The organism is Brachybacterium epidermidis, from assembly GCF_015209585.1.
Classification (GTDB): Bacteria; Actinomycetota; Actinomycetes; order Actinomycetales; family Dermabacteraceae; genus Brachybacterium; species Brachybacterium epidermidis.
Window position 1 is genome coordinate 1 of record NZ_JADEYR010000012.1, and the last position, 98,360, is coordinate 98,360.

General features: G+C 70.7%; 84 protein-coding genes, 1 tRNA gene, 3 pseudogenes and 1 riboswitch. Of the genes and pseudogenes, 24 read left to right on the forward strand and 64 right to left on the reverse strand.

All coding sequences use genetic code 11. The features are described 5' to 3' along the window. A partial coding sequence (locus tag IOE58_RS10490; RefSeq protein WP_193866340.1) for a TIGR02391 family protein occupies positions 1-717 on the forward strand: 717 nt, incomplete at its 5' end. On the opposite strand, the gene IOE58_RS10495 is transcribed toward IOE58_RS10490, so the two are convergent. Genes IOE58_RS10495 through IOE58_RS14380 form a run of 4 tightly spaced genes read right to left on the reverse strand, consistent with a single transcriptional unit; the run spans position 714 to position 5,791 of the window. After that, positions 714-1,979, reverse strand: coding sequence for an AlbA family DNA-binding domain-containing protein (locus tag IOE58_RS10495; protein WP_193866341.1), 1,266 nt, complete (start codon positions 1,977-1,979; stop codon positions 714-716). The genes IOE58_RS10490 and IOE58_RS10495 overlap by 4 nt on opposite strands. 22 nt (positions 1,980-2,001) lie before the next feature. Then, entirely contained in the window at positions 2,002-2,796 is a 795-nt protein-coding gene (locus IOE58_RS10500; RefSeq protein ID WP_193866342.1) for a hypothetical protein, read from the reverse strand. A 41-nt stretch (positions 2,797-2,837) separates the two neighbouring features. After that, entirely contained in the window at positions 2,838-5,414 is a 2,577-nt protein-coding gene (locus tag IOE58_RS10505) for a DEAD/DEAH box helicase (RefSeq protein WP_193866343.1), read from the reverse strand. Beyond that, positions 5,414-5,791, reverse strand: coding sequence for a hypothetical protein (locus IOE58_RS14380; protein ID WP_228019686.1), 378 nt, complete (start codon positions 5,789-5,791; stop codon positions 5,414-5,416). The genes IOE58_RS10505 and IOE58_RS14380 overlap by 1 nt, the downstream gene beginning before the upstream one ends. A gap of 262 nt (positions 5,792-6,053) precedes the next feature. Between IOE58_RS14380 and IOE58_RS10515 the strand changes: the two genes are divergently transcribed. Continuing rightward, the gene (locus tag IOE58_RS10515) at positions 6,054-7,466 is read left to right on the forward strand and encodes an IS1380 family transposase (protein ID WP_431831699.1); all 1,413 of its coding nucleotides are present in this window, start codon (positions 6,054-6,056) and stop codon (positions 7,464-7,466) included. Positions 7,467-7,573: 107 nt separating this feature from the next. Here the strand turns inward: IOE58_RS10515 and IOE58_RS10520 are convergent, their stop codons facing one another. The 8 genes from IOE58_RS10520 to IOE58_RS10550 all read right to left on the reverse strand — a co-directional run bounded on the left by IOE58_RS10520 (position 7,574) and on the right by IOE58_RS10550 (position 15,462). Continuing rightward, positions 7,574-9,283 (reverse strand): site-specific DNA-methyltransferase, encoded by a 1,710-nt coding sequence (locus IOE58_RS10520; RefSeq protein ID WP_228019691.1) that lies wholly within the window; start codon positions 9,281-9,283, stop codon positions 7,574-7,576. 247 nt (positions 9,284-9,530) lie between these two features. Next, a complete protein-coding gene (locus tag IOE58_RS10525) occupies positions 9,531-10,391 on the reverse strand; it encodes a formate/nitrite transporter family protein (protein WP_193866345.1) in 861 nt (286 codons plus the stop codon). A gap of 9 nt (positions 10,392-10,400) precedes the next feature. After that, on the reverse strand, positions 10,401-11,795 hold the full coding sequence (locus tag IOE58_RS10530; protein WP_348981949.1) for a multidrug effflux MFS transporter: 1,395 nt from the start codon (positions 11,793-11,795) through the stop codon (positions 10,401-10,403). Positions 11,796-11,899: 104 nt separating this feature from the next. Next, on the reverse strand, positions 11,900-12,838 hold the full coding sequence (locus IOE58_RS10535; protein ID WP_228019694.1) for a CPBP family intramembrane glutamic endopeptidase: 939 nt from the start codon (positions 12,836-12,838) through the stop codon (positions 11,900-11,902). 191 nt (positions 12,839-13,029) lie between these two features. Beyond that, the gene (locus IOE58_RS10540; protein WP_193866346.1) at positions 13,030-13,812 is read right to left on the reverse strand and encodes a queuosine precursor transporter; all 783 of its coding nucleotides are present in this window, start codon (positions 13,810-13,812) and stop codon (positions 13,030-13,032) included. A 39-nt stretch (positions 13,813-13,851) separates the two neighbouring features. Continuing rightward, entirely contained in the window at positions 13,852-14,703 is an 852-nt protein-coding gene (locus IOE58_RS10545) for a GH25 family lysozyme (protein WP_193866347.1), read from the reverse strand. A gap of 106 nt (positions 14,704-14,809) precedes the next feature. Beyond that, complete coding sequence (locus IOE58_RS14385; RefSeq protein ID WP_228019772.1) at positions 14,810-15,118, reverse strand: hypothetical protein; 309 nt, start codon at positions 15,116-15,118, stop codon at positions 14,810-14,812. Beyond that, the gene (locus IOE58_RS10550; RefSeq protein WP_228019697.1) at positions 15,007-15,462 is read right to left on the reverse strand and encodes a TetR/AcrR family transcriptional regulator; all 456 of its coding nucleotides are present in this window, start codon (positions 15,460-15,462) and stop codon (positions 15,007-15,009) included. The genes IOE58_RS14385 and IOE58_RS10550 overlap by 112 nt, the downstream gene beginning before the upstream one ends. Positions 15,463-15,682: 220 nt before the next feature. On the opposite strand from IOE58_RS10550, the gene IOE58_RS10555 reads away from it, so the two are divergent. Next, a complete protein-coding gene (locus tag IOE58_RS10555) occupies positions 15,683-18,445 on the forward strand; it encodes an MMPL family transporter (protein ID WP_193866348.1) in 2,763 nt (920 codons plus the stop codon). Next, positions 18,442-21,354 (forward strand): YhgE/Pip domain-containing protein, encoded by a 2,913-nt coding sequence (locus IOE58_RS10560; protein ID WP_193866349.1) that lies wholly within the window; start codon positions 18,442-18,444, stop codon positions 21,352-21,354. Before IOE58_RS10555 ends, IOE58_RS10560 begins: the two co-directional genes overlap by 4 nt. 36 nt (positions 21,355-21,390) lie before the next feature. Here the strand turns inward: IOE58_RS10560 and IOE58_RS10565 are convergent, their stop codons facing one another. The 4 genes from IOE58_RS10565 to IOE58_RS10580 all read right to left on the reverse strand — a co-directional run bounded on the left by IOE58_RS10565 (position 21,391) and on the right by IOE58_RS10580 (position 29,064). Beyond that, positions 21,391-24,831: an error-prone DNA polymerase gene (locus IOE58_RS10565; RefSeq protein WP_193866350.1), complete on the reverse strand. Its 3,441-nt coding sequence runs from the start codon at positions 24,829-24,831 to the stop codon at positions 21,391-21,393. Between the two features lie 51 nt (positions 24,832-24,882). Next, complete coding sequence (locus tag IOE58_RS10570) at positions 24,883-26,589, reverse strand: DNA polymerase Y family protein (RefSeq protein WP_193866351.1); 1,707 nt, start codon at positions 26,587-26,589, stop codon at positions 24,883-24,885. Beyond that, positions 26,589-27,425 (reverse strand): hypothetical protein, encoded by an 837-nt coding sequence (locus IOE58_RS10575; protein ID WP_193866352.1) that lies wholly within the window; start codon positions 27,423-27,425, stop codon positions 26,589-26,591. Before IOE58_RS10575 ends, IOE58_RS10570 begins: the two co-directional genes overlap by 1 nt. Positions 27,426-27,543: 118 nt before the next feature. Continuing rightward, positions 27,544-29,064 (reverse strand): DUF222 domain-containing protein, encoded by a 1,521-nt coding sequence (locus tag IOE58_RS10580; RefSeq protein WP_193866353.1) that lies wholly within the window; start codon positions 29,062-29,064, stop codon positions 27,544-27,546. Positions 29,065-29,384: 320 nt separating this feature from the next. On the opposite strand from IOE58_RS10580, the gene IOE58_RS10585 reads away from it, so the two are divergent. Next, entirely contained in the window at positions 29,385-30,797 is a 1,413-nt protein-coding gene (locus IOE58_RS10585) for an IS1380 family transposase (RefSeq protein ID WP_193866354.1), read from the forward strand. 558 nt (positions 30,798-31,355) lie between these two features. Here the strand turns inward: IOE58_RS10585 and IOE58_RS10590 are convergent. Both IOE58_RS10590 and IOE58_RS10595 read right to left on the reverse strand, forming a co-directional pair. Next, complete coding sequence (locus tag IOE58_RS10590; RefSeq protein WP_193866355.1) at positions 31,356-32,186, reverse strand: TrmH family RNA methyltransferase; 831 nt, start codon at positions 32,184-32,186, stop codon at positions 31,356-31,358. A 1-nt stretch (position 32,187) separates the two neighbouring features. Then, a complete protein-coding gene (locus IOE58_RS10595; RefSeq protein WP_193866356.1) occupies positions 32,188-32,982 on the reverse strand; it encodes an ABC transporter ATP-binding protein in 795 nt (264 codons plus the stop codon). A gap of 64 nt (positions 32,983-33,046) precedes the next feature. On the opposite strand from IOE58_RS10595, the gene IOE58_RS10600 reads away from it, so the two are divergent. Continuing rightward, positions 33,047-34,639: an RNB domain-containing ribonuclease gene (locus IOE58_RS10600; RefSeq protein WP_193866357.1), complete on the forward strand. Its 1,593-nt coding sequence runs from the start codon at positions 33,047-33,049 to the stop codon at positions 34,637-34,639. A gap of 14 nt (positions 34,640-34,653) precedes the next feature. Then, the gene (locus IOE58_RS10605) at positions 34,654-35,424 is read left to right on the forward strand and encodes a hypothetical protein (protein ID WP_193866358.1); all 771 of its coding nucleotides are present in this window, start codon (positions 34,654-34,656) and stop codon (positions 35,422-35,424) included. A 24-nt stretch (positions 35,425-35,448) separates the two neighbouring features. On the opposite strand, the gene glgA is transcribed toward IOE58_RS10605, so the two are convergent. Beyond that, a complete protein-coding gene (gene glgA / locus IOE58_RS10610) occupies positions 35,449-36,645 on the reverse strand; it encodes a glycogen synthase (protein WP_193866359.1) in 1,197 nt (398 codons plus the stop codon). Between the two features lie 79 nt (positions 36,646-36,724). Between glgA and glgC the strand changes: the two genes are divergently transcribed. Next, the gene (gene glgC / locus IOE58_RS10615) at positions 36,725-37,963 is read left to right on the forward strand and encodes a glucose-1-phosphate adenylyltransferase (protein WP_193866360.1); all 1,239 of its coding nucleotides are present in this window, start codon (positions 36,725-36,727) and stop codon (positions 37,961-37,963) included. Further along, on the forward strand, positions 37,960-38,625 hold the full coding sequence (gene serB / locus IOE58_RS10620; RefSeq protein ID WP_193866361.1) for a phosphoserine phosphatase SerB: 666 nt from the start codon (positions 37,960-37,962) through the stop codon (positions 38,623-38,625). Before glgC ends, serB begins: the two co-directional genes overlap by 4 nt. A 6-nt stretch (positions 38,626-38,631) precedes the next feature. On the opposite strand, the gene IOE58_RS10625 is transcribed toward serB, so the two are convergent. Both IOE58_RS10625 and fabG read right to left on the reverse strand, forming a co-directional pair. Beyond that, positions 38,632-39,159, reverse strand: coding sequence for a SixA phosphatase family protein (locus IOE58_RS10625; RefSeq protein WP_193866362.1), 528 nt, complete (start codon positions 39,157-39,159; stop codon positions 38,632-38,634). Positions 39,160-39,219: 60 nt separating this feature from the next. Next, positions 39,220-39,945, reverse strand: a complete 726-nt coding sequence (fabG, locus tag IOE58_RS10630; protein WP_193866363.1) for a 3-oxoacyl-ACP reductase FabG — start codon at positions 39,943-39,945, stop codon at positions 39,220-39,222. A 123-nt stretch (positions 39,946-40,068) separates the two neighbouring features. On the opposite strand from fabG, the gene IOE58_RS10635 reads away from it, so the two are divergent. The 5 genes from IOE58_RS10635 (at position 40,069) to IOE58_RS10655 (ending at position 44,300) form a co-directional block, all read left to right on the forward strand. Further along, positions 40,069-41,586 carry a hypothetical protein gene (locus IOE58_RS10635; protein WP_193866364.1) on the forward strand — a complete coding sequence of 506 codons (1,518 nt, stop codon included), beginning with the start codon at positions 40,069-40,071 and terminating at the stop codon, positions 41,584-41,586. Between the two features lie 242 nt (positions 41,587-41,828). Then, a complete protein-coding gene (locus IOE58_RS14390) occupies positions 41,829-42,068 on the forward strand; it encodes a hypothetical protein (protein WP_228019699.1) in 240 nt (79 codons plus the stop codon). Beyond that, entirely contained in the window at positions 42,065-42,961 is an 897-nt protein-coding gene (locus tag IOE58_RS10645) for an SURF1 family cytochrome oxidase biogenesis protein (RefSeq protein ID WP_193866366.1), read from the forward strand. Before IOE58_RS14390 ends, IOE58_RS10645 begins: the two co-directional genes overlap by 4 nt. Further along, positions 42,933-43,814 carry a glycerophosphodiester phosphodiesterase family protein gene (locus IOE58_RS10650; RefSeq protein ID WP_193866367.1) on the forward strand — a complete coding sequence of 294 codons (882 nt, stop codon included), beginning with the start codon at positions 42,933-42,935 and terminating at the stop codon, positions 43,812-43,814. Before IOE58_RS10645 ends, IOE58_RS10650 begins: the two co-directional genes overlap by 29 nt. A gap of 135 nt (positions 43,815-43,949) precedes the next feature. Next, positions 43,950-44,300, forward strand: coding sequence for an RNA polymerase-binding protein RbpA (locus IOE58_RS10655; protein WP_193866368.1), 351 nt, complete (start codon positions 43,950-43,952; stop codon positions 44,298-44,300). 9 nt (positions 44,301-44,309) lie between these two features. Here IOE58_RS10655 and IOE58_RS10660 read toward each other — a convergent pair whose 3' ends face one another. From IOE58_RS10660 to IOE58_RS10700, 9 genes are all read right to left on the reverse strand, one after another. Next, positions 44,310-44,912: an FxsA family protein gene (locus IOE58_RS10660; protein ID WP_193866369.1), complete on the reverse strand. Its 603-nt coding sequence runs from the start codon at positions 44,910-44,912 to the stop codon at positions 44,310-44,312. Further along, entirely contained in the window at positions 44,909-45,691 is a 783-nt protein-coding gene (locus IOE58_RS10665; protein WP_193866370.1) for a polyprenol monophosphomannose synthase, read from the reverse strand. Before IOE58_RS10665 ends, IOE58_RS10660 begins: the two co-directional genes overlap by 4 nt. Continuing rightward, entirely contained in the window at positions 45,688-47,349 is a 1,662-nt protein-coding gene (gene lnt / locus IOE58_RS10670; protein WP_193866371.1) for an apolipoprotein N-acyltransferase, read from the reverse strand. Before lnt ends, IOE58_RS10665 begins: the two co-directional genes overlap by 4 nt. Next, positions 47,346-48,095 carry a hypothetical protein gene (locus IOE58_RS10675; RefSeq protein WP_193866372.1) on the reverse strand — a complete coding sequence of 250 codons (750 nt, stop codon included), beginning with the start codon at positions 48,093-48,095 and terminating at the stop codon, positions 47,346-47,348. Before IOE58_RS10675 ends, lnt begins: the two co-directional genes overlap by 4 nt. Next, positions 48,092-51,064: a DEAD/DEAH box helicase gene (locus IOE58_RS10680; RefSeq protein WP_193866373.1), complete on the reverse strand. Its 2,973-nt coding sequence runs from the start codon at positions 51,062-51,064 to the stop codon at positions 48,092-48,094. The genes IOE58_RS10675 and IOE58_RS10680 overlap by 4 nt, the downstream gene beginning before the upstream one ends. Beyond that, positions 51,061-51,999 (reverse strand): diacylglycerol kinase family protein, encoded by a 939-nt coding sequence (locus tag IOE58_RS10685; protein ID WP_193866374.1) that lies wholly within the window; start codon positions 51,997-51,999, stop codon positions 51,061-51,063. The genes IOE58_RS10680 and IOE58_RS10685 overlap by 4 nt, the downstream gene beginning before the upstream one ends. Continuing rightward, the gene (gene tatC, locus IOE58_RS10690; RefSeq protein WP_348981950.1) at positions 51,996-52,892 is read right to left on the reverse strand and encodes a twin-arginine translocase subunit TatC; all 897 of its coding nucleotides are present in this window, start codon (positions 52,890-52,892) and stop codon (positions 51,996-51,998) included. The genes IOE58_RS10685 and tatC overlap by 4 nt, the downstream gene beginning before the upstream one ends. A gap of 91 nt (positions 52,893-52,983) precedes the next feature. Further along, the gene (gene tatA, locus IOE58_RS10695) at positions 52,984-53,367 is read right to left on the reverse strand and encodes a Sec-independent protein translocase subunit TatA (RefSeq protein WP_193866375.1); all 384 of its coding nucleotides are present in this window, start codon (positions 53,365-53,367) and stop codon (positions 52,984-52,986) included. Between the two features lie 117 nt (positions 53,368-53,484). After that, a complete protein-coding gene (locus IOE58_RS10700; RefSeq protein ID WP_348981951.1) occupies positions 53,485-55,554 on the reverse strand; it encodes a WYL domain-containing transcriptional regulator in 2,070 nt (689 codons plus the stop codon). 47 nt (positions 55,555-55,601) lie between these two features. Between IOE58_RS10700 and IOE58_RS10705 the strand changes: the two genes are divergently transcribed. After that, the gene (locus IOE58_RS10705; RefSeq protein ID WP_193866376.1) at positions 55,602-56,717 is read left to right on the forward strand and encodes a DUF3866 family protein; all 1,116 of its coding nucleotides are present in this window, start codon (positions 55,602-55,604) and stop codon (positions 56,715-56,717) included. A gap of 43 nt (positions 56,718-56,760) precedes the next feature. On the opposite strand, the gene IOE58_RS10710 is transcribed toward IOE58_RS10705, so the two are convergent. The 16 genes from IOE58_RS10710 to IOE58_RS10785 all read right to left on the reverse strand — a co-directional run bounded on the left by IOE58_RS10710 (position 56,761) and on the right by IOE58_RS10785 (position 73,774). After that, entirely contained in the window at positions 56,761-57,201 is a 441-nt protein-coding gene (locus IOE58_RS10710) for a PH domain-containing protein (protein WP_193866377.1), read from the reverse strand. A 10-nt stretch (positions 57,202-57,211) separates the two neighbouring features. Further along, complete coding sequence (hisG, locus tag IOE58_RS10715) at positions 57,212-58,069, reverse strand: ATP phosphoribosyltransferase (protein WP_193866378.1); 858 nt, start codon at positions 58,067-58,069, stop codon at positions 57,212-57,214. 122 nt (positions 58,070-58,191) lie between these two features. Then, positions 58,192-58,455, reverse strand: coding sequence for a phosphoribosyl-ATP diphosphatase (locus IOE58_RS10720; protein ID WP_193866379.1), 264 nt, complete (start codon positions 58,453-58,455; stop codon positions 58,192-58,194). Positions 58,456-58,523: 68 nt separating this feature from the next. Beyond that, positions 58,524-59,252 (reverse strand): nicotinamide riboside transporter PnuC, encoded by a 729-nt coding sequence (pnuC, locus tag IOE58_RS10725; protein WP_193866380.1) that lies wholly within the window; start codon positions 59,250-59,252, stop codon positions 58,524-58,526. Between the two features lie 95 nt (positions 59,253-59,347). After that, positions 59,348-59,466, reverse strand: a riboswitch (FMN riboswitch). Between the two features lie 55 nt (positions 59,467-59,521). Then, the gene (gene rpe / locus IOE58_RS10730) at positions 59,522-60,220 is read right to left on the reverse strand and encodes a ribulose-phosphate 3-epimerase (protein ID WP_193866381.1); all 699 of its coding nucleotides are present in this window, start codon (positions 60,218-60,220) and stop codon (positions 59,522-59,524) included. Continuing rightward, positions 60,217-61,926 (reverse strand): RsmB/NOP family class I SAM-dependent RNA methyltransferase, encoded by a 1,710-nt coding sequence (locus IOE58_RS10735; RefSeq protein WP_193866382.1) that lies wholly within the window; start codon positions 61,924-61,926, stop codon positions 60,217-60,219. Before IOE58_RS10735 ends, rpe begins: the two co-directional genes overlap by 4 nt. Then, positions 61,923-62,885 (reverse strand): methionyl-tRNA formyltransferase, encoded by a 963-nt coding sequence (gene fmt / locus IOE58_RS10740; protein WP_193866383.1) that lies wholly within the window; start codon positions 62,883-62,885, stop codon positions 61,923-61,925. The genes IOE58_RS10735 and fmt overlap by 4 nt, the downstream gene beginning before the upstream one ends. A 33-nt stretch (positions 62,886-62,918) precedes the next feature. Next, entirely contained in the window at positions 62,919-65,135 is a 2,217-nt protein-coding gene (locus IOE58_RS10745; protein WP_348981953.1) for a primosomal protein N' family DNA-binding protein, read from the reverse strand. Then, positions 65,105-65,428 (reverse strand): FKBP-type peptidyl-prolyl cis-trans isomerase, encoded by a 324-nt coding sequence (locus tag IOE58_RS10750; protein WP_348981954.1) that lies wholly within the window; start codon positions 65,426-65,428, stop codon positions 65,105-65,107. Before IOE58_RS10750 ends, IOE58_RS10745 begins: the two co-directional genes overlap by 31 nt. 110 nt (positions 65,429-65,538) lie before the next feature. Beyond that, the gene (locus IOE58_RS10755; protein ID WP_193866385.1) at positions 65,539-66,495 is read right to left on the reverse strand and encodes an FKBP-type peptidyl-prolyl cis-trans isomerase; all 957 of its coding nucleotides are present in this window, start codon (positions 66,493-66,495) and stop codon (positions 65,539-65,541) included. 92 nt (positions 66,496-66,587) lie between these two features. Continuing rightward, positions 66,588-67,982, reverse strand: a complete 1,395-nt coding sequence (gene pafA, locus IOE58_RS10760) for a Pup--protein ligase (protein ID WP_193866386.1) — start codon at positions 67,980-67,982, stop codon at positions 66,588-66,590. 4 nt (positions 67,983-67,986) lie between these two features. Next, positions 67,987-68,175 carry a ubiquitin-like protein Pup gene (locus IOE58_RS10765; protein WP_193866387.1) on the reverse strand — a complete coding sequence of 63 codons (189 nt, stop codon included), beginning with the start codon at positions 68,173-68,175 and terminating at the stop codon, positions 67,987-67,989. Further along, positions 68,172-69,902, reverse strand: coding sequence for a depupylase/deamidase Dop (gene dop / locus IOE58_RS10770; RefSeq protein ID WP_193866388.1), 1,731 nt, complete (start codon positions 69,900-69,902; stop codon positions 68,172-68,174). Before dop ends, IOE58_RS10765 begins: the two co-directional genes overlap by 4 nt. Beyond that, positions 69,899-71,455, reverse strand: a complete 1,557-nt coding sequence (arc, locus tag IOE58_RS10775) for a proteasome ATPase (protein WP_193866417.1) — start codon at positions 71,453-71,455, stop codon at positions 69,899-69,901. Before arc ends, dop begins: the two co-directional genes overlap by 4 nt. A gap of 19 nt (positions 71,456-71,474) precedes the next feature. Further along, complete coding sequence (locus IOE58_RS10780; RefSeq protein WP_431831700.1) at positions 71,475-72,440, reverse strand: tRNA (adenine-N1)-methyltransferase; 966 nt, start codon at positions 72,438-72,440, stop codon at positions 71,475-71,477. A 188-nt stretch (positions 72,441-72,628) separates the two neighbouring features. Continuing rightward, positions 72,629-73,774 (reverse strand): M50 family metallopeptidase, encoded by a 1,146-nt coding sequence (locus IOE58_RS10785; protein WP_193866389.1) that lies wholly within the window; start codon positions 73,772-73,774, stop codon positions 72,629-72,631. Positions 73,775-73,808: 34 nt separating this feature from the next. Here IOE58_RS10785 and IOE58_RS10790 point away from each other — a divergent pair, with 34 nt between their 5' ends. Further along, a complete protein-coding gene (locus IOE58_RS10790) occupies positions 73,809-74,618 on the forward strand; it encodes a PAC2 family protein (RefSeq protein WP_193866390.1) in 810 nt (269 codons plus the stop codon). A gap of 36 nt (positions 74,619-74,654) precedes the next feature. On the opposite strand, the gene mshC is transcribed toward IOE58_RS10790, so the two are convergent. From mshC to IOE58_RS10805, 3 genes are all read right to left on the reverse strand, one after another. After that, positions 74,655-75,908 (reverse strand): cysteine--1-D-myo-inosityl 2-amino-2-deoxy-alpha-D-glucopyranoside ligase, encoded by a 1,254-nt coding sequence (mshC, locus tag IOE58_RS10795; RefSeq protein ID WP_193866391.1) that lies wholly within the window; start codon positions 75,906-75,908, stop codon positions 74,655-74,657. 34 nt (positions 75,909-75,942) lie between these two features. Then, positions 75,943-76,815, reverse strand: a complete 873-nt coding sequence (locus IOE58_RS10800; protein ID WP_193866392.1) for an undecaprenyl-diphosphate phosphatase — start codon at positions 76,813-76,815, stop codon at positions 75,943-75,945. A 220-nt stretch (positions 76,816-77,035) separates the two neighbouring features. After that, the gene (locus IOE58_RS10805) at positions 77,036-77,422 is read right to left on the reverse strand and encodes a DNA primase (RefSeq protein WP_193866393.1); all 387 of its coding nucleotides are present in this window, start codon (positions 77,420-77,422) and stop codon (positions 77,036-77,038) included. Between the two features lie 71 nt (positions 77,423-77,493). Here IOE58_RS10805 and IOE58_RS10810 point away from each other — a divergent pair, with 71 nt between their 5' ends. Together IOE58_RS10810 and IOE58_RS10815 are read left to right on the forward strand one after the other, a co-directional pair. Then, entirely contained in the window at positions 77,494-77,790 is a 297-nt protein-coding gene (locus tag IOE58_RS10810; protein WP_396121494.1) for a DUF5703 family protein, read from the forward strand. Positions 77,791-77,864: 74 nt separating this feature from the next. Further along, positions 77,865-78,380 (forward strand): A24 family peptidase, encoded by a 516-nt coding sequence (locus IOE58_RS10815; RefSeq protein WP_193866394.1) that lies wholly within the window; start codon positions 77,865-77,867, stop codon positions 78,378-78,380. Between the two features lie 103 nt (positions 78,381-78,483). On the opposite strand, the pseudogene IOE58_RS14800 reads toward IOE58_RS10815, so the two are convergent. The 7 genes and pseudogenes from IOE58_RS14800 to mltG form a co-directional block, all read right to left on the reverse strand. After that, positions 78,484-78,660 (reverse strand): annotated as a pseudogene (locus tag IOE58_RS14800) (rRNA methyltransferase); the annotation flags it as partial. Between the two features lie 50 nt (positions 78,661-78,710). Then, positions 78,711-79,301, reverse strand: a pseudogene (locus IOE58_RS14805) (TrmH family RNA methyltransferase); the annotation flags it as partial. Further along, complete coding sequence (locus IOE58_RS10825) at positions 79,265-79,732, reverse strand: tRNA (cytidine(34)-2'-O)-methyltransferase (protein WP_193866395.1); 468 nt, start codon at positions 79,730-79,732, stop codon at positions 79,265-79,267. The gene IOE58_RS10825 and the pseudogene IOE58_RS14805, both read right to left, overlap by 37 nt. A 59-nt stretch (positions 79,733-79,791) precedes the next feature. Then, positions 79,792-79,877: transfer RNA gene (locus IOE58_RS10830), tRNA-Leu, on the reverse strand. Between the two features lie 104 nt (positions 79,878-79,981). After that, entirely contained in the window at positions 79,982-80,362 is a 381-nt protein-coding gene (locus tag IOE58_RS10835) for a hypothetical protein (protein WP_193866396.1), read from the reverse strand. 163 nt (positions 80,363-80,525) lie between these two features. Then, entirely contained in the window at positions 80,526-81,404 is an 879-nt protein-coding gene (locus tag IOE58_RS10840; protein WP_193866397.1) for a shikimate dehydrogenase family protein, read from the reverse strand. Further along, on the reverse strand, positions 81,374-82,534 hold the full coding sequence (gene mltG / locus IOE58_RS14395; protein WP_228019703.1) for an endolytic transglycosylase MltG: 1,161 nt from the start codon (positions 82,532-82,534) through the stop codon (positions 81,374-81,376). The genes IOE58_RS10840 and mltG overlap by 31 nt, the downstream gene beginning before the upstream one ends. Between mltG and IOE58_RS14810 the strand changes: the two genes are divergently transcribed. Further along, complete coding sequence (locus IOE58_RS14810) at positions 82,533-82,721, forward strand: hypothetical protein (protein ID WP_348981956.1); 189 nt, start codon at positions 82,533-82,535, stop codon at positions 82,719-82,721. The two genes, mltG and IOE58_RS14810, sit on opposite strands and share 2 nt — an antisense overlap. Here the strand turns inward: IOE58_RS14810 and ruvX are convergent. From ruvX to IOE58_RS10860, 4 genes and pseudogenes are all read right to left on the reverse strand, one after another. Next, positions 82,704-83,069: pseudogene (gene ruvX / locus IOE58_RS14400) on the reverse strand (Holliday junction resolvase RuvX); the annotation flags it as partial. The gene IOE58_RS14810 and the pseudogene ruvX sit on opposite strands and share 18 nt — an antisense overlap. Next, a complete protein-coding gene (gene alaS, locus IOE58_RS10850) occupies positions 83,066-85,768 on the reverse strand; it encodes an alanine--tRNA ligase (protein WP_193866399.1) in 2,703 nt (900 codons plus the stop codon). The pseudogene ruvX and the gene alaS, both read right to left, overlap by 4 nt. Positions 85,769-85,915: 147 nt before the next feature. Further along, the gene (gene rpsD / locus IOE58_RS10855; protein ID WP_193866400.1) at positions 85,916-86,542 is read right to left on the reverse strand and encodes a 30S ribosomal protein S4; all 627 of its coding nucleotides are present in this window, start codon (positions 86,540-86,542) and stop codon (positions 85,916-85,918) included. 133 nt (positions 86,543-86,675) lie between these two features. Beyond that, the gene (locus IOE58_RS10860; protein WP_193866401.1) at positions 86,676-88,046 is read right to left on the reverse strand and encodes a replication-associated recombination protein A; all 1,371 of its coding nucleotides are present in this window, start codon (positions 88,044-88,046) and stop codon (positions 86,676-86,678) included. Between the two features lie 205 nt (positions 88,047-88,251). On the opposite strand from IOE58_RS10860, the gene IOE58_RS10865 reads away from it, so the two are divergent. Together IOE58_RS10865 and IOE58_RS10870 are read left to right on the forward strand one after the other, a co-directional pair. Further along, a complete protein-coding gene (locus IOE58_RS10865; protein ID WP_228019705.1) occupies positions 88,252-89,676 on the forward strand; it encodes an Nramp family divalent metal transporter in 1,425 nt (474 codons plus the stop codon). Between the two features lie 12 nt (positions 89,677-89,688). Beyond that, positions 89,689-90,732, forward strand: coding sequence for an L-idonate 5-dehydrogenase (locus tag IOE58_RS10870; RefSeq protein WP_193866402.1), 1,044 nt, complete (start codon positions 89,689-89,691; stop codon positions 90,730-90,732). Here the strand turns inward: IOE58_RS10870 and IOE58_RS10875 are convergent. The 3 genes from IOE58_RS10875 to IOE58_RS10885 form a co-directional block, all read right to left on the reverse strand. Continuing rightward, positions 90,716-91,792, reverse strand: a complete 1,077-nt coding sequence (locus IOE58_RS10875; RefSeq protein WP_228019767.1) for a quinone-dependent dihydroorotate dehydrogenase — start codon at positions 91,790-91,792, stop codon at positions 90,716-90,718. The genes IOE58_RS10870 and IOE58_RS10875 overlap by 17 nt on opposite strands. 156 nt (positions 91,793-91,948) lie before the next feature. Then, positions 91,949-92,362, reverse strand: a complete 414-nt coding sequence (locus tag IOE58_RS10880; RefSeq protein ID WP_193866404.1) for a hypothetical protein — start codon at positions 92,360-92,362, stop codon at positions 91,949-91,951. Further along, on the reverse strand, positions 92,359-92,721 hold the full coding sequence (locus tag IOE58_RS10885) for a hypothetical protein (RefSeq protein WP_193866405.1): 363 nt from the start codon (positions 92,719-92,721) through the stop codon (positions 92,359-92,361). The genes IOE58_RS10880 and IOE58_RS10885 overlap by 4 nt, the downstream gene beginning before the upstream one ends. Positions 92,722-92,850: 129 nt before the next feature. On the opposite strand from IOE58_RS10885, the gene IOE58_RS10890 reads away from it, so the two are divergent. From IOE58_RS10890 to sucB, 3 genes are all read left to right on the forward strand, one after another. Next, on the forward strand, positions 92,851-94,308 hold the full coding sequence (locus IOE58_RS10890) for a leucyl aminopeptidase (protein ID WP_193866406.1): 1,458 nt from the start codon (positions 92,851-92,853) through the stop codon (positions 94,306-94,308). Between the two features lie 121 nt (positions 94,309-94,429). After that, complete coding sequence (gene lpdA, locus IOE58_RS10895) at positions 94,430-95,833, forward strand: dihydrolipoyl dehydrogenase (RefSeq protein WP_193866407.1); 1,404 nt, start codon at positions 94,430-94,432, stop codon at positions 95,831-95,833. Positions 95,834-95,860: 27 nt separating this feature from the next. Beyond that, positions 95,861-97,717, forward strand: a complete 1,857-nt coding sequence (sucB, locus tag IOE58_RS10900) for a 2-oxoglutarate dehydrogenase, E2 component, dihydrolipoamide succinyltransferase (protein WP_193866408.1) — start codon at positions 95,861-95,863, stop codon at positions 97,715-97,717. Positions 97,718-97,805: 88 nt separating this feature from the next. Here the strand turns inward: sucB and IOE58_RS10905 are convergent. Next, positions 97,806-98,360 (reverse strand): hypothetical protein (locus IOE58_RS10905; RefSeq protein ID WP_431831701.1); only part of this gene is annotated, 555 nt, incomplete at its 5' end.

The window sequence follows — 98,360 nt, forward strand, 5'->3', positions numbered from 1 at the left end:
ATTAGTGACCCACCCAGCCACCCTGGAAACCCCACGACCAGCAGAAACGCTACTGAAATCTCTCAAACCAGGCCCGAGAGGTCCAACTCAGGCCCAAACTTCAACAACTTAATCCAGGGGATCAGGAACTCGAACCCGTATGGCGAGCCCCTCCCTTCTGACATCGGAGCCCTCCTGGGAAGGCTCTCTGACGCTTGGTCATGGCTGGAGTCGCACGCTCTGATCGGTCCGTCGTCCTCTAATCCGCAGACGGGGAACTGGCAGCAAGTAACTGCCGCTGGGGAGGCAGTCCGGAAGGACCCGAAGTCCGTTGCGAAGGTGTGGGCCGCTGAGCGACTATCTGGGGACCTTGATCCCGCGCTCTCATCTGCGCGCTCCAACTTCGCGCTCGGAGATTACGAAACTGCCTCCTTCGCGGCCATGAAGGCTGTGGAGGTAGCGGTGAGGGATGCCGCTGGACTGCCGAACGAGTTGCTCGGCGTGAACCTCATGCGCAAAGCGTTCAGCCCGAAGGACGGAGTGCTCCGGGACCCTGAAGCGGAAGGCGGCGAGCAGCAGGCGACGGCTGACCTCTTCGCCGGGGCCATCGGTGCCTACAAGAACCCGGCCAGCCACAGAACGGTGAAGTTCGATGACCCCATGGAGGCAGCCGAGGTCATCCAGTTGGCCGATCTCCTTCTGCGGATCGTTGCACGGGCGAGAGATCGTCTCGACTAGCCCTGCACGGGGTCATCCGGCTCAGCCATCACCTTCAGGTACTTGATGCCACCCTGGTTGATCACGTCGCGGGCCAAGTCATTTACACCGGGTAGCAGGACCTCTATCGACTCCAGCGGGTTCAGATCGGTCGTGACGGGCTGGAAGTGATGGATCGGTTCGGAGTGGTCAGCGTCGAGCAAGTAGTTGGTACTGCCTTCGTTGGTCCTTACGAAGATGGGCTCGGAGTCCCTGCCGATAAGTCCGACCCGCACTCGGTAGCCAGCGTTGGATTGACGTTCCTTTGCGTGTGCTCGTAGCACGGAAATGAAGTCGATAAGCGCGGACTCGATGTCTGCTGCCAAGCAGTGGTTCGGCTGCCCCACGGGATAGTAGGCCGCAGCCTCCTCGCGGTCGGTGAGTGCTCCCAGCCTGTAGGCAGCGAGGACGGTCCCGTCATCGTGGACAGCCTTCCGAAACGCGCGCCGGTCATTCTCCTCGCTGCGTAACAGCCAGTGCCTCATGCCTTTCCGTACCCGAGTCGATTCCCACCGCCTGAGTGATTGACCACCAGGGAACACCAGGCTGGGTAAAAGTGGCTGCCGGAAGAACTTGTGTGCCTCTTCCTCCGACATGGGAGCCAACCCAGAGCCACTCTCCGCTGGAAGCGCAGCCATCACGATGACGACGCCCTGCTCGGGGTTGAGGCCCTGTCCGGCCTGCTTGAAGAGGGCTTGTAGTTGGTGCTCTCGGTCGTCGAAGCGCTGGAAGCGTTCGCGGAAGGAACGCTCGATCTCCCTGTCGCTCATGAAGACCGTGTGGGGTCCGTTCCGCCTCGGCGCTACAAAGGCATCATCACCTTTGCGGGCGAAGTGCGGAGCATCCCTAGAGTCCGGAACGCGGAGGAGGACGACGTGCCCTTCCTCCACGTCGAGCGGGAAGAACTCCAATCCGAGCACAGGTGGCCCCACCCGAGCGTAGGCCGCGCGGAGGATGCGCTGCTGAGCCGCTGCGTTCCACTCGACCGGAGTGACCTTGGACGCGCCGTTGGCTTCGCCATCTTCCTCGACCCCGAAGACGATCCAGCCCCCTCCGCTGTTGGCCATCGCAGCAACGTCCTTCGCCACCTCGTCCTGCCAGGTCGGCTTACGTGAGTCGTATAGCGCGGTCTTCCAGTCAAGGTCGCCAGTCTCTTCGACTCTGCGGTCCACCGCCGCGTCGATGAGATGGTGCGTGATCGCTCCGGGTTCGATACCGAGCGCGCGATGGATCGGGGTGAACATGTCTCCTCCCTGTGGCCTAGCCCTAGTAGACCGCTACTGCATCGAGGACGACCGCTGGCCCCTTGATCCATGCGTGAATGTCTTTGGCGGGTAGGTCGATCTTCAGGCTGGCGACGATCTCCTGAACCTTGTCGCTGATCTCGGTCATGAGCAGCCGCTTGATGAGGTACTCCCAGTCCGGCAGTAGCCAGTCCTCTGTCGAGACGTAGCCATCGTCGCCTTCGTCCACCAGGCTTCGCACCGTGCCCAGGATTCGACGGTCGCCTTCGATCTGATCGCTGGTCGCGGAGTCCACGAAGAGGTTTGGACGGAGGTTGACGAGCACCCGGGGGGCGAGTCCCGTCCCAACGACATCGACCAGTACGGGGATCGGGACCAACTCGTTGCGCAGGTACACCGACTGGATGAGCGCCGTGACATCTGGCTCTATGTCGCTGAAGTCCAGGTCGCGGATGTCCTGCTCGGTCGATTCGAGGTACTTGCGCAGGACGTAGAGCATCTTCCCGGCGAGGCTGGCGGCGGTAAGGCGAACCAGCCCCTCGACCTCCACGATGTCATCCTTCTTCAGCACCGCTTCCTCTGAAACCGGCACCGTGTGCTCACCCGCAAGGAGTCCGTCGATCACTTTGCTGACCGATGCCTTCTCGGTAGGGGCGATGGTGAAACTCGACTGAAGTTCCACGTCCTTCCCGAGTTCGGCTCCGCCTCCAATCCCGGCGAACGATGCCTTGGCATTGCCCGAGCGCTTCTTGACGGACTTCTCAACCACATCGGTGAGCCGAGGCATGTCCAGTTCGTGGTAGTCACCCAGAGCCATCAGGGTCTCAATGTCGAGGTAGACGGGTCGTCTCAGTGCCATCAGTAATCGCTCGCTATCCCGGACTCGTAGAGCCCCTTGGCCGTCTTCGCGTCCCGGATGGCCTGTCGGACGTGGTGCTTGGTCAGGTCCAGGACCCGCATGGCCCCTCCGGTCTCGGCCACCGACTCGATGCGGCGGAACTCGCTCTGGTACTTCTCCGCGAACGCCGCCAGCCCTCGCAACTTGGGCAGGGCGTCGGAGAGGTGATGGCCGTGAGGGTCCACCAGATCAGCCACTACGGCACCCGTGTGGTCGGTGCCGAAGAAGATGAAGTCGGGGCGAACAGCCTTCCAGTTCCCGGTGTCCTCTTTGTAGGCGATGGCCAGGGACTCCTTGGTGGCGCGTGCCGGGTTGCGGTACCAGCCCTTGAAGCCGGGCTGCTTGGCCTCGGAGTCCAGGACCTTGCGCTCCCAGTCGTTGAGGGTGATCGGGTAGGTGCCGTCCTGGGCTGCCATGAGGTGCATGAGCCGGGTCTCCAGCGGGCTCTCGGTGCCGTCGAGCTCGCGCACCATCGTCTCGGCCTGGGCTGCTTTGGGAACGGTCAGGGAGATGCGCTCGGGCTGGGTGGACATCCCCTCCAGCCGGTCGTACTCCGCTTGCCTCTCGTCGGGCAGGCCCTTGCGGGCGACGCGGGTCTGGTTAAGCCAGCGTGCCGCCAGTGCATCGGCTTCGTGCTCCACGGCTTGTGCGATCTCCTCGACCCGGCCAAGGGCGGCGACGGTGATGTTGGCGTCCAGCAGCTCATCGTCGTCGGAGTCGGCGGGGACGAGGTGGTCGACATAGGTGGAGCACAGGGCCGGGCTCAGTACCCGTGTCGCGGCCCGGTAGGAGTCCTCGATCGCGCGAGGGTCCGCGGATTCCTGGAACGACTTGTACGTGACCCCCCCGCCGATGCGCCCGCGGGCTTCCTCTCCGCTCATCGTGAGGACATCCGTGCGAGCCGTGTCGACCTTGTCCTTGTACTGCACGGCCCGGCCGTCGAGCACAGCGTGGAGGTACCGGTGTGACTCTGCCACTGCCCCTTCCACGAGACCGTCCTTGGACAGCGCGGTGGCCAGAGCGGTGAGCCGGCGAATGGGTTTGACGCCCTTTTTGGGGATCGTCACGGAGGGCAGCGTCGCGAAACGGTCCCACACCTCCTGGGGCACAGCGGGATTGGGCAAGAGGTCCACCGGTTCGAACAGGACGCGGCGCCCTTCGCCTCCACCGGTGCCGGTCTCCTCCTCGTCCTTGGAGGTGGCTCCCTTCATCAGCATCTCGGCAACACCCGTGGCGGTCTTGCGGGCGAAGAACGGCAGCAAGCAGTCCACGGAGTTCAGCAGTTCATTGCCCGGGATGCGCCGAGCCAGGGGAGTGCGGATCATCCGTCCCAGCAGCTGGGTGATGTGGGTGCGATCCTTGGCCGGGCGCATGGAGACCAGCACCTCGGCCCGGGGGCAGTCCCAGCCGGTGGAGATCGCAGACTTCGCCAGCAGCACCCGCACGTGCGTGGAGTCCTGCACCCGCTGCGGTTCGATGTATGGCACGTTCTGCTGACCGATGAGAAGGTCCTGGTGCTCACCGAACACGTTCGCTACGGCGTCGGGGCCGAGTTCGGGCCAGGCGTCGTAGATCGTGTCCAGCACCTGCACGAGGGTCTCCTGAGTGGGCTTGTCGCCGACCTGGACCACTAGCAGCGGGATGGCCGGATCGGCCTCTTCCTGCTCATCGGCGTCCGCCCTCCATGCTGCCGTCGAGGCACGTACTTTCTCCACTGCCCGCCGCAGCAGCACCGTGTCGAAGACACCTTGCTCTGTTGGGATGGACAGAACGATGTCGTCCTTGAGCAGGCCCGACGCCTGCACCAGGGCCGAGTCCACGACGACGGAGGGCAGTGCAGTACGTCCCTTGGCGTCCTTCATCGCTGTCTCGAACCGCTCGACTGTGGCGGAGATGCCGAAGACGACCGGCATGGGCGGGACAGCGCCATTGCCGTTGATCAGTCGCTGCACGATGGTGCTGCGGTCCTTGCTCGTCGTCCCCATTCCTCGGTGGGCCTCGTCCAGCACGAAGTACAGCGTGAGGTCCTTGTTCTCGACGGTGTTGGTGATGACGTCGTAGATTGAGGACTGCACCTCATCCGGCCGCGGCTGGTAGAGACGATCCTGGCCAGGCATGGGGGAGGGCGCGCCCCGTACCAAACGCGAGTTCTTCGACAGTTTCTGGGTGTTCAGGAAGTACACGTTCCCGGGCCGCAGGGACGGCTCGGAGAACGTGGTCTCGATCATCCGTAGGCGCGAGTCGAGGTCGCTCGCAGCCTCCTGCAACCGTGCCCGCGACTGCTCGTTGAGAGACGGGTCGTCGGAGAACCACAGCACGACAGCGCCGGGATCGGCCTCGAAGTCGAACTCGTCGTTGCCGAAGAAGAGTGCCTCGATCACGGCGGCGGCCATGACGGTCTTGCCTGCGCCGGTCGTGGCGGTGAGGGAGAACTGTGACAGGGACCCGTAGCGGTGGTACATGTCGCGGGCCTGGTCCAGGTTCCGTAGCACGTCGCGGACGGCCTCGGCCTGGTAGTCCTTCAACGTGTAGCGCATCAGCGGCCACCCCTCAGCATGAAGTTCTGCAAGTACGACTCGTACAGCCGCACCGGGAGCACCGCGCTGGGCAGGTCACGGCACACCATCTGGAAGGCCGAGTCATCATCCGTGACGATGAACGCCGTCCGCACTGAGTCCTCCTCCGCCACCCGTGTCACGAAGGCGCCGGCCTGGTCCAGGTTCTCCAGCACGCCGTACGTCTGCGCCACGTCCCAGCCGTCCTCACCGAGATCGGTGATAATCCGGCCCTGCGACCCGGCTCGCATCCACAGCATCGGAGCGATCCGTTCGAAAGCGCGGTTGTGACGCACCGAGAGGGGAGCCTCGTACGTGAGCGTGAAGAAAGCGGCGTTCTCGTCGAACCCGTGGCTCATTGGGAACTCGTCGGTGAACTTGTAGTCGCCCTTGACCGGCTCGCCCTCCGGCGTCTTTCCCGTGATGGCAGCCGTAACGCGCGGCTTGGTGATGTAGTCACAGATGCCCAGCGCCTCCCAGCCCTCGTCTCCGGGACGTAGCCTCGAGTTTTCATAGCGGTGTGGTCTCGATGGGTGGGAGGCATAGAGAAAGGTGCTCCTGGCCTGGGATGATACGGGGTGTTGAAGCTCGTAGCCATCCGCCGGAAGGAGCACCTTTCAGGTGTCCCACCCTACCTTGTTCTTCTACCCCCGTCCGCGCGTGGACATCGCTGAGGTCCCGGCCCTCTCGCATGCTGGTGCGGTGCTGCTGACCGACACGATCCACGCCACCGGCCTCGCCTCTTCGCTGCGGGAAGCACTGGCTCCGTGGACGAAGCCGCTGGCCGAGCACCACGCGGCGAAGGTCCTGCTGGACCTCGCACTCACTCTCGCAATCGGCGGGGAGCATGCTTCGGATACTGATCTGCTGCGTTGCGAGCCGGGCCTGTTCGGTGATGTCGCCTCGGCCCCGACGATCTCCCGCACGCTCACCACCCTCGCCCAGGACGCGCCCACCGTGATCGAGGCGATCTCGAAAGCCCGCCGGGCCGCGCGTGAACAGGCCTGGGCCCTGGCCGGAGACCATTCCCCGACTGTGGGGGCGAGCGTGAAGAGCCCGCTGGTCATCGACCTCGACGCCACCCTGATCACCGCCCACAGTGAGAAGGAGCGGGCCGCACCGACGTTCAAACGCGGCTTCGGATACCACCCGTTGTGTGCGTTCCTTGCCCACGGCAGCGACGGGACGGGGGACCCCCTGGCGACCCCGCTGCGCCCCGGCAACGCCGGCTCCACCACCGCCGCTGATCACATCACCGTCACCCGTGACGCTCTGGCCCAGCTGCCTGCGGGCCTGCTGGCCCGGGGCGGGCGGGGGTCGAAGAAGATCCTGATCCGCACCGACGGGGCCGGCGGCACCAAAGACTTCCTGGCCTGGCTCCAGCGGCAGCGTCTGGCCTACTCGGTCGGGTTCACCCTCCCTGCGAACACGCCTGACCTACTGGAACGTATCGACGAGGCAAAGGCGTGGACCCCCGCCTACGACAGCGAGGACGAGGGGATCCGCGAGGGGACATGGGTGGCGGAGCTGACCGGGCTCCTTGACTTAGCCGCGTGGCCTGCCGGGATGCGGGTGATCGTGCGGAAGGAACGTCCTCATCCTGGGGCGCAGCTGCGGATCACCGATCACGAGGGGATGCGCATCACCGCGTTCGCCACCAACTCCCCGCGCGGCCAGCTTGCCGTCCTGGAACTGCGGCACCGTCGCCGTGCACGCTGCGAAGACCGGATCCGTAACGCCAAGGACATGGGCCTTGAGAAGTTCCCGCTGCAGTCCTTCGCGCAGAACCAGATCTGGTGCCAGATCATCCAACTCGCCTCCGAGCTCGTCGCCTGGATGCAAACCATCGCCTTCAGCAGGCACGACGCGAGGAAATGGGAACCCAAACGGCTCCGCGCGCGGTTGTTCGAGATCCCCGCGACCCTCGTGCGCCGCGCCCGGCACAAGGTCCTCCACCTCGCCGAACATGCACCCGAAGCCGTGAGGGTCCTGACCGGCGTCAACCGGCTCCGCACCACCGTCGCACAGACCTAACCCGGCGAGACCACCCGCCCCTACGACCAGCAGCTCCTCTTCTCGGGAGTGGAACCCGACCGCCCGCAACGGACACTGCGACGATCTGTCATACCCGAATGCCAGAATCAGCAGCTCAACACCGGCAACGACGCCGACCCACCCCGCTCACCAGCCCCATGAAACATCGAGGGTAGGCCGCTAGTACGCAGCCCGCGTTGCTCCTCGGCGCTCACCTCGTTGTTCGTGACGCTGATGCACTGACGCCGACCGCCATCCTGCTTGTTCAGCCGCATGACGGCGTGAGCGGTCGTACCGGAGCCGGAGAAGAAGTCGAGAATTACCGCGTCGGGCTTGTCCTTGACGAAGTATCGCACCACATCCTCGACTGCATAAAGGGACTTCGGGAACGGGAATCTCCGACCATCCGGCAGTAGGCGAGCGAGGAGTTTCGTCCCGAACGCCTGGGCGTTGTGTGAGGGGCGATCCCACTGGGACAAAGGCATAGTCGTCTTGATGCCCAACGGACGCTCCACTATCGCAGACCCATCAGGATTCTTACCGACGACCTCGATCTCGCCGTTCGCGATGTCATCGATCTTTCCGCTAGTCAAGTAGTAAAGCGAGTATCCCTCACGCCTGCTCGGAGTGGCTCGCGCATAACCCGAAGTCACGCGACTCATCAGCGCTGATCCGGTCAAGCCCCAGATCATCTCGGTGCCATCGGGCTTCAGGGGGAACACTGCGACGCACCCCGCAGGGGGCTCGACTGAGCGACGGTCTACGTCGTCCGCCAGTGCTGAACTGACTCCCACGATTCGGTGAGATGAACTGTCGACGAAAACGGCATAGAACTGCCCCGGTCGGCTCCCGCGCCTGGAGGACATTTCGAAGCGCCGGAGACTGTTCCATCGGACGCTTTCACCTTCTTGCAGACCCACTGCGTCTGGAACAATGCTGGCGGCTCCAACTAGAGCGACGAGGATGTACTCATTCGTTCGCGTGAACTCGTTTACACGAATAGCGCCAGTCGGATTGATTACGCTGGACACCATCTGTACCCGAGACTCGGGAAACACCTGGTGAAGCAGGAGGGCCAGTCGATGCACCTCCTTCTCATCAATCGTCACAACCAAAGCCGATGACTCCGGATTCAGCAGGTCCCGAGCGACTTCCAGTCGCCGCTCCATGAAGGCCAGCCACTTCGAGTGTCGATAGTCGTCATCCGAAGACACGTAGTCGTTGTTGTACTTCCAGTCTTTCGCGCCTGTGTTGTACGGGGGGTCGATGTAGATGGCGTCGACCTTGCCGCGATGGGTGTAGGTCAGCATCTCTAGGGCGTGGTAGTTCTCTGCGTTGATGACGGTGTGGAACGGCTTGTCCCCGCCGCGCTCGACCCGTCCCGTCTCTACGAGGCCCGGGTAGATGCGGTCGTTGAACTCCGCGACCACCACCAAGTCGTCGGCGAGGACAACCTGGCTTTCGGGCTCCTCGGCATCCAGTTCGAGCAGGTGGGCGACACGGCCTCCGTCGACCCGCTCAATCTGCTCCACGCGCCACAGCCGCTGATCGCCCTGCGTGAGTTCGCCGCGAGGGGGGAGTACCCGCACCTTGTCGCCGCGGCGCACAGCTCGCCCCGGTAGTTCCACGGCCTCAGGCTGGTGCTGCTCGAAGACAAGGCCGAAGGTGCGCCGCTTCATCAACGCGGCAAATTCTTTCTCCAAGTCGTCGCCGAGTTGCTTGTCGGCCTTGCGGGCCTGCCTCAACAGTTCAGTCAGTCGCGACACTCGCTGCGTCTCCTTCACGATCTGCGAGCGCTTGAACTCGCTGTTGCTCATGCTAGGGGCGGGTGCCGACAGATCAGGTCAGGCATGGCCGCAGCAGCACGGTCGGCCGCTCAGGGGAGCGCCGACCTTCGGGTGACACCCCCTTTTCTCAAGCTGCACTTTACATAACGTACATTATCGGCGCGCACCGAAGACGGCGTCATGTAGCCCCTTCGCCCAGGGGTGATGACGCGGAGCTCTGCGAGGAACCGTTCATCGCCCCAGCGCACGCCGTCGTGTCCGTGGGGTCATGGTGAACTCAGCTCGCCTGCTCCTCGAGATCCTCGAGGGTGAACTCCCCGCGGCGCAGTCCGCTCAGCACGCGCCAGGTGCGGATCACCCGCGGCAGGGAGATGACCAGCAGACCACCGAGCATGTTGACCGGGATCACGATCGCGAACCATGTGAGGAACTGCCCGATGGAGATGTCCGCACCGGCGAGCATGGCAGCGAAGATGACGATCGCGTTCAGGGCGCCGTGGAGCATGCCCAGACCGATCACCAGCAGGCCCGAGACCAGGCACACGATAGCGGTGACGACGTCGTTGGAGGTCCCCTGCTGCATGCGGGTGGACAGGGTGATGGTGGCGCCCGCCAGCAGGGACAGGCCGATCATGGTCGGGAGTGAGTCCTGGTCGAGGTACTTCTGGGCGGTATCGATGATGGTCCCGTGGTGCCCCGGCAGTGAGAGCACGATCAGCCCGGCGAAGGCCAGTCCCCCGCCGAGGTCCGTCACCAGGGTCACCGCCCACAGGCGCGCCATCTGCACCCAGGTCCCCTGGCCCGCGATCACTGCGTTCAGCGGCAGCAGGAACTCCTCGGTGAACAGCTCCGAGTGGGCGAGCTTCAGAGCGAGCAGTCCCACGCCGAAGGCCATGCCTGCCAGCACATCGGAGCCAGTGGCCTGCTTGACGAGCACCATCGCCAGGATGCCGAGCCCCACGTCGATGCCGCCGAACATGCCGGTGATGATCAGTTCGGGCCATTTGCGGTTCAGTCGCTCAGCGCCTTCGGAGACGGTGTCGAGCGCCTCGTCCAGCAGCTCGTCCTCGATGTCGAGGTCGTTGGTACCGAGCCGTTGGCGCTGCTCCCCCTGGTCTAGCTGGGCGCTCTGATCCATGCCCAGATCCTAGGCCTTCGCGATCGTCGTGGACTGCCGCCCGGCCACCACGAAGCACACGATGGAGATCAGCGAGCCCGCCACCATCGCGATCGCCATCGGCAGCGAGGAGTCCGTGCCGGCCAGTCCCACCAGGGGCGCGGCGAGGGAGGCGGAGAACGAGAAGCCCAGGCCCAGCATCGCCGAGCCGGTGCCGGCGAACTCCCGGGCCTGCTCCGAGGCCATTGCCGCGCCGTTGCCGAAGATCATCCCTTGCGGCGCCACCGTGAAGAAGAACGCCGGCAGCACGATCCACGCCGGGGTGTCGAAGAACAGGCTTCCGATCAGCAGCGCGAAGCTCGCCAGGCTCACCATCGCCAGCGCCACTCGCATCAGCCTGCGCGGGTGGATGGTACGGGTGAGCCGGGCCGAGAGGAACGCGGCGGCCATCATGCCGGTGGAGTTGATCGCGAAGCTCACCGAGTACTGGGTGGAGGAGTAGCCCAGCATCTCCTGGACCACGAAGCTGGAGGCGGAGACATACGCCATCAGCGCGAAGGCTGAGAACGCGTTGACCAGCATGTAGGCAACGAACAGGGGCCTTCTCAGCAGGGTGCGCGCGTTGCGCAGGAAGGTCCGGAACCCGCCCGCGTGGCGGCGCGACGGCGGCAGCGACTCCGGGATCAGGAAGAGGGTGCCGATCAGCGAGATCAGCGACATCGCGGCGATCACCACGAAGATCTCCCGCCACTGACCGACGATGAGGATCAGCCCGCCCAGCAGCGGGGCGACGATCGGGGCGATGCCACCGATGCCCTGCATGATGTTCATGATGCGGAACAGTTCGGGTCCGTCGGTCATGTCGATCAGCACGGCACGCCCCAGCACCATCCCGAAGCCGCCGCCGATGCCCTGCAGCACCCGCACGATCAGCAGCACTTCCACGCTGGGAGCGAGGGCGCAGCCGATCGACGCGAGCAGGCACAGCACGATCCCGATCAGTAGCGGGGTACGCCGGCCGATGCGGTCCGAGAGGGGCCCGGCCACCACCTGGCCGCTCGCGGTGCCCACGAAGAACGCCGTCAGTGTGAACTGCAGGCTGGCGGCGCTGGTGGCCAGGTCCGAGGCCACCTGCGGGAAGGCCGGGATGTACATGTCGGTGGCCAGCGGCCCGATGGCGCTGAGGGTGGTGAGCACGACGATCACCATCACCGTGACCTTCGCGCGAGTGCGCGTCAGCTCCTGCTCGTCGGGCAGATGGGCGATGTCGCGATCGGCCTGGTCCTCCAGCACCGGGATGGCACCGGTGATGGTGGGCAACGACCCGGTGGTGGTGGGCACGGGGCCGGTGGTGGGTGCCGGTTCGTCGACCGCGGGGGCCTGCGCGGGCTGGTCGTGATGGTGATCGCGGGCGGGGGAAGCCACGGGCGTCCTTTCGAGGGGGAAACGGGCGAGCCGAGCAGGATCGCAAGGATCCCGCCCGGCTCGACCGCACCATCCTAGGGACAGGCGGGAACCACCAGAAGCGCTCAGGCCGTGGGCTGCGCTACTCCTTCGTGCACCTCGGCTGCGCGACGGCGACGTTCGAACAGCCACACCAGGGCCACAGCCACCAGGTCCATCCCGATGTACACGAGCATGAAGGGGCCGCCCATGCCCACGGAGCGGTCGATCGCGATGTGCCCGTCGTCGGACCCGAGGGCCGACAGCACCATCATCACGACGTTGTTGACCACGTGGAAGGCGATCGGCGCCTCCAGCCCGCGGCTGATGATCGCCATCAGGCCCGTGCACACCCCGAACAGAACGTAGTAGGAGAGCAGCCACGGGTCGATCGAAGCGTGCATGATGCCGAAGACGAGGCTCGAGCCGATCAGAGCCACCACCACGGCGGCCTTCGCCGGCCGGATCCAGGAGCCGATCGCCGGCATGATCGCGCCGCGGAACATGACCTCCTCGGCGGCGGCCTGCAGCGGGGTGGTCAGCAGGGTGATCGCGATCAGCAGGATCACCCCGGCGCTCAGGCCGATGCTCTGCAGCATGCTGGGGTCCACGGCGACCATGATCCCGTTGACCAACAGCAGCAGCACCAGGAACACGCCGGTGTACAGACCCAGTCGGCCCCAGGAGGCGCGCCGGCCGATGCGGAACTGCTCGCGCACGGGCACCTTGCCGATCCAGCGCATCAGCAGCATCGCGACCGGCGCCATCACGGCGATGCTCAGGTTCGCGGCCAGCATCATCCACGGCGACAGAGGAGCGCTGCCGTCCACCGGGGGCTGCACACCGGTCACCGCCATCTCGATGAGCATCACGATCGTGCCGACGATGATCTGCAGCACGAGCATCAGCACCAGCAGCACGGGGATGATCACCAGGGGCTTCCACCAGCTCATCCGCACGTGCGCACCGAAGGGGCGAGCGTGGTCCACCGCAGGCGGTCGCGGGGAGGACGCCTGCGGCGGCATCGGTGATCCGTAGGTCCCGTGCCACGTGGCAGGGCCCTGCGGGGCGGGGGCGCCGTGCTGGGCCGATGGACCTGGTGCCGGGGGGCGAGGAGTCTGCGTCATGGATCCATGGTCGGGGATCGGTCCGACCGTTCGGTGCCGCCGTGCGTCCATGGCCGACCCCACCTGGGGCGGTCGACCTCCGGTGGTGATCAGACCTTGGTCGGGTCCGCGGGGGCGCGATCCGCGAGGCGGGACAGGCGCGCCTGGTAGGTGGGGTCGGTGCGCTTGAGCCAGCGGATCACGGCGGCGGTGACGGGGATGGCGGCGTACTGCACGAGCACCTTGTACAGGAATCCCAGCAGGGTGTACTGCGCCCATTGCTCCACGGTGGTGATGCCGATGGCGGCCGCGGCGATGGTGCAGAAGATGACGGTGTCCACCAGCTCGCCCAGGCCGCTGGCGGTGAACAGGCGGCCGATCAGCCCGCGCTCCCCCGACCGCTGCTTCATCCGGCCCACCAAGAAGGAGTTCAGGGACTGACCGGCGGCGAACCCGGCCAGTCCCGCCACCACCACGATCCACACCGGGCCCAGGGCCAGTTCGAGGGCGTCCTGCTTGGCCAGGCCGTAGTCGTCGGGGAACGGGGGCAGGGCGATGATCACCTGGTAGCTGAGGGTGGCGATGACGCTCACGCTGAAGGAGGTGATGATCGCGCGGCGGGCGGCGCGGGGGCCGTACAGCTCGGTGATCACGTCGCCGAGGATGTACGCGAGGGGGAAGAGGAAGAAGCCGCCGTCGGTGATGATCTCGAAGCCCGTACCGGGAACGGTGCCGAAGGTGACGCCCTTGGCGGCGCCGATGCCGGAGAGGATCACCACGGTGACCATGGCGGCAAGGAGGATGTCGAAGTGAGAGGAACCCCGGTCGGCGTAGACGGCGCCGGCCGGGCTTCCAGGGTACTGACTGGTGGGGGTGCTGTTCGGTGAGGTCACCGGAGCAGGGTACACAGCGCTGCCCCGGCGGAGTTGACCTCAGATGCCGTGGGCGTCGTAGTCGACGTCGCAGACGAAGCTCTCGAACTGGGCCTGGGTGCCGTGCCAGAGGTTGGAGTCACCGGCGAAGGGACCGGAGTCGGAGTACTGCCACAGCTCCCAGCCCCACCAGCGGCCGGGCAGCAGCACGGGCGGCTCGGCGCGGTAGGCGGCCAGGAACAGGGGCGTGTTGGTGGGTGTCCAGTCCCCCACCACGTCCATCCACCAGTAGTAGTTGGTGTAGACCACGGGCCGGCGGCCCACCGAGTCCCGGTAGCGCACCAGGAAGGCGGAGATCCACTCGCGCATCTCCTGCTGGCCCAGTCCGTAGTCGCGCGGCAGGCCGCGGTAGCCCTCCAGGTCGACCATGCCGGGCAGGGTGCGTCCGTCCTCGCTCCACCCGCCCCCGTTGTTCAGGAAGAAGTCCACCTGCTCCTCGGGGCCACCGGAGTCCGGCCGGGCGAAGTGATAGCCGCCTCGCATCATGCCGGCGTCGCCGGCCCCGGTGTACTGGTGGTCGAAGTCGGGGCTGCGGTAGCTGCGGCCCTCCGTGGCCTTGACGTACGCGAAGCGGGAGCCCAGTTCGCGCTGGGCAGCCCAGTCCACGCGGCCCTGCCAGGCGGAGACGTCCTGCCCGTGGATGCCGGTGGCCACTGCAGGAGCGGCAGGTTCGGCCGCGGCGGGGGCGGCGTGAGCGGCCGCCCCGAGCGCGCCGGAGGCGCCGACACCGAGGGTGGCCATGCCGAGGGCCCCTCCGCGCAGCAGGCTGCGACGGGAGGATCCGGCGGGCGGGAACGGGGGCTGGGACGGGGTGCGGGCAGGCGCGAGATGGCGCGGTCGATAGGCCGCCATGGGGTTCTCCTGGGGAAGCGGAGGACGGGGGAAGGGGGATGCGAGGTTCGCCACATCCGTGCCTCACCGTAGGAGCTGGGATCGCGCGATCGTGGGAGATCCGCCGTCAGGGCGTGTCGGTCTGCTCCTGGCGCACCACGAATGCCCGCAGGGTGCCCAGGATGGTGGTGGCCGCCAGCTCGGTGACGTCCCGGCCGTCCATCTGCTCACGGAGCATCAGGTCCACGAAGATCCCCACCAGCAGCTGGGCCAGATCCTCCGGCGCCAGCAGCGGGCGCTCACCCGTCATGGTCATGCCCAGCATCAGCAGGTCGCCGATCTCGTCCCGCAGGCGCTCGCGCTGGACGGCGCGGCGGCCCCGCAGCTCCTCGTCGCGCAGGGAGCGGGAGATCGCATCGGAGTAAGCAGGTACCACTGGCGGCCGAAGGGGCGGATCGCCTCGAACACGGCCACCATCACCCGGTCGTCGCCCGCCTCGGCGTGCAGGCTCATGGCTTCCTCGACCGCGGTGCGCATGATGCCCAGCAGTTCTTCGGTGACCGAGGCGAACAGCTCGCTGAACACCTCCTCCTTGGTGGAGAAGTTCGAGTAGAACGCGCCCCGGGTGAATCCGGCGGCGGTGACCAGGTCGTCCACGGTGGCGCCGTCGATCCCCTTCTCCACGAAGACGTCCAGGGAGGCCCGCACGAGTCGCGTACGGGTGTTCTCCTTGCGCCGCGTGGCAGCAGATTCGGGGAGAGGTTCGAACAGATCGGTCATGGGTCCTCATCGGCGCGTAGGGGCCTGGGTGCTGATGGTCTCTCTTCTGGAGGCGGCCCCTTGGCAAGCACTCAGCTTCACGAAAGCACCCCACTGATACATTAGTGTATCGAGTGCACCGCTGTTTCCAGTTCGAGATCGTCTCGAGTGCGGGACCAGGCCCGATCCCGTCGCGGTGCACGTCTCCCCCGTCGTCCGCCTCGTCCCGCCTGGAGGCCGTGTGTCCTCATCCCTGTACCGCCTCGGCCGCGCCATGGCAGCGGCCGGGTGGAAGATCGTCGCCCTGTGGACGGCTCTGCTGATCGCGGTCGCCGCCCTCGCCTTCGGGCTGAACGGCTCCTTCTCCACCGAGTTCGAGATCCCCGGCACGGAGGGGCAGGCCGGCATCGACAACCTCGCCACCCGCTTCCCCGAGATGGGTGGCACCTCCGGCCAGGTGGTCTTCCGCACCACCGACGGCACTACGGTGGACGAACTGCAGGGGCCGATCGAGGAGACGATGACGGCGATCGGCGAGGTGGAGGGCGTGGAGGTGGCCCCCTCCCCCTTCGACGAGCTCTCCCCCGGCACCCGCAACCAGGACGACACCGCCCTGATCGCCCAGTTCCAGATGGACGGGCAGATCGGTGAGTTCCCCGCATCCGCGCCGAGTGAGGTGCTGGAGATCATCGAGTCGGCGAACACCGCGCAGCTCGAGGCCCACCTGGGCGGTCAGGTGCTCTCCAGCGCCGAGATCCCCTTCAGCATCGGTGAGGTCCTGGGCATCGTCGCCGCCCTCATCATCCTGGCGATCATCTTCCGCTCGTTCCTGCCCGCGATCATCCCGATCGTCACCGCCGTGGTCGGGGTGGGCATCTCCATGCTTGCCCTGGTCGCGCTCTCGGCCGGTGTGGACATCCCCTCGGTCACCACCACCCTGGGGGCGATGCTGGGCCTCGCAGTGGGCATCGACTACGCGCTGTTCATCCTGCACCGACACCGCGGCAACCTCGAGCGCGGCGACGACGTCTCCGAGTCCATCGGCACGTCCCTGGCCACCTCCGGCAGCGCCGTCATCTTCGCCGGCATCGCCGTGATCATCGCGCTGGTGGGCCTGTTCGTCACCCGCATCCCCTTCGTCACCATCATGGGCATCGCCGCCGCCGCCACCGTCGCGCTGTCGGTGCTGGTCGCGGTGACGATGCTGCCGGCGATCATGGGCATCCTCGGGGAGCGACTGCGGCCGCGGAAGGTGCGACGCCTGATGGCCGACAACGGCGGCACGCTCCCGCAGGAGGATCCCTCCACCGGCACCCGCAGGAAGCCCTTCGGCACCACCTGGGTGCGCCTGGTCACCAAGGTCCCTGCGCTGACGATCCTGCTGGTGGTGATCGGTGTGGGAGCGCTGGCCGTCCCGCTGAAGGATCTGGAGCTGGCCCTGCCCGACCAGGGCACCGATCAGCCAGGCACCCCCGCCCGCGAGACCTACGACCTGATCGCCGAGGAGTTCGGCCCCGGCTACAACGGGCCCCTGCTGGTCACCGCCGACATCATCAACACCACCGATCCTCTGGGCGTGGTCGAGGCCCTCGAGACGGAGATCGCCTCGCACCCCGACGTGCGCGAGATCCAGATCGCCACTCCCAACCGGGGAGCGGACCTCGCGGTGATCGCCGTGGTCCCCGAGGGCGGCCCCACCGAGCAGTCCACCAAGGACCTGGTCCAGGACCTGCGCGAGGCCGGACCCTCCTGGGAGGAGGAGTTCAGCATCTCCGAGGTCACGGTGACCGGTGCGACCGCCGTCGGCATCGACGTGACCGACATGCTCTCGAAGGCGCTGCTGCCGTTCGCGATCTTCGTCGTCGGCCTCTCGCTAATCCTGCTGATGGTGGTGTTCCGATCGGTCTGGGTCCCCATCAAGGCGTCGCTGGGATACCTGCTCTCCGTGGGCGCCGCCTTCGGCGTGACCGCGATGGTCTTCGAGTACGGCTGGTTCAACGGCCCACTGTTCGTCAGCGTCAACGGCCCCGTGGTGGCGTTCATGCCGATCTTCGTGATGGGTGTGCTGTTCGGCCTGGCCATGGACTACGAGGTGTTCCTGGTCTCCCGCATGCGCGAGGAGTTCGTGCGCACCGGCGATGCGAAGGGTGCCATCGAGAGGGGCTTCACCGGCAGCGCCCCCGTGGTCACCGCCGCTGCCCTGATCATGGTGGTGGTCTTCACCGGCTTCATCACCTCCGGCTGGTTCATGCTGCAGCCCATCGCGGTGGGCCTGGCCGTGGGAGTGCTGGTGGACGCCTTCGTGGTGCGCATGACCCTGGTGCCCGCCGTGCTCGCCCTGCTGGGTCCTCGTGCCTGGTCACTGCCGGGATGGCTGGATCGCCTGCTGCCCACGGTCGACGTCGAGGGCGAGGGCCTCGAGCACGTCCTCGAGCATCGCGACTGGACCGAGCACAACGGGAGGGCCTCCCTGCGCCTGGACGGCGCGGTGGTGCCCACACCGGACGGCGGTGAGCCGCTGGGCCCGCTGAGCGGATCCATCGCCCCGGGCACCCTGCTGGTGGTGCGCAGCACCGACGACGCGGCCCGCGCCGCGCTGCTGTCGCTGATCGGCGGGCGCATCAAGCCCACCGAGGGTGTGGTCGCCCTGAATGACCGGCTTCTCCCCCAGGACACCGGCGTGATCCAGGCCCGCACCCACTGGATCCCCACCGGGGCCGACGTCTCCTCCCGCCTGGAGGACGTCACCGGCCGCGACCTTGCCCGCCGCATGGTCGTCGTCGAGCAGATCGAGGACCTCGCCCACGCCGCCACCGTCAGCGGTGACCGCACCGTCGCGCAGCTCGATGCGCTGCTGGAACGGGGCGTGACCGTGGTGGTGGGATCCCGCAGCGAGCAGGCCCTGGACGCCGAGCGCCATCTGCGCGCCTCCCTGCAGGACCCCACCCGTCTGACCGCACTTGCCCTGCACCGCTCCCCCGCCCCTGAAGGAGCCCTGGTATGAACCGCCTTCGCCATCCCCGCACCCTGATCGTCGTGCTTCTGCTGCCCCTGCTGGTCGCGGCCGTCGGCATGTGGGCGCTCAGCGGTCGCGTGGACCGCATCGACGAGGTGCCCGCCGCCGTGGTGAACCTCGATGAGGGCACCACCATGGAGGTCGACGGCGAGGAGCAGATGGTGCCGTTCGGCCGCCTGCTGGCCGGAGCCCTCACCCAGCCCGACACCGTCACCGGGCAGGACGCTCCGGAGATGACCGGCTTCGACTGGCGCCTCACCGATGCCTCCGATGCCCGCCAGGGCCTGCGCGACGGCACCTACGCCGCGGTGGTGACGATCCCCGAGGACTTCTCGGCCAAGGTGGGCACCCTGGGCACGCCCGAGGCTGTCCAGGCCCAGCTCCACGTCACCACCAACGACGCCAGCGGCCAGCTCAACGCTCTGGTGGGCACCGCCGTCGCGCAGGCCTCCGCCTCGACCATGGGCGGGGAGATGGCCCGCCAGTACCTCGACGGCATCTACCTGGGCTTCAACGACCTGCACGCCGGGTTCGACGAAGCCGCCGACGGTGCGGAGGAGCTCGCTGACGGCACCGCCGATCTCGACGACGGCCTGCAGCAGACCGCCGATGGCACCAGGGAGCTGGCCGGCGGCGCCGGTGAGGCGGCCGACGGCAGCCGGGACCTGGCCGACGGGGCCTGGGGGCTCGCCGACGGCACCCGCGGCACCGCCGATGGCACGCGCAGCCTGGCCGACGGCTTGGGCGAGCTGGCGGACGGCACCGACAATCTCGCCGGCGGCAGTCGCGACCTCGCCGACGGACTGGACCAGGTGGCCGATGGCACCTCGGATGCCGCGACCGGCGCCGACGACCTCGCCGGGGGCCTGGACCAGCTCGCCACCGGAGCGGACGACGCCGCCGGTGGCAGCAGCGACCTGGCCTCGGGCCTGGACGAGCTGGCCACCGGCACCGAGCAGCTGGCCGATGGGGCCGAAGCCCTGGAGGGCGGCCTCACCGGTAACGCGGACCAGCCGGGCCTGCTGGACGGCATCGATGCCCTGCGCAGCGGTGTGGAAGGGGACGGCACCGCGGAGAACCCGGGCCTGGTGGCCGGCGCCGATCAGCTGGCCACCGGGCTGGAGCAGTACACCGAGGGCGTGCAGAGCGCCTACGACGGCCTGAGCCTCGGCCTGAACGGTGATGGCAGCGAGGAGAACCCCGGCCTGGTGGCCGGTAGCCGCGGCGTCGCCGACGGCGCCGCCCTGGTGGCCGACGGCGCCGAGGAGCTGCGCGAAGGCATCGCCGGTGACGGCACGGCCCTGAACCCGGGCATGCTGGGCCTGGCCACGTCCCTGCGCGACCAGGCCTGCGCCACCGCGCAGGAGGAGCCGGCCGATGTGCAGGCGCAGACGCTGTGCGAGCAGGCCGAGGGCAATCTCGCCTACGTCCAGGGGGTCGACGACGGTCTCAACGGTGACGGCTCCGAGCAGAACCCCGGCCTGGTGGCCGGCACCCGTGGCGTCGCCGACGGCGCAGGCGGCGTCGCCGAGGGCATCGAGCAGCTGGCCGGTGGCATCGATGCCGCCTTCAACGGCGACGGGACCGCCGAGAACCCCGGCCTGATCACTCCGGCCCGGCAGCTCGCCGAGGGTGCCCGGGCCAGTGCTGACGCCGCTCCCCTGCTGGTGGACGGCGTGGGCGAGTTCGCCGATGGGCTGCACACCTACGCCGATGGTGTCAGCGACTTCTCCGACGGCGCCCGCGACCTCGCCTACGGTGCCCGTGCCAGCGCCGACGGTGCAGGCGAGCTCTCTGCCGGCCTGCGCCAGCTCTCCGACGGCACCCGCGCCAGCGCCGACGGCGCAGACGAGCTCTCCACCGGCCTGCATCAGCTCTCCGACGGCACCCGCGCCAGCGCCGACGGTGCAGGCGAGCTCGCCGACGGGGCCGGTCAGCTCGCCGACGGCACCCGCACCAGTGCCGATGGCGCCGGGGCGCTCGCCGATGGCAGTGAGCAGCTGGCCGACGGCACCCGCGAGTTCGCCCAGGGCAGCGATGAGCTCGCCAACGGCGTGGGGCAGCTTGCCTACGGCACCGACGAGCTGGCCGATGGCACCGGGCAGCTGGCCGATGGCTCGGGCCAGTTGGCCGACGGCACCGATGCGCTCGCCACCGGGCTGCGGGAGGGCGCCGACGAGGTGCCCACCTACACCGAGTCCGAGCGGCAGCGGATGGCCGAGATGGGCGCTGAGCCGATCACTGCGGTCAGCGAGCGGCACAACGAGGCCGCCGGTGCCTCCACGGCCACCTTCCCGTTCGTGGTGGCGCTGGCCCTGTGGCTGGGCGCGTTCGCCTCCTTCCTGCTGCTGCCGGCGCTGTCCGGCCGGCTGCTGGACCGTGCCCTGCCGATGTGGCAGGTGGCGCTGCGCTCCCTGGCCCCGGCCGCCGTGATCGCCGTGGTGCAGGCCGTGGCGGTGCTGGCCGTGATCACGGCGACCGGCGTGAATCCGGTGTCGCCCCTCGGCGTAGGTGTGGTGGCACTGGCCGGTGCGGTCATGTTCGCGGCGCTGCATCAGGCGCTGCTGACGGTGCTGGGCAACCGCATCGGCCGGATCGTCTCAGTGCTGCTGTTGGTGCTGCAGGCCGTGGCGCTGGTGGGCATCGTGCCGGTGCAGACCGCTCCCCCGCTGCTGCAGTCCGTCAGCTCGCTGATGCCACTGACGATCGTCTCCCAGGGCCTGGTGCATGCCGCGCTGGGCGGCGCGGTGACCTCGCTGTGGAGCGTGCTGGGATCGATCCTGGTGTGGGCTCTGGTGGCACTGGTGGTGACCCTGGTGGCCGCCCGCGGTGCCCGCAGCTCGCGCCGCTTCGACCGGGCGCCTTCAGCGGCCGGCATGGTCCCCGCCGCGGCCTGAGCCGGCCTTCTCTCCGAGCGGTCCTGCCGCCGGCCCTCACCGGAAGTCCCGGGAGGCGCCGGCGGCGGTCAGCTCGAGATGCTCGACGTCGTCGGCCACCAGGTTGACGGCACCGGTGCGGTTCTCCACGATCCCGCGCAGCACGACCGCCCGGGAGGTGCGCAGCAGCACCCGGTGGCGGGACCAGAAGCCAGCCGAGCACACCACGTTCAGGATCCCGGTCTCGTCCTCGAGGCTGAGGAAGGTGATGCCGCTGGCGGTCTGGGGTCGCTGACGGTGGGTGATCACGCCTCCCACCCGCACCCGGCTGCCGTCCTGCACGTCCCGGCACTCACCGATCGCCCGCACCCCCTCGGCACCCAGCTGCTCGCGGACCAGCACCATCGGGTGGTCATCGAGGGTGATGCCGGTGGCCCAGGCGTCGGCCGAAGCGAGCTCGGCATCGCTCATGCCCGGCAGCATCGGGGCCCGGGCGCCGACAGCGAGGCCCGGCAAGGTGTGCGGGGACTCCTGGGCGGCGGCACCGGCGGCCCACAGCGCCTGCCGGCGTGAGCCGGCCAGGGTGTCCAGCGCCCCCGCGGTGGCCAGCGCCTCCAGCTGTCTCGCACTCAGCCCCACCCGTCGGGCCAGCTCCGGGACGGAGGCGAAGGGGCCGCCGCGCTCGCGTTCGACGACGATCCGCTCCGCGGTGTCGGTGGTGATCGAGCGCACCTGGTCCAGCCCCAGGCGGATCGCCGGTCCGCGTCGTGCCGCTTGGTCCTGCACCTGCGGGCCGGGGTCGTCGGTGGGCACCGTGTAGCCGTGGTGCTCGTCGTCGGTCTCCAGGTCGGTGCGGGCCCTGCTGCGCAGCACGTCGGGCCCCCGCGTGAGCACGCCGTGCCGGCGGGCATCCGCGACCAGCGACTGCGGGGGGTAGAAGCCCATCGGCTGGGCGCGCAGCAGGGCGGCGGTGAACGCGGCCGGGTAGTGGCACTTCAGGTAGGAGCTCGCGTACACCAGGTACGCGAAGGAATAGGCGTGTGACTCGGGGAAGCCGTAGTTGGCGAAGGCCAGCAGCTTGCGGTGCACCGCCTCGGCGTCCTCGCCGGTGATGCCGTGGCGGGCCATCCCGGTGAACAGGGCGTCGGACAGCTCCAGCATCTTCTGCGTGGAGCGCTTGGAGCCCATGGCACGGCGCAGCTGGTCGGCCTGGGCGGGGGTGAAGTCAGCGACGTCCACCACCATCTGCATCAGCTGCTCCTGGAACAGAGGCACACCCAGGGTGCGGCCCAGGGACTTCTCCAGCAGCGGGTGGATGAAGGTGACCGGTTCCTCCCCGTTGCGGCGGCGGATGTAGGGGTGCACGGAGCCGCCCTGGATGGGGCCGGGCCGGATCAGCGCCACCTCGACCACCAGGTCGTAGAACTCGCGGGGCCTCAGCCGCGGCAGGGTGGAGATCTGGGCGCGCGACTCCACCTGGAACACGCCCACGCTGTCCCCGGCGCACAGCATGTCGTACACCGCTGGGTCCTCCTGCGGCAGGGTGCGCAGCTCGAAGGACTGCCCGTGGTGCTCGGCGATCAGCACCAGCGCGTGGTCCAGCGCGGTGAGCATCCCCAGCCCCAGCAGGTCGAACTTCACCAGGCCCGCATCCGCGCAGTCGTCCTTGTCCCACTGCAGCACGCTGCGGTCGGCCATCGCCGCCCACTGCACGGGGCACACCTCGATCACGGGCCGGTCGCACAGCACCATCCCCCCGGAGTGGATGCCCAGGTGGCGGGGGGCGTCCCGCAGCTGCTGGGCGAGCTGCACCACGTCCTCGGGGATCCCCGCCTGGGCGAGGGAGGAGAAGGAGCGCTCGATGCGCTTGGAGAAGGCATCCTGCGCACCGGGGTCGTAGCCGAGTGCCCGGGCGGCGTCGCGCACCGCGAGCTTGGCGCGGTAGGTGATGACGTTGGCGACCTGAGCGGCGTTCTCCCGGCCGTAGCGCTGGTAGACGTACTGGATGACCTCCTCGCGGCGGTCGGCGGCGATGTCGATGTCGATGTCCGGCGGGCCGTCCCGCTCCGGGGCCAGGAACCGTTCGAACAGCAGCTGGTGGCCGACGGGCTCGACGGCGGTGATGCCCAGCGCGTAGCAGACCGCGGAGTTCGCGGCCGAGCCGCGCCCCTGGCACAGGATCCCCTCCCGACGGCAGAACGCCACGATGTCGTGGACGATCAGGAAGTAGCCGGGGAAGTGCAGCTCGGTGATGACCCTCAGCTCGTGGTCGATCTGCGCCCATGCCCCGGGGACCCGCTCGGGGCGTCCGGCACCCGGCCGTGGCCCGTACCGCTCCCGCCCCTCGATCTCCACCAGCTCCACCAGCCAGCTGGCCTCGTCGTGCCCGGCGGGCACCGGGGAGGGAGGCAGGTCCGGGGCCAGCAGGCGCAGGTCCAGGGCGCAGTCCCGACCCAGGCGGGCTGCGGCCTGCACGGCCTGCGGGTAGCGCGGCAGCAGCTGCGCGAGCTCCTGGCCGCTGCGCAGGTGGGCGAGACGGTCCGAGAGGTACGGATCGGCCTGGGCCAGCGGCACCCCGGCGCGCAGGGCGGCATGGGTGTCGGCCAGGCGCTTGGCGGAGGGCTCGGCGTAGTGGGCGTTGGTGGAGGCCACCAGGGGCAGGGTGACCTGGTCCAGGCCGTGGCTCTCGCGCACCAGGCGGGCGCCCTGTGCGAGGGCGTCGTGCAGCTCGTCGGCCGCTCCTCCCCCGCCGGCCACCAGCTCCACGGCGACGTTGCCGGGACCGAACAGGTCGATGAGGCGGGCGATGGCGTCGGCCGCGGCGTGGGCGGCCCCGTCGAGATCGCCGCGCGCCAGGTGCGCGGTGGCGGCCCGGGTCACCGATCCCTTGCGGCAGCCGGTGAGGATCTGCCAGTGGCCCTGGTGGGAGATGCGGGACAGCTCGGCCAGGCGGTAGCGGGGAACGCCCTTCTGACCGCTGTCGAGGTGGGCGCCGGCGATCGCGGCGGACAGCTCCCGGTAGCCGGTCTCGTCGCGCACCAGCACCAGCAGGTGCTCGCCGTCCGGATCGGGCACCCCGGTGCGCGGCGGGGAGATCACGGGAGTGGTGCCGGCCTGCGCGTGGCCGGGTTCCAGTCCCAGGGTCAGCTCGGCACCGAACACGGTGGAAAGGCCCTTCTCACGGGCGGCACGCGCGAAGCGCACCGCTCCGGGCAGCCCGTCGTGGTCCACCAGCGCCAGGGCGCTCAGGCCCAGGGAGGCGGCCTGCTCGACCATCTCCTCGGGGCTGGAGGCACCGTCGAGGAAGCTGAAGTGGGAGTGGGCGTGCAGCTCGGCGTAGTCCACGCGGTGCGTGGAGCGGGGCTGCGGGGGCGGCTCGGGCCTGCGCCTGCCGGTGTGCTCCACGGTGATCGGCGGGGAGACCAGGTGGGCGGGGCGGTCCGAGAGGATCGCCTCGAGGTCCTTCCACGCGGGTGGGCCCAGGAACCAGCGGGCCATCAGATGCCTCGTGCCACGGTGTTCGGACGGACCCGCTTGCTGGGGATCGCCTCAGTCATAGACGCCCTCCAGGAACCATTCACCGGTGCGGGACAGGGCCAGCACCGCGGCCTCCTCCTCCCCCGCGGCGGCGAGCACCAGCTGCAGGCGCGCCGCACGGTTGCCGCCCGTGGTCCCCCAGCGCTCGTCGATCACCGTGGGGGAACCGTGCGTGAGCACGGGGTGGGTGCTGCCCGCCCGCAGCCCGATCCGCTGCAGGGCGGGAGTGCCGGGAGCGGTGACCAGCAGGCGGGCCGGGGGCGCACTGAGCAGCCCGCGGGCGGTGACCACCACGGGATCGCCGTGCGCATCCTGCAGCTGCACCGGGGGCGGGGTGCGGAACACCGTGGCCGGCACGGGCCGCGGCAGGGACCCCGGCCAGGGGCCCACCCGGCGGGGAGGCTTCTCGGTGCGCCACGGCACCAGCTGCACCTCCTCGGCCAGCAGGCGCCCTCCCACCAGCACCGGCACCTGCACGGCGTCCTCCCCGGCCAGGCCCTGGGCACGGGCGAAGGCACGGGAGGCCCGCTGCGCGGCCTCACCGGCACTGCCCCACAGGGCGGGAGCGTTCCGGGAGGCCGGCTCCAGCTGCAGGGGGTGCAGGCCGATCCGCACGATCGCCCCGGTGGCGGGACCGCCCAGGCGGGAGCGGGTGATCCAGCCGTCGCACTGCCAGCGGATGCGGTCCACGACGTCGGCCACGGTGAGCGCACCGTCGTGCCGCCAGGTGCGCTCCATCTCCTCGCCGCTCTCGGTGCGCGCCACGATCCGCAGCCGGGTGCACACCAGGCCCCGCTCCACCAGCATCGAGTGCAGCTGCTCGGCCAGCGGACGAGCCACGAAGGCGGCCTGGTCGGTGCGCACCAGGGGCGGGTCAAGAGCGGTCTCGGCCAGGATCGGCTGGGCGGGGTGGTGCGCGGCGGGCGGCGCGGGCTCCCGACCTGCGGACAGCAGGTGCAGGGTGGCCACGTCGGGGCCGAAGCGGTCGGCCACCGAGGCGGCGGGCAGGGCGGCCAGGTCCCCCAGGGTGGCGATGCCCAGGCGCTGCAGCAGGTCGACGGTCTCGGGCAGGTCCAGTCGGCGCTCGGTCCGGTCGGCCCGGGTGGCGGTGGGCTGGCCGCGGTGCCCCCAGCCGGGGCCGACGGGGGCGTCGCGGAGGGCTCCGATCGGGTGCGGGGCGAGGTAGTCCCCGGAGCGGCCGGGGTGGACGATCCTGCCGGTGCGGGCGGCGAGCAGGGCCGCGAAGGGACCGTCGGCGATGCCCACGGAGCAGTCCCAGCCGGTGAGGTCGGCGACGGCGTCGATGATGCGCTCGGCGAGCACCGGCTCGCCGCCGTGGTGGCGAGCGGGACCGCGGGCGGCCATCAGCAGGGTGCCGGGGCGCAGCACGTCCACTCCGGCGGCGACGGTGTCCACCGCGGCGGCCACCAGTTCGAACAGTGCAGATTCGCTCTCGCGGTCGCCCTCCAGCACCAGGGCGTCCGGACAGGCGGCGCGGGCGGCACGACGCCGCATGCCGGGCAGCGCTCCCGCCCGCTGGGCGGCGGTGCCGGCGTGGGTGACGCGGTGCTGGTCCACCAGGATCACCGGGTCGAGGGCGAGGTCCACGGGTGGGGAGTCGGTGCGGCGCTGGTGGCGGTCCAGGGCCGCTACCAGCGGCCAGTCCGGCACGATCACGGCAGCGATGCGGGTGGCGGTGCGGGTATCGGTGCTGCTCATCAGCCGGCCCTCCGCACGGGGTGCAGGGCGGGGCGTGAGGCGGCGCGCACGACGACGGGGTGCGTCGCAGCGGTGCCGTGCTCGATCCGGCCAACCACCTGCGGCAGCAGCACCTGGACCTCCCGCTGCCCGGCGATGCCCCGGCCGCTGGAGGTGACGTGGAGACGGCGCTTGCGCAGGCGCCCCGATCCCTTCCCCAGTCCGGTCCAGCCGAGGGTGGTGGTGTGCAGGGTGATGTCGGCGGTGCCTGGCGGACGGGCGGCCAGCACCAGGGTGTCGGTGGCGCGGGCCCTGCCCAGCAGGCTGCGCCACAGGGCCGGGGCGAGCTCCAGCTCGGAGCCGAGCACCAGCACGCCCACCCCGTCGGCGAGGGCGGAGAGCACCTGCGGGCGCTGTTCCCCTTCTGCGGGGGCGAGGGCGAGGCGGCAGGGGTCCAGCCCAGCATCCAGCGCAGAGCGCAGCCCGAGATCCGGCATCCCGGCGACGGCGCACCAGGAGTCCTCCCCTGCGGCAGCGACGGCGAGGGCCAGCAGCAGCGAGGTGGGAGCTGTGCCCTGGACCGCGATGGAGCTGCCAGCACGCACACCGACTCCGGGGAACAGATCGGCCAGCGGCTCCGGGACGGGCAGGTGGGCGCCGGTGCCGTCATCCCCCTCGGGCATCCCTGTCTCGGGAGTTGATCCGGGAGCGGACCCCTGGGCAGGAACGGGGCGCAGGGCGGTGCGGTCGATCCTCCCGCCCCAGCGGGCGGCGCTGCGCTCGGCCGCGGTGAGGACGGCACGCGCCTGTGCCAGACGCTCCTGCTGGACGGGACTCTCGCGGGTCACCGCAGTCATGGATCCACCTCCGTTCCGCCTCCCGTGGGCTTGTCGTACCGCCAGCCGATCGACACGCACATATCGAATGTGCGTTCGAACTCTACGCCGGTGGGCGATGGTCCTCAAGGGAAGCAGGTCATAGCTTCGAACAGTTGTACGAAGCGTGACGGAGGGGTATGACAGACGAGGATCCGCAAAGCACGAACCTGTCAGAACGGTGGGTCCTCCGGCGGGGGCGGGCGTTGCTGGTCGGGGTGGTGGGCTGGTTGTGGTGGGCGCGCAGTGCGCGTTGTTCGCGGTCGCGTTCGAAGGTCTGCCACGCGGCGGTGAGCTCGGCGACGGTGGTGGGGGTGGCCAGGTCGGTGTCGTCCTGGACGGCGATCTTCGCGCGGGCACGGATCTCCCATGCGGTCACCCCGGGCCTGTCGGGGGTGGTGGTGTGGCGGGCAGGGTCGATGAGGCCTGCGGTCTTGAGCCGGTGGTGCATCCAGCACAGCAGGTGCAGGTTGTCGATCTCGGTGAGCCCACCGCGGGTGGGGTCGGCGTGGTCGTACTCCTGGATGTGGTCGCACTCGGCGGCCCAGGAGGAGGGCCTCGTGCAGCCGGGGACCGCGCAGGTGGCGTGCCGCAGCCGCAGGTGCTCGAGCATCCGCGTGGTGGGGCGGTAGGCCTTGGCGGGCAGGGGCAGGAACGCGCCGGTGGCGGGGTCGGTGAGAACACGGTGCCAGGTCTCGCACTGCCCGGCGAGCTCTCTGGCCATGACGGCGGGGATGGGGATGGTGCCATCCAGGGTGCCGGGTTCCTCGGATGCGCCGAGCAGGGTCAGGGCCGGGACGGTGACGGCGAGACGGAACCGCTCCCGCGGGATCTTCACGCCGTCGGTGTCCAGGCTCGCGCCGGTGAGCAGTTCGTAGCGCAACCGGGCCAGGGACAGGGGCTTGCCGTGGGTGGTGACCGTGCCGTCGGGATCCAGGGGCGGGGGCTCCCCGGCCCCCAGGGCATGGCGCTGGGTGTGCTGGATGGCGCGGGCGGAAGCGTCCAGGCGCTGGGCCAGGGTGAGGATCTCGGGGATCGGGCCGATCACCTGGAGGCAGCCGATGCCGTCCTCCCCCACCGGCAGCAGGTCCACGCGGCGTCGTCCTTCGGGGGTGTGCTGGGGCGGGGTCTGTCGCTGTGCGGTGATGCGGGTGAGGGCGTGGGAGAGTCGGCGTCGATACTGCTCCACCGTCAGCTGCCCCAGCGGCCAGGTGGCGATGCTCTGGTCGAGGGCGGTCAGGTCCGTGGCTGTCAGGTGACGGGTGCGGCGCAGCAGGCGCTGGAACCACTCGCAGGGGAACTCCCCGGATGCGAGCCGGGCGAAACAGCACGGGAGAGCGGTGAGGGCGCGGTGGGCATCGTTGATGCGGTGGTAGGCAGTGGCGCGGGTGCAGCGCAGGGCCAGAGCGACGGCGAGGGTCTCGGCCTCGTACTCATCGGCCCCGGAAGGGTCACCGCCCTGCGGGAACTCCAGCTGCCGCCAGAACCCGGCCAGACGCCGGTACTCGACCGCCAGGCGCTGGGACTCGGCGACGCCAGCGGTGAGCAGTTCCTGCAGGCCCGTATCGACCAGCAGATCCCCCAGGATCGGGTCATCCAGATCTCCACCCGGTGGTGCCACCGGGGGGCGCGGTGAGCCTACCGCCGACGGTGACGGGGGCGCCGCCGGTGACGGGGCTGCCGACGGCTCGACAGTCGCGGGCGTGGCAGGCGCGGCAGGGCCCGCACTCGCGCGTGCCGCCCCCTGATCGCCGCGTTCCTTCCGCGCGCCATCATCCAGCTCCCCCATCACACACCCCCTTTGGCCGGCAGCCTGTTACCCTCGAGATTTCACGGGGGTGTGGTCTCGCCCGACGGACGGCATAAAGAAAGGTGCTCCTGGCCTGGGATGATGCGGGGTGTTGAGTCTCGTAATCCCTGGCCGGAAGGAGCACCTTTCAGGTGTCCCACCCTACCTTGTTCTTCTACCCCCGTCCGCGCGTGGACATCGCTGAGGTCCCGGCGGCCGCGCATGCGGGCGCGGTGCTGCTGACCGGCACGATCCACGCCACCGGCCTCGCCCCTTCGCTGCGTGAAGCTCTGGATCCGTGGACGAAGCCACTGGCCGAGCATCACGCCTCGAAGGTCCTGCTGGACCTCGCGATGACTCTCGCGATCGGCGGCGAGCACGCTTCGGATACTGATCTGCTGCGATGCGAACCGGGACTGTTCGGAGACGTCGCCTCGGCCCCAACGATCTCCAGGACCCTGACCACGCTGGCCGAGGACGCACCCGCCGTGGTCGAGGCGATCTCCCAGGCCCGCCGCATCGCGCGGGAACGGGCCTGGGCACTGGCCGGCGACCACTCCCCGGTCCGCAGGGTCAGTGCGCAGAATCCGCTGGTCATCGACCTCGACGCCACCCTGATCAACGTCCACAGCGAGAAGGAGCAGGCTGCACCGACGTTCAAACGCGGCTTCGGTTACCACCCACTGTGCGCTTTCCTGGACCACGGCAGCGAAGGAACCGGGGAACCGCTGGCGATCCACCTGCGCCCCGGCAACGCCGGTTCCAACACCGCCGCCGATCACATCACCATCACCAGGCAGGCCCTTGCGCAGCTCCCGGCTGGTCTGCTCTCCTCCGGCGGAAGGGGGTCGAAGAAGGTCCTGATCCGCACCGACGGAGCCGGTGGCACCAAGGACTTCGTCAAGTGGCTGACCGGGCAGCGTCTGGCCTACTCAGTCGGGTTCACCCTCCCCGCGAACACTCCCGACCTGCTGGAACGTATCGATGAGGCGAAGACGTGGACTCCTGCCTACGACACCGACACCGACGGGATCCGCGACGGAGCATGGGTCGCGGAACTGACCGGGCTGCTGGATCTTCAGGGTTGGCCGCCCGGGATGCGGGTGATCGTGCGGAAGGAACGTCCTCATCCTGGGGCGCAGCTGCGGATCACCGATCACGAGGGGATGCGCATCACCGCGTTCGCGACCAACACCCCGCGCGGCCAACTTCCCGTGCTCGAGCTGCGACACCGCCGCCGCGCACGATGCGAAGACCGGATCCGCAACGCCAAGGACATGGGCTTGATGAAGTTCCCGCTGCAGGGCTTCGCGCAGAACCAGGTCTGGTGCCAGATCATCCAGCTCGCTAGCGAGCTCGTCGCCTGGATGCAGACCATCGCGCTGACCGGCCATGATGCGCGGAAGTGGGAGCCCAAACGGCTCCGCGCACGGCTGTTCGAGATCCCCGCGACCCTCGTGCGCCGCAGCCGGCACAACCTCCTCCACCTCGCCCAGCACGCTCCCGAAGCCCGCACCGTCCTAACCGGCGTCAACCGGCTCCGCATTGCCGTCGCGCAGACCTGATCCGGCAAGGCCGCCCGTCCCTACGACCAGCAGCATCTCTTCTCGGGAGTGGAACCCGACCGCCCGCAACGGACACTGCGACGATCTGTCATACCCGAATGCCAGAATCAGCAGCTGAACACCGGCAACGACGCCGACCGCGACCGCTCACCAGCCCGATGAAAGATCGAGGTTACGACCCGTTCGTTGATTCGATCCTAGGGGCCGCCACCGACAGATCAATGGCACACAAGAAATGGGGACACAAATGTGGAGAACACATGAATGGGGAGGAACCTCGAACACCCAGAGCATCCCGACGCCGCCCTTGCGGGCCAGCCGCCAGGACGCGCCCCCGCCCTACAGAACCTACTGGTCAGCCCGTAGCAATGCTCCACCGGTGATAGGCGGCACCCGGAACCGTACCGTCGTTCGAATTGTGGACAACCACCCGGTGGGGAGGAACCCGAAACCGCCCCGAACACCGGCTGTGGAAAACCTGGTCCCGAACACCCTGCGCACATCGCGCGAACAGCAGAATGGAAATATCCTGGTGGACAATCCCCCCAGCTGCACGGCTCAGCCGGCCCCCAGCATCGCCCGTCGCTGCCAGAAGACGACCGCGCTCGCGGCAGCCACGTTCAGCGAGTCCACTCCCCCGGCCATCGGGATCACCACATGATCGGGGACGGCGCGCAGGGTCGCAGGGGTGAGGCCGTGCCCCTCGGTGCCCAGCACGAACGCGACCTTCCGGTCCGGCCCCAGGTCCACCACGTCGAGCGCCCGCGCCTCATCGGTGAGCGCCAGGGCCAGCACGTCGAAGCCCGCCTCGCGCAGCCGATCGGCATCGGCCGGCCATGCGCGCAGGCGCGTCCACGGCACCTGGAACACGGTGCCCATCGACACGCGGATCGAGCGCCGGTACAGCGGGTCCGCACAGCGCGGCGTCACCAGCACGGCATCCACCCCCAGAGCCGCGGCCGAGCGGAACATGGCCCCCGCGTTCGTGTGATCGACGATGTCCTCCAGCACCGCGACGGTGCGGGCCCCCTCCAGCACCGCGGCCACCGGCGGGAGCTCAGGCCGGTGCATGGCAGCCAGCGCACCGCGGTGAAGGTGGAAGCCGGTGATCCGCTCCAGCAGTGCCTCCTCGCCCACCAGCACCGGCGCCTCGGGGAACCGGGAGGTGAGCGGCGCGAACTTCTCCAGCCACTTCTCGCTCATCAGGAAGGAGCGCGGCTGCATGCCGGCATCCATCGCCCGTGAGATCACCTCGAAGCTCTCGGCCATGAACAGCCCGCGCTCCACCTCGATGCGCGAGCGCAGCCGCACGTCGGTCATCCGCAGGTAGTCGTCCAGCGCCGGGTCGGCGACGTCGTCGACCCCGATCCGGCGGATCTGAGGCTCCACCTCAGGACAGGGTGACCGAGCGCGCGCTGAACCGCTCGCCGTGGCGGTCCACCACCAGGGGCAGCCCGAAGGTCCGGGTGAGGTTCTGCGAGGTGATCGTCTCGCCAATGGGGCCCGCCGCGACCACGCTGCCGTGACGCAGCAGAAGGGCGTGCGTGTAGCCCGGCGGGATCTCCTCGACGTGGTGGGTGACCAGCACGGTCACGGGGGTGGCCGGATCCTTCGCGAGCTGGCTCAGGGTGCGCACCAGCTCCTCGCGGCCGCCCAGGTCCAGCCCGGCGGCCGGCTCGTCCAGCAGCAGCAGCTCCGGGTCGGTCATGAGGGCGCGGGCCGACAGCACGCGCTTGCGCTCACCGGTGGACAGGGTGCCGAACATGCGGTCGGCCTTGTCGGCCACGCCGAAGGCGTCCAGCAGCACCCGGGCGCGGTCGAGGTCCATCTCGTCGTACTGCTCGCGCCAGCGCCCCACGATGCCGTACCCGGCGGTGACCACGACGTCCAGCACCTTCTCCTCGACCGGGACGGTCTCGGCGAGCTCCTGGCTGGCCAGGCCGATCAGGGGGCGCAGCTCGAAGATGTCGGTGCGGCCCAGCCGCTCGCCGAACAGGTCCACGGTGCCGCTGGTGGGGTGCAGGCGTGCCGCCAGCAGGCGCATCAGGGTGGACTTGCCGGCACCGTTGGGGCCCAGCACCGCCCAGCGGTCGCCTTCAGAGATGGTCAGGTCGACGGAATCGAGGATGGCGCGCCCGCTGCGGCGGACCACGACGTCGTTCAGGGAAGCTGCTGCAAGGGCCATGGGCCGAGCCTATCGCCCTAGACTGACCGAGCCGTCCCCGCCCAAGAGCCAGCAGGAGCCCACCGTGCTGCACCGTCCCGTCTCGCTCCACGCCCCGCGCGGCTCCGTCGCCGCCGATGTGATCTCCCAGGGCATCGACGCCCTGCTGGAGGAGTACCGGGAGCAGGTGCCCCTCGAGTTCCTCGCTGAGGTGCTGGCCGAGGCGGAGCGCGCAGCGAGCAGGGCGGGCACGTCCGCGGGGGCCGGTGCCGGCAGCACCGACAGCGGCCAGACCGACATCGATCGCTCCGATCGCACCGACATCCCCTTCGTGACCCTGGACCCAGAATCCTCCACGGATCTGGACCAGGCGATGCACCTCGAACGCACCGATACCGGCTACCGGGTGCTCTACGCCATCGCGGATGTCCCCCTGTTCGTCGAGCTGGGCAGCGCCCTGGACGCGGAGGCCCGCCGTCGCGGTGCCACCGTGTACCTGCCGGATCGCCGGATCCCCCTGCACCCGGAGGTGCTCTCCGAGGGCGTGGCGTCGCTGCTGCCGGAGCAGGACACGCCCGCGTTCGTGTGGACCTTCGAGCTGGATGCGGCCGGAATCGTCACCTCCGTGGATCTCGAGCGCGCGACGGTGCGCTCGGTCGCGAAGCTCGACTACGACACTGTGCAGCAGCAGCTCGATGCCGGGCAGGGCCACCCCACGATGCAGCTGTTGCAGGAGATCGGCGACCTGCGCCTGCAGCAGGAGGCCGAGCGCGGCGGTGCGAGCCTCAATGTGCCTGAGCAGGAGGTCGAGGCCGAGGGCGACCACGTGCGCCTGACCTGGCGCGACCTCAACGCGATCGAGGAGGCCAACGCTCAGATCTCGCTGATGACCGGGATGGCAGCCGCCCAGCTCATGATCGACGGCGGCGCGGGGATCCTGCGCACCATGCCGCCTGCCGAGCCCCAGGCCATCGCCCGCTTCCGGAGGCAGACCCAGGTGCTGGGCACCCCCTGGGAGGAGAACGTGGCCTACGGCGACTTCCTGCGCTCCCTGGACTGGCGCGATGCCGCCCACCTGGCCCTGCTGAACCAGGCCACCTCCCTGTTCCGCGGTGCCTCCTACGTCGCGTTCACCAGACCGGAGGAGCTGCCTGAGGATCCGGCGCAGGCTGCCATCGCCGCTCCCTACGCCCACGCCACCGCTCCGCTGCGGCGCCTGGTGGACCGCTTCGTGCTGCTGGTGTGCCACGCCCATGCCCGCGGACAGTCCCCGGACCCTGCCCTGCTGGCCGCGCTGGAGAAGATCCCCGAGGCTATGCGGTCCACCGCCACGAAGGCCGGGGAGCTGGAGCGTCGGGCGATCGAGCTGGTCGAGACGGCGGCCCTCGAGGCCTGGGTGGGAGAAGAGTTCGACGCCAGTGTGATCGAGCGTCGCGAGGCCTCCGAGGGGAAGAACGGCAACGGTGGTGCCCCCACCCGGGTGGAGGTGCAGCTGATCGACCCGCCGGTCACGGCCTGGGTGCCGATGGACGCCGAAGCCGGACAGGTGGTCCGGGTGCGTCTGGGGTCGGTGGACCCCCGGAAGGGGAAGGCCCACTTCGTGCCGGCGGGCCCCGCCGGAGCGGATGCGGCCGGCACCCCCGGCACGGCCGGCGCCACCACCGCCCAGAGCTGCTGACGGACACCGCTCCGATGGCCTCCTCCGAGCTGCTGGCGCTGCCCCGCGCTGCGGTCCTGATGCTGTGGGCGGGTGCCTACCTGCGGGGGGACGCGGGACCCGACGACGCCGCCCAACACGCTCTGGGGACCGGGAAGGACCGCCCGGGGGCCGAGGGGGTCGAGCTGTTCGACTGGCTCACCGGGCTGCGCCGACTGCCCCTGGTGCAGCTGCGTCTGGTGCTGCCGGTGCCTGGCAGGATCGCCGGTCTCGTCGGCCCGCCCACAGCGGTCCAGGCGGCGCTCGCGGCCGAACAGGCACTGGTGGTCACCGCGGCGGGGATCCCCGATCACACCCTGGTGCCCGAGGACACCCCGGTCTCCTCACTCCAGGGCCCGATCGCGCTGGTGGACTGGATGCAGTCCCCCGCGCCGCTCGGCGCGAACCTGGCCCCTGCCAGCAGCTCCGGCACGGCCCGCGAGCAGCTGCTGCGCGTGATGCAGAGGGTCGCAGATTCCACGCAGGACCTGGACCTGGTGCCCGACGAGCCGATCCCGGCCCGGGATCTCCCCTCCGGGTGGGCACGCACCATGCCGCCGCGGCACGTCACCGCAGCCGATGCGCACCTGCTCACCCTGGCGGGCAGGATCCTGGCGCTCAGTGCGCAGGAGCTGCGGGCCGGCTCCCCCACTGCCCTCGCTCTGGCCGATGACCAGGCCCGACGGCGACTGCTAGAGGAGCTGCGCGACGCCGCCCGGGAGGCGCTGGTCGAGACGGTGCAGAGGGCAGCGGGCCCCGAGGGCTGAGCCCTCGCCCCGCACCCCCGGCACTCAGGCCCCGTGGGACTCCAGCACCGCGCGGTACACCTCGACGGTGCGCTCCCCGATGGACGTCCAGGAGAAGTGCTCGGCCGCGCGACGCCGGGATGCCTCCCCCATCTGCCGGGCGCGATCCGGGTCGGAGAGCATGCGCTCCAAGGCCCGGGCCATGTCGGCGATGAACCTCTCGGGATCGGTGGGGGTGCCGGTGCCGTCGGTGAGCTGGTCGAAGTGCACCAGGTACCCGGTCTCGCCGTCCACCACCACCTCGGGGATCCCGCCGGTGGCGGAGGCCACCACGGGCGTGCCGCAGGCCATCGCCTCGAGGTTCACGATCCCCAGGGGCTCGTACACGCTGGGGCACACGAAGGTGGTGGCGTGGGTGAGGATCTGCGTGAGCTCTGTGCGCGGCAGCATCTCGGTGATCAGGTGCACGTTGCCGCGGTCGCGGTTCAGCTCGGCGACCAGGTCGTCCACCTCTGCGGCGATCTCTGGGGTGTCCGGGGCGCCGGCGCACAGCACCACCTGGTGCTCGGCGGGCAGCTCCCGCACGGCGCGCAGGAAGTACGGCAGGCCCTTCTGCCGGGTGATGCGGCCGACGAACACGATGGTCGTCGCCTCCGGATCGATGCCGCGCGAGGTCAGAGCGGTGGTCTCCGGGTTCGGGGACCACTGGTCGATGTCGATCCCGTTGTGGACCACGTGCACGCGGGCCGGGTCCACGGTCGGGTAGGAGCGCAGGATGTCCTCCCGCATCCCGGCGGAGACCGCGATCACCCCTGCGGCGGCCTCGTAGGCGGCGCGCTCGGCGAAGGAGCTCAGGCGGTAGCCTCCGCCCAGCTGCTCCGCCTTCCACGGCCGCAGCGGCTCCAGGGAGTGGGCGCTGAGCACGTGGGGCATGCCGTGCAGCAGGGAGGCCACGTGCCCGGCGAAGTTCGCGTACCAGGTGTGGGAGTGGACCAGGTCCGCGCCCTCGCAGTCCGCCGCGATCAGCAGGTCGGTGCCCAAGGTGCTGAGGGCGGCGTTGCTGCCGGAGAGCTCGGCAGGGGGCCGGTAGGAGGTGGTGTCCTGCTCGTCGCGGTCCGCCCCGAAGGCGCGCACCTGCACCTCGATGTGGTCCCGCAGGACGGCCGACAGCTCTGCGACGTGCACACCCGCCCCGCCGTACACCTCCGGTGGGTACTCCTTGGTCAGCAGATCCACGCGCATGACGATCCCTCCTCCGGCACCTTCGTCCGAGGGCCGTTCGACGACGTGATGGACACCACCCTTGCATTATCCTCGACGCATGCAGAAGAAGGTCCTCGCCATCGTTCTCGCAGGCGGAGAGGGCAAGCGCCTGATGCCGCTCACCCTCGACCGGGCGAAGCCCGCCGTCCCCTTCGGCGGGATCTACCGCCTGATCGACTTCGCTCTGTCCAACATCGTCAACTCCGGCTACCTGCGCGTGGTGGTGCTCACGCAGTACAAGTCGCACTCCCTGGACAAGCACATCTCCCAGACGTGGCGCATGAGCTCGCTGCTGGGCAACTACGTGGCCCCGGTGCCGGCGCAGCAGCGCATGGGCAAGCACTGGTACCGCGGCTCCTCCGATGCGATCTACCAGTCGCTGAACCTGCTTCACGACGAGAAGCCCGACTACGTGGTGGTGGTCGGGGCGGACCACGTGTACCGCATGGACTTCTCCCAGATGCTGGATGCGCACATCGAGTCGGGCAAGCCGTGCACGGTGGCAGCCATCCGCCAGCCGATCGAGATGTCCGATCAGTTCGGGGTGATCGAGACGGTCCCGGAGGACCCCACCACCATCGCCCGCTTCGTGGAGAAGCCCAAGGAGACCACCGGGCTGGCCGATGACCCCAGCCAGGTCCTGGCCTCGATGGGCAACTACGTCTTCACCGCCGATGCCCTGGTCGAAGCGGTCACCAAGGACGCCGAGGACGACGGGACCGCCCACGACATGGGCGGGGACATCGTGCCGTACTTCGTGGCACAGCAGGCCGCCGGGGTCTACGACTTCATCCACAACGACGTGCCGGGCTCCACCGATCGCGATCGCGACTACTGGCGGGACGTGGGCACGCTGGATGCGTTCTACGACGCCCACATGGACCTGATCGCCATCCATCCGGTGTTCAACCTCTACAACGAGGACTGGCCCACCTACACCGGTCACCGCACCGTGCCGCCGGCGAAGTTCGTCCACGCCGGGCCGGGCCGCATGGGTTCGGCGGTGGACTCGATCATCTCCCCCGGAGTGGTGATCTCCGGTGCGCAGGTCTCCAACTCGGTGGTCTCGCCCGGCGTGCGGATGAACTCCTGGTCGGCCGTCTCGGACTCGGTGATCATGGACGGCGTCTCCGTCGGCCGTCACAGCCAGATCCACCGGGCGATCATCGACAAGAACGTCGTGGTCCCGCCCCGCACTCAGATCAGCCTGGACGCGGAGCAGGACCGCGCGCGCGGCTTCGTGGTCACCGAGTCGGGGATCACCGTGATCGGCAAGGGCACGGTCCTCGAACCGTGACGGGGCCCGGGTCCGCCGGTGCCGTCACCGGGCTGCTGGTCTCCGACGTCGACTCGACCTTCCTCACCCAGGAGGTGATCGAGCTGGTGGCCGATCACGCCGGGGTGCGGAGCGAGGTGGAGCGCATCACCGAGCAGGCGATGCGCGGGGAGCTGGACTTCTCCGACTCCCTGCGCCGCCGGGTCGCCCTGCTGGAGGGCCTTCCCGCCGCCGTGCTGGCGAGTGTGCGCGAGGTGCTGGTCCCCACCGACGGTGCCGTCAACCTGATGCGCCACGCGCAGCGGGCTGGATGGGTGACCGCGCTGGTCTCGGGGGGCTTCCATGAGGTGATCGACGAGCTGGCCGCGGCCACCGGCATCCATCACGTGGTCGCCAACCGGTTCGAGATCCGCGAGGGTCGGCTCACCGGTCGGGTCGACGGGCCGATCATCGACGGGCAGGCGAAGCTGCGCACCCTCGAGGATCTCGCCGAGCGCTACGAGGTGCCGCGGTCGCGCGTGGTCGCCGTCGGCGACGGTGCCAACGACCGGGCGATGGTGCGCGCCGCCGGGATCGGCATCGCGTTCAACGCCAAGCCGGCACTGCGGGAAGCGGCCGACGTGATCGTGGACGGGAGCCTGGCCGACGTGTGGCCCCACCTGGAGGCCGCCGCCGGGGCCTGAGAGCGCTCAGGGCCTGACGATGGTGTGCAGTGTCAGCGAGCCGTCGGTGAGCTCGGACCAGTGCGCGAGCGGCCCGGAGAGGACGCCCATCGCACCGGTGGGCAGCCCGATCCTGGCCTGGGCCACGGATCCGGCATCCGAGTCGTCGTCGGCGAGCTGGGCGACCATGCTGGACATGGTGGGCTCGTGGCCGATCACCATCACCACCGCGTCCTCATCGGCGCAGGAGCGGATCAGCGCTGCCAGTTCGGTGGTGCCGCCGTTGTAAATGTCCTCATGGAGGCTGACCGTGCCGTCGAAGCCGTGCATGGTCGAGAGCAGGTGCTCCCAGGTCTCCCTGGTGCGCGCGGCGTCGGAGACCAGCACACGGGTGGGGCGCACGTTCTGGGACTCGAGGTACTCCCCCACCAGCTGCGCCTGGGAGTGGCCGCGATCGGTGAGGCGCCGCTCGTGGTCCGGCTGGCCGGCGCCGCTGTCGGCCTTGCCGTGGCGCATGAGGAGCAGGAGCCGACTGTCGGGGTCGGAGGATGACATGAGGGGGCGATCACACCTTGTGCATCGGGGACAGGAGGGCCGGGATCGGAGCGGCCAGGATCAGTGTCCCATGCCGAGGCCGCCGTCGACGGGGATCACGGCGCCGGAGATGTAGGCGGCGTCGTCGCTGGCGATGAACGCCACCACGCGGGCCACCTCGGAGGGGTCGGCGAAGCGACCCGCGGGGATGGCCTTGCGATAGGAGTCCTGCAGCTCGTCGGAGAGCTGTGCGGTCATGTCGGTGTCGATGTAGCCGGGTGCGACCACGTTCGCGGTGATGCCGCGCGAGCCCAGCTCGCGGGTCAGCGCGCGGGCGATGCCGACCAGCCCGGCCTTCGAGGCGGCGTAGTTGATCTGGCCGGGCGAGCCGTACAGGCCCACCACGGAGCTGATCAGCACGATGCGGCCCTTCTTCCTGCGCATCATCGAGCGGATCACCCTCTTGATGGTGCGGAAGGACCCGGTGAGGTTGGTGTCCACCACGGACTCGAAGGAGTCATCGCCCATCCGCAGCAGCAGCTGGTCGTCGGTGATGCCGGCGTTGGCGACGAGCACCTCGATGGGTCCGTTGGCCTCCTCGGCGGTCTTCACCGCCGCGTCGAGGCTGTCCCCGTCGGTGACGTCCGCGGCCACGGTGAGCGCGCCGTCGGGCCCACCGGAGCCGGACCTGCTGGTGACGGCGACCTTGTCCCCGCGCCGCAGGAACTCCTCAGCGATGGCGCGGCCGATGCCTCGGTTGCCCCCGGTGATGAGGACGCTGCGCGGTTCGGTGGCGGGATCGGACATCGGCTCTCCTGAGGTGGGGTCGGGCACAGGGCCCCGGGCTGGGTGTGCTCTACGATACGTGGCAGGAATGGTCGCAACCTTCGGGGGGAGCCGACCGCAGTCGACATCGGGAAGGTGCCTCAGATGGCATATCGCTTCAATCCTCCGCCGAACTGGCCCATCGAGGACCCGAACTGGACTCCGCCCCCGGGGTGGCAGCCCGATCCGTCGTGGGGCCCGCCGCCGGCCGACTGGAACTTCTGGGTCGATGCGGATGCTCCTGCCGAGGGCGGTGACGCGTCCGGTGGTGAGGTGACCGGCGGCAGCGTGCCTGTCGAGGACAGCGCGGTCGAGGACGCCTCTGATCCCGCCCCCCTGCCTGAGGACGACGCCACCCGCGTGGCCGGCACCGGCGAGCCGGCCTCCGCCGATGCCGCTCCCCTTCCCGAGGACGATGCGACCCCTCTCGCCGGCACCGGCGAGCAGGCGCCGGCCGAGGATCCCGGCAGCGCCGCGCAGGTCGGCGAGGGTCCGATCGAGCAGCCGGGTGCGCCCGAGACCGCGGAGTACGGCGGCCCGGATCTGGAGGCCGATCTGGCCCAGCAGGCACCCTACGAGACGGGCGACCAGGGCTACTCCGACCAGTCCTACCCGCAGCAGGGCACGAACCACCCTGTCGACGGATCTGCCACTGTCGGCGGTCTCGCCGCCGGAGGGGCCGCTGCCGGCTACGGCCAGGCATCGCCGAACCAGGGCTACGGGCAGGACTCCGTCGACCAGGGGTACGGCCAGGCATCGCCCTACGGTCAGGCGTCCCCCAGCCAGGGCTACGGCCAGGCGTCCCCGAACCAGGGCTACGGGCAGGATCCCGTCGACCAGGGGTACGGTCAGGCATCGCCCTACGGCCAGGCGTCCCCCAGCCAGGGCTACGGCTCCCCGGACAGCGCATCGCAGTGGACGGCCACCACGAGCCCCGAGAACGCGCCGAAGAAGAGTGCGATCGCTCGCTTCTGGTGGGTCGGCTGCCTCGTGCTACTGCTCATCGGCCTGCTGATCGCCGGTCTGGTGGGCGGCCTGGTGCTGATGAACCGCGGCGGCGACGATCCCACAGGAGACGGGGGAACCACCACCACCGCCACGGAGGATCCCACCTCCGAGGATCCCACCTCCGACGATCCCACCTCCGAGGATCCCACCTCCGAGGAGGCCGCCAGCGACGACGTCGTCACCCCGTCGGTGCTTCCCACCGTCGACCCGGCGGCCGAACCCGTCGAGGTCGTCTCCATGGACGGACGCGGCACGATGCAGGTCTCGATGGAATGGCTGCCCGCCGACCAGCTCCCCAGTGTGTATGGCGGCAACATCGAGCCCAGCGAGAACGGCGACTACCTGGCGGCGACGGCGAAGATTACCGTCACCGAGGGCGAGTTATACTTCAACCCGTTCACCTTCGCGGTCGTCACTCCGTACGGCGGCAAGCTCGACCCCGCCACCGAGACCTTCTCGCTGAAGGACGCTGGGGTCGGCATGGATGCGCCCACCGATATCAAGGCCGGTGAGGAGTACACGATCCGAATGCTGTTCGCACCTGTGCGCGCCGGTGGGCTGAAGCTGGAGTTCGACTCCTTCACCGACCAGTACACCTGGGACGTCCCTGAGTGACCGAGCGCTTCAACCCGCCGCCGAACTGGCCGGAACCCCCGCACGACGGGTGGGTGCCTCCCGCGGACTTCCGTCCGCAGCACGGGTGGGGGCCGGTTCCGGCCGGTTGGCGGCTGTGGCTGAGTGAGCGGCTGCCCTCGCGTGGGGAGCCGCCTCTGCAGCTGTCGGAGGACGTCCCGGCCAGCGGCGCCCGCCCGCGGGCGCGGGTGGACACCTATCCGGTGTCGGTGCTGAATCCCGGCATGTGGTCAGAGAACCACCTGCAGGACGAGGACTACGGCTTCCCCCCGGCGAAACCGGTGAAGAACCGTCCGCGGCTGCGGCTGGCGATGACGATCCTGGCGACCGTGCTGGGCTTCCTTCTGGCCGCCGCGACCGCGGTGATGTTCGTGATGCTCACCGACTTCGCCGTCGAGAAGCTGCCCGGCATGATGACCGGCTGGCTCGGTGCCGCCCTCCCGGTCACACCGGGCGACGTATGACGGCGTCCTCGTCCCAGGCCGCCCCGTCCGCCCGGCGCCGAGTCCTCCTCAGCCGCGACACCCTCGTCGGGCTGCTCGTCGTACTGCTGGCGATGGCCGTCTGCGCAGGACTGGGGCGGTGGCAGTACGGCCGGTTCGAGGACCGCCGCGACCAGGCCCGGATCGTCGAGGCCAACTACGACGCGGAGCCGGTAGCCCTCGATCAGGTGCTCGATGATCCGGCAGCCGGTCTCGGCCCGGCGGACGACTGGACTCCAGTGCAGCTGCGGGGCCAGTACTGCACCGACCGCGCCTGCGAGCTGTACGTGCGCAACCGCACCCAGGGCTCCCAGGTCGGGTTCTGGCAGCTGGTCCCCTTCGAGGCCGATGACGGCACTGTGCTGCTGGTGGTGCGGGGATGGGTGACCGCCCACGACCAGGACTCCGCCCCGGCCGATCCGCCGTCCGTTCCCGAGGGGCAGCGGACCATCACGGTGCGACTGCGACCGGCCGAACCCCCGCTCGAGCGCCGCGGCAACCCGCGCGGGCAGGTCCACTCGGTGGCGCCGGAGCAGATCGCCCCGGTGCTTCCTTTGGAGCAGTTCGGGGATCTCGATGCGGATCTGGTGACGGGGGCCTACGGCAGCCTGGTCTCGGAGGATCCGCCTGCGGACAAGCCCACTGCCCTGGAGCCCCCGGACACCTCCCTGGGCCCGCACCTGTCCTACGCGTTCCAGTGGTGGATCTTCGCCCTGTTCTTCCCGGCGGCCCTGGTCTACCGCACCCACCGCCTGATCCAGGAGGAGTCCGACGATGACGACACCCCCTCCCGTGCCGCCCGGGAGCCCCGTGCACGACGCCGCAGCCGCGATGAGGAGGAAGAGGATGCGCTCCTCGAGCACCCCCAGCACTGACTCCCCCCGGCCCGGCGGGCCGAGCAACAGGGCCGATGCGCCCCTGGATCCACCCTCCCGCTTCCTCCCCGGCCCGCGCCCGCGGCGGATCGCGCACCGGGGTCTCGCCCTCGACGGGGCCGAGAACACGATGCGAGCCTTCCAGGACGCCGTCGACGCCGGTGCCGACATGCTGGAGACCGACACCCGCGCCACCGCCGAGGGCCTGGCACTGGCCTTCCATGACGAGGACCTGCTGCGGGTCGCCGGTGACGCCCGCCGAATCGACAGCCTCGACGACAGGCAGGCACGCGCGGTACGGCTGGCCGGGAACGAGCCCCTGGCCCTCCTGGAGGACGTGCTGGGCACGTTCTCCGACCTCCCGGTGAACATCGATGTGAAGGCTCCCTCGGCGATCGAGCCGGCGGTCCGCGCCATCGCCCGCACGCGCAGTGCCGGCCGCATCTGCCTGGCCGGATTCGACGACGCCGTCACCGCGCGGGCTGTTGAGAAGGTGCGGGAGGCCACCGGCATCACCCCTGTGCGCAGCCCCTCACGGCGTGCGATCGCACTGTTCCTGGGCCTGGTGGCTTCCGGAGCACCCACCGCCGCAGTGCGCAGGCTGCTGGCCCCCTACGGTGCACTCCAGGTGCCCGTCTCCCACCGGCAGGTGCCCGTGGTGACACCGCGCACCGTGGCAGCCGCCCACCGCGCCGGCTGCGAGGTCCACGTGTGGACGATCGACGAGATCCCCGCCATGAAGGACCTGCTGGTCATGGGGGTGGATGGTATTATCACCAACCGTGTCGACCGGCTGGGCGACCTGCTGGACGCGACCGGTTCACCGCACCGTGCAGCCACCGGGTCGTCCTGACGCCCCTGGTGGGGCGCGGCACCAGTCGGGAACAGAATCCGGGCGCCCGGCGTTGCACCCCTCAGACCTCAGTCCCCGAAGCACCGGCAGGCATGGCGCGGCACCGCGCCCCCGCCGGCAGGAAGCGAGAACCGCATGAACAGCCGCAGCCTGCGAGGCACCCGTCTGGGCTCCCTCTCCATGGAGACCGACGAGGGCGTTCTCGCCGCACCGCGCCAGGAGGCCGTCTATGACTGCCCCAACGGACACAACATCGTGCTTCCCTTCTCCGTGGAGGCCGACGTGCCCGCCGTCTGGGAGTGCCGCTGCGGCGCCACCGCGGTGCTGCGTGACCACGAGAAGCCCGAGGAGAAGCCTGGCAAGCCGCAGCGCACCCACTGGGACATGCTGCTGGAGCGCCGCGAGGAGAAGGACCTGCAGGTGCTTCTCGACCAGCGCCTGGAGCTGCTGCGGGCAGGGAAGTTGCACTCCAGCCGCACCCTGTGAGGTGCGCGCTCAGTCCTGAGTGATCGTGGGCGGGGTCGAACGGCGGGAGCCGTCGGCCCCGCCCTCGTCATGTGTGCCCGGGCGATCCGTGGGCTCCGCGTTCAGCACGATCTCACCATCGATGACGCCCCCGCTGGAACGGCGGTAGAGCACGCTTCGAGCACCCGTGGAACCGCTGCCGAGGCCCATGGCCTTCACGGTGCGGCGCTGCACCGGGGTGAGCAGCAGGACCACCCCGATGACGTCGGTGATGAGGCCGGGGAAGAAGAACGCGAACGCTGCGAGAAGGGTGAACATCGGGCGCGAGAGATGATCCTGCACGTCCCCCCTGCCCCGCACCGCGCGCACCAGGGAGCGCAGGCGGACGAAGGACTGCTGGCCGGCGGCGATCAGCAGGGCCACGCCGATGATCCAGCCCAGCACCACGATCAGCACGGACCACCACAGGCTGGTGTTGACACCGATGATGATGAGGATCGCCAACTCGAGGACGCCCAGCACCACGAAGGCGATCGGCAGCCAGGCGGCCCAGCGGGGGCCCTCACGCCGGGAGCCGCCGGGGCGCTCGCGGCCGGCGTCGGCCGGCGGTGTGCGGTGCGATGCAGTGCTCACGGCGTCTCCCCTCGTGTCGGACCGCGCCCAGGGTAGCCCAGCGCCCCGAGCACCTGCTGGGCGCGATGGCCCAGCCCCCACGCGGTCACCTTGACCAGTGCCTCCCGCACGATCGCGGAGCTCATCTTGCTGGCCCCCTCCGCACGTTCGTCGAAATCGATGGGGACCTCCCGGATGTCGGCCCCGAGGTCCCGGGCCCGACGTGTCATGTCCACCTGGAAGCAGTACCCCTGGGAGGCGACCTGCTGCTCCACCAGGCGCCGCAGCAGGGAGGCTCGGAAGGCACGGAAACCGGCGGTGGCATCGCGCACCTCCAGGCCCATCAGCATCCCGGCGTAGAGGTTCGCGCCACGGGAGAGCACGAGCCTGCGCAGCGGCCAGTCGTGGACCCGGCCACCGGGAACCCAGCGCGAGCCGATCACCAGGTCGGCCCCTTCGGCGACGGCGTCCAGCAGCCGCGGCAGCTGCTCGGGGCGGTGGGAGGCGTCGGCGTCCATCTCGACCAGCACGTCGTAGCCCCGTTCGAGGCCCCAGGCGAAACCGGCCAGGTACGCGGGTCCCAGTCCCTCTTTGCCGGCCCGGTGCAGCACGTGCACGTGGTCGTCGCGCTCGGCCGCACCGTCGGCCCACTGCCCGGTGCCGTCCGGGGAGGCGTCGTCAGCGATCAGGACGTGCGCCGCCGGCACCGAGGTGCGAAGGCGCCTCAGAGTGCCCGGGAGCGCCGCACGCTCGTTGTAGGTGGGGATCACCACCAGCACTCGCTGCTCCGATGCACTCATCGGCTGCTCCTCCCGTCCTGCACGCCCGCCCGTGCGCGGCTGCTGCCCTCTCCCCGGCCCGCGACCGCCGGCACGTGGCGCAGCACTCCTCGGCGCGGTCCGGTCAGCGCCCCCAGCCAGCCCAGCAGTCCCACGGCGCTGATGCCGATGGCGATCCAGATGCCGCCGGCGACGGCTGGGGTGATCCCGGTGCGCAGCGGCACCTCCGCGATCACTGCACCCTGCTCCCAGTGGTCCACGAAGTCCAGGCGCCGTCCCTCCGGCCCGAAGATCGCGGAATGGCCCACGGTGGACACGTGCACCACGCTGCGTCCGGTGACCACGGCCAGCACCTTGGCCTCGGCCAACTGCTGCACGGCCTCGTGGGAGTCGCCGAACAGGGCGTTGTTGGACTGCACCACCACCAGCTCGGCGCCCTCGCGCACCGTGTCGATGGTCAGGGTGTCGTAGGCGATCTCGAAGCAGATCAGCACCCCCACACGGCCCTCCCCCAGCCCCAGCTCCTGCAGGTCCATCACGCCCACCTCGGTGCCGGGGAGCATGTCCCGGCCCACCAGGTCCACCTTGTCGGTGATCATGCGGAAGAAGTCCCGGGCGGGGACGAACTCGCCGAAGGGCACGGGGTGGCGCTTCGCGTACACGTAGGGGGTCTCACCGTCGGCGGTCCACAGCACCGAGTGGTTGTAGCGGTGCTCCTCCCCCACCGGGGTCTGGGTGCCCACCAGGATGGGGGCACCCGCCTGCTGGGCGGCGTCGGTCAGTGCCTCACCGCGGTACGGGTCCAGGCGGGGGTCGTAGGCGGTGGAGTCCTCCGGCCAGACGATCAGCTCGAGCTGCCGCCCCTGCTCCTGGGTGGCGGCGGTGACGTCGTGGGTCACCTCGAGGTGGTTCTCGAACACACCCTCGGGCATGGCCATCGACCCCGGGTCGATGGGATCCATGGAGCCCTGCGCCCCTGCCACCGTCATGGACGGTCGGTCGTCGGGGGCGCGGTTGACCGGGTGCGGGACCACCATGGTGGCCAGCACCGCCGCGACCGCCATAGCCAGGGGCCACACCCCGGCGAGGCCGCCCAGGCCGCGGCGGCGCCGGCCCAGCACGCACAGCACTCCGTGGACCAGAAGCTGGCCCAGGGCGGCCACCACCAGCGCCATTCCCGCCATCCCGATCCAGGGCCCGAGGTTCAGTAGGGGCGAATCCGCCAGGGCGAAGCCCGTCGCGCCCCACGGAAGCCCGCCCCACGGGACGTGGCTGCGCAGCGTCTCCACCGCCACCCACAGCGCGCTGACCACCACCAGGGACCCGGCACCGAGACCGCGGCGCACCATCACGGTGCGTGCCAGCAGCCCGTACAGCACGATGTACAGCGACTGCACCACACCCAGCGCCAGCCACGGCATGGTGCCGGCATAGGTGTTCGCCCACTCCGTCAGGGGCACGAAGAAGGCGAGCCCCCAGGCCAGGGACGACAGCAGCGCGGGCAGGAAGGACCGGGTGAGCACTCCGATCGACAGCAGCGCCAGCGCCACCGGCATCAGCATCCACAGGTCGTACGGGGGGAAGGCCAGCAGCGCCAGCACGCCCCCGGCCGCACCGCACAGCAGTGCCACGGGCCAGGGCGTGGCGGTGACCTCCTCGAGGGGCTGTCGACGTTTCACGAGATCCGCCCACCCATCTCGTCGTGCGCCACGGTCCCGCGCACCACGGTGCGCAGCGCGCGCGGCGCGCCCTGGGCGAGGTCCGGGAGCAGCGGGGTGCGGGCGCGCGGATCCGTGGACCAGGTCTCGAACTGCTCACCCTGGCCCCGGACCGTGAGGTCCCAGGGCTCCCACACCACGAAGGTGGCCTCGGTCCCGGTGAGCAGGGAGCCCGGGGCGCGATCGCCAGCGGCACGGTGCCCACCGCGGGTGGCGGCCAGGAACGCGGCGCGATCACTGATGCGGCTCTCCACCGGGCCCTGCTGAGCGGCGGCACGCACCCATGCCCACGGGTCGGCGTGCTCGGCCACTCCGGCGGAGCCGAAGGCCAGCGGCACGCCGTCGGCCAGCAGGGACCGGTAGTCGACGCGCTCGGCGAGCGGGGCCACCACCCGCACGCCCTCGGAGGCGCCGGCCGCGCTGCCGCCAGGGAGGCGGCGCACGATGCCGCGGGCGAGGGCGGTCTGCTCCTGATCGGGATCGGGCAAGGTGCCGTCGGCGCTGGCGGAGGCGTCGACGAAGCCGGGGGTGAGCAGGCAGCCGGTCGCCTCGATCACCTGGGCACCAGGGTGCAGCACCCGGGCGGAGTCCTCCGGTCCGGTCCAGGCGATGAGGCCATCGGCCACGAGCATCGCGGAGGCCTCCGGATCCGCGGTCGAGTACAGCACGATCCCGGTGTACAGCTGGGCGGGAGCGGTGGGGCTCATCGATCGATCTCCTGTGCCACCAGCCCGCGGCGCACGGCGGCGATGGCGGCCCGGGCGGTGGCGCCCAGGCGTTCGTCGGGGGTCAGCTGGTCCAGCAGGTCCACCGCCTGCCGGCAGTGGCGCACGAAGTCCCCGGGCGGCAGGTCTGAGCCGTCCAGGGCCGCGGCGAAGTGCATGCCACGCGCCCAGCGGTGCACCACGGCCGCCACGGCGGGATCGGGCGGCGGCGTGGCGTCGACGCCGTGGCGGGACTCGGCGGCCTGCAGCTGCGCGGCGATCTCGCCCGAGGCGATCAGGGCGGCCTCCACGGAGGGGTCGTCGATCAGCTCGGGCGCCCTGCCCTCGTCCCGCCGGGTCTCGTGGACGGCGGCGGAGACCACGGCGGCCAGGCCCGCCGCGTCCAGACCCTCCCATGCACCGTGCTCGAGGCATTCGGCGATCAGCAGGTCGCGGTCGCTGAAGATGCGTCGCAAGCGCAGCCCGCGCTCGGTGGGCTCAAGCTCCCCCTCCCCTGCCCGGGTCAGGTACCCCAGCTCCTCCAGCAGCCCGGTGAGCAGATCGAACTGCTTGGCCAGGGAGCTGGTGCGGCCCTCGATGCGGCGGTGCACGCCGGCCAGGTCGCGGCGGGTGGAGCGCCACCGGTTCACCCAGCGCAGGTGGGACTCCAGCTCCGGGCAGTCGGCGCAGGGGTGGGAGGCGAGCTGATCGCGCAGAGCGATCAGCGTCTCGTCGGTGGCGGCGGTGGACGGTGTGCGGCCTGCCTTCCGCCGCACTTCGCGTCGCGGGTCGTCGTCGTGGCCGGCCAGGCGCTGGCGCAGTGCCGCGGCGGTGTCCTTGCGCACCTTGCCGCTGCCGAGCTTCTCGGGGCGGGGCAGGCGAAGGCGGGCGAGCGCGGCGGGCGGCGAGGGCAGGTCTCCGGGACGGATGCTGCGCAGGCGGGCCTCGGTGTCCAGCACCTGCACCTGGGGGCCGCCGAGCACCTCGCGGTCCACGTGCAGCACCACGGCGTAGCCGCGGCGCTTGCCGCCGGGCAGGGCCAGCACGTCGCCGCGCTGCAGGCTGCGCAGGGTGGACCGGGTGCGGTCGCGGTCGGCGCCGGCCCGAGCGCGCGACAGCGACTTCTCCCGCTCGCTCATGCGCTCGCGGATGTCGGCGTACTCCACGAGGTCCCCGCGGTCGCACTCCATGGCCTGGCGGTAGGACTCGGCCGTCTCCTCCAGCTCCCGGGCGCGCCTGGCCAGTCCCACCACGGAGCGGTCGGCCTGGAACTGGGCGAAGCTGGTCTCGAGGGTCTCCCGGGCACGAGCCAGGTCGAAGCGGTCCAGCAGGTTCACCGCCATGTTCGCGGTGGGCCGGAAGGCGGAGCGCAGCGGGTAGGTGCGTCGGGAGGCGAGGGAGGCGACGGCGTCGGCGTCGAAGCGGGGGCCGGCCATCACCACCGCGTGCCCCTCGGTGTCGATCCCGCGGCGGCCCGCGCGGCCGGTGAGCTGGGTGTACTCCCCGGGGGTGAGGTCGGCGTGCTCGACCCCGTTGAACTTGACCAGCTTCTCCAGCACCACGGAGCGCGCCGGCATGTTGATGCCCAGCGCCAGGGTCTCAGTGGCGAACACCGCCTTGACCAGGCCGCGTTCGAACAGGTGCTCCACGACCGTCTTCAGCAGGGGCAGCATGCCCGCGTGGTGGCAGGCGTAGCCGTCCAGAGCCGCACGGCGGAAGGCCGCCACGCCCAGGATCTCGGCATCCTCGTAGGGGATCAGCGAGAGCTCCTCGTCGAGCACGGCGCGGATCTCGCGGCGCTCCTGCTCACTGGTGAGCCGCACCCGGGACTGGGCGCACTGCCGCACCGCCGCCTCGCAGCCGGCCCGGGAGAAGATGAACATGATCGCGGGCAGCAGGGCGTGCTGATCCAGCAGGGCGAGCACCTCGGGTCGGCGCAGGCTGCGCTGGCCGCCCCCGATGCGGCCGCCTCCCCCGCTGCGCCGGTCATCCCGGTGGTCGCGGCTCCCGCGGTGGTCGTGGTCCCGACGGTCCAGGTCGTGGCGGGCTTCGCGCTCGGGTCGGCGCTGGGCGGAGCCGCGCGGCCGGTGGCGGCCGCGGGTGCCCCTGCGGCTGGGCAGGCCGCCGCGGCGACCCCGGTCAGGACCGTGGCGCTCCGGCAGCTGGGTGGCCAGCGCGGTGAGGCGGTGCAGCTCCGGATTGACCTGCCGGTCGGACCGGGCCCCGGGGCCGTGGGAGATCACGGGGTCGCCGGAGTCGTCCACGAACAGGTCCAGCATCTGGTCGCCGATGATGACGTGCTGCCACAGGGGCACAGGGCGGGTCTCGGAGACCACGATCTCGGTGGAGCCGCGCACCTCCTGCAGCCAGGCTCCGAACTCCTCGGCATTGGAGACGGTGGCCGAGAGCGCCACCAGCTGCACCGAGGGGGCCAGGTGGATGATGACCTCCTCCCAGACGGGGCCCCGCAGACGATCGGCGAGGTAGTGGACCTCGTCCATCACCACGAAGCCGAGTCCGTCCAGGAGGGAGGAGTCGGCGTACAGCATGTTGCGCAGCACCTCGGTGGTCATCACCACCACGTCCGCGTCCGGTCGCACGGAGGTGTCCCCGGTGAGCAGACCCACCCGCTCCGCGCCGAGCCATTCGGTGAGCTCGGCATGCTTCTGGTTGGACAGCGCCTTGATGGGGGCGGTGTAGAACACCTTGCGCCCCTGGGCGAGTGCCAGGTGCACCGCGAACTCGCCCACCACCGTCTTCCCGGCGCCCGTGGGGGCTGCGACCAGCACCGACCGTCCCTGCTCGAGCACCCGACAGGATGCCAGCTGGAACTCGTCCAGGGCGAAGGGGTACCGCGCGGTGAAGGCGGCCAGTTCGGTGCCCTCGATCGCCTTCTGCTCGCGCCGTTCCGCGGCCCAGCGGGCGTACTGCTGGGCGGGCGAGGGGGTGTCCGAGGACGAGTTGGGGTTCACGGCTGGCTCCGGCCCGGGTCGGCGAGGATCCGCACGGCTCCGGGCAGCACGCGGGCGGTGATGGGCAGCTCGATGCGCGGCTCGCCGTCGGCATAGGCGCGCAGGCGACGACCGTCCCGCAGCCCCACGGTGACCTTCCGCACAGGCTGGACCTCGAAGCCGTCGACGCTGGTGTGGGTGCCATTGAACACGCGGGGGAAGAAGCGCAGCAGCTTCGTGCGGCCGATACCGGTCAGGGTGACCAGCTCCAGCACACCGTCGTCCACCCGCGCCTCGGGCACCATGCGCATGCCACCGCCGAACACCCCGGAGTTGCACAGGGAGATCAGGGAGGCGTCCAGGTCGATGCGCTCGCCGTCGTCGATGCGGATCCAGTACGGCAGGGGTCGGAACGAGGGCAGCTCACGCAGCACGGCGGTGGAGTATCGGACGGCGTGGCCGCGGGAGGCGCTGTTCGCGCGGGCGTTGACCAGGGCGTCGAAACCGAGGTTCACATTGCCCAGCGCCAGGGAGCGGTGGGGCAGCGCGTGCTCGGAGGCTGAGGTGATCTCGATGGCGTCGATGGTGACCACCGGCCGGGACAGCGCGTGCAGCAGCACTCGGGTGGCCTCCGCCGGTGAGTTCTCCGGCAGTCCCAGGGCGCGGGCGAAGTCGTTGCCGCTTCCGGCCGGGACCACGCCCAGCCGCACCGGGGTGCCGGCCACCACCTCGGCCCCGAGGGACACCGTGCCGTCCCCGCCGACGACCACCAGGGCGGTGAGGGTGTCGCGGACCTCGAGCGCACGTGCCCGGGCCACGTGGGCGGAGGATCCGGACAGGTCCACCACGGAGATCCCGGACAGGCGCAGCAGGTTCCCCACCTGGCGGCCCACCCGGTGAGCGGTGCCGAGCGCTGCGGTGGGGTTGAACAGCAGCCCTACCCGGAGTCGGCTCACCTGTTCTCCGGCTCGTCGATGCGGGAGGGGGCGTCGATCGGTTCGACGACGTGGTCGATCCGGCTGGCCTGGTCCGGTGACAGGCTCTGGGCGGCCTTTGCCTCCTTCTTGTCCCGTCGCTTGTCGTTCCAGATGGAGATGAACACGGCGGCGAAGAAGAGGCTGGAGATCGCGGCGGACATGCCGATCAGGGTGAAGGGCTCCGGGGTGGGCACCATCATCGCGGTGAAGGCGAAGCACAGGAAGATCACCCAGCGCCAGGCCTTCAGCATCGAATGGCCCCGAAGGATGCCCAGGAAGTTCAGCAGCACCAGCACCACCGGCATCACGAAGGCGATGCCGAAGGCGAGCATGGTCTTGACCAGCAGAGCGAGGTACTCGTCGTACTTGATCAGCTGCTGGACGCCATCGGTGACCGGGGTGAAGCTGAGCAGCACCGGCACCAGCTGGTTGACGGCCCAGTACCCGGCGGCGCAGCCCAGGAAGAACAGGGGGATCGCGGCACCGAAGAAGCCCAGCGCGTACTTGCGCTCGTTCTTGTGCAGGCCCGGCATGATGAACAACCATGCCTGCAGCATGATGATCGGTGCGGCCAGCAGCAGGCCCAGGTAGGCGGACATCTGCAGCCGTACGCTCAGGCCGGTGGCGACGCCCTGGAAGTTCAGATCGGCCTCCATCCCTGCCTTGGAGGCGATGCGGAAGGGACGCTGGAGCGCCTCGAACACCGTGGGGAACAGGAACCAGCCGACGATCGCGAGCACCAGCACGGCGAGGGCACAGATCATCAGCCGATTGCGCAGCTCGGTCAGGTGCTCGCCGAGGGACATCCGACCCTCGGGGTCCTTCTCCTTGCGCTTCTTTGGCGTGCGGCGTGCCTGACTGTCACGGGCCACGGGTGTGCTCCTCCCAACAATCTGGGTCCGGTCGCGCTGCGGCCGGACCCGTCCTGTCGTTCAGCGGCTCGGCCGCCGAACGGATGACCGCTCAGTCGCGACGGTAGAGGTCGTCGTCCTCGCGCGCACGCACGGGCTCGCGCTCCAGCTCCTCGCGGTCGCGGGGGTCGTACTCGCGGTGGCGATCACGATCGTCGCGATCATCGCGGTAGCGGTCACGATCGTCGCGGTAGCGGTCACGGTCGCGGTCATCGCGGTACCGGTCGTCGTGGTCATCGCGCGCACGGTGGGAGCCGCCGTGGCGGTCCTCGTCCTCATCACGATCATCACCGCGCATCTCCTCGACCTCGCTCTTGAAGATGCGCATCGACTGGCCCAGGTTGCGTGCCAGACCCGGCAGCTTGCCGGCGCCGAACAGCAGCACGACGAGCAGGATCAGCAGGACGATCGCCCAGGGGTTGCGGAACATTCCCATGAAAAAGCACCTTTCAGAAGCGCCGCGTGTGTGCGGGAGCGCGCCCATGGTCCCACAGCGGACCGTGTCGGCGTCGTACCCGGGAGCGGCGACGTGCCCGCCGTGCGACGGGCCCTCTCAGGGTAGCGCTTCGGAGGCGCGATGCCGCAGTTCGGAGGTCCGCGAAACGGTCACGATCGTGTCTCTGAGCGATGTGGGATGGACCACGTCGGCTGCACCGGCGGCTTCGAGGACCGCGTCGACCAGGGGGGAGCGCAGAGGGTCCACCAGTCGAGCGTACGAGGCTGGCTGTGTCTCGGTTCCCGCCTCACGCAGTTCACGGGCATCGAAGGCCTCGGCGATCCAGTGCGCCTCGGGCTCCAGGCGCAGCCACACCTCCCCCTCGACCACGCCGGAGAGGTCCAGGGCCGCACCCGCCTCAGCGGGATCCGCCGGGTGCTGCGGCGCGCCGTCGGGGAGCACCTCCACCACGCGGTCCAGCCGGAACCGGCGCTCCCCCTGGGCCAGCTCGCAGTACGCCCGCAGGTAGGAGCGGATGCCGTCGGTCTCGATGCGCACAGGCCTGATCCGTCTCACCGAGGTGCCCGGCCGGTCCGGGGCGGAGTAGCGGATGGTCAGTGCACCGGACGGGTCGGCGGGGTCATCGACCGCCAGTGCGCGGTGGACGGCGCCGAGCACGGTCTCGGCGCGAGAGCCGATCAGCTGCGCTCCCGTCCCGTTGACTTCGCTCGCCTCCCCTGCTCCCGACGGCGTCACGCCTTCTGGACCGGTCTGTGCGGCGGTTCCTGCGCGAGCGCCGGCATCTGCACCCTCGGTGACCGTGTCGCGGCTTGCGAGCAGCTTCTGCCGGGCGGCGGCCACCAGGCGCACCTCCTCCCCGGCGGCGGGCTCGAGAGCGGCCAGTCCCGCCAGCAGCGCGGTGACCTCGACGTCGCTCAGGCGCAGGGCCCTGCGCAGCGGTTCGGCATTGCGCACCCGCACCGTTCCCTGCTCCCATTCGGCCTCGATCAGGTCCTCGAAGCCGGTTCCCATGTCGCCGCACACGAACAGCACCTGCAGGTCGGCGATGAGCTGCTGCTGGCTGATGCCGAGGGCCTGGGCCAGCTCGGCAAGGTCCACTTCATCACGGGACTGCACGTAGGACGCCTCGCTGATCAGGCGGGACAGCTGATCGCTCCCGCTGCTGGAGACCCGGATCCTGGGCGCGGGCCGTGCGGGAGCGGCCTGAACGGCGGCGAGGTCCCCGGGTCCCTCGTGCTGCTCGGCGATCCGGGAGAGGATCTGGGCGATCTCCGCCCTCCATGGTGCAGGATCGACCAGAGTCGTCCAACGCGCGGAGCCCAGCACCAGGCGGCGCAGTGCCGAGCGGGGCAGGATGGGCGTCTCGAAGCGCTTCGCCTCGAGCGGGGCGCCGGCACGATCCCTCAGCTCGAGCGCCTTGTACGGGGACGCCTCGATGACGGCGGGGGCGGGGTCCCCGCCGGTCTGGAGCCTGCCCAGGACCTCGGCGAGATCCACTCGCGACGGCCTGGGCCAGGGGGCGGCCCCTCCGACGCGGGGGAAGGACTCGATGCGGGAGGCGCGGAACACTCGGGCGTCCTCGCGATCCCGGTCGTAGCCGTGGACGTACCAGTGGCCGTCGTGGACGCCCACCACCCACGGCTCCACCGTGCGGCTGGTGAGGGCACCCGTGGTGGCGCGGTAGTCGAAGCTCACCGCGCTGGCCGAGGTGACCGCCTCCAGCAGGGGGGTCAGCACCGGCAGGGACTCCACGGAGCCGCGGGGCGCGCGGCGCAGCAGGTCCGGATCGGCATCGTGCCCCAGGCTCAGCAGCTTGGAGCGCACCCTTCGGGCCGCTCCCCCGGCGGCGGCATCGTCCCAGGCGCGGCTGGCGGCCAGCAGCACGGTGTACTCCTGCGTGGTCAGGTCGAGCACGGCATGGCCGGGGGTGGTGTCCAGGCGGTAGTAGACGGTGTTCTCGTCCAGCACGTCCGGTTCGCTGACCAGCGGCAGGCCCAGGTCCAGGATGGCGGCCTTGTCCCGCTCGAACATGCGCTCCGCAGCGGTCTCGCTGGGCGCGGCCGCATAGTCAGGGATCACCTGGAAGAGCTTTGAGCGATCGATCCGTCGGCGCGAGCCGATCGTCATGATCACGTTGAGCAGTCGTTCCACACCACGGGCAGCCACGGCCTCAGGCTACCGCTCCAGGGTCCGCGACGACCTACGCTGGGCGCATGCTGCGCTGGGAACGTGCCACCGTGATCGACCATCGCCCCGGTTGGGCGGGGGTGCGCCGCCTGCTGGTGCGGATCGACGCCACCGGGGAGACGGTGAGCGCGCTCGCCTCCCCCGAGCTCACCGGGGAGCCGGGCACCGGCGAGCAGGTGCTGCTGAACACCAATGCGCTGCGACGGGGCCTGGGCACCGGGGGCGAGGCCATGGTGGTGGCCCGGCCCGCGCACCTGCCAGCGGCGGAGGAGATCGCCGGGCACATGGTCAAGGCCCGGTACACGCCGATGCAGACCATGGTCGACGCCATCGACGACCCCGCCTCCGAGCACTACGAGATCCTTCAGCACGCCGAAGGCCTGGACGGCATGCCGGTGGTGGTGGCGGATCTGCACTCCTCCCTCCCGGCCGTGGTGGCCGGGGTGCGGGCCGAGGCGCCGCAGGCCCGGATCGTCTACGTCCACACCGATGCGGCGGCCCTCCCGGCCGCCTACTCGGCGACCGCCGCGACCCTGCGGGAGCAGGGTCTGCTGGCGGCGACCATCAGCGCCGGTCAGTCCTTCGGCGGGGATCTCGAGGCGGTCACGGTGCATTCGGCCCTGCTGGGTGCCCGGCACGTGGCAGGGGCCGACGTCACTGTGGTGATCCAGGGGCCGGGCAACCTGGGCACCGGCACCGGGTGGGGGTTCTCCGGGGTGCAGGCCGCTGAGGCCGTGCACGCGGCCCACGTGCTGGGCGGGGTGCCGGTGGCGGCCCTGCGGGTCTCGAGCGCCGATCCGAGGGCGCGTCACCGGGGCCTGTCCCACCACAGCGCGACCATGTTCGGCAGGGCCACCCTGGCTCCCCTGCGCCTTCCGGTGCTCGACCCGAGCGATGACGAGTACAGCGCTTTTCATATGTCAGTCACTGAACAGGTGGAATCTGCGATCATCGGGCCGGCGCTCGAGCGTGGCTGCCGACATCAGCTGGCCCCCGTCCGCACCGAGGGGCTCATCGCCGCTCTCGAGGCACTTCCGGTACGGCTGTCGACCATGGGCCGTGGGCTGGAGGAGGATCCGGAGGCGTTCCTCTACGCCGCACTGGCCGGGCGCTGCGCCGCCTCCCTAACCACGGACTGCTGAGCAGGCACGTCAGGCCGTCACGCTCGCGCGGGGCGCCGCGATCTCAGCCCTCGTGGTCGGGGGCCTCGCCCCGCTCACGCACCAGTGCCGCCAGGCGATGCGCATCGGCGATGCCGCGCTTGCCATCGGACCGCTGGATGGCCCAGGTGGCCAGGGTGCTGCCATCGGCGAGGTCCAGGTGCGCCCAGGGATCGCCCATGGGGAAGCTGACGCCCACCACCTCCGGCCAGGTGACCGTGCGGGTGCGGAAGAGGTTGCGCACCTCGAGCTGCTGCGGGCCGGCCACCACGCGCACGGAAGCCTGGAGGTGACAGAAGAGCGCCGCGAGCACACCGACCATCACCATGCCGGCGCGGTCCAGGGGGCTGAAGCCCGGTATCAGGATCGCTCCGCCCACCAGCGCGGCCAGCATGATCACGGCGACCGCATAGCCCACCGCCCGCACCATGCGAGGGCGGAACACGACAGTGCCGGCAGTATCCATCACGACAGCGTCAGATCCGACAGGCCTGGATCGCCGTGACCAGGATGGCGCGGGCGCCCACTTCGTACAGCTCATCCATCATCCGATGGGCATGCGCACGCTCCACCATGGAGCGCACGGCCGACCACTCCCCGCCGTGCAGCGGGGAAACGGTGGGCGACTGGAAGCCGGGGGTGATGGTCACGGCCCGCTCCAGCTGGGCGGTGGGGATGTCGTAGTCCAGCAGCACGTACTCGCGGGCCACGAGGACGCCCCGGATGCGGCGCTCGAGCACCTCGAGGGTATGGGCGGTGGTCTCGTCCAGCTCCATGCCGGGACGGGAGAACAGCACTGCCTGGCTGGTCACGATGGGCTCGCCGAAGGGTTCCAGGCCGGCCTGCCGCAGAGTGGTGCCGGTCTCCACCACGTCGGCGATCACATCGGCCACTCCCAGGCGGATCGAGGACTCGACCGCTCCGTCCAGGTGGACCACCTCGGCGTTGATGCCGTGCCCCGCCAGGTGATCGCCGACCAGGTTCTCGTAACTGGTGGCGATGCGCGTGCCCTCGAGGCTGGTGACGTCGCTGTGCTCGCCCACGGGGGCCGCGAAGCGGAAGGTGGAGCGGGCGAAGCCCAGCGGCAGGATCTCGGTGGCCGGGGTGCGGGAGTCCAGCAGCATGTCCTGGCCGGTGATGCCCACGTCCACGGTGCCCGAGCCCACGTACACGGCGATGTCACGCGGGCGCAGGTGGAACAGCTCCACGTCGTTCTCGTGGTCCACCACCACGAGCTCCTTGGCCATGCCGCGACGGCGGTAGCCGGCCTCCTGCAGCAGCTCAGCAGCGGGCTCGGACAGTGCGCCCTTGTTGGGGACGGCGATGCGCAGCACGGGAACTCTCCTGGGTCGCCCGGGGAGGGCGAGGGGTCGGGGCGGGCAGGGACGGGGTGTCGATGGGTGCCGGGCGGGGCCGGCGGGAGGACAGGCTCGCGGTCGCGGTCCTGGAGTCCTGCTCAGAGGCGCCGGTAGACGTCCTCGAGGGTGATGCCCTTGGCGATCATCATCACCTGCAGGTGGTACAGCAGCTGGCTGATCTCGGTGGCGGCATCCTCGAGCGACTCGTGCTCACAGGCCATCCAGACCTCCGCCGCCTCCTCCACGATCTTCTTGCCGATGCCGTGCACACCGGAGTCGAGCTCGCGCACGGTGCCGGAGCCCTCCGGCCGGGTGCGGGCCTTCTCGGTGAGCTCGGCGAACAGGGCCTCGAAATCCTTCACCCCGACAGGGTACGCGCCCGTGCGGGCGGCCCGGGGAACGGACCGCCCGTCGGACGGCTCCGGTGGCCTCAGCGGGTGCGGACCGTGGGATCCAGGTGTGCGGTCTCGACCGTCACCCGCGCGTCGTCTCCCCCGCTGGGCCGGGCGGTGTCATCGCGCCGGCTGCGCACCCGCCACCACACGAAGAAGCCCACCAGGGTGAAGGCCCCGTAGAACACGTACATGAAGGCGCTGGCGTAGTAGCCGGCGCTCCACAGCAGCGGCACGCCCACGATGTCGACGGCCACCCAGATCAGCCAGAACTCGACCCAGCCCTTGGCCATGCCGTACGTGGCCAGCAGGCTGCCCATGAAGATCCAGGCGTCGGCCCACACCGGCTCATAGGAGCCCAGGGCGCGGAAGATCGGGGTCAGCAGCGCGGTGCCGCCCACCATCGCGACCACCAGCAGGATCCGCGTGCCCCAGGAGGCCCACTCGGGCTCGACCGCGGTGCCTCCTTCGGAGCGGGCCTGCCGCCAGCGCACCCAGCCGTAGACGCTGGTGGCGATGAACATCACCTGTCGGCCGGCCTGTCCCAGCAGGTCCACCGCATTGGGACTGCCGAACACGGTGCCCAGGAACACCGTCAGCAGCAGCAGGTTGCCGAGGATCCCAATGGGCCATGCCCATACCTTGCGGCGCATGCCGCCCAGGGCGCTGAGGAGCCCGAACACATTGCCGAGCACTTCTCGCAGGAGGAGGAACTGTCCACCCTCGAATTCGATCTTGGCGTCGAAGAGCCACTGCAGAACATCCATGTCAGTCCTTTCACCATCGGATGCAGTGGCTCCGGGGAAAAAGGTTCCGGCATGGAACGACGGACGTGCACAGGGGCGCGCCCGTCGGCATGCAGGACGTGCGCCTCTCATCCAGGCTCTGACTGTCGGTGCCGGAGTTCCACCGGCTCCACCGCCGAAGCGGGTCGCGGACTATCACCGCCGGCTCGGACTTTCACCGACCCCGGAGCACGTCACTGATGTGACCGCACCAGGGTACTCCTCCTCAGGGCGCAGGCGCGGGCCGGCGCTCAGTGGCCGTTGTGGGATGCGGCATGCTGCGCCGCCAGCTCCCGCAGCGCGGCGATCTCCGCGGCGGCATCGTGCGCACGGTAGATGGCCGATCCGGCGACGAACACGTTGGCGCCGGCCTCGGCGCAGCGCTCGATGGTCTCCCGGCTCACACCGCCGTCCACCTGGATCGACACCTGCAGGTTCGACTCGCTGATCGCGGAGCGGGCCCGACGGATCTTGGGGAGCATGGTCTCCAGGAAGCTCTGGCCGCCGAAGCCGGGCTCGACGGTCATGATCAGCAGCATGTCGAACTCGCCGATCACATCCATCAGGGGCTCGACAGGGGTGGCCGGCCGCAGTGCGACACCCACCGCCGTGTTCTTGCGGCGCAGCTCCCGGGCCAGGCGGATCGGCGCCGCGGCGGCCTCCAGGTGGAAGGTGACCGAGGAGGCTCCGGCCTCGGCGAACTCGGGAGCGTGCCGGTCTGCGTCGGCGATCATCAGGTGGGCGTCCACCGGGATCGGGGACCTCTCCACGATCTGCTCCACCATCGCCGCGCCGAAGGTCAGGTTGGGCACGAAGTGGTTGTCCATCACGTCCACGTGCACGCTGTCGGCGCTGGAGATGCGGTCCAGCTCCTCCCCGATCCGCATGAAGTCGGCGTTGAGGATGCTGGGATGGATGTACTGGCCATCGGTCGCGTAGGCGGCGTTCATGACAGGGGTCCTTCCTCGGATCCGGACGGGTTCTGCGGGGACTGCCCGCTGCGCTTGCGCAGCAGGGCGATGAACATGGCGTCGGTGCCGTGGACGTGGGGCCACAGCTGCACGGAGGGGCCCGGGCCCAGGTCCACCTGGTCCTGGAGCTCGGGGTGGATGCCGGCGGCCACGGCAGGGCGGGCATCGAGCTGCTCGACGTCCTTGCGGCGACGCAGCACGTCGGTGACCACGAGGCGGGTCTCGGCCAGGTGCGGGGAGCAGGTCACGTAGGCGACCACTCCCCCGGGCGCGGCAGCGTCCAGCGCGGAGCCCAGCAGGTCCCTCTGCAGGGCGGCCAGCTGCCCGATGTCTCCCGGACTGCGGCGCCAGCGGGACTCCGGCCGGCGGCGCAGAGCGCCCAGCCCGGAGCAGGGCACGTCGGCCAGGACCCGACTGAAGTGTCCCGGCATCTCACGACCGATGGTGGTGCCGTCGGCGGTGCGGGTGGTGATCTCACAGCCGGCCTCCTGCAGGGTGGCCACCGCACGATCGACCAGCTCGGTGCGGTGGGGCTGCACCTCGATCGCCAGGAGCTCTGCATCGCTGCCCGGGGTGAGCCCGCCCAGCAGGGCCGTCTTCCCCCCGGGACCGGCGCACAGGTCCAGCCACCGTGCGGGGCCGTCCTGCTCGGCGAGCACCAGCTCGTCAGCACCGAGACCGAGGGCCAGTGCCATCAGCTGGCTGCCCTCGTCCTGCACCGCAGCGCGGCCCTCCTTGACCGGGTCCATGCCGCCAGGATCCCCCGAGGGCCAGGTGGCCGCGAAGATGCTGAGATGCCCGCGGCCGGCCCCGTTGTCGATCATCTCGTCGAGATCGGTGAGGCCCGGCCGCATCACCAGCGACACGGCAGGAGCCTGGTTCTGGGCGTCCAGGAGCGCATCGATCTCGGCACGATCCCGGCCGTGACCGGCCAGGGCGTCGGTGAGGGCGCGCACCACCCAGGTGGGGTGGGAATGGACGACGGCGAGGTGACCGGCGGGGTCCTGCTCCCGATCGGGAGCGACCTGGGCGATCCACTCCTCAGCGGTGCGCTCGCCGACTCGGCGCAGCACGGCGTTGACGAAGCTGGCCGCCCCGGCACCCACTGCGGAGCGGGCCAGGGCCACGGTCTCGGAGGTAGCGGCATGGGGGGCGACGCTCATGTCCACCAGCTGGTAGGCGCCCAGGCGCATCACGTCCAGCACATCGCCGTCGACCTCGTCCAGGCCGCGGTCGATGCAGGCGGCGAGGATGGCGTCCAGCCGGCCCCGGGCACGCAGGGAGCCGTAGAACAGCTCGGTGGCGAAGGCGGCGTCCCTGCCGGAGAGGCGGTGCCGGCGCAGCAGGCGCGGCAGCACCAGGTTGGCGTAGGCGTCGTCCTCGCGCACCGCGGCCAGGGCCTCGTAGGCGACCTGGCGGGAACCGGTGGCGGTGCGGCTGCGCTCGGAGGGGCGGGAACTGGACCATCCCCGGCGCGGCCCGCCCTGCCCTCGAGAGCCGGAGCGCTCGCGGCCCTGCGCGTCCCGTCCGTGACGGGGGCGCTCGCCGCGTCCGTGCTCGTCCCGGTCACGGTCCTCACGGCGGCCCCGGCCCTCGCGCCGGCCGCGCTCGTCTCGCCGGGACCGATCATCGCGGCGGCCCCGGCCGTCGCGGCGCGGCCGGGAGGCGTCGTCCTGGGGGCTCATCGCTTCTCCTCGGGGGCATCGGTGTGGTCGTCGAACGCGGCGTGCTCGTCCAGCGCGGCACCGCGGGCCCAGTCCGCACCCCGCATCGGACGCTTCCCTGCCGGTGCGAGCTGCGCTATCGCGAGGGGGTGGGTGCCGGTGCCCACCAGCAGGTGCCGCTTGGTGGCGTGCAGGGATCCCGGGGGCAGATCGGCCGGTGCCGCCGCGGGAGCCGCCTCCAACCCGAGCACCTTCATGCGGCTTCCCTGCCAGTGCGTCCACGCGCCGGGATCCGGGCTCATGCCTCGGATGTGGGCACTCACCTGGGCAGCGGGAAGAGTCCAGTCGATGCGCGCCTCGGCGGTCGAGAGCTTGGCGGCATGGGTGGCCGCCGCATCGTCCTGGGAGGTGAAGGCAGCGGTGCCGTCCTCGAGGGCGTCCATCGCCTCGCACAGCAGGGAGGCTCCCTCCTGGGCCATGCCCTCCAACAGCTGCCCGGCCGTCTCGTAGGCACCGATCGGGCGGCGGCGGGTGGCGATGACGTCGCCGGTGTCCAGCCCCTCGTCCAGGCGGAACACCGTCATCCCGGTCGCGTCGGCTCCTGCGAGGACCGCTCTCTGCGCCGGAGCGGCGCCCCGCCACTCGGGCAGCAGGGAGAAGTGCAGGTTCACCCAGCCGTGGGTGGGGATCTCGAGGACCGGCCCCGGGATCAGCGCGCCGTAGGCGACCACAGCGGCCGCATCGGGGGCGAGGTCCCGCAGCTGCTGCTGCACCTGCTCGTCCCGAAGGGACGACGGGGTGAGCACGGGGATCCCGGCCTCGAGGGCGAAGGCCTTCACCGGGCTGGGCGTGAGCCTTCGGCCCCGACCGGAGGGGGCATCGGCGCGCGTGAGCACGGCGATCACCTCGTGCCGGGAGTCCAGCAGGGCACGCAGGGAGGGAAGGGCGGTGGCGGGGGTCCCCGCGAAGATCAGACGCATGATCCCTCGAGTCTAGGTTCCGAACCTCCCGGTTCAGAACACCGACGGCGGGTCCAGACGGACCCGGAGGGATCCGGGAGCCTTGCGCGCCGGTGTCGCCTCCCGCTCGGCGCGCAGCGCAGCGGCGAGCTCCCGGGAGCGCTGAGGCTCCAGGCGCAGCACCGCCCTGGCCCGACCGGGGGCATCGGGATCCCCGAGGTCGACGGGCCCGAACACGTCGGTGCCGTCGGGCAGCTCGACAGCCTCCAGGAAGGCGTGGCAGGCCTCGCGAGCCCCCACCACCTCCGCGGTGCGGGTGAAGGGCGGCAGGTCCAGTTCGCGCCGATCGGCCAGCACCCGGTCCCAGAACACCTCGGAGCGGTGCGCCACCAGGTGCCGGATGGCGGGCAGCGTGGAGGTGCCGACCACGAGCACCTCACCGCCGTCAACCGCGCTTCGCACCAGGGCGATCGCATTGCTCCAGCGGCGCACGGACTCCACATCTGCGTCGTAGGCGGCGCGGGCCAGCATGGCATCGGCGTCCAGCAGCAGGGCTGCGGCGTAGCGGCCCCGGGGGGCGGGCTCAGCACCGGGGGTGGCCACCACGATGCCCCGCTCGGGCACGTCCTGGTCCTCCAGTGGGCCGTGGGCGCCCCCGCCGATGCGCAGCGGCACCTCGGGGAACGCACGGCGCAGCTCCTCGGCGGTGCGGGTGGATCCGATCACCATGGCGCGCACCTCTGCGCGGTGGCACTCCGGGCACCGGTAGCCATCCTCGCGGCGACCGCACACGCTGCACTGGAGGGGGCCGGTGCGGCCCGACAGCAGCAGGGGGCCGGCGCAGCGCGGGCAGCGGCAGCGGGTCCCACAGAAGGTGCAGGCCACCGCAGGGACGTAGCCGGAACGAGGCACCTGCACCAGCACCGGCCCGTGCTGGATGCCGGTGCGGATCACGCGCAGGGCCTCCCTCGGCAGCCGAGACCGGCCCGAGGGGCCCTCACGGTCACGCAGGTACTCGTCCATCGCCACGATGCGGGGACGGAGCTGTGTCAGCGGGGCCGGTTCCGGGTCCAGGCGGGTGAGGTAGCCGCTGTCGGTTAGGGCGCGCAGGGGGACGGCATCGCTGGCGGCCAGGAACAGCAGCGCGCAGCGCTCCTGGTGGGAGCGGCACTGCAGGACGGTGCGCGTGTGCGGGTAGGGGGCGCGGGGCTCTTCGAGCAGGTCATCGGCGCTGTCCCAGCAGATCGCCAGCGCCAGGTTCCGCACCGGGGCGAAGGCGGCGGAGCGGTTGCCGAGCACCACCCGGGTGGCACCTCGCAGGATGCGGCGGAAGGTGCGGTAGCGCTTCTCGGGCCCCTCGGTGCCGGCAAGGATCTCGTGCGCGACCCCCCGCGCTGTGAGCTCGTGGCTGAGTCGCTCCACATCGCGCTGGTCGGGGGCGATGACCAGCGCGCCGCGGTCCTGGTCGAGGGCGGCCACGGCATCGGCGGCCACCTCCGTCCAGGCGTCAGCAGGGTCCAGGGTGATGGTGGCGCGCGGCACGGGGCCCGCGGGCGCGCCCGCACGGGTGAGCAGCGCGGACAGCCCGCGGTAGCGGTCACCGGGGCGGGAGGGGCACGCCCCGTCCGGCTCCGTCGCTCCTGTCTCGGGCGCCTGCGTGCCCTCGGGTGGGCCCGCTTCGGCCGGCACCTGTGCTGCTTCTGCCTCCTCAGCCGCCCGCACTGCCTCCGATTCCTCGGCGGCGCGATCGTTCTTCTCGGCGCGGGCGTGCCGGGGAGGCAGCGCCAGCCGCAGCACGTCACCGACGGTGCCGGCGCAGCGCGTGGCGACCTCCTCGCACACGCGCATCATCGCAGCGGGGACCACGATGTCGTCGGAGACCAGTCGGGTGAGCGGTGCCAGGGGTCGGTCCGTGGTGGGCCGGGCGGTGCGCTGCAGCACGATCCCCTCGGTGTCCCGTCCCGAGAAGCGCACCCGCACCCGCATGCCCGGGCTGGCCGCCGCCGTGGCTGGGGTGACGGCGTACTCGAAGGGCCGGTCCAGATGGGGCAGCACGCCGATCAGGCGCACGCTCGCCACCGGGTCCTCCTCGACCACCTCGAAGCCGGCGGTGGTGCGCAACCCGGCGGCCCGGGACGCGGTGTCGCGTCCCGGGCCGGGGGTCTGGGTGGTGGTCGCCTCGGGGGCAGGGGCCTCGAACAGGCCGTCCTGCTCCCCGGGAGCGCCGGGGCGTGCGGTGGTCAGCGCTTGTGCACCGCCACCAGGTCGCACACGAAGATGAGCGTCTCGCCGGGGGCGATCATGGGCGGGGCACCGGTGTCGCCGTAGGCGAGGTGCGCGGGGATGTCCAGGCGACGACGGCCGCCCACCTTCATTCCCTGCACGCCCTGGTCCCAGCCGGAGATGACCTGTCCCACGCCGAGCTGGAAGCGCAGCGGCTCGCCGCGGTCCCAGGAGGCGTCGAACTGCTCGCCGGTGGAGTGGGAGACGCCCACGTAGTGGACGTCGACCACGTCGCCGCAGCCGGCCTCCTCGCCGTCACCGGTGATCTCGTCGGTGATCACCAGGTCGGTGGGGGCAGGGCCCTCGGGGTGGTCGATCTCGGCTTGCTGCGGTCGTCCATGCGTACCTCCTGGATCGGGATAGGTCGTTGTGGGGCGGGGTCGCGGTACGGTCACTCGATCTTATGGGCTGCGTCCAGCACGTCCACCACGAACACCAGGGTCTTTCCGCCGAGCTCGTGGAGCTCCGGGTCCTCGCCGTAGGCGTCCGCTGGCGGGATCACCAGCATCACCTGGCTTCCCACGGGAAGGTCCAGAAGGTGCTGGTCCCAGCCGGTGATCACCATGCCCTGCCCCTGGACGAAGCTGAAGGGAGCACCGCGGTCCCACGAGGAGTCGAACTGCTCCCCGGTGTCCCAGGCCCAGCCGGTGTACTGCATGGTGAGGAAATCGCCCTCGCGGGTGGCATCGCCCGTGCCCTCGATCAGCAGCTCGCGGGTGGTCTTGGTGGGCGGCTCCCCCTTGGGGGCGCCGTCCAGGGAGGGGGCGCCGTTCTCGCCGAGGGTCACGGCGGGGAAGTCGCCGCTGGGATCCTGCGGCTTCCCCTCGGCGCGCAGCGGAGCGACGATGCGGTCGATGTCCCCCACTTGGATCAGGGACATGGACTGGCCGGTCTGGCTCTGCTGCCAGCCGGCCATGGCGAATCGCGAGCCCACCGTCACGGTGGTGAAGAAGGTCGCCGCCTGCTCCCCGATCGTCTGTGCGTCGACCTGCATGCCACCGGCCGGGGCGCCCTGCCACCAGGACTGCAGCATCTCGCCGGTGGAGGCATCCACGTAGGCGCTGCGCATGATCACGGTGTCCCCGGCGGCGATGGTCTCGCCGTCACCGGGCACCACCACCACGGCATCGGGTGCGGTGACCTGCAGCGGCGCCTCGAACTCGACGGTCGGCTCGGAGCCGAGGTCCTCGCTGACGGTCACGGCCGACAGGATGGCGCCCTCACCGCCCCCGTCGGAGCCCGTCGCACCGGTCTGCTCCGGATCGGTGCCGTCGTCGGAGCAGGCGGCCAGTCCGATCGCGGCGGTCGCGGCGAGAGCGGTGGAGAGCAGGGTACGGCGGCGGATCACCAGGGGGCCTTTCGGGTAGGGACGCCCGGCACGGGCGCGGTCACAGCGTACGGCGTCGGCACGGGACGGGCTCCCAGGCCGACGCCGCCCGCTCAGGCGGGCAGGGGCGGTTCGGTCGCGCCGCCGGCGGCACGGATCTCCGCCAGCAGGGCCTCCACCTCGGCGGACTCGGTGGTGAAGGGGTCCAGCAGCTGCACGGGCATCGCGCCTGGCCGGGTCAGGCGCAGCGTGGTCCAGTCCACCACGTGGTCCACACCGTTGTCCTGGGCGGCGGTGACCACCTGGCCGCGCAGGTGCGCGCGGGTGGTGGTGGGCGCCACGGTGCGGGCACGCTCGATGCGCTCCTGGGAAAGGATCGACGGTGCCAGGCCCCGTCGAGTCAGGGCGGCGAACACGCCGCGCTCGGGATCGATGTCGTGGTAGGCGAGGTCCAGCCGCTCGATCGCGGGATCGGCAAGGTCCACGCCGCGGCGCTGGGCGACCTGCTCGAACAGCCTCTCCTTGATCGCCCAGTCCAGGTGGAGGGCGGCCCAGGCACGATCCCCGGTGCGTACGGCGTCCAGCCCGCGCTGCCAGGTCTCCAGCGTGTCCTGCTCGTCCCGGTCCCCCGGCTCGGCGTGCTCGGCGGCCACGTCCAGCCATCGCTGCTGGACCTCGAGCGCGCTGGTGGTGCCGCCGTCGGCGGTGGGGATCGGAGCTCGGCCGCTCAGGTCGCGGGCGACGGCTCGGATGGCGGAGATGTCGTCGCGCAGGGTGAGATCCGGCAGGGCCCGCCCGGATTCGATGGCCCGCAGCACCAGGTCGGTGGTCGCGAAGCGCAGGTGCGTGGAGGCCTCGCTCATGGTGGAGTCGCCCACGATCACATGCAGGCGGCGGAACCGCCCGGGATCGCCGTGGGGCTCGTCGCGGGTGTTGATGATGGGGCGGGTGCGGGTGGTGGCGGAGGAGACCGCCTCCCACATGTGGTCGCTGCGGCGGGAGAACACGAAGCGGGCCCCGTCCTCGTCCCGCACCACTCCCCCGGCACCGGTGAGGATCTGGCGGGTGACCAGGAAGGGCAGCAGGTAGCGAGGCAGACGGGTGAACTCGCCGCGCCGGTCCACCAGGTAGTTCTCGTGCGAGCCGAAGGAGTTTCCCTCGGAGTCGACGTTGTTCTTCAGCAGATGGATGCGGGCGTCCTGCGCGTCGGCCGCCAGGCGCTCGTTGGCGTCCTGGACCAGCTCGCCGAGGATGCGCTCGCCGGCGCGGTCCTGGGCCACCAGGTCCCACCAGTCGTCGCACTCGGCGGTGGCGAACTCCGGGTGGGAGCCCACGTCGAGGTAGAGGCGGGCCGCGTTGGTGAGGAACACGTTGGAGGACCTTCCCCGGGCGACCACCGGCCGGAACAGCTCCCGTGCCGCGGCCTCGGGCTCGAGGGCGCGGGTGCCGTCGGACCGCACGCACACCAGGCCGAACTCGGTCTCGAGTCCTCCTACCCGACGCTTCATCGGGTCACTGCCCGCCCTTCTGGACGAAGGAGCGCACGAAGGTCTCGGCGTTGGCCTCCAGCACGGAGTCGATCTCGTCGAGGAGGTCGTCGGCGCCCTGGGCGGAGGCGAAGGTCTGCCCGCCGGTGACGGACTGGTCGTCCGCGGCGTCGTCCTCGCCGGGGCCGGGGGCGTTCAGGGACTGCTGGCTCATGGCTGCTCCTGGTCGTCGTGGTGATCGTTGGGCTGGGTCGGGGAGTCGTCGTGGGTGGAAGGCACGGCGGCGGTGACGGCGCGGCGCAGGGCCTCCAGCACGGTGTCGACATCTGCGGAGGGGTCGACGTGGTGGTGGGCGCACCAGGCGGCGGAGCCGATCAGCGGGTCGGCCAGCCGCAGGCGCGCACCGCCCTCGGAGCCGGCCACCGTGATGGTGTCCCAGCCCGCCGCGGGCACGCGTGCTCGGTGGTGGGTGATGAGGCTGCCGCGGAGGTGTGCGCGGGTGGAGGCCGGGGGCGTGACCACGGCGCGGTCGACCTCCTGCTCGCTGACCAGGGTGCGCACCCTGCCGGAGGCGCGCATCCGCTCGAACAGCCCCGTCGCGGGGCGCAGGTCGGAGTACTGCAGGTCGATCGCGTACAGGCGGGGATCGGACCAGTCCAGCCCGTGGCGGGCACGGTACCCGTCCAGCAGGCGCAGCTTGCCGGCCCATTCCACCCTGTCCGCAGCCAGCATCGGGTCGCGCTCGAGCAGGTCCAGGATCTCGCCCCAGGCTGTGAGCACCGCGGTGGTCTCCTCGTCGTCCCCATCGGCGACCTCGCGCAGGGCATCGAGATGGGCGCGCTGGATCTGCAGCGCGGTCATCTCGCGGCCGTCCCTCAGGGGCACCGTGGCGCGCAGCGTGGGGTCGTGGCTGATGGTGTGCACGGCCTCCACCGGATCGGCCAGGGTCAGGTCGGGCAGGACCCGGCTTCCGCTGCGGTGCTGGGCCTCGATCGCGGCGAGCACCAGGGAGGTGGCGCCGAGCTTGAGGAAGGTGGACTCCTCCAGCAGGTTGGCGTCCCCGATGATCACGTGCAGGCGGCGGTGGCGGGAGGGGTCGGCGTGGGGTTCGTCTCGGGTGTTGACGATGGGCCGGTTCAGGGTGGTCTCCAGCCCCACCTCGGCCTCGATGAAGTCGGCCCGCGAGGAGATCTGGAAGCCGGGTGCGGTGCCGCGCGGACCGATGCCCACGCGCCCGGCACCGACGAGCACCTGGCGTGTGGCCAGGAACGGCAGCAAGGCGGCGACCACGTCGTCGAAGGGGACGGCCCGGTCCAGCAGATAGTTCTCGTGAGTGCCGTAGGAGGCGCCCTTGCCGTCGGTGTTGTTCTTGTACAGCGCCACCTCGGGGATGCCGTCGGCCCCAGCCAGGATGCTCATGGCGCGGCGGGCGATGACCTCTCCGGCCCGGTCGGTGACCACGGCCTCCCGGGCGCGCAGCACCTCCGGTGCGGAGTACTCCGGGTGGGCGTGGTCCACGTACCAGCGAGCCCCGTTGACCAGCACGGCGTTGCCTATGGAGCGGTGGGCGGCCCAGGTGAGCACCTCGTCGTCCTCGCCCTCGGGCGGGATCTCCGGTCCCTGCAGGGGCGCGTCGAGGTCCACGCTGGGCACGTGGGCGTCGCGCACCTGGTCGGTGAGCTGGGTGGGGTGGGCGGCGGCGCGCTGGATCTCGAAGCCGCGGGCGTCACGCAGCGGGGACTCGTCGCCGTAGTCCCAGCGCACGCGCCGGCCGCGCTCGCCCTCGGCCGGGTCCAGCAGGGCGTAGGCGCCGACGGTGAGGTGGGACAGCAGGATGGAGCTGCCGACCCCGGCGCGGGCGCGGTCCTCCGGGTCGGCGTGCAGCACGCCGAACTCGGTCTCGATGCCCATCACGCGCTCGGTGGTCAGGCGGCGGCTCATGCCTCCACCACCTCCTGCTCGGGCCGGCCCTGCAGGGGGATCACCGCATCGACCCGGCGGCCGCGCCGACCGGAGATCCGGGCCCAGTCCTCGGGGTGGGCGCCGGAGGGGAGGTCCTCGTTCTCCACGAACTCGCTGCGGATGGCGGCGGCCAAGTGCTCGGAGTCCACGCCCACCTGTCCGGTGGCCAGCTGGTCCTTCACCGCGTTCTTCTTGGCGCGGTCCACGATGTTGCGCAGCGTGGCGCCGGAGACGAAGTCGCGGAAGTGCAGAACTTCGCCGGTGCCGTCGGAGTACTCCAAGCGCACGAAGGCGGATTCCGGGCCGTCCGCGTAGATCTCACGGACCGCCTCGTCCAGCAGTCGGTCGCGCTCACCGCGCACGGGCACCGAGTCGTCCAGGTACAGCGCGAGGATCTCCCGGCCGGACTCCGCATCGGGGCGGCGCACCCGGATCTTCACGTCCAGGCGCCCGGGCCGCAGGATCGCCGGATCGATCATGTCCTCCCGGTTGGAGGCACCGATGACGATCACGTTCTCGAGGGTCTCCACGCCGTCGATCTCCGCCAGCAGCTGCGGGACAACCGTGGTCTCCACGTCGCTGGAGAGGCCGCTGCCGCGGGTGCGGAACAGCGACTCCATCTCGTCGAAGAACACGACCACCGGGTGGCCGCTGGTGGCCTTCTCCCGGGCCCGCTCGAACACCAGGCGGATGGAGCGCTCCGTCTCCCCGACGTACTTGTTCAGCAGCTCGGGGCCCTTCACGTTGAGGAAGAAGGAGTGCTGGAGGGCCTCCTCGACCGGGACGTCCCGCGCCTCGGCGGAGCGCACCGCGAGCTCGTGGGCCACGGCCTTGGCGATCATGGTCTTGCCGCAGCCGGGCGGGCCGTACAGCAGCACGCCCTTGGGCGGGCGCAAGCCGTAGGTGCGGTACAGGTCCTGCTGCAGGAACGGCAGCTCGACGGCGTCGCGGATCGCTTCGATCTGCTCTGTCAGGCCGCCGATCTGCTCGAAGGAGATGTCGGGCACCTGCTCGAGCACCAGGTCGGTGATCTCGGCCCGTTCGATCCGCTCGATCACCAGCTGTGCGCGCAGGTCCACCAGCACGTGGTCACCGGGATGCAGCACCTCCTCCGCCAGGGATCCGGCACGGCGCAGCACCCGCACGTCGTCGGGCGCCACCGCCACCAGCACGCGGGAGTCGGCCAGGGCCTCGATCACGGTGACCATGTTCCCGGCGTCGCTGGGTGGGACCACCTCGACCGCGGCGAGGGCCTCGTTCAGGCGCAGCTCGGCGCCCGGCTGAAGGGCGTCCAGGTCGATCTCGGCGCTGGTGGCGATGCGCAGGCGCCGCCCGTTGTGCAGCACGTCAACGGTGGTGCCCTCGGTGCGGCGCAGGAAGGTGGCGTAGGAGTTGGGCGGGTCGCCCACGCGCTCCAGATCTGCCTTCAGGTCCACGATCTGGGCACGGGCCGCCCGCAGGGACGCGGTGAGCCGGTCGTTGAGGGTGGCGAACCGGTCGAGCTCCGCGGACATCTCCGCGTAGGTCTTCATGGTCATCGGGTGCTCTCGTTCATCGGTCGCGTCCTTGGCGGATGTCGCGCAGGGCGCGCTTGATCTTGCGGGGTGCCACACCGCGCTCCCCCAGGTCCTTCGCGGTCCATTCGCCGCCGCCCCCGCCGAAGCCCTCGTTGTCGGGGTGGGCGATCTCCTCGGCGTCCCGGGAGCCGGGGGCCGGGCGGGTGGCACGGGTCAGCGCGGTGGTGCCGTGGGCGGTGCGGCGGGAGGTCAGCAGGAAGCCGGTGTGGGCGTTCATCCGGTGCTCGGGTCGCACCGCGAGGCCCTCGAGGTGCCAAAGCCGCACGAAGGACTCCCAGGCATGGGGCTCGGTGAACTCGCCGTGGTCGCGCAGCGCCTCGGCGGTGCGCGACAGCTGGGTGACGGTGGCGACGTAGGCCAGGAACACCCCACCGGAGACCAGGGCCCGAGCGGCCGCGTCCACGCACTCCCAGGGGGCCAGCATGTCCAGCACCACGCGGTCCGCGGCCGGACCGTCGGCGGCCAGGTCCAGGGCGACGTCCTGGAAGTCGCCGATGCTCAGGGTCCATGCCGGGTGGTCGGCACCGAAGTAGGTGCGCACGTTCTCCTGGGCGACGGTGGCGAAGTCCTCGCGGCGCTCGATGGAGTGCACGCTGCCGTGCTCGCCCACGGCTCGCAGCAGTGCGGTGGTCAGCCCTCCGGAGCCCACTCCGGCCTCGAGCACCCGGGCGCCGGGGAAGATGTCCGCCCACATCAGGATCTGGGCGGAGTCCTTGGGGTAGATGATCGCGGCGCCTCGCGGCATGGACAGCATGTAGTCCGCGTACAGGGGCCGCAGTGCCTGGTACCGGTTGCCGGCGGTGTCGGCGATCACCACGCCGTCCTCGGCGCCGATCAGGTCGTCGTGCCGCAGCACGCCCCGGTGGGTGTGGAACTGGCCGCCATGCTTGAGCGTGATGGTGTGCAGACGGCCCCGGGAGTCCGAGCTGCACCTTGTCACCGAGCTCGAAGGGCCCGGTGCGGTCCAGGCCCTTCGCCTCGGGTGCCGCGCCGCCCTCGGGCACAGCACCGGCCTCGCGTGCGGTGGTGGCCGGGGCGGTGGGCCCCCCTCGGGGGCCGAGGGGCGCGGGGGCGTGGAGGTCATGCGTTCCAGCATAGGTCGATCGGCGTGCCGGGCACCGGCGCCGTTCAGCGTCCGCGCAGGACAGCGTTGACCTCTGCGCTCCGGATCACGCCGATCACCGTCCCGTCGGCCTCCCGCACCAGGTACAGGGGGTGGGGCCGGGCCAGCATCGCGGTGACGACCTGGCTGCCTGTCATGCCCGCCCTCAGCTCCCCCACCGTGCCCAGGGGCGCGGCGACGGCGCTGACGGGCACGTGCCTGCGCTGGTCCGGGGGCACCGAGCCCAGGGCCGAGGGATCGATCTGCAGGGCGCGCGGTGGCGGCCCGTCCTCGAGCACCATCACGGCGGACGGGTCCAGCGATGCCCCCGCTGCCTCCTGGCCCGCGTCGAGCACCTCCGGCAGACGGGACAGCGGCAGCGCTCCGGCGACGAGGACCACCGGCGAGGCCAGCCGGGCCGCGTCCAGGCTCTGGATGCGGTGCTCGAGGTTCGCGGCCTCGAGTGCGCGGGAGGCACCGTGCCAGAGCATGCCCGCGATCAGCAGGGCCCACACCAGGGTGAGCATCGACCCGGTGCTCACGCTCGTTCTGCGCGACAGGTTCCACAGCGGCCAGGCCACCACGGCCACCGCGATCGCGCGGCCGACCCAGGCGGTGATCCGGGTGCCGATGATGCGGCTGCGCAGCACGGTCCCCAGCAGTGCCTCCAGGGCGCGGCCGCCGTCCATCGGCAGGCCCGGCAGCAGGTTGAACACGGCCAGGGCCACGTTCAGCCATGCGGAGTTCTCCCAGAACAGCGAGGCAGGGCTCGGTCCCGTCGCCCCCTGCACGAGCGAGGCGATCCCCGTGCACAGCGCGGCCAGGCCCAGGTTGCTGAGCGGTCCGGCCAGGGAGATCAGCGTCGAGGGCAGCCCGCCCATGCGCTCGGCGCGGTACTGGGTGTGACCACCCCACAGCGTCAGGGCGATGTGGTCCACGGTGGCCCCGAACAACCGGGCGGTCAGGGCGTGGGCCAGTTCGTGCACCAGCACCGAGACGATCATGAACAGCGAGATCCCCAGGGACAGTGCGATCGCACCGCCGGGGCCCACCACTGCGCTGAGCGCGATCACGGGGTGGATGACCACGGCCAGGATCAGCAGGGTCGCCAGTGTGCCGCCGCTGATGCGGATTGGCGGCAGTGAGCCGAGGCGCAGGGAGGGGCTCTTCACAGGTGAGACCCTAGCGGGCGCCTATGATGGCTCGATGAGTCGTATCGCGATCACCGCCTTCAGCGGGTGGAACGACGCGGGCGAGGCGGCCAGCGGCGCCGTCGAGCACCTGCTGAGCGTGTGGCCCTCCCGGCCGGCCGGCGCCGTCGATGCCGAGGACTACATCGACTTCCAGGTGAACCGCCCCGAGGTGCGCACCACCGAGGAGGGGCTGCGGGTGCTGGACTGGCCGGACACCGAGCTGCGGATCGTGCAGCCTCCCCGGGGGCCGGAGATCGTCACGGTGCTGGGCCCGGAGCCCAGCCTGCACTGGAAGCGCTTCTGCGACGAGGTGCTCGAGCAGATGCAGCTGCTGGACGTCAGCTCGGTGATCTCCCTGGGGTCCCTGTTGGCCGATTCCCCGCACACGCGGCCTCTGCCCGTGAGCTGCCGGGTGGAGCCGGGGGCTGCGGAGACCGTGGGCGAGGAGAGCCTCTACGAGGGGCCCGTGGGGGTGCCGACCGTGCTGGCCCGCCGCACCACCAGCGCTGGTCTGCGCACCACCAGCATCTGGGTCCAGGTCCCGCACTACGTGGCGCAGACGCCCTCCCCGAAGGCGGTGCTCGGCCTGATCCGTGAGGTGCAGGACCGCATCACCGCGCCGATCCCGCTGGGGGAGCTGGAGGAGGACGCCGCGGCCTGGGAGCGCGGGGTGGACGAGCTGGCGCGCACCGACGAGGACGTGGCCGACTACGTGCGGCGCCTGGAGAGGGCGCAGGACGCAGCTGAGCTGCCGGAGGCCAGCGGCGATGCGATCGCACGGGAGTTCGAGCAGTTCCTGCGTCGCAGGCGCGACACGGACTGACCCGGCACCAGCTGCTGGAACATCCCGGGGCGCCGCTCAGTCCCGCAGGGCCAGCCCGAACAGCGCGTCCACCGCGGAGGCCACGTCATCGGGGGCGTCTGCGGGCATCTCCTGCTGGGCGTGCTCGCCGGCCGCCCAGGCGTCCAGCACGGTGAGCGCCGTCGGGGTGTCGAGGTCCTCGCGCAGTGCCCGGCGCAGGACCTCCACGGTGAAGGGGTGGGACCCGCCTCGGGCAGCGGCGGCCCGGTAGGCCTCCAGGCGGGCGGTGGCCCGCTCGAGCTCCTTGTCCGTCCACTCCCAGTCGGCACGGTAGTGGTGGGCCATCAGCACCAGCCGGATCACCATCGGGTCGACGCCCTCGCCCACCAGTCGGTGCACGAACACCAGGTTCCCGAGAGACTTGCTCATCTTCTCGCCCTGGTAGGCCACCATCCCGGTGTGCGGGTAGAGCGAGGCGAAGCCTCGGCCGAGGGCGGCAGCGTGCGCCGCTGAGAGGTCATGGTGGGGGAAGATCAGGTCGCTGCCGCCGGTCTGGACGTCGAAGGGCAGGCCCAGCCCGTGCTCGGCGATGCACACGCACTCCACGTGCCAGCCCGGTCGCCCGACCCCCAGCTGCCCGGCATCCCAAGAGGGCTCACCGCTGCGCGCCGCTCGCCACAGCAGCGGATCCAGCGCATCGCGCTTGCCCGGCCGCTCCGGGTCGCCGCCGCGATCCGCGTACACGCTCAGCATCTGCTGTCGGCTCCATCCGGAGACGTCCCCCAGGGCACCGTCGATGGAGAGGTCCAGGTACCAGTCGGGGCCCGCGGCCTCGTCGCGGGCGTTCTGGACGGGGTAGGCCCGGCCCCGGTCGTGGAGGGTCTGCACGGCGGCGATGATCGCGTCCATGGACTCGCTCACCGAGAGGTAGGTCTCCGGGGCGATGATCCGCAGCGCCTCCATGTCGGAGGTGAACAGCTCGGTCTGCTCGCGTGCGAGGTCCTGCCACTCGATGCCGTCCCGGGCGGCGCGCTCGAGCAGGGGGTCGTCCACGTCGGTGATGTTCTGGGCCATGTCCACCTGCCATCCGGCGTCCAGGGCCGCGCGACGCATGAGATCGGCGGCATGGTACGTGGCGGCGTGGCCGAGGTGCGTGGAGTCGTAGGGCGTGATGCCGCAGACGTACAGCCGGGCATGCCCGGGCGTGAGGGGGATGAGCGGTATCACCCGCCCTGTGCGGGTGTCGTGCAGCCGCGGGGGGATGTCGGATCCGGGCAGGGGCGTGATCGCCGGTGAGGTCCAGGTGGGCACCCGTCGATCATACGGAGGTTCGGCGCGGGAACTCTCAGCCCCCGGCCAGTGGATCGATCACACCGGTCCACAGCAGGACCAGCAGCAGCGCGCCGGCGATCACCCGGTAGAGCACGAAGGGCATGTAGGAGCGGTTCTCGATCAGCCGCATGAACCACACGATGACCGCGTACCCCACGGCGAAGGACACCACCGTGGCCACGACGATCGCCACCAGGGAGGGCTCGCCGGCCGCCGCAGCAGCGGCGCGGCCGTCGACGGTCAGCAGCGCGGGGACCTCCTGGGCGGCCTTGTAGAAGCCCGAGGCGAACACGGCGGGAACCGCCAGCAGGAACGCGTACCGTGCAGCGGCCTGCCGGGAGTACCCCATCAGCAGGCCCGCGGTGATGGTGCCGCCGGAACGGGAGACCCCGGGGATCAGCGCCAGGGCCTGGGCCAGGCCGTAAAGGATGCCGTCGCGCACGGTGAGGTCCTTCAGCTCCTTGCGCTGCGGTGCGATGCGATCGGCCACGCCCAGCAGCAGGCCGAACAGGATCAGCATGGTGGCGGTGATGTACAGGTTGCGCAGGGAGTGGTCGATCTGGTCCTCGAACAGCAGGCCGAGCACGCCGATGGGGATCGAGCCGATGATCACCATCCAGCCCATCCGCACATCCGGGTCCGAGTGCGGGATCCTCCCGGCCAGTGCCCTGAACCATGTGCCGATGATGCGGGTGATGTCGTTCCAGAAGTAGATCAGGACCGCGGTCTCGGTGCCGAGCTGGACGATCGCGGTGAAGGCTGCACCGGGCTCCTGGCCGGGCTCCAGAAGCTCTCCGGCCACGCGCAGGTGCGCGCTGGAGGAGATGGGGAGGAACTCGGTCAGGCCCTGCACGATGCCCAGGATGATCGCTTCGAGGAAGGACACCGGCACTGCTCCTAATGCTGGGCGCACACGGGATGCGCGAGGGATGGGCGCGGGGTGGCGGCCGGAGCTCCGGAGCCGACGCTCGGTAGCCGACGCTCAGGAGATGGGGCCCCGGAGCCGGGGCCGCCGGCCCCTCGGACACAGTACGCGGCGCCCGGCCGCTGCCCGGGCGCCGCGTGGCGCTGCGAGGTGAAGATGAGATGCAGATCCCGTGGAGGGATCAGCGCCGAGAGGTCACCGGGTCCTCGTCATCGTCGCCATCGTCGTCGTAGTCGTCGTCCTCATCGTCGTCGTCGAAGTCGTCATCGTCCTCGTCGTCGAAGTCGTCGTCATCGTCGTCGAAGTCGTCATCGTCGTCCTCGAGGTCGTCGAGATCATCGAGGTCGTCGTCGTCGAAGTCGTCCTCGCCGTCGAAGACGACCAGCGGGGTTGCCACGTCGTACGCGTCGAACAGCGCGTCGTCGTAGGCATCGAAGGCCGTGGTGAGACGATCGGTGGCGGCCTCGAGGGCGGGATCGCTGTCGCCACGGGAGGCGGCTGCGGCTTCGTAGTGGCGTTCCAGGGCGGCGATCAGCGCAGCAAGAGCGGAGCGAGGATCCGTGTTCATGGTTGGACCGTACCCCGTCCGGGGTCAGAATGGACAGTCATCGATCGATCATCCACGACGGGAGGAGCCCGGTGCCCGCAGGACAGAAGCCACCCATGGCCCGGGTGGTCCACGTGCGCGACCCACGAGGCGAGAAGGATCTGCCGCTGGAGAAGGGGCGGCGACCCGAGGACTACGAGTTCCGCATCATCACCGTGCCGCGGCGCACCTCCATCGGGGCGGTGCGGTCGGTGCTGACGGAGGAGGCGGAGTACGGCCGGTGGGAGCTGGCCCGGACCCGCATCTACATGGGCGGGGAGAAGAAGGTCTGGATGCGTCGGCGCATCATCCGGGTCCAGTCCACGCTGAGCGGGCCGCTGACGGCCTGATCGACCCTCTCGGCGGCGTCCACAATCGCCACCGGGGCCGGGCGCCGCGGTGCGCGCTCTGCTGGAATGGGCGCATGCCACTCCTGGTCCCCGCGATCCCACCTGCGGCACTGCTGGTGCTGCTGGTGGCGTACCTGCCTCCGGCGGTGGTCCTCTCCCGCATCGACGCCGTCGAGCAGCGACTGCCCAATCCCTGGGTCGCAGGCATGACGGCCGCTGTCACCGCCGGGCTGCTGCTCGCCTCCGTGGCGGACCCCTCCGTACGGGGATCCTTGCGCGGGGCGCTGGTGATCGCGGTGGTGCTGGGCCTGGGGGCCGTGCTGGTGGCCCTGGCCGCTCCCCCGCTGCTGGGCATGGGGGATGCGAAGACGGTGCCGGTGGTGATGCTGATGTCCACGACCCTCGGCGGCGAGGTGCTGATCGGGGCGATCCTGGGCATCGCGGTGCTGGGCGGGGTGGTCGGTGCGGCTGTGCTGATCGCCTCGGGACGGGCGGGCCAGCGCTTCCCCTTCGGACCTGTGCTGCTGGCCGGCCCGTTCCTCGGGCTGCTGGCCTCCCCGCTCGTCGCAGGCGCCCTGGGATCCGCGTGAAGTCGCCTCAGGAGCCGGAGGGGCCTCGTTGCCGTGCCACCTCGTACAGGGCGATGGAACCGGCCACAGCGGCGTTCAGCGAGCTGGCGCTGCCGGTCATGGGGATCTCGGCGAGCTGATCGCAGGATTCGCGCCACCCGGCGCTGAGGCCGATGGTCTCGTTGCCGACCACCAGCACGGTGGGCACCGTGAGGTCGGTGTCGGCGAGCTCGTGCCCGCGGGCCTCCTCCAGGCCCACCACCTGCCCGGGCCCCCCCGCCCCGCGGCGCCCTCCACCCACGACAGCAGGTCGCGGTGGGAGTCCAGGCGCACCACGGGCATGGCGAACACCGAACCTGTGCTGGCGCGGATCGCGGCTGGATCCCAGGCATCCGCGCTGCGGCCGGTGATCACCAGCCCGTGCCCGCCCAGTGCATCGACGCTGCGTGCCAGGGAGCCGATGTTCCCCGGCGAGGTGGGCCGGTCGAAGGCCACCACCAGTCCGGTGCCGGTGCCTGTGCCGGTCCCGCTGCCGCGGACACGGCCGCCTCCCTCGCCGGAAAGCCGGGCATCCAACCTGCCCAGGTCGTCTGCGGGCACGGCCGCAATGGCCAGGAGCTCCGGGGGGCCGTCATCGCGCTGTCCCAGTTCGGCCATCAGCTCCGATGCCACCTCCACCACCGGTGCGGGCGGATCCTGCAGCAGCTCGCGCGCCCACCGCGACTGCTCGAGGCGCCCGTCGCTGAGCAGTGCCCGGATCTCGTGCCCGTGGGCGATCGCCTGCGTGATGGGCCGCACGCCGTGCACGATCATCTCGCCGGTGCGGGTGCGCTTGGTGCGGTTGGTCAGCAGGGCCTGCCACTGCTGGAAGAGGGCGTTGCGGCGTTCGAGCCGTGCAGGGAGCCTCACGCGCCCGCCCCGTCGTAGCCCAGCTGTCGCCACGCCTCGTACACCGCGATCGAGGCCGCGTTGGCCAGGTTCAGGGAGCGCCGGGCGGGGAGCATGGGGATCCGCACCCGCTCCGTGACCCTGTCGTGCGCCAGGACGTGCTCGGGAAGCCCTGTGGGCTCGGTGCCGAACAGTAGGACGTCCTGCCGCCGGTACGCGATGCGATCGAAGGTGACCTCGCTGTGGGAGGTGAAGGCGAACACCCGCGAGTCCGGGACAGCGGCCAGCGCCGCGTCGAGGTCGGGGTGGATGTGCACATCCGCGAGGTCGTGGTAGTCCAGGCCCGCCCGCCGCAGCTTGGCGTCCTCGAAGTCGAAGCCCAGGGGCTCTATCAGGTGCAGCCGTGCACCTGTGACCGCGGCCAGTCGGATCGCGTTGCCGGTGTTGCCGGCGATCACCGGTTCGTGGAGGAAGATGTGGACCATGTGACTCCTTGATCGACGAAGGGCCCCGGTGCGTACGACCGGGGCCCTTCGTGACGACGTGTCCGAGGGGGGACTTGAACCCCCACGCCCTAAAGCGGGCACTAGCACCTCAAGCTAGCGCGTCTACCAATTCCGCCACCCGGACAGGTGGTCGCCGTTGCGACGTGGAAACTCTAGCACGCACGCAGGCTCGCGAGCGCCCTTCCCCGACCCCTGCCAGCGGCTTCGTGGCGACCATCACGCGATGGTTCAGGAGAGCGCGCCGCGCAGCACGCCCAGTGCAGCAGAGATCGTGTCGCCCATGGACAGCAGGTGGGGCTCGTCGAGACGTTCGGCGAGGTCCTGCAGCGCGGCGGCCGCCAGGGCCAGCATGGTCGGATCGGGATCGATCAGCTGACCACCCTCCCATGCCGCCAGCTCGGCGAGCACCTCGCTGAGCTCCGCGCAGTCGGCGGGGCGGGAGGTGACGAGCAGGTCCACCCGGGCACGGGTTGCCAGGGCGGTGCAGCGCCGCAGCAGCGGGGTGGAGCGGCCGGGAAGGATCATGATCGGGGGCTCGGCCAGGGTTGTCGCACCCACGGGCTGCGCAGATCCACCCACCTGCAGGACTGCTCCCCGATCCCGGTCCATGAGTCACTCCTTTGCGCTCGGGACGACCGCCGTGCGGCTCGTGCGTGCGGCACATGCCGCTCACCGACTTTACTTCGGCTTTACCCGCTGGGGCAACCAGACCGGGCCGGCCCGACCGCTTTGTCCCAACCGTCCGATCCTCGCGTGCGGAGCCGCGCTCCGGTCAGGCCCGGCCCGCCAGCTGCGCCCGGGCCGCCGCGAGCATCTCCGCCCGGGGCGCCTCCCTGATGCCGAGCATCGACCGCAGCTGCATGTCCGCCTGGTGCACCAGCATCTCCAGGCCGTCGGCGATCTCGGAGCCGGCTGCCCCGAGCAGACACGCCAACGGAGCCGGCCACGGGTCGTACAGCACATCCATGAACACTGCGGGCACGTCGCTCACCCCGGTCCTGTGCCACGCATCGGCGAGCCCCGTGGCCCCCTCCAGAGCCAGTGCACTGATCACCACGTCGGCGGTCAGCACCTGTGCCGCGTCCCCCCAGGGCACCACCGTCACACGGGCGCCCGCTGCCCTTGCCAGCTCGCTCAGCGGTGCCAGCTTGCTGCGGGTGCGCGCTGTCAGCAGCAGCTGCCGGGCGCCCAGGTCCAGCAGGGCGGCCCCGGCACTCAGCGCGGTCGCGCCGGAGCCGATCACGGCACCGACGGCGGGCTCGCGCACGCCGTGGTCGCGTAGGGTCGCCACGATTCCGTGCACATCGTGGTTCTCCGCCCGGAAGCCGCCGCCGGGCAGCCGCAGCAGCGTGTTGGCGATGCCCAGCCTGGCCGAGGTGCCGTCCTGCAGCTCGGCCAGTGCGAAGGCCTCCGGCTTGCCCGGCATGGTGACGCTGGCACCATCGAGCCCGCGCCCCTCCCCCGCGGTGAGGAAGGCGGCGAGGCCACCAGCGGGGACCTCGAAGCGCTCGTAGACGACGTCCTCGCGTCCCAGCACCGCATAGGCGGTGCGATGCAGCAGCGGGGACAGCGAGTGCCGGATCGGGGATCCGATCACCCCGAAGCGGCGCGCCCCGGGGGTCAGCCCTTGCTGTCGGCCCACTGCTGCCATTCGCGCACGTTCTCGGTGTGCTCGTCCCAGGTCTCCGCGAACTTCGTCTCACCGGTGTCGGTGTTGACCGTGACGAAGTAGAGCCAGCCGCCCTCAGGCGGGTCGAGGGTGGCATCCAGGGTGGCACCGCCGGGCGAGGCGATCGGGCCGGGAGGCAGGCCTGTGTGGACGTAGGTGTTGTACGGCGAGTCGGTGGCGCGCTCGGCATCGGTGGTGCCCACGCTGGCCTCCTTGCCCGTCACGTAGTGCACGGTGGAGTCGAACTGGAGGGGCATCGGGCTGCCCCCGGCCTCTCCCTTGCCCTCCAGGCGGTTCAGGATGGTCCTCACGACCTTGCCGTAGTCCTCGGCGTTGCGCACCTCGAGCTCGGCGAGGGAGGCGATGGTGAGGGTGCGGTGCCACTGGTCCTCGGGGATCTCGCGCTTGGTGAGCTCCTCCTCCATGCGGCCCCACATCATCGACAGCACGTCGTTGGCGGTCGCGTCCTCGGAGATGTCGTAGCGTCCCGGCCACAGGTAGCCCTCGGGGCTGTTCGCGGGGTTCTCCGGGATCCCGAGGGAGGTGTAGTCCTTCGCCGCGGCCTCGAACTCCTCGACCGGGATGTCCGTGCTCTCCGAGAGGATCGGCCAGATCTGCTCCAGCCGAAGGCCCTCGGGGACGATCACCCGGTGGGCGGCGAGGCTGGCCGGATCCAGCAGCAGTCTCATGGCGTCGGAGGAGTTCATCTCCTTCTTCAAGCGGTACAGGCCCGGCTCGATGGAGGAGGCCTCCGGGGTGTTGGAGAAGACGGTGATGAAGGGCCCGGCCGACTTGATCACGCCCTCTTCGACGAGGGTGCTCGCGATGTCGGTGCCGGTGTCGCCCTGGGCCACCTCGATGACCACCTCACCGGTACCGGGGCCGGGGTAGTCCTGCTCCTCGGCCTCGACGTTGACGTTGGAGGTGAGCCACCGGTAGCCCTGGTAGCCGCCGAAGGTGAGGCCGCCCAGCACCACCACCACCAGCAGGATCGGGATCAGCGCCCGCAGACCGCCACTGCGACGGCCACCGCGACGGGATCCTCGACGGTGCGTGCCGCGGGCGTGCTGGTCCTCGACGATGTCCTCGAGGAAGGCGTCCTCGTCGCTCATGCGGAGTCCTCCTGCTGGGTTCCGGGAGCCGGCGGGGCCGGGGGTGGTGGGGGTCACCGGGTTCGGTGCGGACGAGCTCGCCTGCCCGGGCCCCGGTGGACCGTTCGACGTCCAGCGCCTGCTGGAGGATCATCACGGCTGCCACCTGGTCCACGACCTGGCGGTGCTTCCGGCCGCGACGTCCTGAGTCGTGCAGGGCCCGGTGAGCGGACACCGTGGTGAGGCGCTCGTCGAGCAGACGCACCTCGATGTGGTCACCGGTGCCGGACAGCATAGCGACCAGCTCGGCCGCGAACGCCCTCGCCTTGCCGGCGGCGGGCCCCTCCTGTCCCGACAGCGAGCGGGGCAGTCCCACCATGACGACACGGGCGCCGCTGGCGGCCACCTCGGACGCCACCCGGGCGACCGCCTCGCCGCGCGGAACCGTCTGAACCGGGGTGGCGATCATTCCGTCGAGGTCGCTGCGTGCCAGGCCCACGCGGACGTCGCCGACGTCGACACCGAGCCGGACGCCGCGGGGCAGGCTCCCGGTCATGCCGACGCGGTCGAGGTGACGCCGGTGCGCACGGCCTCCAGGGCTGCTTCGACGCGCTCGGGATCGCCGCCACCGCCCTGTGCCATGTCGGCCTTTCCGCCGCCGCGGCCTCCCATCGCCTCGGCACCGGCGCGCAGGAGGCTGCCGGCGGCCAGGCCCTGCTCACGGGCAGCGGCGTTGGTGGCCACGACGAGCGAGGCGCGGGAGTCCTCGTGTCCCGCCACGGCGATCACGGCCGGCACGTCCTCGCCGAGGCGGGAGCGCAGGTCCTGGGCCAGGGTGCGCAGGTCTCCGGCGGAGACGCCCGCCCCGGCATCGTGGGTGAGCATCCGCACACCGGCCACCTCCGTGGCCTGCGCGACCAGCTGGCCGGCCTGGGCCTGCAGCTGGGCTCCGCGCATCGCGGCCAGCTGCTTCTCCATGTCCTTGATGCGCTGGGTGAGCGCGCGGACACGCTCGGGGATCTCGTCGCTGCCCACCTTGAGGATCTCGGCCAGCTGGGACACCATCGCGTGCTCCTTGGCGCGGTGACGGTAGGCCGACAGGCCCACCAGTGCATCCACGCGACGCACGCCGGAGCCGATCGACGACTCCCCCATCAGCTGGATCGCACCGATCGCCCCGGTGGTGGGCACGTGGGTGCCGCCGCACAGCTCGCGCGACCAGTCCCCGCCGATGGACACCACGCGCACGATGTCCCCGTACTTCTCGCCGAACAGGGCCTGGGCGCCCAGGGCCTTGGCCTCGTCCAGCGGCATCTGGGTGTCGGTGACCTCCAGCTCGTCCTGCAGGAGGGTGTTGACTCGCCCCTCGATCTGCTCGAGGGCGGAGCGCGGCACGCTCTGGCCGTACCGGAAGTCGAAGCGCATCCGGCCCGGCGAGTTCTCGGAGCCGGCCTGGGTGGCGCCCTCCCCGATCTCCTCCCGCAGGGCCTCGTGGACCATGTGGGTGGCGGTGTGTGCGCGCGCGATGGCGCCGCGGCGCTCGGTGTCGATGGCGGCGATCGCGCCGGAGCCGGGGCTCGCGGCGCCCTCGACCAGGCGACCGCGGTGCACGATCAGGCCCTTGATGGGTGCCTGGACGTCGTCGACCTCGATGATGCCTCCGCTGTCCAGGGAGATGCGGCCCTGGTCGGCGAGCTGACCGCCGGCCTCGGCGTAGAAGGGGGTCTCGGCCAGGACGATCTCGACGTCTGCTGGCGCGTGGACCTCGTCCACGAGGCCGCCGTCGACCAGCACCGACTCCACGGTGGTGGCCACGGTGGATTCGGTGTAGCCCAGGAACGGGACGTTCCCTCCGCGCTGGGTGAGCAGCCGGTTGTACAGGGCGGTGTCGGTGTGGCCGGACTTCTTCGAGGCCGCATCGGCGCGGGCGCGCTCCCGTTGCTCCTGCATCGCGGTGCGGAAGCCCTCCTCGTCGACCGTCAGGCCCACCTCGCTTGCCATCTCCAAGGTCAGGTCGATGGGGAAGCCATAGGTGTCGTGCAGGCGGAAGGCGTCCTCACCGGCCAGGGTGCGGCCGCCCTCCTCCTTCACGGCACCGGTGACCTGGTCGAAGATGCTGGTGCCGGTGGCGAGGGTGCGACGGAACGCCTCCTCCTCGGTGTAGATGGTCTCGCTGATGCGCGCGAACTCGGTGCGCAGCTCCGGATAGGAGTCGGCCATCACGGCCTGGCACACGGGAAGCAGCTCGGGCATCGAGGGGCGATCGTGGCCCAGCAGGCGCATGGAGCGCACCGCGCGGCGGATCAGTCGGCGCAGCACGTAGCCGCGCCCCTCGTTCCCGGGGCGCACGCCGTCCGAGCACAGCATCAGTGCGCTGCGCACGTGGTCGGCGATCACCCGGAAGCGGACGTCGTCCTCCTCATCGGCGCCGTAGCGGCGGCCGGAGAGCTCCTGGGCCTTCTCGATCACGGGGAAGACCTCGTCGATCTCGTACATGTTGTCCTTGCCCTGGAGCAGGTACGCCACGCGCTCGAGGCCCATGCCGGTGTCGATGGACTTGAAGTCCAGCTCGCCCAGCAGCGGGTAGTCCTTGCCCGATCCCGCACCGCGCAGGTACTGGTCGAACACCAGGTTCCAGATCTCCAGGTAGCGGTCCGAGGCCTCCTCGCTGGGCCACTCGCGGTGCGCCCCGCCCACCTCCTCGGGCCCGTACTCGGGGCCGCGGTCGTAGTGCCACTCGCCGCAGGGGCCGGCGGGGCCGGGCTGGCCGGTGTCCCAGAAGATCTCCTCGCGCGGAAGGGTGACGATGCGCTCGGCGGGCAGGCCGATCTTGTCGATCAGGACCTTCCGGGACTCCTCGTCCTGCTCCCAGATGGTGATCCACATGCGATCGGGGTCCAGGCCGTAGCCGCCCTGCTCCTGGGGCGTGGTCATCAGCTCCCAGGACAGCTCGATCGCGCCCTCCTTGAAGTAGTCCCCGAAGGAGAAGTTCCCGGCCATCTGGAAGAAGGTGCCGTGGCGGGTGGTGCGGCCCACGTTCTCGATGTCGTTGGTGCGGATGCACTTCTGCACGCTGACGGCCCGCGGCCAGGGTGCGCGCTCGGTCCCGACGATGTAGGGGATGAAGGGGACCATCCCGGCGATCGTGAACAGGATCGAGGGGTCCGAGGAGACCAGGGAGGCGCTGGGCACGACCTGGTGCCCTCGCTTCTCGAAGAAGTCGAGGTATCGACGACGGACCTCAGATGCACGCATGGGGGTGTCCTTCCTGGAGCGGTCCCACGGGGGCGCATGCTCACGGGCATGCGGGGGAAGAGCTGTTGTTCGGACGCGAAGGCCCCGGTCAGGGTACCGGAGTACGCCTGCCGGGGCCTTCGTGAGCCTGGGCTGAAGCGGAATGCGTCAGCGAGCGTAGTACTCGACGACCAGCGGGACCTCACAGGTCACGGGGACCTCGGCGCGCTTGGGGCGGGAGACCAGCTTGGCCTTGAGCTCGGCCAGCTCCACCGACAGGTACGAGGGCACGGAGGCCAGCACATCGGCGTTGCCGCCCTCGGCAGCGATCTGGAACGGCTCCATGGCCTGCGACTTGGGCTTGATCTGGATGGTCTGCCCCGGCTTCACGCGGAAAGAGGGGCGGTCCACCAGCTTGCCGTCGACCAGCACGTGACGGTGGGTCACGGCCTGACGGGCCTGCAGGATGGTGCGGGCGAAGCCGGAGCGCAGCACGAGGGCGTCCAGGCGCATCTCGAGCAGCTCGATCATGCTCTCACCCGTCAGGCCGGACTCCTTGCGGGCGTCCAGGTAAGCGCGGTGCAGCTGCTTCTCGCGCAGGGCGTACTGCGCGCGCAGACGCTGCTTCTCGCGCAGACGCACGGCGTAGTCCGACTCGGTGCGGCGACGGGCGCGGCCGTGCTCGCCCGGGGGGTACGGGCGCTTCTCGAAGTACTTGATCGACTTCGGCGTGAGCGGGAGCCCGAGGGCTCGGGACAGACGCGCCTGACGGCGCGCACGGGTGACGTTGGTCACGAGGTATACCTCTTGTTCGCGTGGTGTGAATCCAGTCTTGCAGCCGCGGATTCAGCCGCTCAGACTACCCCAGCCAGGGGCGCAGCTCAATGCTCGGCGGCGCAGGTCGTCCCCGGTTTCCCTGTGCAGTCGCTCACGCTCGCCCGCCGCGGACGATCCGGCGCAGCGCCTCCACCCGCCGGGCCACCTCGGCCTCCGCGCCGTGGGTGCCGGGCCGGTAGTAGTCCACGCCGATCAGCTCGTCCGGCGGGTACTGCTGGGGGGCGACCCCGTGGGGCGCGTCGTGCGCGTACACGTACTCCTTACCGTGGCCCAGGTCCTTCGCACCGGAGTAGTGGGCGTCCCGCAGCGCCGGGGGCACGGGGCCCGCCTTGCCCGCGCGCACATCGGCGATGGCCGCGTCGATCGCCTTGTAGGAGGTGTTGGACTTCGGGGCGGTGGCGATGTGCACGACGGCCTGCGCCAGGGGAATGCGACCCTCAGGCATGCCCAGCATCTGCACCGCCTGCATCGCGGCCACGGCCACCTGCAGCGCGGTGGGATCGGCCATCCCCACCTCCTCGCTCGCCGCGACCACCACGCGGCGCGCGATGAAGCGGGGGTCCTCCCCCGCCTCGATCATGCGGGCCAGGTAGTGCAGGGAGGCGTCGACGTCGCTGCCGCGCATGGACTTGATGAACGCACTGGTCACGTCGTAGTGCTGATCCCCTGCCCGGTCGTAGCGCAGGGCCGCGCGGTTGACCGCTTGGGCCAGCGTGGCGGCGTCGACCTCACGGGAGTCCTTCATCAGGGCCGCCGCGGCCGCGGCCTCGAGGGAGGTGAGGATCTTGCGGGCATCCCCGCCGCCCAGGCGCAGCAGGGCCTCCCGGGCGTCGTCGGCGAGGGTCACCGCGCCGTCCAGCCCCCGCGGTGAGGTCAGAGCGCGGTCCACCAGCTCGTCGAGGTCCTCCCGCGCCAGCGGCTCCAGGGTGAGCACGATCGAGCGGGACAGCAGGGGCGAGATCACGGAGAAGTAGGGGTTCTCGGTGGTGGCGGCCACCAGGGTCACCCACCGGTTCTCGACGCTGGGCAGCAGGGCGTCCTGCTGGGACTTGGAGAAGCGATGCACCTCGTCGACGAACAGCACCGTCTCCTTGCCGGTGGTGCGCAGGCGGGAGCGGGCGCGGTCCACCACCTCGCGCACCTCCTTCACCCCGGCGAGCACGGCCGAGAGCTCCACGAACTCGCGATCGCCCGAGCTGGCCACCACGTACGCGAGCGTGGTCTTGCCGGTGCCGGGCGGCCCCCACAGGATCACCGAGGAGGGGGCCGTGCGGGAGTCGTCGGCGGCCACCAGTCGGCGCAGCGGGCTGCCGGGCTCGAGAGCGGCGTGCTGGCCGACGACCTCGTCGAGCGAGCGCGGGCGCATCCGCACCGCGAGCGGCGCACGATGGTCCCGATTGCGGTCGGAGAGGGTGCGCGGGGCGGGTGCATCGCCCGCCAGCGAGAACAGGTCCTCCTCCATCCCCCCAGCGTAGTCCGCTCCTGTGACAGGCGGACCGGCACGAGCGGGAGCCGCCCTCCTGTGGCGCGCATCCCGATTGGCAACGGAGGGGAACCTACCGGCCGGTCCCCGCGGCCGTCGCTACTGTTCCTGGATCGACCGACGGCGGTCGAACGGCTTCGACCGACGGCGGTCCATGGCCGAGCACTCACCGAGGACGGACGCGATGACGCACTCCACCCCCAGCGACCCGGTGCTGGACACCGCGCGTATCCGCGACCCCTACCAGCTCGATCCGGCGGACATCCAGGATCCGCCCCGCACCTTCCGCGGCGCGCTGAAGTTCCTGGGCCCAGGCATGATCACCTCTGCGGCCGTGGTGGGCTCCGGCGAGCTGCTGACCGCCACCACCCTGGGCGCCCAGGTGGGCTTCCTGTTGCTGTGGCTAGTGCTGGTCTCGACCTTCGTGAAGGTGTGGGTGCAGATCGAGCTGGGCCGTTGGACCATCTCCACCGGCCGCGTCGCGGGCTCCGGCTACAACGACGTGCCGCCGCGCATCGCGAAGCGGGGCTGGATGGCCTGGCTGGTGCTGCTGATGTTCGTCCAGTTCATGACCAGCCAGGCCGGCGTGATCAGCGCTGCCGCTTTCGCCTTCTCCTCCCTGCTGCCGATCGGGCCGGATCCGTACTCGTTGGTGTCCATCGGCGCCTGGGTGGCGATCCTGGTGGTGATTGCCGTGGTGATCCACTACGTCAACCGGTACACCCTGGTCGAGGGGCTCTCCACCGTGCTGGTAGTGGCGGTGACCGGCTTCGCGATCCTGGTGGTGTTCCTGCTGCAGGGCACCGAGTGGGCGTGGAGCGTGGGTGATCTGGCCGGTGGCATGCGCTTCCAGATCGCGGTGGGTGCCTTCGGCGTGGCCCTGTCCATGTTCGGCTTGACCGGTGTGGGCGCCGGTGAGGTCACCGCCTACACCTACTGGTGCGTGGAGAAGGGCTACGCCGCCTGGACCGGCCCGAAGGACGACACCCAGGAGTGGGTGGACCGTGCCCGCGGCTGGATCGGCGTGATGAAGCTCGACGCGTGGGTGTCATGGGCGGTGTACACCCTGTCCACTGCCGCCTTCTACATCCTTGGCGCTGCCGTGCTGCATCCTCAGGGCCTGATGCCCGAGGGATCGGACGTGATGACCACGATCGCCTCGATCTTCGACTCCGCGGTCGGCCGGTGGGGTGCGGTGGTGTTCCTGATCGGTGCGGGCACGGCACTGTTCAAGACCATCATCGCCAACGTGCCCAGCCTGGGGCGGCAGGTGGGCAATACGCTGGCGGTGTTCGGGGCCTTCGACTGGGAGGACCAGAAGGTCCGCGACCGCTGGATGCGCTGGATCATGATCGTGCTGCCCATCCTGTGGGGTCTGTTCGGCACCATCGTGCGCTCCCCGCTGCCGCTGGTGATCCTGGCCGGCATCCTCAACTCGATATTCCTGATCGGCGTGGCGATCTCCACCCTGTACCTCTCCCGCACCCAGACCGATCCGCGCGTCCGCGACGGACTGCCGTTCAACGCCATGGTGGTCATCTCCGCCATCGCCATCACACTGGTCGGCGTGATCGGCCTCTACAGCACCATCGCCGACCTGCTCGGCTGAGAAGGGAGCACCATGCTCGCCGTCGTCGTCCATGCCCCCGGTGACCTCCGTGTGGAGGAGGTGCCCGATCCCGTCCCGGAGCCCGACGAGGTGCTGCTGCGGATGTCCTTCGGCGGCATCTGCGGCTCCGACATCGCCTACTGGCGCAGCGGCATCAGCGGCACCGCGGTGCTGAAGGATCCGCTGATCCTCGGCCATGAGGTCTCCGGCACCATCGAGGCGGTCGGCGAGGACGCCCTCGCCGCGGTGGAAGCGGCCGGGCTGGGGACCGGCTCCGCGGTAACCGTGCACCCGGCCACCCTCGTCGGCCGGTACCGGATGCCGGCCGAGATCGCGGATCGCACCAACCTGTGGCCGCAGGTCCGCTACTTCGGCTCGGCCGCGTTCGATCCGCACGAGCAGGGCGGCTTCTCCACCCTGCGCGCCGTGCGCCCGGACCAGCTGCGGGCGGTGCCCGCGGGCGTCACCCTGGAGCACGCGGCCCTGGCCGAGCCCTTCGCGGTCGCCCTGCACGCCGTCGCCCGCGCCGGTGACGTCTCCGGTCGCAGCGTGCTGGTCAACGGGGCCGGCCCGATCGGGGCCCTCGCTGTGGCAGCGGCCCGGCTGGCCGGTGCCGATCGCGTCGTCGCGGCCGACCTCTCCCCGGCCGCGCTGGAGATCGCCCGTGCCATGGGCGCCGACGGGACGGTCGACGTCGGCGCCGGTGACGCACTGCCCGCCGACGTGGACGTGGCGATCGAGGCCTCCGGCGCACCCCGCGCCCTGGGCGGGGTGGTCGCAGCCGTGCGCCGCGGTGGCGTGCTGGTGCAGGTGGGGAACCTCCCGGCCGGCGAGGTGCAGGCCAGCCTGGGCGGGATCGTCACCCGGGAGATCGAGTACCGCGGCTCCTACCGCTTCGTCGACGAGATCAGCGGCGCCCTGGAGGCCATGGCGGGAGGTCTGGACGTCTCCCCGCTGATCACCCACACGGTCCCGCTGGACAGGGCCGTCGAGGGCTTCGAGATCGCAGCGGATCGCTCCACCGGATCCTCGAAGGTGCTCATCGACCTGCGGTGAGCGCCCTCGCGATGCGACCCGGCCATGAGGGCCCCTCGTAGATCAGTGCCGTGTAGCCCTGCACCAGGTCGGCGCCTGCGGCCAGGCGTGCGGTGACATCGGCCGCGGTGGTGACCCCACCGCAGCTGATCACCACGGAGCCTGTCGGCAGCTCCTCGCGCAGCAGGCGCAGCACCTCCTCGGAACGGCCCGCCAGGACGGGGCCGGAGAGCCCACCGGCACCGATGCGCTCGATCCGGGCGCGGTCCTCGCGCAGGCTCTGGGGACGCTCGATGGTGGTGTTGGTGGCGATGACGCCGGCCAGGCCCAGTTCGGCCACCAGACGCGCCACCTCCCGCACGTCATCGTCATGGAGGTCGGGAGCGATCTTCACCAGCACCGGCACGGCACGACGCAGCCGCCGCTCGGAGCGGGCCGCCTCCTCGAGGACCGCCCTCAGCACGGGCCGCAGCGACTCCACGGACTGCAGGTCGCGCAGGCCGGGAGTGTTGGGGCTGGACACGTTCACGGCGAGGTAGCTGGCGTAGGGGGCCAGGGTGCGGGCGGAGAAGCGGTAGTCCTCAGCCGCGTCCTCGAGCGGGGTGGACTTCGACTTGCCGATGTTCACGCCGATCACGGCGCGCTGCCCGCGCTCGCTGCGCCGCACGCGCGAGAGCCGCTCGGCCAGCTGAGCGGCACCGCGATTGTTGAACCCCATGCGGTTGATCAGTGCGCGGTCCTCCACCAGGCGGAAGCACCTCGGTGCGGGGTTGCCCGGCTGCGGACGCGCGGTCACCGTCCCCACTTCCACGTGGCCGAAGCCCAGGTCCAGCAGAGCCAGCGGCACCTCGCCGTCCTTGTCGAACCCGGCGGCGAGACCGAAGGCGTGGGGGTGACGCAGACCCAGCACCTCGGGCCCCTCGGCCGCGGCGCGCACCGGGTCGGGCACGCGGAACAGCGCCCTCAGCAGCAGGCCGCTTCCGGGCAGGGCGGAGACCAGCTGGAGAGCGTCCACGGTGAGATGGTGCGCGCGTTCGGGGTCGATGCGGCCCAGCACGTGGCGGAACACGAGCGGGTACAGACCGCGGGAGGCAGGAGTCGGGGAGATCACGGGGTCACGGTACGTGCTCGGCGGGGCACCGCGCGCCCCTTTCGTCCTGCGAACGATTCCCGACGGCATCGCGTGCACGGGGGTGCGGCGACCGAACGGCGGTGAGGCGGCGCTGCCCTCGGGGGATCAGCGCGAGCGCTGCCGCATCAGGTAGGTCAGCGCGACCACGGGCAGGAGCAGCGGGATGAACCCGTAACCGATGCCGTAGACGGACCACACCGTGTCGTCGGGGAACAGAGAGGGTGCCAGCACGCTCACCGTTCCCACGCAGACCACGCCGACCAGCTCCAGCACCACCAGCCACAGGGCTGCCCGGGATCCGTCCCGGCCCCTCACCAGCGCGATCGTCACCGCGATGTAGGTGATCGCCGCCAGCAGCGAGAGCGAGTAGGCCAGCGGTGCGGCATCGAAGTCGCGCAGGATCTGCACCAGGCTGCGGGCGGTCGCGGAGATCGCGAAGATGCCGTAGACGATCACCAGCACCGTGGTGAAGCCTCGCGAGCGGGATGCGCGCGCGCCCGTCGGTCCGTGAGGGCTCATGCGAACCCTCCCGGCCAGATCTGCTCGAGTCGCATCGCCAGCACGGTCAGGGTCACGGCGACCACGCCGATGGCGAGGCTCCCCCAGCGGGTGCGCTCCCAGATGCCCAGCCAGGCGCCCCCGATGGGCAGCACCACCCCGGTGAGCAGGTATCCGTACAGCGTGACCGGGTCGGTCACCTCCCCGCCGCCGAGGTCGCGCATCACCAGCCCCAGCCCGAGCACCACCCACACCACCAGCACCAGGGCGGCCGCGCCCAGCAGCACCAGGTCCGCGGCGAGGTCGCGCAGCGTGTAGTAGGCCGCAAGGGCCGCAGTCAGTCCGCACACCACGTACAGCACGATCATCAGCACCTGCATGGGTGGCGTCGTCCTCCTCGGCCCGGGATCGGGTGGATCCGGGTGTCGATGCTGCGGCCATCCGCTCGCCCGCCCCACGGGCGGCCGGCGACCGAACGGGGTGTCGGGGCCGACGCCTACGATAGATGCATGCCAATGATCAGTGTGTCCACAGCTTCCGTGCGCGACGTCGAGGCCGACGTCCTCATCCTCCCGCTGCTGAGCGGGAAGGACGATTCCCCCGCCAGCGTTCCCGGTGCGCCCGAGGTCACCGAGGCGATCGCCGCTCTGGAGCCGAGCAGCGCCCGCGGCGACGTGCACCGCATCCCCTCCTTCTCACTCGCCGCTGCCGGGTCCCTGCTGCTGGTCGGCGTGGGCGCCTCCTCGCTGGACGAGGTGTCGGCCGAGGATCTGCGCCTCGCGTACGGCGCCGCCTCCCGCGTGCTGACGGGCGTCGGCACCGCCGCCCTCGCGCTGCCCGGGGGCAGCGCCCAGCAGCTCGCCGCGGCCATCGAAGGGGCTGCGCTCGGCGCCTACGCCTTCAACGCCCACAAATCGGAGTCCTCCAAGGCGAAGCCCGCTGTGGAGTCGCTGGTGGTGCTCGCCGAGGACGAATCCGCAGCCACCACCGCCGCGGAGCGGGCGGACGTGCTCGCCGGAGCCGTCGGCATCGCACGGGACCTGGTCAACACTCCCCCGAACCTGCTCTACCCGGCCGAGTTCGCCCGTCGGGCCCAGGAACTCGTGGAGGATCTGCCGATCACCGTGACCGTGCTGGACGAGAAGGAGCTGGCCGAAGGCGGTTACGGCGGCATCGTCGGCGTGGGCCAGGGCTCCAGCCGCCCGCCGCGCCTGGTGCGCCTGGAGTACGCGCCCGAGGGCGCCGCTCAGTCGGTCGCCCTGGTGGGCAAGGGCATCACGTTCGACACCGGCGGCATCTCCATCAAGCCGGCTGCGGGCATGGACGAGATGACCTCCGACATGACCGGCGCCGCCACCGTGCTGGCCGCCACCGTGGGCGCGGCTCGCCTGGGCCTGGGCGTGAGGATCACCACCTTCCTCGCACTGGCCGAGAACATGCCGGGCGGTGGCGCACAGCGTCCCGGTGACGTCGTCACCATGCGCAACGGCATGACCGTCGAGGTGCTCAACACCGACGCCGAGGGTCGAATGGTGATGGCCGACGCCCTCGTCGACGCCGTCGCCACCGAGCCGGACCTGGTGATGGACGTGGCCACCCTCACGGGCGCGGCGATGGTGGCACTGGGCAAGCGCACCGCCGCGGTGATGGGCACCGAGGCCGCGCGCGAGGCGGTGATGGAGGCATCGGCTCAGGCAGGCGAGCCGTTCTGGCCGTTGCCCTTCCCGGCCGAGCTGCGCGCGGACCTCACGGGTCGGGTCGCGGATCTGCGCAACATCGGCGAGCGCTGGGGCGGCGCGCTCTCCGCGGGAGTGTTCCTCAAGGAGTTCGTGGGAGAGGCCGAATGGGCTCACCTCGACATCGCCGGCCCCGCCTTCTCCACCGCACCGCTGGGCTACATGGGCAAGGGGGCGACCGGTATGAGCGTGCGCACAGTCCTGCAGGTGATCGAGGACCGCGCCCGCTGACCGAACGTCCGAGCGCACTGTACGGCGCCGCCTCGTGCCCTAGCATGGGTCTCGAAGGCGGCGCCGTCCGGTTGGGCCGGGCGCACAGGCCGCGATCATCACTCAGCGAGGGAGCACACAGGTGGCTGCAACGACCACTGACCAGTTCGACGTCGTGATCCTGGGGGGTGGCAGCGGGGGCTACGCGGCTGCGCTGCGCGGCGCCCAGCTCGGTCTGACCATCGCCATGGTGGAGAAGGACAAGCTCGGCGGCACCTGCCTGCACCGCGGCTGCGTCCCCACCAAGGCCATGCTCCACGTCGGCGAGGTCGCCGACGCCCCTTCGGAGGGCAAGGACCTCGGCCTGGACATCTCCCTCAACGCGGTCGATGTCGAGAAGGTGCTCGGCTTCAAGGACAAGGTCATCGGGCGTCTCTACAAGGGCCTGCAGGGCCTGGTGAAGTCCCGCGACGTCGAGTACGTCGAGGGCTTCGGCCGCCTCACCGGCAAGAACCAGGTCACCGTGGAGACCGGCGACGGCGAACGGGTGCTGACCGGCAAGAACATCGTCCTTGCCACCGGTTCCTTCTCCAAGACCCTGCCGGGCATCGAGCTGGGCGGTCGGATCCTGGACTCGGAGGCCGCGCTGCAGCTGCCCGAGGTGCCGAAGAACCCGATCATCCTGGGCGGCGGCGTCATCGGCGTGGAGTTCGCCTCGGTGTGGAAGTCCCTCGGCGCCGAGTCGGTGACCATCGTGGAGGGCTTGCCCCACCTGGTGGCCAACGAGGACGAGTCCCTCTCCAAGGCCCTTGAGCGCTCCTTCAAGAAGCGCGGCATCAAGTTCTCCCTCGGGGTGTTCACCGAGAAGGTGGAGCCCAGCGACTCCGGCGTCAAGGTCACCCTGGCCGACGGCACCGTCTTCGAGGGCGACTACCTGCTGGTGGCGGTGGGCCGTGGCCCCGTCACCAAGGACCTCGGCTACGAGGAGCAGGGCATCGAGATGGATCGCGGCTTCGTGCTGGCGGACAAGGGGACGCTGGAGACCAGCGCGCCCGGCATCTACGCCGTGGGCGACATCGTACCCGGCCTGCAGCTGGCTCACCGCGGGTTCCAGCAGGGCATCTTCGTGGCCGAGCTCATCGCCGGGCAGAACCCCGCCCCGATCGTGGAGTCCGGGATCCCCCGCATCACGTACTGCGAGCCGCAGCTCGGCTCCGTGGGACTGACCGAGAAGCAGGCGAAGGAGCAGCTGGGCGACGACGCCGTGCAGACCTACGAGTACAACCTCGGCGGCAACGGCAAGTCCCAGATCCTCGGCACCACCGGCTTCATCAAGCTGGTCCGTGAGAAGGATGGCCCCATCGTGGGTGTCCACATGGTCGGCTCGCGCATGTCCGAGCTGATGGGCGAGGCGCAGCTGATCGTCAACTGGGAGGCCTACCCCGAGGACGTCGCCTCCCTGGTCCACGGCCACCCCACGCAGCACGAGGCCATGGGCGAGGCCGCACTGGCCCTCGCCGGCAAGCCCCTGCACGCCCACGCCTGAGCCTGACGCCACCAGAAGGAGAACATCATGTCCGAAACCGTGAAGATGCCCGCACTGGGCGAGTCCGTCACCGAGGGAACCGTCACCCGGTGGCTGAAGTCCGTGGGCGACACCGTCGAGGTGGATGAGCCCCTGCTGGAGGTCTCCACCGACAAGGTCGACACCGAGATCCCCTCCCCCGTGGCCGGGACCATCGAGAAGATCCTGGTCGAGGAAGACGAGGACGCCGAGGTCGGCGCTGATCTGGTCGTGATCGGCGACGGTTCCGGCTCCGACGACTCCGGCTCCTCCGACAACGGTGCCTCCGACGAGGAGTCCGAATCATCCGAGGGCGAGGACCTCGCCTCCGATGAGACCGTGGCGCCCTCCACCTCGCAGGAGACCCCCGCCGGGGAGGACGAGAAGCCCGCCGACAAGGAGCCCGACTCCAGCGACAGCGGCTCTTCCGGCGAGGCCGGGAAGACGTCCTCGGGTGGCGCCGCCTCCGGTCAGGAGGTGACGATGCCCGCACTGGGCGAGTCCGTCACCGAGGGCACCGTCACCCGGTGGCTGAAGTCCGTGGGCGACACCGTCGAGGTGGACGAGCCCCTGCTGGAGGTATCCACCGACAAGGTCGACACCGAGATCCCCTCCCCCGTGGCCGGCACCCTGCTGGAGATCCGGGTCGAGGAGGACTCCGACGCCGAGGTCGGTGCCGTGCTCGCGATCGTGGGCGACAAGAGCGCCGCCTCCTCCGAGGAGCCGGCCGACGACGCCCCCAAGGCCGAGGAGAAGCCCGAGCCCTCCGAGGAGAAGAAGTCTGAGGAGAAGCCCGAGCCGAAGGCGGAGGAGAAGAAGTCCGAGCCTGCCGAGGACAAGACCGAAGCGCCCAAGGGCGAGGAGAAGCAGGATCCGTCGGCTCCCGCCTCCGCGCCGAAGGCCGCGGACTCCGTCAGCGGTGCCGAGGGCTCCGGCTACGTGACCCCGCTGGTGCGCAAGATGGCCTCCGAGGCCGGTATCGACCTGTCCTCGGTCAAGGGCACGGGCCTGGGCGGTCGCATCCGCAAGCAGGACGTGCAGGAGGCGATCGACGCCGCCGAGCAGGCCGCATCCGCTCCGGCGGCCACGCAGCAGGCAGCCCCTGCTGCTCAGGCCCCGAAGCAGGCCCCGAAGGTGGAGGTCTCCCCGTTGCGCGGCACCGAGGAGAAGATGAGCCGGATCCGCAAGATCACCGCGAAGCGCATGGTGGAGTCCCTGCAGACGCAGGCCCAGCTCACCACCGCCGTCGAGGTGGACATGACCCGCGTGGCGAAGCTGCGCAGTGCGGCCAAGGACGCCTTCGCCCAGCGCGAGGGCGCCAAGCTCACCTTCCTGCCGTTCATCATGATGGCCGCGGTGGAGGCGCTGAAGACCTACCCGAAGATCAACGCCGAGATCGACGGCGACATGATCAAGTACAACGCTTCCGAGAACATCGGCATGGCAGCGGACACCGAGCGCGGCCTGGTGGTGCCGGTGATCAAGAACGCCGGCGATCTGAACCTGGCGGGTCTGGCCCGTCAGATCGGCGAGCTCGGCGGCAAGGCGAAGAACAACAAGCTGGGGCCGGACGATCTCTCCGGTGCGACGTTCACCATCACCAACACCGGTTCCGGTGGCGCCCTGTTCGACACCCCGATCGTGCCCAACCCGCAGGTGGGCATCCTGGGTTGCGGCACCATCGTCAAGCGTCCGGCCGTGGTGCAGAACGCCGAGGGCGATGACTCCATCGCCATCCGCTCGATGATGTACCTGTTCCTCTCCTACGACCACCGACTGGTGGACGGCGGCGATGCCGCGCGCTTCCTCACCCACATGAAGAAGCGCCTCGAGGACGGCGCGTTCGAGGCCGAACTCGGTCTGTGAGCAGTGGGGTCGCCCTGAGGCGGCTCTGAGGTCGGCAGGGGCCGGCACCGCGAGGTGCCGGCCCCTGCTCGCATGTGCGCGAGAGAGCTCAGCCCACGGCGTCGGGCACGGGGGTGGCCGCTTCGATCCACCAGGTGCTGCCGTCCCAGCGCAGCTGCAGGTGCACGGTGGCGCGCTCGGTGGCAGGGATGCTACGGGTGGTGCCGTCCTGGCCGACGGTGGTGAGCTCAGCGGTGGAGGTCTCGAGGCTGAGCACAGCGGTACCCTCCGAGGCGGAGTGCTCGACCAGGCCGGCGCCGTGGATGCGAGGCTCGCCCCCGCTGACGGTGACGGGCGCATACGCGGCGCGCACCGCATCGTCCTGCTCCTGGGCGGGACTGCCCTGCGCAGCCACCGGCGTCTCGCTCTCGCCGGTGACGTAGAGGTGCCGCGCAGCCGCGAGCTCAGCGGCCAGGGCGCCCGGATCCTCGATCACCGGCCCGTTCCTGCGCGCGGGCGCATCCGGCGACCCGGGGGGAACGTTGTCGTCCTGCGACACCGGTGCTTCCGGATCGGGTGCGGCCGCGGCCGGCCCCCGATGCGCGCTCGGCGGCGGGGCCCCCGCATCGGGCCGCTGCAGAGCCCAGCCGCCGATGCCCAGCAC

Coding starts and splice junctions, on each gene's coding strand:
- IOE58_RS10495 (WP_193866341.1), bottom strand. CDS start 1,979: ATGTTCACCCCGATCCATCGCGCGCTCGGTATCGAACCCGGAGCGATC.
- IOE58_RS10500 (WP_193866342.1), bottom strand. CDS start 2,796: ATGGCTCTGGGTGACTACCACGAACTGGACATGCCTCGGCTCACCGAT.
- IOE58_RS10505 (WP_193866343.1), bottom strand. CDS start 5,414: ATGCGCTACACGTTGAAGGACTACCAGGCCGAGGCCGTCCGCGACGTG.
- IOE58_RS14380 (WP_228019686.1), bottom strand. CDS start 5,791: ATGAGCCACGGGTTCGACGAGAACGCCGCTTTCTTCACGCTCACGTAC.
- IOE58_RS10520 (WP_228019691.1), bottom strand. CDS start 9,283: ATGAGCAACAGCGAGTTCAAGCGCTCGCAGATCGTGAAGGAGACGCAG.
- IOE58_RS10525 (WP_193866345.1), bottom strand. CDS start 10,391: ATGGATCAGAGCGCCCAGCTAGACCAGGGGGAGCAGCGCCAACGGCTC.
- IOE58_RS10535 (WP_228019694.1), bottom strand. CDS start 12,838: ATGCCGCCGCAGGCGTCCTCCCCGCGACCGCCTGCGGTGGACCACGCT.
- IOE58_RS10545 (WP_193866347.1), bottom strand. CDS start 14,703: ATGGCGGCCTATCGACCGCGCCATCTCGCGCCTGCCCGCACCCCGTCC.
- IOE58_RS10550 (WP_228019697.1), bottom strand. CDS start 15,462: ATGACCGATCTGTTCGAACCTCTCCCCGAATCTGCTGCCACGCGGCGC.
- IOE58_RS10560 (WP_193866349.1), top strand. CDS start 18,442: ATGAACCGCCTTCGCCATCCCCGCACCCTGATCGTCGTGCTTCTGCTG.
- IOE58_RS10565 (WP_193866350.1), bottom strand. CDS start 24,831: ATGGCCCGCTGGTTCCTGGGCCCACCCGCGTGGAAGGACCTCGAGGCG.
- IOE58_RS10570 (WP_193866351.1), bottom strand. CDS start 26,589: ATGAGCAGCACCGATACCCGCACCGCCACCCGCATCGCTGCCGTGATC.
- IOE58_RS10575 (WP_193866352.1), bottom strand. CDS start 27,425: ATGACTGCGGTGACCCGCGAGAGTCCCGTCCAGCAGGAGCGTCTGGCA.
- IOE58_RS10595 (WP_193866356.1), bottom strand. CDS start 32,982: ATGGCCCTTGCAGCAGCTTCCCTGAACGACGTCGTGGTCCGCCGCAGC.
- IOE58_RS10605 (WP_193866358.1), top strand. CDS start 34,654: ATGGCCTCCTCCGAGCTGCTGGCGCTGCCCCGCGCTGCGGTCCTGATG.
- glgA (WP_193866359.1), bottom strand. CDS start 36,645: ATGCGCGTGGATCTGCTGACCAAGGAGTACCCACCGGAGGTGTACGGC.
- glgC (WP_193866360.1), top strand. CDS start 36,725: ATGCAGAAGAAGGTCCTCGCCATCGTTCTCGCAGGCGGAGAGGGCAAG.
- IOE58_RS10625 (WP_193866362.1), bottom strand. CDS start 39,159: ATGTCATCCTCCGACCCCGACAGTCGGCTCCTGCTCCTCATGCGCCAC.
- fabG (WP_193866363.1), bottom strand. CDS start 39,945: ATGTCCGATCCCGCCACCGAACCGCGCAGCGTCCTCATCACCGGGGGC.
- IOE58_RS10635 (WP_193866364.1), top strand. CDS start 40,069: ATGGCATATCGCTTCAATCCTCCGCCGAACTGGCCCATCGAGGACCCG.
- IOE58_RS14390 (WP_228019699.1), top strand. CDS start 41,829: ATGTGGTCAGAGAACCACCTGCAGGACGAGGACTACGGCTTCCCCCCG.
- IOE58_RS10645 (WP_193866366.1), top strand. CDS start 42,065: ATGACGGCGTCCTCGTCCCAGGCCGCCCCGTCCGCCCGGCGCCGAGTC.
- IOE58_RS10650 (WP_193866367.1), top strand. CDS start 42,933: ATGCGCTCCTCGAGCACCCCCAGCACTGACTCCCCCCGGCCCGGCGGG.
- IOE58_RS10655 (WP_193866368.1), top strand. CDS start 43,950: ATGAACAGCCGCAGCCTGCGAGGCACCCGTCTGGGCTCCCTCTCCATG.
- IOE58_RS10665 (WP_193866370.1), bottom strand. CDS start 45,691: ATGAGTGCATCGGAGCAGCGAGTGCTGGTGGTGATCCCCACCTACAAC.
- IOE58_RS10675 (WP_193866372.1), bottom strand. CDS start 48,095: ATGAGCCCCACCGCTCCCGCCCAGCTGTACACCGGGATCGTGCTGTAC.
- tatA (WP_193866375.1), bottom strand. CDS start 53,367: ATGGGAATGTTCCGCAACCCCTGGGCGATCGTCCTGCTGATCCTGCTC.
- IOE58_RS10705 (WP_193866376.1), top strand. CDS start 55,602: ATGCTGCGCTGGGAACGTGCCACCGTGATCGACCATCGCCCCGGTTGG.
- IOE58_RS10710 (WP_193866377.1), bottom strand. CDS start 57,201: ATGGATACTGCCGGCACTGTCGTGTTCCGCCCTCGCATGGTGCGGGCG.
- pnuC (WP_193866380.1), bottom strand. CDS start 59,252: ATGGATGTTCTGCAGTGGCTCTTCGACGCCAAGATCGAATTCGAGGGT.
- rpe (WP_193866381.1), bottom strand. CDS start 60,220: ATGAACGCCGCCTACGCGACCGATGGCCAGTACATCCATCCCAGCATC.
- IOE58_RS10735 (WP_193866382.1), bottom strand. CDS start 61,926: ATGAGCCCCCAGGACGACGCCTCCCGGCCGCGCCGCGACGGCCGGGGC.
- fmt (WP_193866383.1), bottom strand. CDS start 62,885: ATGCGTCTGATCTTCGCGGGGACCCCCGCCACCGCCCTTCCCTCCCTG.
- pafA (WP_193866386.1), bottom strand. CDS start 67,982: ATGAAGCGTCGGGTAGGAGGACTCGAGACCGAGTTCGGCCTGGTGTGC.
- IOE58_RS10765 (WP_193866387.1), bottom strand. CDS start 68,175: ATGAGCCAGCAGTCCCTGAACGCCCCCGGCCCCGGCGAGGACGACGCC.
- dop (WP_193866388.1), bottom strand. CDS start 69,902: ATGAGCCGCCGCCTGACCACCGAGCGCGTGATGGGCATCGAGACCGAG.
- arc (WP_193866417.1), bottom strand. CDS start 71,455: ATGAAGACCTACGCGGAGATGTCCGCGGAGCTCGACCGGTTCGCCACC.
- IOE58_RS10790 (WP_193866390.1), top strand. CDS start 73,809: ATGAGTCGTATCGCGATCACCGCCTTCAGCGGGTGGAACGACGCGGGC.
- IOE58_RS10805 (WP_193866393.1), bottom strand. CDS start 77,422: ATGAACACGGATCCTCGCTCCGCTCTTGCTGCGCTGATCGCCGCCCTG.
- IOE58_RS10815 (WP_193866394.1), top strand. CDS start 77,865: ATGCCACTCCTGGTCCCCGCGATCCCACCTGCGGCACTGCTGGTGCTG.
- IOE58_RS10825 (WP_193866395.1), bottom strand. CDS start 79,732: ATGGTCCACATCTTCCTCCACGAACCGGTGATCGCCGGCAACACCGGC.
- IOE58_RS10835 (WP_193866396.1), bottom strand. CDS start 80,362: ATGGACCGGGATCGGGGAGCAGTCCTGCAGGTGGGTGGATCTGCGCAG.
- IOE58_RS10840 (WP_193866397.1), bottom strand. CDS start 81,404: ATGGCAGCAGTGGGCCGACAGCAAGGGCTGACCCCCGGGGCGCGCCGC.
- IOE58_RS14810 (WP_348981956.1), top strand. CDS start 82,533: ATGCGGAGTCCTCCTGCTGGGTTCCGGGAGCCGGCGGGGCCGGGGGTG.
- mltG (WP_228019703.1), bottom strand. CDS start 82,534: ATGAGCGACGAGGACGCCTTCCTCGAGGACATCGTCGAGGACCAGCAC.
- alaS (WP_193866399.1), bottom strand. CDS start 85,768: ATGCGTGCATCTGAGGTCCGTCGTCGATACCTCGACTTCTTCGAGAAG.
- IOE58_RS10860 (WP_193866401.1), bottom strand. CDS start 88,046: ATGGAGGAGGACCTGTTCTCGCTGGCGGGCGATGCACCCGCCCCGCGC.
- IOE58_RS10865 (WP_228019705.1), top strand. CDS start 88,252: ATGACGCACTCCACCCCCAGCGACCCGGTGCTGGACACCGCGCGTATC.
- IOE58_RS10870 (WP_193866402.1), top strand. CDS start 89,689: ATGCTCGCCGTCGTCGTCCATGCCCCCGGTGACCTCCGTGTGGAGGAG.
- IOE58_RS10880 (WP_193866404.1), bottom strand. CDS start 92,362: ATGAGCCCTCACGGACCGACGGGCGCGCGCGCATCCCGCTCGCGAGGC.
- IOE58_RS10885 (WP_193866405.1), bottom strand. CDS start 92,721: ATGCAGGTGCTGATGATCGTGCTGTACGTGGTGTGCGGACTGACTGCG.
- IOE58_RS10890 (WP_193866406.1), top strand. CDS start 92,851: ATGCCAATGATCAGTGTGTCCACAGCTTCCGTGCGCGACGTCGAGGCC.
- sucB (WP_193866408.1), top strand. CDS start 95,861: ATGTCCGAAACCGTGAAGATGCCCGCACTGGGCGAGTCCGTCACCGAG.